This window comes from Pseudomonas sp. Lz4W, from assembly GCF_000346225.2.
Lineage (GTDB): Bacteria > Pseudomonadota > Gammaproteobacteria > Pseudomonadales > Pseudomonadaceae > Aquipseudomonas > Aquipseudomonas paraversuta.
Map to the genome: position 1 here is coordinate 227,915 of NZ_CP017432.1, position 112,203 is coordinate 340,117.

The 112,203-nt window shown below is 60.0% G+C and carries 109 protein-coding genes and 1 riboswitch (2 of these 110 only partly in view); of the genes, 55 read left to right on the forward strand and 54 right to left on the reverse strand.

Annotated elements, in window-relative coordinates; genetic code table 11:
• The 8 genes from B195_RS01080 to B195_RS01115 all read left to right on the forward strand — a co-directional run.
• Nucleotides 1-361: the 3' portion of a peroxiredoxin gene (locus B195_RS01080; protein ID WP_003444594.1), read on the forward strand. 278 nt of this gene lie to the left of the window's left edge; 361 of the gene's 639 nt are visible here — the last part of the coding sequence; its start codon lies off the left edge, out of view; its stop codon occupies nt 359-361.
• A 268-nt stretch (nt 362-629) separates the two neighbouring features.
• Nucleotides 630-1,223, forward strand: a complete 594-nt coding sequence (gene ssuE / locus B195_RS01085) for an NADPH-dependent FMN reductase (RefSeq protein WP_003444592.1) — start codon at nt 630-632, stop codon at nt 1,221-1,223.
• A gap of 204 nt (nt 1,224-1,427) precedes the next feature.
• A complete protein-coding gene (locus tag B195_RS01090; RefSeq protein WP_003444589.1) occupies nt 1,428-2,393 on the forward strand; it encodes a sulfonate ABC transporter substrate-binding protein in 966 nt (321 codons plus the stop codon).
• A gap of 31 nt (nt 2,394-2,424) precedes the next feature.
• The gene (gene ssuD, locus B195_RS01095; protein WP_003444587.1) at nt 2,425-3,573 is read left to right on the forward strand and encodes an FMNH2-dependent alkanesulfonate monooxygenase; all 1,149 of its coding nucleotides are present in this window, start codon (nt 2,425-2,427) and stop codon (nt 3,571-3,573) included.
• A gap of 7 nt (nt 3,574-3,580) precedes the next feature.
• Nucleotides 3,581-4,387: an aliphatic sulfonate ABC transporter permease SsuC gene (ssuC, locus tag B195_RS01100; protein WP_003444585.1), complete on the forward strand. Its 807-nt coding sequence runs from the start codon at nt 3,581-3,583 to the stop codon at nt 4,385-4,387.
• On the forward strand, nt 4,384-5,190 hold the full coding sequence (ssuB, locus tag B195_RS01105) for an aliphatic sulfonates ABC transporter ATP-binding protein (protein WP_003444583.1): 807 nt from the start codon (nt 4,384-4,386) through the stop codon (nt 5,188-5,190). Before ssuC ends, ssuB begins: the two co-directional genes overlap by 4 nt.
• A 35-nt stretch (nt 5,191-5,225) precedes the next feature.
• The gene (locus B195_RS01110; protein WP_003444581.1) at nt 5,226-5,441 is read left to right on the forward strand and encodes a molybdopterin-binding protein; all 216 of its coding nucleotides are present in this window, start codon (nt 5,226-5,228) and stop codon (nt 5,439-5,441) included.
• A gap of 205 nt (nt 5,442-5,646) precedes the next feature.
• Nucleotides 5,647-6,105: a transposase gene (locus tag B195_RS01115; RefSeq protein ID WP_037001674.1), complete on the forward strand. Its 459-nt coding sequence runs from the start codon at nt 5,647-5,649 to the stop codon at nt 6,103-6,105.
• Nucleotides 6,106-6,150: 45 nt separating this feature from the next.
• Here the strand turns inward: B195_RS01115 and B195_RS01120 are convergent, their stop codons facing one another.
• The 7 genes from B195_RS01120 to B195_RS01150 all read right to left on the reverse strand — a co-directional run bounded on the left by B195_RS01120 (nt 6,151) and on the right by B195_RS01150 (nt 13,269).
• Nucleotides 6,151-6,777, reverse strand: a complete 627-nt coding sequence (locus B195_RS01120) for a bifunctional 2-polyprenyl-6-hydroxyphenol methylase/3-demethylubiquinol 3-O-methyltransferase UbiG (protein WP_003444577.1) — start codon at nt 6,775-6,777, stop codon at nt 6,151-6,153.
• 40 nt (nt 6,778-6,817) lie between these two features.
• Complete coding sequence (locus tag B195_RS01125) at nt 6,818-7,462, reverse strand: methionine ABC transporter permease (protein WP_003444575.1); 645 nt, start codon at nt 7,460-7,462, stop codon at nt 6,818-6,820.
• Nucleotides 7,452-8,573, reverse strand: a complete 1,122-nt coding sequence (locus tag B195_RS01130) for a methionine ABC transporter ATP-binding protein (protein WP_003444574.1) — start codon at nt 8,571-8,573, stop codon at nt 7,452-7,454. The genes B195_RS01125 and B195_RS01130 overlap by 11 nt, the downstream gene beginning before the upstream one ends.
• A gap of 2 nt (nt 8,574-8,575) precedes the next feature.
• Nucleotides 8,576-9,373, reverse strand: coding sequence for a MetQ/NlpA family ABC transporter substrate-binding protein (locus B195_RS01135; protein ID WP_003444573.1), 798 nt, complete (start codon nt 9,371-9,373; stop codon nt 8,576-8,578).
• An 82-nt stretch (nt 9,374-9,455) separates the two neighbouring features.
• Nucleotides 9,456-10,817 carry an LLM class flavin-dependent oxidoreductase gene (locus tag B195_RS01140; protein ID WP_003444571.1) on the reverse strand — a complete coding sequence of 454 codons (1,362 nt, stop codon included), beginning with the start codon at nt 10,815-10,817 and terminating at the stop codon, nt 9,456-9,458.
• Nucleotides 10,817-12,013 (reverse strand): SfnB family sulfur acquisition oxidoreductase, encoded by a 1,197-nt coding sequence (locus tag B195_RS01145; RefSeq protein WP_003444569.1) that lies wholly within the window; start codon nt 12,011-12,013, stop codon nt 10,817-10,819. The genes B195_RS01140 and B195_RS01145 overlap by 1 nt, the downstream gene beginning before the upstream one ends.
• Before the next feature lie 14 nt (nt 12,014-12,027).
• Nucleotides 12,028-13,269, reverse strand: a complete 1,242-nt coding sequence (locus tag B195_RS01150) for an SfnB family sulfur acquisition oxidoreductase (RefSeq protein WP_003444567.1) — start codon at nt 13,267-13,269, stop codon at nt 12,028-12,030.
• Nucleotides 13,270-14,238: 969 nt separating this feature from the next.
• On the opposite strand from B195_RS01150, the gene B195_RS01155 reads away from it, so the two are divergent.
• Both B195_RS01155 and B195_RS01160 read left to right on the forward strand, forming a co-directional pair.
• Entirely contained in the window at nt 14,239-15,171 is a 933-nt protein-coding gene (locus tag B195_RS01155; protein WP_003444565.1) for an SdiA-regulated domain-containing protein, read from the forward strand.
• A gap of 92 nt (nt 15,172-15,263) precedes the next feature.
• Nucleotides 15,264-16,163: an SdiA-regulated domain-containing protein gene (locus B195_RS01160; protein ID WP_003444563.1), complete on the forward strand. Its 900-nt coding sequence runs from the start codon at nt 15,264-15,266 to the stop codon at nt 16,161-16,163.
• A 78-nt stretch (nt 16,164-16,241) separates the two neighbouring features.
• On the opposite strand, the gene rpiA is transcribed toward B195_RS01160, so the two are convergent.
• Nucleotides 16,242-16,913, reverse strand: a complete 672-nt coding sequence (gene rpiA, locus B195_RS01165; RefSeq protein WP_003444561.1) for a ribose-5-phosphate isomerase RpiA — start codon at nt 16,911-16,913, stop codon at nt 16,242-16,244.
• A gap of 220 nt (nt 16,914-17,133) precedes the next feature.
• Between rpiA and ilvA the strand changes: the two genes are divergently transcribed.
• Nucleotides 17,134-18,651 (forward strand): threonine ammonia-lyase, biosynthetic, encoded by a 1,518-nt coding sequence (gene ilvA, locus B195_RS01170; protein WP_003444559.1) that lies wholly within the window; start codon nt 17,134-17,136, stop codon nt 18,649-18,651.
• A gap of 37 nt (nt 18,652-18,688) precedes the next feature.
• A complete protein-coding gene (locus B195_RS01175; RefSeq protein ID WP_003444557.1) occupies nt 18,689-19,117 on the forward strand; it encodes a DUF2269 family protein in 429 nt (142 codons plus the stop codon).
• Between the two features lie 61 nt (nt 19,118-19,178).
• Here B195_RS01175 and B195_RS01180 read toward each other — a convergent pair whose 3' ends face one another.
• Nucleotides 19,179-19,835, reverse strand: coding sequence for an HAD family phosphatase (locus B195_RS01180; protein WP_003444554.1), 657 nt, complete (start codon nt 19,833-19,835; stop codon nt 19,179-19,181).
• A gap of 143 nt (nt 19,836-19,978) precedes the next feature.
• Here B195_RS01180 and B195_RS01185 point away from each other — a divergent pair, with 143 nt between their 5' ends.
• Together B195_RS01185 and ptsP are read left to right on the forward strand one after the other, a co-directional pair.
• A complete protein-coding gene (locus B195_RS01185; RefSeq protein ID WP_003444551.1) occupies nt 19,979-20,458 on the forward strand; it encodes an RNA pyrophosphohydrolase in 480 nt (159 codons plus the stop codon).
• A 21-nt stretch (nt 20,459-20,479) separates the two neighbouring features.
• The gene (gene ptsP, locus B195_RS01190; RefSeq protein WP_003444550.1) at nt 20,480-22,759 is read left to right on the forward strand and encodes a phosphoenolpyruvate--protein phosphotransferase; all 2,280 of its coding nucleotides are present in this window, start codon (nt 20,480-20,482) and stop codon (nt 22,757-22,759) included.
• Nucleotides 22,760-22,822: 63 nt separating this feature from the next.
• Here the strand turns inward: ptsP and B195_RS01195 are convergent, their stop codons facing one another.
• Nucleotides 22,823-23,569, reverse strand: a complete 747-nt coding sequence (locus B195_RS01195; protein ID WP_003444548.1) for an NRDE family protein — start codon at nt 23,567-23,569, stop codon at nt 22,823-22,825.
• Nucleotides 23,570-23,736: 167 nt separating this feature from the next.
• On the opposite strand from B195_RS01195, the gene lgt reads away from it, so the two are divergent.
• Nucleotides 23,737-24,540 carry a prolipoprotein diacylglyceryl transferase gene (gene lgt, locus B195_RS01200; protein WP_003444546.1) on the forward strand — a complete coding sequence of 268 codons (804 nt, stop codon included), beginning with the start codon at nt 23,737-23,739 and terminating at the stop codon, nt 24,538-24,540.
• A gap of 53 nt (nt 24,541-24,593) precedes the next feature.
• A complete protein-coding gene (locus B195_RS01205) occupies nt 24,594-25,565 on the forward strand; it encodes a thymidylate synthase (protein ID WP_003444545.1) in 972 nt (323 codons plus the stop codon).
• Nucleotides 25,566-25,677: 112 nt separating this feature from the next.
• Here the strand turns inward: B195_RS01205 and cadR are convergent, their stop codons facing one another.
• Nucleotides 25,678-26,127: a Cd(II)/Pb(II)-responsive transcriptional regulator gene (gene cadR / locus B195_RS01210; protein ID WP_003444544.1), complete on the reverse strand. Its 450-nt coding sequence runs from the start codon at nt 26,125-26,127 to the stop codon at nt 25,678-25,680.
• Between the two features lie 84 nt (nt 26,128-26,211).
• Here cadR and B195_RS01215 point away from each other — a divergent pair, with 84 nt between their 5' ends.
• The 7 genes from B195_RS01215 (at nt 26,212) to B195_RS01245 (ending at nt 35,298) form a co-directional block, all read left to right on the forward strand.
• Complete coding sequence (locus tag B195_RS01215) at nt 26,212-28,500, forward strand: heavy metal translocating P-type ATPase (RefSeq protein ID WP_037001667.1); 2,289 nt, start codon at nt 26,212-26,214, stop codon at nt 28,498-28,500.
• Nucleotides 28,501-28,516: 16 nt separating this feature from the next.
• Nucleotides 28,517-29,380: a LysR family transcriptional regulator gene (locus B195_RS01220; protein WP_003444538.1), complete on the forward strand. Its 864-nt coding sequence runs from the start codon at nt 28,517-28,519 to the stop codon at nt 29,378-29,380.
• A 230-nt stretch (nt 29,381-29,610) separates the two neighbouring features.
• Nucleotides 29,611-30,687, forward strand: a complete 1,077-nt coding sequence (locus tag B195_RS01225; RefSeq protein ID WP_003444536.1) for a putative 2-aminoethylphosphonate ABC transporter ATP-binding protein — start codon at nt 29,611-29,613, stop codon at nt 30,685-30,687.
• Nucleotide 30,688: 1 nt separating this feature from the next.
• A complete protein-coding gene (locus B195_RS01230) occupies nt 30,689-32,413 on the forward strand; it encodes a putative 2-aminoethylphosphonate ABC transporter permease subunit (RefSeq protein ID WP_003444534.1) in 1,725 nt (574 codons plus the stop codon).
• 47 nt (nt 32,414-32,460) lie between these two features.
• The gene (locus tag B195_RS01235; protein ID WP_003444532.1) at nt 32,461-33,483 is read left to right on the forward strand and encodes a putative 2-aminoethylphosphonate ABC transporter substrate-binding protein; all 1,023 of its coding nucleotides are present in this window, start codon (nt 32,461-32,463) and stop codon (nt 33,481-33,483) included.
• 130 nt (nt 33,484-33,613) lie between these two features.
• A complete protein-coding gene (locus B195_RS01240) occupies nt 33,614-34,741 on the forward strand; it encodes a TIGR03364 family FAD-dependent oxidoreductase (protein ID WP_003444531.1) in 1,128 nt (375 codons plus the stop codon).
• Nucleotides 34,741-35,298, forward strand: coding sequence for a phosphonate degradation HD-domain oxygenase (locus tag B195_RS01245; protein WP_003444530.1), 558 nt, complete (start codon nt 34,741-34,743; stop codon nt 35,296-35,298). The genes B195_RS01240 and B195_RS01245 overlap by 1 nt, the downstream gene beginning before the upstream one ends.
• A gap of 145 nt (nt 35,299-35,443) precedes the next feature.
• Here the strand turns inward: B195_RS01245 and B195_RS01250 are convergent, their stop codons facing one another.
• Together B195_RS01250 and B195_RS01255 are read right to left on the reverse strand one after the other, a co-directional pair.
• Nucleotides 35,444-36,808 (reverse strand): GTPase/DUF3482 domain-containing protein, encoded by a 1,365-nt coding sequence (locus B195_RS01250; protein WP_003444529.1) that lies wholly within the window; start codon nt 36,806-36,808, stop codon nt 35,444-35,446.
• The gene (locus B195_RS01255) at nt 36,801-38,180 is read right to left on the reverse strand and encodes a DUF2868 domain-containing protein (protein ID WP_003444528.1); all 1,380 of its coding nucleotides are present in this window, start codon (nt 38,178-38,180) and stop codon (nt 36,801-36,803) included. The genes B195_RS01250 and B195_RS01255 overlap by 8 nt, the downstream gene beginning before the upstream one ends.
• Nucleotides 38,181-38,271: 91 nt before the next feature.
• On the opposite strand from B195_RS01255, the gene B195_RS01260 reads away from it, so the two are divergent.
• Nucleotides 38,272-38,784 carry a dihydrofolate reductase gene (locus tag B195_RS01260; RefSeq protein ID WP_003444527.1) on the forward strand — a complete coding sequence of 171 codons (513 nt, stop codon included), beginning with the start codon at nt 38,272-38,274 and terminating at the stop codon, nt 38,782-38,784.
• Between the two features lie 50 nt (nt 38,785-38,834).
• On the opposite strand, the gene B195_RS01265 is transcribed toward B195_RS01260, so the two are convergent.
• Nucleotides 38,835-40,226 (reverse strand): L-cystine transporter, encoded by a 1,392-nt coding sequence (locus B195_RS01265; RefSeq protein ID WP_003444526.1) that lies wholly within the window; start codon nt 40,224-40,226, stop codon nt 38,835-38,837.
• A gap of 218 nt (nt 40,227-40,444) precedes the next feature.
• Between B195_RS01265 and B195_RS01270 the strand changes: the two genes are divergently transcribed.
• Nucleotides 40,445-41,500: a hypothetical protein gene (locus B195_RS01270; RefSeq protein ID WP_003444524.1), complete on the forward strand. Its 1,056-nt coding sequence runs from the start codon at nt 40,445-40,447 to the stop codon at nt 41,498-41,500.
• An 831-nt stretch (nt 41,501-42,331) separates the two neighbouring features.
• Here B195_RS01270 and ilvD read toward each other — a convergent pair.
• On the reverse strand, nt 42,332-44,179 hold the full coding sequence (gene ilvD / locus B195_RS01275; RefSeq protein WP_004419765.1) for a dihydroxy-acid dehydratase: 1,848 nt from the start codon (nt 44,177-44,179) through the stop codon (nt 42,332-42,334).
• Between the two features lie 317 nt (nt 44,180-44,496).
• Between ilvD and B195_RS01280 the strand changes: the two genes are divergently transcribed.
• A complete protein-coding gene (locus tag B195_RS01280; RefSeq protein ID WP_004419764.1) occupies nt 44,497-46,191 on the forward strand; it encodes a DUF4153 domain-containing protein in 1,695 nt (564 codons plus the stop codon).
• Between the two features lie 147 nt (nt 46,192-46,338).
• Here the strand turns inward: B195_RS01280 and B195_RS01285 are convergent, their stop codons facing one another.
• Nucleotides 46,339-47,535 (reverse strand): class I SAM-dependent rRNA methyltransferase, encoded by a 1,197-nt coding sequence (locus B195_RS01285; RefSeq protein WP_004419762.1) that lies wholly within the window; start codon nt 47,533-47,535, stop codon nt 46,339-46,341.
• A gap of 201 nt (nt 47,536-47,736) precedes the next feature.
• Between B195_RS01285 and B195_RS01290 the strand changes: the two genes are divergently transcribed.
• Nucleotides 47,737-48,549 (forward strand): HDOD domain-containing protein, encoded by an 813-nt coding sequence (locus B195_RS01290; protein WP_177412988.1) that lies wholly within the window; start codon nt 47,737-47,739, stop codon nt 48,547-48,549.
• Between the two features lie 17 nt (nt 48,550-48,566).
• A complete protein-coding gene (mutM, locus tag B195_RS01295; RefSeq protein ID WP_004419758.1) occupies nt 48,567-49,379 on the forward strand; it encodes a bifunctional DNA-formamidopyrimidine glycosylase/DNA-(apurinic or apyrimidinic site) lyase in 813 nt (270 codons plus the stop codon).
• 108 nt (nt 49,380-49,487) lie between these two features.
• On the opposite strand, the gene B195_RS01300 is transcribed toward mutM, so the two are convergent.
• The 5 genes from B195_RS01300 to B195_RS01320 all read right to left on the reverse strand — a co-directional run bounded on the left by B195_RS01300 (nt 49,488) and on the right by B195_RS01320 (nt 54,137).
• Nucleotides 49,488-49,739, reverse strand: a complete 252-nt coding sequence (locus tag B195_RS01300; protein WP_004419756.1) for a YfhL family 4Fe-4S dicluster ferredoxin — start codon at nt 49,737-49,739, stop codon at nt 49,488-49,490.
• 99 nt (nt 49,740-49,838) lie between these two features.
• A complete protein-coding gene (coaD, locus tag B195_RS01305) occupies nt 49,839-50,321 on the reverse strand; it encodes a pantetheine-phosphate adenylyltransferase (protein ID WP_004419754.1) in 483 nt (160 codons plus the stop codon).
• A gap of 115 nt (nt 50,322-50,436) precedes the next feature.
• Nucleotides 50,437-52,032, reverse strand: coding sequence for a GMC family oxidoreductase (locus B195_RS01310; RefSeq protein ID WP_004419752.1), 1,596 nt, complete (start codon nt 52,030-52,032; stop codon nt 50,437-50,439).
• 115 nt (nt 52,033-52,147) lie between these two features.
• Nucleotides 52,148-52,693: a hypothetical protein gene (locus B195_RS01315; RefSeq protein WP_004419751.1), complete on the reverse strand. Its 546-nt coding sequence runs from the start codon at nt 52,691-52,693 to the stop codon at nt 52,148-52,150.
• Nucleotides 52,694-52,706: 13 nt separating this feature from the next.
• Complete coding sequence (locus B195_RS01320; RefSeq protein WP_004419749.1) at nt 52,707-54,137, reverse strand: coniferyl aldehyde dehydrogenase; 1,431 nt, start codon at nt 54,135-54,137, stop codon at nt 52,707-52,709.
• A gap of 166 nt (nt 54,138-54,303) precedes the next feature.
• Here B195_RS01320 and B195_RS01325 point away from each other — a divergent pair, with 166 nt between their 5' ends.
• Together B195_RS01325 and B195_RS01330 are read left to right on the forward strand one after the other, a co-directional pair.
• The gene (locus B195_RS01325) at nt 54,304-54,972 is read left to right on the forward strand and encodes a TetR/AcrR family transcriptional regulator (RefSeq protein ID WP_004419748.1); all 669 of its coding nucleotides are present in this window, start codon (nt 54,304-54,306) and stop codon (nt 54,970-54,972) included.
• A gap of 30 nt (nt 54,973-55,002) precedes the next feature.
• Nucleotides 55,003-55,857 carry a sulfurtransferase gene (locus B195_RS01330; RefSeq protein WP_004419746.1) on the forward strand — a complete coding sequence of 285 codons (855 nt, stop codon included), beginning with the start codon at nt 55,003-55,005 and terminating at the stop codon, nt 55,855-55,857.
• Between the two features lie 45 nt (nt 55,858-55,902).
• Here the strand turns inward: B195_RS01330 and B195_RS01335 are convergent, their stop codons facing one another.
• From B195_RS01335 to B195_RS01355, 5 genes are all read right to left on the reverse strand, one after another.
• On the reverse strand, nt 55,903-56,742 hold the full coding sequence (locus tag B195_RS01335) for an AraC family transcriptional regulator (RefSeq protein ID WP_178105561.1): 840 nt from the start codon (nt 56,740-56,742) through the stop codon (nt 55,903-55,905).
• Nucleotides 56,742-57,731, reverse strand: a complete 990-nt coding sequence (locus B195_RS01340) for a hydrolase (protein ID WP_004419742.1) — start codon at nt 57,729-57,731, stop codon at nt 56,742-56,744. Before B195_RS01340 ends, B195_RS01335 begins: the two co-directional genes overlap by 1 nt.
• A 186-nt stretch (nt 57,732-57,917) precedes the next feature.
• Complete coding sequence (rsmD, locus tag B195_RS01345) at nt 57,918-58,526, reverse strand: 16S rRNA (guanine(966)-N(2))-methyltransferase RsmD (protein WP_004419741.1); 609 nt, start codon at nt 58,524-58,526, stop codon at nt 57,918-57,920.
• Entirely contained in the window at nt 58,526-60,016 is a 1,491-nt protein-coding gene (locus B195_RS01350; RefSeq protein ID WP_004419740.1) for a pitrilysin family protein, read from the reverse strand. The genes rsmD and B195_RS01350 overlap by 1 nt, the downstream gene beginning before the upstream one ends.
• Complete coding sequence (locus B195_RS01355; RefSeq protein ID WP_004419739.1) at nt 60,009-61,364, reverse strand: pitrilysin family protein; 1,356 nt, start codon at nt 61,362-61,364, stop codon at nt 60,009-60,011. The genes B195_RS01350 and B195_RS01355 overlap by 8 nt, the downstream gene beginning before the upstream one ends.
• A 355-nt stretch (nt 61,365-61,719) precedes the next feature.
• Here B195_RS01355 and ftsY point away from each other — a divergent pair, with 355 nt between their 5' ends.
• The 4 genes from ftsY to rpoH all read left to right on the forward strand — a co-directional run bounded on the left by ftsY (nt 61,720) and on the right by rpoH (nt 65,859).
• Nucleotides 61,720-63,204 (forward strand): signal recognition particle-docking protein FtsY, encoded by a 1,485-nt coding sequence (gene ftsY / locus B195_RS01360; RefSeq protein ID WP_004419737.1) that lies wholly within the window; start codon nt 61,720-61,722, stop codon nt 63,202-63,204.
• Nucleotides 63,201-63,872, forward strand: a complete 672-nt coding sequence (ftsE, locus tag B195_RS01365; RefSeq protein ID WP_004419735.1) for a cell division ATP-binding protein FtsE — start codon at nt 63,201-63,203, stop codon at nt 63,870-63,872. Before ftsY ends, ftsE begins: the two co-directional genes overlap by 4 nt.
• On the forward strand, nt 63,869-64,891 hold the full coding sequence (gene ftsX, locus B195_RS01370) for a permease-like cell division protein FtsX (protein WP_004419734.1): 1,023 nt from the start codon (nt 63,869-63,871) through the stop codon (nt 64,889-64,891). The genes ftsE and ftsX overlap by 4 nt, the downstream gene beginning before the upstream one ends.
• 113 nt (nt 64,892-65,004) lie before the next feature.
• On the forward strand, nt 65,005-65,859 hold the full coding sequence (rpoH, locus tag B195_RS01375) for an RNA polymerase sigma factor RpoH (protein ID WP_004419731.1): 855 nt from the start codon (nt 65,005-65,007) through the stop codon (nt 65,857-65,859).
• A gap of 71 nt (nt 65,860-65,930) precedes the next feature.
• On the opposite strand, the gene mtgA is transcribed toward rpoH, so the two are convergent.
• Entirely contained in the window at nt 65,931-66,686 is a 756-nt protein-coding gene (mtgA, locus tag B195_RS01380) for a monofunctional biosynthetic peptidoglycan transglycosylase (RefSeq protein ID WP_004419728.1), read from the reverse strand.
• Nucleotides 66,687-66,730: 44 nt separating this feature from the next.
• Here mtgA and B195_RS01385 point away from each other — a divergent pair, with 44 nt between their 5' ends.
• From B195_RS01385 to trmB, 4 genes are all read left to right on the forward strand, one after another.
• A complete protein-coding gene (locus B195_RS01385; protein WP_004419725.1) occupies nt 66,731-67,102 on the forward strand; it encodes a DUF423 domain-containing protein in 372 nt (123 codons plus the stop codon).
• Nucleotides 67,103-67,182: 80 nt separating this feature from the next.
• Nucleotides 67,183-67,383, forward strand: a complete 201-nt coding sequence (thiS, locus tag B195_RS01390) for a sulfur carrier protein ThiS (RefSeq protein WP_004419723.1) — start codon at nt 67,183-67,185, stop codon at nt 67,381-67,383.
• Nucleotides 67,384-67,434: 51 nt separating this feature from the next.
• A complete protein-coding gene (locus B195_RS01395) occupies nt 67,435-68,229 on the forward strand; it encodes a thiazole synthase (protein ID WP_004419719.1) in 795 nt (264 codons plus the stop codon).
• Between the two features lie 9 nt (nt 68,230-68,238).
• Nucleotides 68,239-68,958: a tRNA (guanosine(46)-N7)-methyltransferase TrmB gene (gene trmB, locus B195_RS01400; protein ID WP_004419716.1), complete on the forward strand. Its 720-nt coding sequence runs from the start codon at nt 68,239-68,241 to the stop codon at nt 68,956-68,958.
• 115 nt (nt 68,959-69,073) lie between these two features.
• Here the strand turns inward: trmB and B195_RS01405 are convergent, their stop codons facing one another.
• The 10 genes from B195_RS01405 to B195_RS01450 form a co-directional block, all read right to left on the reverse strand.
• The gene (locus tag B195_RS01405; RefSeq protein ID WP_004419711.1) at nt 69,074-69,397 is read right to left on the reverse strand and encodes a DUF3392 domain-containing protein; all 324 of its coding nucleotides are present in this window, start codon (nt 69,395-69,397) and stop codon (nt 69,074-69,076) included.
• 9 nt (nt 69,398-69,406) lie between these two features.
• Nucleotides 69,407-70,621 (reverse strand): radical SAM family heme chaperone HemW, encoded by a 1,215-nt coding sequence (gene hemW, locus B195_RS01410; protein WP_004419708.1) that lies wholly within the window; start codon nt 70,619-70,621, stop codon nt 69,407-69,409.
• Complete coding sequence (rdgB, locus tag B195_RS01415; protein ID WP_004419705.1) at nt 70,618-71,214, reverse strand: RdgB/HAM1 family non-canonical purine NTP pyrophosphatase; 597 nt, start codon at nt 71,212-71,214, stop codon at nt 70,618-70,620. The genes hemW and rdgB overlap by 4 nt, the downstream gene beginning before the upstream one ends.
• Nucleotides 71,214-71,633, reverse strand: a complete 420-nt coding sequence (locus B195_RS01420; protein ID WP_010656710.1) for a DUF4426 domain-containing protein — start codon at nt 71,631-71,633, stop codon at nt 71,214-71,216. Before B195_RS01420 ends, rdgB begins: the two co-directional genes overlap by 1 nt.
• 23 nt (nt 71,634-71,656) lie before the next feature.
• Nucleotides 71,657-72,277, reverse strand: a complete 621-nt coding sequence (gene metW, locus B195_RS01425) for a methionine biosynthesis protein MetW (protein WP_004419699.1) — start codon at nt 72,275-72,277, stop codon at nt 71,657-71,659.
• A gap of 7 nt (nt 72,278-72,284) precedes the next feature.
• A complete protein-coding gene (locus tag B195_RS01430; RefSeq protein ID WP_004419696.1) occupies nt 72,285-73,424 on the reverse strand; it encodes a homoserine O-acetyltransferase in 1,140 nt (379 codons plus the stop codon).
• 199 nt (nt 73,425-73,623) lie between these two features.
• Nucleotides 73,624-73,917 carry a DUF167 domain-containing protein gene (locus B195_RS01435; RefSeq protein WP_004419693.1) on the reverse strand — a complete coding sequence of 98 codons (294 nt, stop codon included), beginning with the start codon at nt 73,915-73,917 and terminating at the stop codon, nt 73,624-73,626.
• Nucleotides 73,917-74,504, reverse strand: coding sequence for a YggT family protein (locus B195_RS01440; protein WP_004419690.1), 588 nt, complete (start codon nt 74,502-74,504; stop codon nt 73,917-73,919). The genes B195_RS01435 and B195_RS01440 overlap by 1 nt, the downstream gene beginning before the upstream one ends.
• A 10-nt stretch (nt 74,505-74,514) precedes the next feature.
• Nucleotides 74,515-75,333 carry a pyrroline-5-carboxylate reductase gene (gene proC / locus B195_RS01445; RefSeq protein ID WP_004419687.1) on the reverse strand — a complete coding sequence of 273 codons (819 nt, stop codon included), beginning with the start codon at nt 75,331-75,333 and terminating at the stop codon, nt 74,515-74,517.
• A gap of 33 nt (nt 75,334-75,366) precedes the next feature.
• A complete protein-coding gene (locus B195_RS01450) occupies nt 75,367-76,053 on the reverse strand; it encodes a YggS family pyridoxal phosphate-dependent enzyme (RefSeq protein WP_004419686.1) in 687 nt (228 codons plus the stop codon).
• A gap of 56 nt (nt 76,054-76,109) precedes the next feature.
• Here B195_RS01450 and B195_RS01455 point away from each other — a divergent pair, with 56 nt between their 5' ends.
• Nucleotides 76,110-77,108, forward strand: coding sequence for a type IV pilus twitching motility protein PilT (locus B195_RS01455; protein ID WP_004419683.1), 999 nt, complete (start codon nt 76,110-76,112; stop codon nt 77,106-77,108).
• Between the two features lie 81 nt (nt 77,109-77,189).
• Here B195_RS01455 and B195_RS01460 read toward each other — a convergent pair whose 3' ends face one another.
• A complete protein-coding gene (locus tag B195_RS01460; RefSeq protein ID WP_004419681.1) occupies nt 77,190-77,849 on the reverse strand; it encodes a C40 family peptidase in 660 nt (219 codons plus the stop codon).
• On the opposite strand from B195_RS01460, the gene B195_RS01465 reads away from it, so the two are divergent.
• Nucleotides 77,833-78,105: a hypothetical protein gene (locus tag B195_RS01465; protein ID WP_238143951.1), complete on the forward strand. Its 273-nt coding sequence runs from the start codon at nt 77,833-77,835 to the stop codon at nt 78,103-78,105. The genes B195_RS01460 and B195_RS01465 overlap by 17 nt on opposite strands.
• Entirely contained in the window at nt 78,102-78,518 is a 417-nt protein-coding gene (locus B195_RS01470; protein WP_004419677.1) for a TM2 domain-containing protein, read from the forward strand. Before B195_RS01465 ends, B195_RS01470 begins: the two co-directional genes overlap by 4 nt.
• A gap of 86 nt (nt 78,519-78,604) precedes the next feature.
• On the opposite strand, the gene B195_RS01475 is transcribed toward B195_RS01470, so the two are convergent.
• The 7 genes from B195_RS01475 to gshB all read right to left on the reverse strand — a co-directional run bounded on the left by B195_RS01475 (nt 78,605) and on the right by gshB (nt 84,598).
• Nucleotides 78,605-79,876 (reverse strand): dihydroorotase, encoded by a 1,272-nt coding sequence (locus B195_RS01475; protein WP_004419675.1) that lies wholly within the window; start codon nt 79,874-79,876, stop codon nt 78,605-78,607.
• Nucleotides 79,873-80,877, reverse strand: a complete 1,005-nt coding sequence (locus B195_RS01480) for an aspartate carbamoyltransferase catalytic subunit (RefSeq protein ID WP_004419674.1) — start codon at nt 80,875-80,877, stop codon at nt 79,873-79,875. Before B195_RS01480 ends, B195_RS01475 begins: the two co-directional genes overlap by 4 nt.
• 12 nt (nt 80,878-80,889) lie before the next feature.
• Entirely contained in the window at nt 80,890-81,393 is a 504-nt protein-coding gene (pyrR, locus tag B195_RS01485; protein WP_004419672.1) for a bifunctional pyr operon transcriptional regulator/uracil phosphoribosyltransferase PyrR, read from the reverse strand.
• An 83-nt stretch (nt 81,394-81,476) separates the two neighbouring features.
• The gene (gene ruvX, locus B195_RS01490; protein ID WP_004419670.1) at nt 81,477-81,929 is read right to left on the reverse strand and encodes a Holliday junction resolvase RuvX; all 453 of its coding nucleotides are present in this window, start codon (nt 81,927-81,929) and stop codon (nt 81,477-81,479) included.
• The gene (locus B195_RS01495) at nt 81,929-82,501 is read right to left on the reverse strand and encodes a YqgE/AlgH family protein (protein ID WP_004419669.1); all 573 of its coding nucleotides are present in this window, start codon (nt 82,499-82,501) and stop codon (nt 81,929-81,931) included. Before B195_RS01495 ends, ruvX begins: the two co-directional genes overlap by 1 nt.
• 80 nt (nt 82,502-82,581) lie before the next feature.
• Entirely contained in the window at nt 82,582-83,481 is a 900-nt protein-coding gene (locus B195_RS01500; protein ID WP_004419668.1) for an energy transducer TonB, read from the reverse strand.
• A gap of 145 nt (nt 83,482-83,626) precedes the next feature.
• The gene (gene gshB / locus B195_RS01505; RefSeq protein ID WP_004419666.1) at nt 83,627-84,598 is read right to left on the reverse strand and encodes a glutathione synthase; all 972 of its coding nucleotides are present in this window, start codon (nt 84,596-84,598) and stop codon (nt 83,627-83,629) included.
• A gap of 296 nt (nt 84,599-84,894) precedes the next feature.
• Between gshB and pilG the strand changes: the two genes are divergently transcribed.
• The 7 genes from pilG (at nt 84,895) to B195_RS01540 (ending at nt 95,103) form a co-directional block, all read left to right on the forward strand.
• On the forward strand, nt 84,895-85,302 hold the full coding sequence (gene pilG, locus B195_RS01510) for a twitching motility response regulator PilG (protein WP_004419664.1): 408 nt from the start codon (nt 84,895-84,897) through the stop codon (nt 85,300-85,302).
• A gap of 43 nt (nt 85,303-85,345) precedes the next feature.
• Entirely contained in the window at nt 85,346-85,723 is a 378-nt protein-coding gene (pilH, locus tag B195_RS01515) for a twitching motility response regulator PilH (protein WP_004419663.1), read from the forward strand.
• A gap of 10 nt (nt 85,724-85,733) precedes the next feature.
• Entirely contained in the window at nt 85,734-86,273 is a 540-nt protein-coding gene (locus B195_RS01520) for a chemotaxis protein CheW (protein ID WP_004419661.1), read from the forward strand.
• Nucleotides 86,274-86,326: 53 nt separating this feature from the next.
• Nucleotides 86,327-88,384, forward strand: a complete 2,058-nt coding sequence (locus B195_RS01525) for a methyl-accepting chemotaxis protein (protein ID WP_004419659.1) — start codon at nt 86,327-86,329, stop codon at nt 88,382-88,384.
• The gene (locus B195_RS01530; RefSeq protein WP_004419657.1) at nt 88,384-93,903 is read left to right on the forward strand and encodes an Hpt domain-containing protein; all 5,520 of its coding nucleotides are present in this window, start codon (nt 88,384-88,386) and stop codon (nt 93,901-93,903) included. Before B195_RS01525 ends, B195_RS01530 begins: the two co-directional genes overlap by 1 nt.
• Entirely contained in the window at nt 93,896-94,348 is a 453-nt protein-coding gene (locus B195_RS01535) for a chemotaxis protein CheW (RefSeq protein WP_004419655.1), read from the forward strand. The genes B195_RS01530 and B195_RS01535 overlap by 8 nt, the downstream gene beginning before the upstream one ends.
• A gap of 137 nt (nt 94,349-94,485) precedes the next feature.
• Complete coding sequence (locus B195_RS01540) at nt 94,486-95,103, forward strand: hemolysin III family protein (RefSeq protein WP_004419653.1); 618 nt, start codon at nt 94,486-94,488, stop codon at nt 95,101-95,103.
• Nucleotides 95,104-95,177: 74 nt separating this feature from the next.
• On the opposite strand, the gene B195_RS01545 is transcribed toward B195_RS01540, so the two are convergent.
• Both B195_RS01545 and B195_RS01550 read right to left on the reverse strand, forming a co-directional pair.
• Nucleotides 95,178-96,023 carry a formate/nitrite transporter family protein gene (locus B195_RS01545; protein WP_004419652.1) on the reverse strand — a complete coding sequence of 282 codons (846 nt, stop codon included), beginning with the start codon at nt 96,021-96,023 and terminating at the stop codon, nt 95,178-95,180.
• 157 nt (nt 96,024-96,180) lie between these two features.
• Nucleotides 96,181-96,582, reverse strand: a complete 402-nt coding sequence (locus B195_RS01550) for an acyl-CoA thioesterase (RefSeq protein ID WP_004419651.1) — start codon at nt 96,580-96,582, stop codon at nt 96,181-96,183.
• A gap of 164 nt (nt 96,583-96,746) precedes the next feature.
• A riboswitch (S-adenosyl-L-homocysteine riboswitch) is annotated at nt 96,747-96,853 on the forward strand.
• 22 nt (nt 96,854-96,875) lie between these two features.
• Between B195_RS01550 and ahcY the strand changes: the two genes are divergently transcribed.
• From ahcY to B195_RS01565, 3 genes are all read left to right on the forward strand, one after another.
• The gene (gene ahcY / locus B195_RS01555) at nt 96,876-98,285 is read left to right on the forward strand and encodes an adenosylhomocysteinase (RefSeq protein ID WP_004419650.1); all 1,410 of its coding nucleotides are present in this window, start codon (nt 96,876-96,878) and stop codon (nt 98,283-98,285) included.
• A 192-nt stretch (nt 98,286-98,477) separates the two neighbouring features.
• Nucleotides 98,478-99,323 carry a methylenetetrahydrofolate reductase [NAD(P)H] gene (gene metF / locus B195_RS01560; RefSeq protein ID WP_004419648.1) on the forward strand — a complete coding sequence of 282 codons (846 nt, stop codon included), beginning with the start codon at nt 98,478-98,480 and terminating at the stop codon, nt 99,321-99,323.
• Between the two features lie 320 nt (nt 99,324-99,643).
• On the forward strand, nt 99,644-101,500 hold the full coding sequence (locus tag B195_RS01565) for a DEAD/DEAH box helicase (protein ID WP_004419646.1): 1,857 nt from the start codon (nt 99,644-99,646) through the stop codon (nt 101,498-101,500).
• Between the two features lie 245 nt (nt 101,501-101,745).
• Here the strand turns inward: B195_RS01565 and B195_RS01570 are convergent, their stop codons facing one another.
• Nucleotides 101,746-102,321 (reverse strand): YceI family protein, encoded by a 576-nt coding sequence (locus B195_RS01570; RefSeq protein WP_004419644.1) that lies wholly within the window; start codon nt 102,319-102,321, stop codon nt 101,746-101,748.
• Between the two features lie 32 nt (nt 102,322-102,353).
• Nucleotides 102,354-102,905 (reverse strand): cytochrome b, encoded by a 552-nt coding sequence (locus tag B195_RS01575; protein ID WP_004419642.1) that lies wholly within the window; start codon nt 102,903-102,905, stop codon nt 102,354-102,356.
• A gap of 287 nt (nt 102,906-103,192) precedes the next feature.
• On the opposite strand from B195_RS01575, the gene B195_RS01580 reads away from it, so the two are divergent.
• Nucleotides 103,193-104,599: an adenosylmethionine--8-amino-7-oxononanoate transaminase gene (locus B195_RS01580; protein ID WP_004419640.1), complete on the forward strand. Its 1,407-nt coding sequence runs from the start codon at nt 103,193-103,195 to the stop codon at nt 104,597-104,599.
• Nucleotides 104,600-104,733: 134 nt separating this feature from the next.
• Nucleotides 104,734-105,453: a 16S rRNA (uracil(1498)-N(3))-methyltransferase gene (locus B195_RS01585; RefSeq protein WP_004419638.1), complete on the forward strand. Its 720-nt coding sequence runs from the start codon at nt 104,734-104,736 to the stop codon at nt 105,451-105,453.
• A 47-nt stretch (nt 105,454-105,500) separates the two neighbouring features.
• Here the strand turns inward: B195_RS01585 and B195_RS01590 are convergent, their stop codons facing one another.
• Nucleotides 105,501-106,466, reverse strand: a complete 966-nt coding sequence (locus B195_RS01590; protein ID WP_004419635.1) for a GlxA family transcriptional regulator — start codon at nt 106,464-106,466, stop codon at nt 105,501-105,503.
• Between the two features lie 192 nt (nt 106,467-106,658).
• Here B195_RS01590 and B195_RS01600 point away from each other — a divergent pair, with 192 nt between their 5' ends.
• Nucleotides 106,659-107,300, forward strand: a complete 642-nt coding sequence (locus B195_RS01600) for an HD domain-containing protein (protein ID WP_004419632.1) — start codon at nt 106,659-106,661, stop codon at nt 107,298-107,300.
• Between the two features lie 30 nt (nt 107,301-107,330).
• On the opposite strand, the gene B195_RS01605 is transcribed toward B195_RS01600, so the two are convergent.
• The 3 genes from B195_RS01605 to B195_RS01615 are packed head-to-tail and all read right to left on the reverse strand — an operon-like array spanning nt 107,331 to nt 109,874.
• Nucleotides 107,331-108,233 carry a transporter substrate-binding domain-containing protein gene (locus tag B195_RS01605; RefSeq protein ID WP_004419631.1) on the reverse strand — a complete coding sequence of 301 codons (903 nt, stop codon included), beginning with the start codon at nt 108,231-108,233 and terminating at the stop codon, nt 107,331-107,333.
• Nucleotides 108,234-108,259: 26 nt separating this feature from the next.
• Complete coding sequence (locus B195_RS01610; protein ID WP_004419629.1) at nt 108,260-108,610, reverse strand: RidA family protein; 351 nt, start codon at nt 108,608-108,610, stop codon at nt 108,260-108,262.
• A gap of 31 nt (nt 108,611-108,641) precedes the next feature.
• Entirely contained in the window at nt 108,642-109,874 is a 1,233-nt protein-coding gene (locus tag B195_RS01615) for a D-amino acid dehydrogenase (protein ID WP_004419628.1), read from the reverse strand.
• Between the two features lie 108 nt (nt 109,875-109,982).
• On the opposite strand from B195_RS01615, the gene B195_RS01620 reads away from it, so the two are divergent.
• Entirely contained in the window at nt 109,983-110,900 is a 918-nt protein-coding gene (locus B195_RS01620; protein ID WP_004419625.1) for a LysR family transcriptional regulator, read from the forward strand.
• 214 nt (nt 110,901-111,114) lie between these two features.
• Here B195_RS01620 and B195_RS01625 read toward each other — a convergent pair whose 3' ends face one another.
• On the reverse strand, nt 111,115-112,203 hold the 3' portion of the coding sequence (locus tag B195_RS01625; protein ID WP_004419623.1) for a pyrroloquinoline quinone-dependent dehydrogenase. 903 nt of this gene lie beyond the right edge of the window; only the last 1,089 of its 1,992 coding nucleotides appear in the window; its start codon lies beyond the right edge, outside the window — the gene reads right to left on this strand; it ends in the stop codon at nt 111,115-111,117.

The window sequence follows — 112,203 nt, forward strand, 5'->3', positions numbered from 1 at the left end:
CTTTCCGATCCTGGCCGATGCAGATCGCAAAGTGTCCGATCTCTACGATCTGATTCACCCCAATGCCAGCGATACCCTGACGGTGCGCTCGCTGTTCGTGATTGATCCGAACAAAAAGATTCGCCTGACCATCACCTATCCGGCCAGCACCGGACGCAATTTCAATGAAATTTTGCGCGTGATCGATTCGTTGCAACTGACCGACAACTTCAAAGTTGCCACCCCGGCCAACTGGCAGGACGGCGACGAAGTGGTGATCGTGCCGTCGCTAAAGGATGAAGACGAAATCAAGAAGCGCTTCCCCAAGGGCTACCGCGCCGTGAAGCCCTACCTGCGCCTCACGCCACAGCCAAACAAATAATCCTCTCCTGTAGAAGCCAGCTTGCTCGCGATCTTTTTGATCTGCACGGCTCGCTCCTGCAGAGTTTCCATCTTCAAGTGCAACAGGGTTTGGGGCCGTTTCGACGGCCCTTTTTTTTGCGCTTTGAATCGTCAAATCTCATATTCATTTAAGGAATAAACAAATGAATAAATATGATTTATAGATATATAAATCACCTGTTAAGGTCTTCTCACTCAAGCGAAAACGCTGACAGCGAATTGCACACATTCACTCAAGGAAATGCCCGATGCTGGTCGTGACACTCGGAGGTAGCCCAAGCCAACGATCCCGCTCCGGGGTGCTGCTGGACCGCGCCAAACACTGGCTCAACCAGCAAGGCGTAGAAGTCGTGAGTTACCAGGTACGTGACTTTGCGGCCGAAGACTTGCTCCACGCACGTTTTGACAGTCCGCAAATCATCAATCTGTTGCAACACATTGAAAATGCCGATGGCCTGGTGATTGCGACGCCGGTGTACAAGGCCTCGTTCAGCGGTGCACTGAAAACCATCCTTGATCTGCTGCCTGAGCGCGCCCTGAGCCATAAAGTGGTATTGCCCATCGCTACGGGTGGCAGCATCGCCCACATGCTGGCCGTGGACTACGCCCTCAAGCCGGTGCTCTCTGCGCTCAAGGCTCAGGAAATGCTGCACGGCATTTTTGCCGATGACAGCCAGATTGCTTACGGCGAAGGCGGCGCACAAGCGCAACTGGTGCCGATCCTGGAACAACGCTTGAGCGAGGCTCTGGAGCAGTTTTACAGCGCCCTGGCCCGCCGTCCGAAACCGCTGGACCCGAACATTCTCAACGAGCGCCTGCGCACGGCTCGCTGGAGTATCTGAACCAATCGATGCCACGGCATCTGTGTGGGAGCTGGCTTGTCAGCGATTGAGGCGCCCCGGATTGCCTGAGGCGATGCAGTGATGCCAGCGCCGGCAAGCCAGCTCCCACAGATACAGCCCACAGTTTCAAGCAATTCCGCCTTACCGATCCGCTAACGGCCCGGCAGGTGCAACCCGAATCTCGAACCTTAATAGGAGAGCGCCATGCGCCCTGTCATTTTGCGTCGTGGAGTGGTCGCACTGTTAGCTGCGGCCGTGTCCTTTGGCGTCGTTTTACACGCTCAGGCCGATGCCCTGCGTATCGGTTATCAAAAGTACGGCACCCTGGTGCTGCTCAAGGCCAAGGGCACGCTGGAGAAGCGTCTGGCCGAGCAGGGTGTCGAGGTGCAATGGACTGAATTCCCCGGTGGCCCGCAGTTGCTTGAAGGCCTGAACGTCGGCTCCATCGACTTCGGCGTGACGGGTGAAACCCCGCCGGTGTTCGCCCAGGCCGCCGGTGCCGATCTGCTGTATGTCGCCTACGAGCCGCCCGCTCCGACCAGCGAAGCGATTCTGGTGCCCAAGGATTCGCCGATCAAATCGGTCAAAGACCTCAAAGGCAAAAAGGTCGTGCTCAACAAAGGCTCCAACGTTCACTACCTGTTGGTGCGTGCCCTGGAAGACGCCGGCCTGAAGTACAGCGATATCCAGACCATATTCCTGCCGCCCGCCGATGCCCGTGCTGCGTTTGAGCGGGGCAGTGTCGATGCCTGGGTCATCTGGGACCCGTACCAGGCCGCTGCCGAACAACAGCTGCAGGCACGCACCCTGCGTGATGCCAGCGCGCTTGCCGACAATCATCAGTTCTACCTGGCGACCAAGCCTTACGCCGAACAGCATCCCAAGGTCATCGAGACCCTGATCGAAGAAGTGCGCAATGTCGGTGAGTGGGCCAAAGCCAACCCGGAAGAAGTCACGCAGCAAGTGGCGCCGCTCCTGGGCCTGGCGCTTGATATCACCCGCACGGCGGTCAAGCGCCAGGGCTACGGCGCGCAGTTCTTGACCCCTGAAGTGGTCAACGCCCAGCAAAAAATCGCTGACAGTTTTTACCAGCTCAAGCTGATTCCCAAGCCGCTGGTTGTGAAAGATGTGATCTGGACACCACCGGCCGCTGTGGCCAAAGCCAACTAACGCTTGCCGTACCCATTCAGGAGACAACTCCATGAGCCTCAATATTTTCTGGTTCCTGCCTACCCACGGTGACGGCCATTACCTTGGCACCTCCGAAGGCGCCCGTGCCGTTGATTACGGTTACCTGCAACAAGTGGCACAAGCGGCAGACCGCCTGGGTTTTGGCGGAGTTCTGATCCCTACCGGCCGCTCGTGCGAAGACTCGTGGCTGGTGGCGGCAGCATTGATCCCTGTCACTCAGCGCCTGAAATTTCTGGTGGCGCTGCGTCCGGGTATCGTCTCGCCGACCGTGGCAGCCCGTCAGGCCGCGACCCTGGACCGACTGTCCGGCGGACGCGCGCTGTTCAATCTGGTGACTGGCGGTGACCCGGAAGAACTGGCCGGTGACGGCCTGTTTCTGAGCCACGAAGAGCGCTATCAGGCCTCGGTAGAGTTCACCCGCATCTGGCGCCGCGTGCTTGAAGGCGAAACCGTGGACTACGACGGTCAGCACATCACGGTCAAAGGCGCCAAGTTGCTGTACCCGCCGATCCAGCAACCGCGTCCGCCGCTGTACTTCGGCGGCTCTTCGGAAGCTGCGCAGGATCTGGCCGCAGAGCAGGTTGAAATGGTTCTGACCTGGGGCGAGCCACCGGCTGCGGTCGCCGAAAAAATTGCCCAGGTACGGGCCAAGGCTGCCAAACACGGACGTACCGTACGTTTCGGCATTCGCCTGCACGTCATCGTGCGCGAAACCAACGACGAGGCCTGGAAAGCGGCAGACAAACTTATTTCTCATCTGGATGACGACACTATTGCCCGGGCCCAGGCTTCACTGGCGCGTTTCGATTCCGTCGGCCAGCAGCGCATGGCTGCCCTGCACGGCGGCAGCCGCGACAATCTGGAAGTCAGCCCCAACCTGTGGGCGGGGGTCGGTCTGGTGCGCGGTGGTGCGGGTACGGCTCTGGTGGGTGACGGCCCGACAGTGGCAGCACGGGTCAAGGAATACGCCGATCTGGGCATCGACACCTTTATTTTTTCCGGCTACCCGCATCTGGAAGAGTCGTACCGGGTGGCTGAACTGCTGTTTCCGCACCTCGATATCGAGCGCCCGGAACTGCCGAAAAGTTCGGGATACGTGAGTCCGTTTGGCGAAATGGTGGCCAACGATATTCTTCCTAAAGCTGCTGCGCAGAGTTGAGGCGGCCATGAGCAAGGGCAAGGCTTCAAGCCTCAATAGCATCGGCCACAAACTGGCGCCCTGGGCCTTGCCGGTATTGCTGCTGGCGGTATGGCAGCTGTCGGTATCGGCGGGCTGGTTGTCGACCCGCATTCTGCCTGCCCCTAGCGCCGTATTCGCGGCCGGGGTCGAGTTGGTGCGCAGTGGCGAGATCTGGAAACACCTCGCCATCAGCGGCTGGCGCGCCGGGGTCGGTTTTGTCATCGGTGGCAGCATCGGCCTGGTGCTGGGCTTCATCACCGGCTTGTCGAAATGGGGCGAGCGCCTGCTGGACAGTTCGGTGCAAATGATCCGCAACGTACCGCACCTGGCGCTCATCCCTCTGGTCATCCTGTGGTTCGGGATCGACGAGTCGGCGAAGATTTTCCTGGTGGCGCTGGGGACTTTATTCCCCATCTACCTCAACACCTATCACGGCATCCGCAACGTAGACCCTGCTTTGGTGGAAATGGCGCGCAGTTACGGGCTGTCCGGTTTCAGCCTGTTTCGCCAGGTGATCCTGCCCGGTGCCTTGCCTTCGATCCTGGTGGGGGTGCGTTTTGCCCTGGGCTTTATGTGGTTGACCCTGATCGTGGCCGAAACCATTTCCGCCAGCTCCGGCATTGGCTACCTGGCGATGAACGCCCGGGAGTTTTTGCAAACCGACGTGGTCGTGCTGGCGATTGTTCTGTACGCGGTGCTCGGCAAATTGGCCGATACCGCGGCCCGGGGCCTGGAGCGTGTGTGGTTGCGCTGGCACCCGGCCTATCAAGTGGTTAAAGGCGGTGCAGCATGACGGCTCAACAACCTCCGCGTTTGCGTCAGGGCATTCCGCTGGCCATCAAAGGCCTGCAAAAGTCTTTTGCTGAGCGTCAGGTCCTGCGTGACATCAATCTGCATATTCCTGCCGGTCAATTCGTGGCGATAGTCGGGCGTAGCGGTTGTGGCAAAAGCACCCTGATGCGCCTGCTGGCCGGGCTCGATCAACCGACGGCTGGCCAACTGCTGGCAGGCACGGCAGCACTGGAAGAAGTCCGCGAAGACACGCGGCTGATGTTTCAGGAAGCGCGTTTGCTGCCCTGGAAAAAAGTCATCGACAACGTCGGGCTAGGGCTCAAGGGCGACTGGCGTGCCAAGGCGCTAAAAGCGCTGGAAGAGGTGGGTCTGGCCGAGCGCGCCAATGAATGGCCGGCGGCTTTATCGGGCGGGCAAAAACAGCGTGTGGCCCTGGCTCGTGCGCTGATTCACCAGCCGGGCCTGTTGTTACTGGATGAACCCTTGGGTGCGCTGGATGCCTTGACCCGCATCGAGATGCAGCAACTGATCGAACGCCTGTGGCGCCAGCACGGATTCACCGTATTGCTGGTGACCCACGACGTCAGCGAAGCCGTTGCGATTGCCGATCGGGTCATCCTGATCGAAGACGGCGAAGTGGGGCTGGACCTCACAGTCGAACTGCCGCGCCCCCGGGTGCGCGGATCGCACCGGCTGGCGGCACTGGAAACAGAAGTACTCAACCGGGTACTTGCCTTGCCTGGCTCGCCCCCTGAGCCGGAACCCGTTGCACCGCTGCCTACGCAACTGCGCTGGGCGCAATAACCGCACTTTTCTATCCCAAGACAGGAATCGACACCATGACCATCAAAGCCATCAACGTTCGCAACCAGTTCAAAGGCCATATCAAGGAAATCGTGCTGGGCGACGTGCTTTCGGAAATCGACGTACAAACGGCATCGGGCATCGTTACCTCGGTCATCACCACCCGTTCGGTCAAAGAGCTGGAGCTGGTAGTGGGCAGCGAAGTAATCGCCTTTGTAAAATCCACCGAAGTATCCATCGCCAAGTTGTAAAGCATGAAAGACCGATCCCCGAGCGGTGTAAGCCCCTCGGGGTTTTTTATGCTTTATCTGTAGGAGCGAGCTTGCTCGCGAGCCTTTGAAGCTCGCGAGCAAGCTCGCTCCTACAGACCAGACATATTCAGAACTACCATCGTGTTTCAGAGCTTTGAGCCTCCATTAGTCTTTGTCTTTTGATACTTATTCAGAGGGTAAAGGAATGTCAGGCTCTATCCATGGATGTCCGCTTCGCACAGGCAGAGTCTCTGAGACGGGTCGGATTTATCTGCTCACGGCCGTGGTGAAAGACCGTGAACCGACTTTCAGCAACTTTCATAGCGCTCGACTTTTGATCAATGAACTTCGCAGAACTCAAAGCGAGGGATTGGTTAAATCACTCGCCTGGGTCGTCATGCCCGATCACTTTCATTGGTTGATCGAACTACAAGACGCCAGCCTTGCGACAGTCATGAGACGGACAAAATCGTGCAGTGCTCGAGTGATTAACGCGGCCTGTAAACGCAATAATCATTTTTGGCAAAAGGGCTATCACGACCGGGCGATTCGTTATGACGAAGATCTGGCAAGCGTCGCCCGCTATGTCGTCGCCAACCCCCTGCGGGCAGGTTTGGTGCAGCGCCTGGGCGATTACCCGCACTGGGATGCCATATGGCTCTAACCCCTGTAGGAGCGAGCTTTCCTCGCGAGCTTTCAAGGCGGGGAGTCAGGCTTTACGCCACACACTCACCAGCCACGGCTGCTGGTCGCGGGGCAGGCCGGGGGGGCGGTAGTAGTGTTCCAGTTCGACAAAACCCGCCCCGGTAAGCATCGCCTGCCAGTTTTCCAGGTCGTGGTATGCCCCGTAACGCTGGCCATTCCAGCCTTCTCGATTGTCCCCGCGGGGGTTGGAACTCAGCAGTACGCCGCCAGGCTTCAGGGTGGCGTGCAGCTTGCCCAGTACTTGCGCAAGCTCTTGGGTCGGTACGTGGAACAACGAGGCGTTGGCGAAGATGCCGTCAAAGTGTTCGGCAGGCAGGCCCAGCTTGAGAAAGTCCTGATGCCATACTTCACAGCCACTGTCCTGGCGGGCCATCTGGGTGAAGCGTTCAGTGCCGTCGAGCCCGACCGCTACATGCCCCAGGCGGGTGAAGGTTTGCAGATCGCGCCCCGGGCCGCAGCCAAAATCCAGAAGGGTAAATGGCGCGCTGCCCTGGATATGCCGCAGTAATGCGTCGATGTTCTGGCTCACATCATGGTCGCGAGTCCCTTCGCGAAAGCCTTCGGCACTCTGCTGATAATGCTCCAGCGTGGTGGCGGCAATCTGTTCGAGGGTTTTTGCATCGAGGGTCATGGCAGGCTCGGTCGGCGGCAGTCTGGCCGCCGACTATACCTCAGCGTTTGTTCAGTACGCGGGCCAGGCGATCACCGCCAAGCTGAATCAACGCCACCAGCACCACCAGCAACACAATCACGGTCAGCATGACCTGGGTGTCAAAGCGCTGATAACCGTAGCGGTAGGCAATGTCACCCAGGCCACCGGCCCCTATGGCTCCGGCCATGGCCGATGAGTTGATCATGGTCACCAGGGTGATGGTGAAACCGCCGACAATGCCCGGCAAGGCTTCAGGCAACAGCACGTGCCAAATGATGTGGTGGCGTTTGCAACCCATGGCTTGCGCGGCCTCGATCAGGCCGTGATCCACTTCGCGCAGGCTGACTTCGGCGATCCGTGCGAAGAACGGTGTAGCGGCGATGGTCAGGGGTACGACGGCAGCCCAGACGCCGTAGGTAGTGCCGACAATCAGGCGGGTGAAGGGGATCAGCGCCACCATCAAAATCAGAAAGGGAATGGAACGGAACAGGTTCACGAACGCGCCCAGTGCCTGGTTCAGCCTGGGGGCCTGATAAATACCGCCCTTGCCGCTGGTGACCAGAATCACCGCCAGCGGAATGCCCAGGATTAATGCGATCAGTGACGACACACCGACCATTAAAAAGGTGTCGATCACACCCTGCCATAGACGTTCAAATCCCATAACCCACGACCTCGACCTGTTGTGCCCATTGTCCGGCGCGCTTGCGTAATTCGTCCGCCCCCAGAGAGTTGCTGGTCACGCTGAGCAACAGTTGGCCCAGGGCGTGCCCCTGAATCTGCTCAACCCCGCCATGCAGCAGCCGCACCTGACCGCCCAGGGCGCTGAACAACGCACCCAGGTCCGGTTCCTGCTCCTGGCTGCCGGTAAAACGCAGACGCAGAATCACACTCGAATGTGACGATGCCGGCTGCGCACTGATGCGGTTTTTCAGGGCTTCGGGCAGGTTGTCCTGCAGCGGTGAGAGCAAGGTTTTGCTGACCTCATGCTGCGGGTCGCCGAACACTTGCCACACCGGGCCCTGCTCGACGATCCGGCCTTGTTCCAGTACCACCACGCGGTGACAGATATCGCGAATCACCGCCATCTCGTGGGTGATGAGGATGATGGTCAGGCCCAGGCGCTGATTGATCTCGCGCAGCAGACCGAGAATCGACTGGGTGGTCTCCGGATCAAGGGCCGAGGTGGCTTCGTCACAGAGCAGGATGGCCGGGTCGTGGACCAGCGCGCGGGCAATGCCAACCCGTTGTTTCTGCCCTCCCGACAGTTGCGCCGGGTAGGCCTTGTGCTTGCCTTGCAGGCCCACCAGCTCCAGCAACTCGCGGACTTTCTGTTCCCGCTGCAGTCTGGGTACGCCAGCTACCTTGAGCGGCAGTTCGACGTTCTGCCACACGGTCTTGGCTGACATCAGGTTGAAGTGCTGGAAGATCATGCCGGTTTGTCGGCGCAGCGCCACCAGCCGGTTTTCATCGAAGTCACCGATGTCGATTTGATCGATCAGCACGCGACCGTTGCTGGGTTGTTCCAGGCGATTGATGGTGCGAATCAGCGAGGATTTGCCGGCGCCGCTGCGACCGATAATGCCGAAAATCTCCCCGTGCTGAATCGCCAGGTCGATATCCTTGAGGGCATCCACCGGCCCCTGTTGGCCGTCATAGGTTTTGCCTACACCGATAAAACGCACATGGGCCTGGCTCAGTTCAGGGTGCAGCCGGGTGTGGGTCGCGCTTGGCTGCGGCTGATCGAGCCGCTCGCGAGCAATTGCCACGTTCATGTTCAGTTATCCCAGCCAGGTTGATACAGGGTGCCGTAGGCCTTATCCAGCGAGGCTTTGACCACAGGCGAATGCTGGTAGATATCGACAAATCTGGCCAGTCGCGGGTCGTCCTTGTTCTTGGGCTGGATCACGAATTGAATGACGTATTCCGGGTGGTCGATGCCGTCAAACAACAGCGCCGAGTTGGCATCGAAGTTTTTCGACAGGCGTATGTAGTGCGGGTACCCCTGCACCAGATCGGCATCGTCATAGGCGCGTACCAGCTGTACGGCTTCGACCTGCAGGATCTTGATGTTTTTCGGATTGGCGACGATATCTTCTTCGGTCGCCTTGTAGCCTACGCCGGGCTTGAGGGTGATGAGGCCGGCCTTGGCCAGCAGTTGCAGGCCGCGTCCACTGTTGATCGGGTCATTGGCGATGGCCACCGTAGCGCCCTGGGGAAGTTGGTCCAGGCTTTTGTATTTTTTCGAGTACAGGCCCACGTTGTTGATGATGCCTTTGGCATAGGGCACCAGGTTAAACCCGCCTGCAGCGTTGGCATTTTCCAGGAACGGGATGTGCTGGAAGTAGTTCACGTCGATGTCGCCGCTGTTGAGGCTGACGTTGGGAGCGATCCAGTCGCTGAACTCGATCAGCTCGACATCCAGGCCTTGCTTCCTGGCTTCGTTCACCGTCGTTTCAAGGGCGGGAGCAAAGGCCGCCGTGGTGCCGACCTTGAGCGGGGCGTCGCTGGCGAACACGATGCCGCTGAACAGTCCGAGCGCCAGAACCAGTGGGGTTAAGTGTTTTTTGTGCATGGGGCAAATTCCATTCAAAAATTCAGAATTCAAATCCTCCAGGAGCGAGCATCAGACGGCTCGTGAGCTCGCTCCTGCAGGGTTATTCGGGTTGGCGGTAAGCGGCGCCCGTATGCCGTTCAGGCAAGTGCGCGTCGCCCTCGGTAAAGAGTTTTTGCCGCAGGCTGCCGGTGTCATATGCGGTCTTGTAGGAGCCCCGGCGTTGCAGCTCGGGGACTACCAGATCGATAAAGTCGACATAGCTTTCCGGCGTCACGATGCGGGTCAGGTTGAAGCCGTCCAGACCGGTCTCTTCGATCCACGATTCGAGCTCGTCGGCCACCTGTTGCGGTGAGCCCACCAATGTCATGTAGCGCCCGCCCAGTGCGTGTTGTTCAAGCAGTTTGCGCCGGGTCCAGTCGTTGTTTTGCAGCACTTTGGTAGCGGACTGGATGGCGTTGTTCTTCACGTACTGGATCGGCTCGTCCAGTTCGTAGTCGGCAAAGTCGATGCCTGTGGAGCTGGAAAAATGCGCCACCCCGGCTTCGGCACTGGCATAGCCCAGGTACTCGTCGCGCTTGGCCCGGGCCAGGGCTTCGGTGGGCGCGACTATCACGTTGAGGCCCATAAACAGTTTGATGTCATCCGGGTTGCGTCCTGCCGCCGCGGCGCTGGCGCGAACCTTGTCGACCTGGGTTTTGGTCGCCGCCTTGGTCTGGCCACTGATAAACACGCACTCGGCATGGCGCCCGGCAAACACCAGACCGCGATCCGAACTGCCGGCCTGAAACAGTACCGGCGTGCGCTGGGGTGAGGGTTCGCACAGGTGATAGCCCTCGACCTGGTAGAACTCGCCGGCATGTCTGACCTTGTGCACCTTGTCGGGACGGGCATAGATGCGCTGTGCCGGGTCGTTGACCACGGCGCCGTTTTCCCAGCTGCCTTCCCAGAGTTTGTACAACACCTCCAGGTATTCATCGGCCTGGTCGTAACGCCGGTCATGTTCGACCTGTTCGCTCAGGCCCATGGCTTTGGCCGCGCTGTCCAGATACCCGGTGACGATGTTCCAGCCCACACGGCCGCGGGTCAGATGGTCCAGTGTCGACATGCGACGGGCGAATAAATACGGGGGCTCGTAGGTCAGGTTTGCGGTCAGGCCAAAGCCAAGGTTTCTGGTTACGGCCGCCATGGCCGATACCAGCAGCAGCGGGTCGTTGACCGGCAGCTGGATCGACTCCTTGAGCGGCACATCAACCGACTGTTGATAGACGTCGTAGACGCCGACGATATCGGCGATAAACAGCCCGTCAAACAGCCCGCGCTCCAGCAGCTGCGCCAGCTCAGTCCAGTATTCGAGGGTGTTGAACTGGGTGGAGTTGTCCCGTGGATGCGTCCACAGACCGTGGTTGATGTGGCCAATGCAGTTCATGTTGAAGGCATTGATCAGGATTTTCTTTTTGCTCATCAGATGGTCCCCCGCAATGGCGGGTTCGTATCGTTGAGGTAGTAATTGCCCACCGCGTGATATTTCCAGCGCACCGGATCGTGCAGGGTGTGGACCCGGGCGTTGCGCCAGTGGCGATCGAGCCCGTGTTCGGCGAGGGTGGCCTGGCTGCCCGCCAGTTCAAACAGGGTGCTGCCTGCGGCCAGCGAAATCTCGGTGCTGATGGCGCGCGCTTCTGCCACCGCAATCGAGGCAGCTGCCACGGTGCCGGCATGGGTATTGGCCTGGGCGATATCCAGCAGTTCACCGGCGCGCTCCAGCAAGGCTTCGGCGGCATGCAGACGCACACTCAGGCGGCCAAAGCTTTTCAGGGTGAGCGGGTCTTCGCTGGCGATATCGCTGGTGGCGTCGATCCAGGGCCGGGTCTTGGTGCGCACAAAATGCAGCGCGTCTTCAAAGGCGGCGCGGGCGATGCCGGTGTCGATGGCGGCATGGAGGATTTGCGCCAGCGGGCCAACCGGGGTCGGGCGCTCAAAGGCGCTTTGAAACGGGATCACGTCATCAGCGGCGACGAACACATTGTCGAACAGCACCGAGCCGCTGCCGGTGGTGCGCTGGCCGAAGCCGCTCCAGTCGTCAATCACGGTCAGGCCGTCGCTGTCGCGGGGCACAAACGCCAGGTGCTGTACGCCGTTATCATCCACCACCGAGGTCGGAATACGCTGCGCATACAGGGCGCCGGTGGCGTAAAACTTGCGACCGGTGATGCGGTAGCCGTCTTCGGCCCTGGCCAGGTGGGTGGTACGGTCGTGGGCGGTTTTAGTGCCGATTTCGGCCAGGGCATTACCAAAGCGCTGTCCGGCCAGGACCTCGGCATATAGCCGCGCCTGTTGTGCCGGCGTGCCATTGACCCGCAGTACTTCAAGTGCATAGAAATGGTTTTGCGGAATTTGCCCCAGCGAGGCGTCAGCAGCAGCAATCAATGCCACCACCTGAGCCAGCGTGACATTGGACACGCCGGCGCCACCCCAGGCCTGCGGCACGGTAATGCCCCACAGGCCGGTGTGGGAAAACAGTTCGAGTTCATCAAGCGGCAGGCGTCGATCGCGGTCGCGTACAGCACTTTCGCGTTTGAAATGTGCGGCCAGTTCACGGGCTACGCTCAGGGCCTCGGCATCACTGCGGATGACCGGGACCTGTTTGGATATCAGGGACATGGGTATCTCCGTAGTCAAATCCAGGAATGCCGGGCAGGCAGGGTGCCGTTGAGGCGGTAGGTGCCGATGGCGTGGTATTTCCAGCGGACCGGGTCGTGCAGGGTATGAACCCGTGCGTTGCGCCAGTGTCGGTCGAGGTTGAAACGGGCGAGGGTGGCGCTGCTGCCCGCCAGTTCGAAAAGTTTTTCGCTGGCCAGCAACGACAGCTCGGTGCTCAGCACCTTGGCTTCGGCCACGGCAATCGAGGCCCGGGCGGCGGCCTGCGCGTCAATCGGTGCGGCGCTGACTTCATCCAGTACCCGGCCGGCTTTGCGCAACAAGGCTTCGGCGGCATGCAACTCGATCTTCAATTTGCCAATGTCGGCGATGACATAGGGATCATCGCTGTTGCGCTCGACCCTGGCGTCGATCCACGGCCGGGAACGTTCGCGTACAAAACTGATGGTGTCGGTGATGGCTTCGCGGGCGATGCCCAGATCGATGGCGGCCTGGATCAGTTGCGACACCGAGCCCTGAATGTTCGGCACTTCGCCCAAACGCCAGCTGTCGATGACCAGTTCGTCATCAATGCGCACGCTGTTGAGCAACACGGTACCGCTGGCAGTGGTGCGCTGGCCAAAGCCGGACCAGTCATCGACAACGCGCAGGCCGGGAGTCCCGCGGCGAACAAAGGCCATGACCGGTTTGCCGTCGTCGTTGAGCGCCTTGACTGCAATCCAGTGCGCGAACAGTGCACCGGTGGAGTAAAACTTCTGACCACTGATGACGAAATCATTCTTGTCAGCGGTTATGCGTGCCTTCAAGTCCAGGGTGTTTTTACTGCCGCGTTCAGGCCCCGCATTACCGATGCGCCAGCCCTGCAGCACGCTGCTGAACAGTTGCTCTTTTTGCGATTGACTCGCGGTGCTGGAAATCAGATTGAGAATGCCCACCTGGTTCTGCGGAATCTGCCCCAGCGCCGGGTCGGCGGCCGAAATAATGGCAAACACTTCAGCCAGGGTGACGAAGGAAACCTGTGGCCCGCCGAACTCCCGGGGAATGGAGATACTGCCAAGTCCACTGCGGGTGAACTGCTCAATAAGTGACCAGGGCAATTTGCGTTGCTGATCGCGCCTGGCCGCGTGCTCACGGGCGGCGGCAGCCAGATCGCGTGCGGCTTCAAGGGCTTCGTTGTCGGTGCGCAGGATGTGCGCTGCGAGCAACAAGGGGGCGACATCCAGGTCGCTTTGCAGGTGTGCATTAGCCAGATTCGACATCACTGCTGCTCCTTGGCTGCACGCAATGCCCTGGCGATTTCCACAAGGGTAATTGTGTTACGGACCATACCTACCTCGCATCTCATTGGAGCACCGCTTGAGCGGTGCAGATAAAAGCTGGAAAGTCCGGTGGTCCGGTGCATATACCCTAATTGAGTATAAAAATTAAAAGAACTAACTTTTAGGAATATGGATAGACGATTCGTCCTGGCTGGCTGTTGCGCCAGAGGGGCTGCGGCTTTGCATTACCCGGGGGAGCCCTGCGAGTGCCACCCATGCGCGATATGGATCTGTCCTGTTTGCTGGAACAAGGACCAGTCCGTGAGAGGCTTTTGCCGTATTTGTCCCGTGGTGATTTACAAAATCCGGGGCAGACCAACTCAGCGAACAGAAGCGCCGTTAATACACCTTGGTCAGCTACGTCACCCTCGCCGGCTACACCTCTTCAGTTACCTTCTAGTACCCCTCGCTCCTATTTTTAAGCTCTCGTTCGAGAAAGGACGAGCCGCCCTGGCTTGACTATCAAACCAAGGGGGCTTTGAAGAGAACGTTTACTACATTCAGGTATTCCAGGCGTCGACACCCGATCGCATAACTAACAGAACGACCCATGAACATAGCCGCACTGAAACTTTAAGTGCGGCTTTTTAATCTGTATGTCTATATATGCTGTGATTTTTTTATCTTTGATTCATGTTGCAAACGTATTTGATCAAACCACTCAAACCCTTTCAGGGGACCCACTGAGCACGATCCAGACGCGCTCCTCAGTGGCGCTAGAAAAACCCTTTGCAAGCCGTGGTAGGCCTGCCTCGTAACATTTATTCACAGCCCCCCGATTCCGGTGTGTATTTCGCTGCATTTATCATTTATTTCACAACGCATCTGCATAATAGGTTCGAGCCAGGCAGTGGATTTGCCCGCTTTGTGATATTTAGACGTTGCCAAATTTCCCGGAAGATTATTCAAATGGCTTCAGACCCTCAGCTGACCCCGCCTGCACGCTCTCGCTTCAGCCTGCGCTGGTATTACTGGCTTGTACTGCTTGGCGCCGTGCTCTATGGGGTGGCGGCCATCATGCATTGGGATGACCGGGGGGCGTTGTGGGTGCTGGAGCAATTTGAGAACCCGCAAGAACAGAACGAAAGCGTGTGGTTGCCGGACTACACGGCGGTTATTGATGGCAAGCCGTTACCGGGGATGGAAAAGGATGAAGCGTCGGACCTGGCCTATAACCCGCTGAGCAAAACCCTGTTTTCGGTGATGGGCAAGAACCCGTTTCTGGTGGAGCTGACCCTCGATGGCGATGTCCTGCGCAAAATTCCGCTGGTGGGCTGGAGCAACCCTGAAGGCCTGACGGTGATGGAAAATGGTCTGCTGGCCATTGTCGATGAGCGTGAGCACTTGCTGACCATCGTCAATATCGATGCCAACACCAAAACCCTGAATATCGCCGACTTCCCCAAATACAACCTGGGCCCCTCCAGGAACCAGAACAAAGCCTTCGAGGCCATTGCCTGGGACCCGCGCCGCCAGCAACTGTTGCTGGGCGAAGAGCGCCCGCCGCAGTTGTATGTATGGAAAAGCGACGGCGGCCAGGTCCTCTCTGGAAGCAAGCAGAAGGTGCCTAGCGATGAACTGGATTTGCGCAACCTTTCGGCTTTGAGCATTGATCCGAGAACGGGCCATACCCTGGTGCTTTCGGCGGATTCGCACATGTTGCTGGAGCTCGATGAACTGGGCGAGCAAGTCAGTTTCATGACCTTGCTGCGCGGTTTCAATGGTCTCAAAAACACCATTCCCCGGGCTGAAGGGGTGGCGATCGATGAAAACGGCACCCTGTATATGGTCAGTGAGCCGAATCTGTTTTATCGCTTTGAGAAAACTCCGAAAAAACCTTGAGCCGGTTGCGGCGCAAGACCGGCGGCGTTATTAAGTTTGAGTTCAGCCAGTCGTGGTATTTCACCCGCCTGATTTGTTTAGGGTTCGTCTCAATGCGCCGCTTCAATCGTGCTACCGCTCTTGTGCTGTGCCTGACTCTGCTGGCTGCGGGTTTCGCCGCACAACATTACCGTCTGTTCGAGCACACCTGGTTCAAGGTCAGCCGGCTATGGCAACAGGCCAACCCCGCAGCAATCAATCTGGGCGAGTATCGCGCCGTGCTGCAAGGCCAGGTGATTGAAGGGCTTGAGGACAATGTCTCGGCACTGACCTACGACCCGCTGCGTAAAAGCCTGTTTACCGTGACCAACAAAAAAAGCGAACTGGTGGAGTTGAGCCTGGATGGCCGGATTCTGCGGCGTATTGCCCTGATCGGGTTTGGCGATGCCGAGGCAGTCGAGTTTATTGACGCCAATACCTACGTGATTGCCGACGAACATGAGCAGCGGCTGTTCAAGGTCAAGGTTGATGACAACACTCAGGTACTGGATGCCCGGGAGGCGAAGCAGCTGACGCTGGGGATCCATCAGCGGGGTAACAAGGGATTTGAAGGGTTGGCCTACGACTCGGTCGGCAAGCGTCTGTTTGTGGCCAAGGAGCGGGATCCGATGCTGATTTATGAAGTGCGGGGCTTCCCTCAGGACAATCCCCAAACGCCGTATGCCATCCACGTGGTGAGCAATGCGCGGCGCGATGCCCGGTTATTTGTGCGCGATCTGTCGAGTTTGCAGTTTGACGAGCGCAGCGGGCATTTGCTGGCCTTGTCCGATGAGTCGAGGTTGTTGCTGGAGCTGGATATAGACGGGCGGCCCATCAGCACGCTGTCGCTGAAAAAGGGCCGTCATGGCCTGAAAAAAACAGTGCCACAAGCGGAAGGTGTCGCCATGGACGACGAAGGAGCGTTATACGTGGTGAGTGAGCCAAATCTGTTCTACGTGTTCAAAAAGCCATAAAACATTAAAAACAAACCGTAGGAGCGAGCTCGCGAGCTCTTGATGGCGGTTTGAGAAGCTCGCTCCTATAAGTTGGGGTTAGCGGGTCAGGGTTTTCACGCCTTCGGCGGTACCCAGCAACAGCAGGTCAGCCGGGCGGGCAGCAAACAGGCCGTTGGTCACGACGCCGACGATGGCGTTGATCTGACGCTCCAGCTCTACCGGGTTGGTGATCTGCATGTTGAACACGTCGATGATGATGTTGCCGTTGTCCGTCACCACACCTTCGCGGTAAACCGGGTCGCCGCCCAGCTTGACCAGTTCGCGGGCTACATGGCTGCGGGCCATCGGGATCACTTCAACGGGCAGCGGGAACGCGCCCAGTACCGGGACCAGCTTGCTGCCGTCGGCGATGCAGATAAAGGTCTTGGCCACAGCGGCCACGATCTTCTCGCGGGTCAGGGCTGCGCCGCCGCCTTTGATCAGGTTCAGGTTTTCGTCGCTTTCGTCTGCGCCATCGACATAGAACTCCAGGTCGCTGACGGTGTTCAGTTCGTAAACCGGAATACCGTGGCCCTTGAGGCGGGCGGCAGTGGCTTCGGAACTGGCCACGGCACCGTCGAAGGCACCCTTGTGCAGAGCCAGGGCATCGATAAAGCAGTTGGCCGTGGAGCCGGTACCGACCCCTACAACGCTCTTGTCATCCAGCTTTGGAAGGATGAAGTCGACGGCAGCCTGGGCTACGGCCTGTTTGAGTTGGTCCTGGGTCATGGGGGCTCCGGGCGGGAAGGGGAACAGAAAGGCCGGCATTATAGAGGCAACTAACCGGGGATGTGGACGGCCTGATGTCTGGCGCCATGTTGGTCGCTGGCAAGCCCGCTGCCGCTGGATGGGGGAGCGGGCCAATAAACCTTCCCTTTCGTGTGGTCGGTTGCGCAAACGCTGGGGTAGACTCCTTGGTCCCTGCCAACCCGCCCAGTGAAGCTTTCCGATGCTCGAACAGTACGTTAAGAAAATCCTCACCTCGCGCGTTTATGACGTTGCCGTAGAAACTCCCTTGCAAGCTGCCAACCAGCTCACCGCGCGGCTGGGCAACCATATTTTGCTCAAGCGCGAAGATTTGCAGCCGGTGTACTCGTTCAAGATTCGCGGCGCTTACAACAAGCTCATGCACTTGAGCGACGCCGAGCGCGCCTGTGGTGTAGTCACCGCGTCGGCGGGCAATCATGCACAGGGGCTGGCTCTGGCAGCCAAGGTACTGGGGGTCAAGGCCACCATCGTCATGCCCAAAACCACCCCCGAGATCAAGGTCGAAGGTGTGCGTTCCCGGGGCGGTATCGTGGTGCTGCATGGCGATACTTTCCCTGAAGCCCTGGCCTACTCGCTGCAATTGGTCGAGAAGGAAGGCTACGTCTACGTTCACCCCTACGATGACCCGCATACCATTGCCGGGCAGGGCACCGTGGCGATGGAGATTCTGCGCCAGCACCCGGCACCGCTGGATGCGATCTTCGTGCCGGTGGGCGGCGGCGGGCTGATCGCCGGGATTGCCGCGTATGTGAAATACCTGCGTCCCGAGATCAAGATCATTGGCGTCGAGCCCGATGATTCCAACTGCCTGCAAGCCGCGATGGCGGCCGGCGAGCGCGTGGTGCTGCCTGCGGTCGGGATTTTCGCCGATGGTGTGGCCGTGGCCCAGATTGGCCAGCACACCTTCGATATCTGCAAAGACTACGTCGACGAAGTCATCACCGTCAGCACCGACGAAATCTGTGCGGCAATCAAGGATATTTTCGACGATACCCGCTCGATCACCGAACCTGCCGGCGCCCTGGGTGTGGCAGGGATCAAGAAGTATGTGGAGCAGCGCGGTGTGCGTGGCCAGACCCTGGTTGCCATCGACTCCGGTGCCAATGTTAACTTCGACCGCCTGCGCCATGTGGCCGAGCGAGCCGAGCTGGGTGAGGGCCGCGAAGCCATTATCGCGGTAACCATTCCTGAGGTGCCGGGCAGTTTCAAGGCGTTCTGCCAGGCCGTCGGCAAGCGTCAGATCACCGAATTCAACTATCGCTACCACACCGGCAGCGAGGCGCACATTTTTGTTGGGGTGCAGACCCATCCGGAAAACGACCCCCGCAGCGCACTGCTGGCCAGCCTGACCGAACAGGGCTTCCCGGTGATCGACCTGACCGAGAACGAACTGGCCAAGTTGCACATCCGGCACATGGTTGGCGGGCATGCAGCCAAGGTCAGCGATGAACTGCTGTTCCGTTTCGAGTTTCCGGAGCGCCCGGGCGCGCTGTTCAACTTCCTGCACAAGCTGGGCGGGCGCTGGAACATTTCGATGTTCCATTACCGTAACCACGGGGCGGCCGATGGTCGGGTCATGGCCGGGCTGCAAGTGCCTGCCGATGAGCGTCATCTGGTGCCTGCCGCGCTGGCCGAGATTGGCTACCCATATTGGGATGAGAGCGATAACCCGGCGTATCAGCTGTTTCTTGGCCGATAGCCGCTACGCTGACTGAACGGCTCAAGGGATTAATCAAATGGAAACGTTCACCGCGTTAAAACTGCTGCATGGCGTATCGACACTGCTGCTATTGGTCAGCGCCATTGTGTTGCTGGTGGTGGTGATTCGACGCTGGCGGGCAGGGGATAAAGACCTGTCGGGCGGCATCGTCAGGCGGCCCTGGGCTTTTGTCTGGGCGCTAATGGCCCTGTGCCTGGTGGCGTTGCCGGTGAGCGGCTGGTTTCTGGTGCACATGGCCGGCTGGCCGCTGAGTCAGCTGTGGTTGCTGGCGGGCAGCAGTTTGTACCTGGTGGGCGGCTTGAGCTGGTTGTGGTTGCTGGTACGGCTCAATCGCCTGCGGTTGGGGCGAGTGGCCAGGCATCCTGGATTTACGCTGGGGCTGGCGATTTTTTGTACGATTTGCTTTATCGCCATTGCTGGGCTGATGGGGGCCAAGCCGGTTTGACCCTGTTGCATCTGCAGGAGCGAGCTTGCTCCTGCAGTAGGTTGTGGGGGTGGGGGTCGGATCAGTCGCGCAGCGTCATCACTGGCCAGCCGCGTTTTTCGGCTTCGGCCCGCAGGTTAGGATCAGGATCAACCGCCACCGGGTGGGTCACTTGCTCCAGCAGCGGCAAGTCGTTCATCGAGTCGCTATAGAACCAGCTGTCTTCCAGGCTGTAGCCATTTTCTTCGATCCAGCGGTTCAGGCGTGTCACCTTGCCTTCACGAAAGCACGGCACGTCTGTGCTGCGCCCGGTATAGCGGCCATCGACGATTTCGCACTCGGTGGCAATCAGGTGTTCCACGCCGAGCTTTTGGGCGATCGGTGCCGTTACCACGCGGTTGGTGGCTGTGATAATGACCAGCGTGTCGCCTGCTGCACGGTGTTTTTCCAGCAGGGCTTGTGCCTTGGGCAACATCAACGGCTCGATGCAATCGCGCATGAATTCGCGGTGCCATTGATCCAGTTGAGCCATGTCATGCCGGCCAAAGATTTCCATGCTGAAATTAAGGTAGGCGGCGTTGTCGAGTTTGCCGGCCAGGTAATCCTGATAAAAGGCATCGTTGCGCGCCTTGTAAGCGTCGCCGTCGAGAATGCCCCGCTGGCACAAGTAATCGCCCCAAGCGTGATCGCTGTCACCGCCCAGAAGGGTGTTGTCCAGGTCGAATAAAGCCAGTCGCATTGAAATTACCCGCTGAAGTGTCTGTTAAAAGGCCACAAGAATACGGTCTTTTCATAAGAGTGCACATAAGGCGGGAAGGCGCGTTGCTGCTTTCACAACCTTTGTGGAACAATGCGGTGACATGCGTTTGCGAGGTTGTTGCCGTGATCGACCCCGATGGTTTCCGCCCTAATGTCGGGATTATTCTGACAAATGATGCTGGTCAGGTACTTTGGGCTCGCCGAATCAATCAAGACGCGTGGCAGTTTCCCCAGGGTGGTATCAACCCTGATGAGACGCCGGAAGACGCCTTGTATCGTGAGTTGAACGAAGAAGTTGGCCTTGAGCGCGAAGATGTGGAAATACTCGCCTGCACGCGAGGCTGGTTGCGTTATCGTTTGCCGCAACGTCTGGTCCGTACCCATAGCCAACCGCTGTGTATCGGTCAGAAGCAAAAGTGGTTTTTGCTGCGCCTGGTCTCCAACGAGAAACGGGTGCGGATGGATTTGACCGGTAAACCGGAGTTCGATGGCTGGCGTTGGGTCAGTTATTGGTATCCGTTGGGCCAGGTGGTGACATTCAAGCGCGAGGTTTACCGTCGCGCTCTCAAAGAGCTTGCCCCGCGCCTTTTAACGCGCGCCTGACACGGAGTTCGACCCCGAGCCATGCTCAATACGCTGCGCAAGATCGTCCAGGAAGTTAACTCCGCCAAGGATCTCAAGGCGGCGTTGGGGATTATTGTGCTGCGCGTCAAAGAGGCCATGGGCAGTCAGGTCTGCTCGGTCTATTTGCTCGATCCAGAGACCAATCGTTTTGTCCTGATGGCGACCGAGGGCCTGAACAAGCGCTCGATCGGCAAGGTCAGCATGGCGCCCAACGAAGGCCTGGTGGGTCTGGTGGGCACCCGTGAAGAACCTCTGAACCTCGAAAACGCCGCCGATCACCCTCGTTATCGTTACTTTGCAGAAACCGGTGAAGAGCGGTATGCCTCTTTCCTCGGCGCGCCGATCATCCACCACCGCCGAGTGGTGGGGGTTCTGGTCATCCAGCAAAAAGAACGTCGTCAGTTCGATGAGGGTGAAGAAGCCTTCCTCGTGACCATGAGCGCGCAGCTGGCGGGGGTTATTGCCCATGCCGAAGCCACGGGCTCGATCCGCGGCCTGGGACGTCAGGGCAAGGGCATTCAGGAAGCCAAGTTCGTCGGTGTGCCGGGTTCGCCCGGTGCGGCGGTCGGTACGGCGGTGGTCATGTTGCCCCCGGCCGATCTGGACGTGGTTCCGGACAAGAGCATTACCGATATCCCGGCTGAAATTGCGCTGTTCAAAACCGCCCTCGAAGGTGTGCGCAACGATATGCGCGCGGTGTCGAAAAAACTCGCCACCCAGTTGCGGCCCGAAGAACAGGCGCTGTTCGACGTGTATCTGATGATGCTCGACGATGCGTCGCTGGGCAGCGAAGTCAAAAATGTGATCAAGACCGGCCAGTGGGCTCAGGGCGCGTTGCGCCAGGTGGTGTCTGATCACGTCAACCGTTTCGAATTGATGGACGACGACTACCTGCGCGAGCGGGCGTCGGATGTGCGTGACCTCGGGCGGCGTCTGCTGGCCTATTTGCAACATGACCGCCAGCAAACCATGGTCTACCCCGACCACACCATCCTGGTCAGCGAAGAGCTGACCGCGACCATGCTCGGTGAAGTACCCGAAGGCAAGCTTGCGGGCCTGGTGTCGGTACTGGGTTCGGGCAACTCCCACGTGGCGATTCTGGCCCGGGCCATGGGGATTCCGACGGTAATGGGTCTGGTTGACCTGCCGTACTCCAGGGTCGACGGCATCCAGATGATCGTCGACGGCTACCATGGCGAGGTCTACACCAACCCCAGCGATGTGCTGCGCAAGCAATATGCCGAGGTTGTCGAAGAAGAACGCCAGCTGTCACAAGGCCTGGATGCCTTGCGTGAGCTGCCGTGCATCACACCTGACGGGCATCGCATGCCATTGTGGGTCAACACCGGCCTGCTGGCAGATGTGGCCCGTGCACAGCAGCGTGGCGCCGAAGGCGTAGGTCTGTACCGCACCGAAGTGCCGTTCATGATCAATCAGCGCTTTCCGAGCGAAAAGGAGCAGCTGGCGATTTATCGCGAGCAACTCGCAGCCTTCCATCCGCAACCGGTGACCATGCGCAGCCTGGACATTGGCGGCGACAAGTCACTGTCGTACTTCCCCATCAAAGAAGACAACCCGTTCCTTGGCTGGCGCGGGATCCGCGTCACCCTCGACCACCCCGAAATCTTTCTGGTGCAGGCCCGGGCCATGCTCAAGGCCAGCGAAGGCCTGAACAACCTGCGTATTTTGCTGCCGATGATTTCCGGCACCCACGAACTTGAAGAAGCCCTGCACCTGCTGCACCGTGCCTGGGGTGAAGTGCGCGACGAAGGCACTGATGTACCGATGCCGCCAATCGGGGTAATGATCGAAATTCCGGCAGCGGTGTACCAGACCAAGGAGCTGGCGCGCCAGGTGGACTTCCTGTCGGTGGGCTCCAACGACCTGACCCAATACCTGCTGGCCGTGGACCGTAACAACCCGCGGGTAGCCGATCTGTATGACTACTTGCACCCGGCGGTGCTGCAGGCCCTGCAATCAGTGGTGCGCGATGCACATGCCGAAGGCAAGCCGGTCAGTATTTGCGGTGAGATGGCGGGTGATCCGGCGGCGGCAATCTTGCTGATGGCCATGGGTTTTGACAGTTTGTCGATGAACGCCACCAACTTGCCGAAAGTGAAGTGGATGTTGCGTCAGGTCAGCCTGAGCCGCGCGAAGGAACTGCTGGCCGAAGTGATGACCATCGACAACCCGCAGGTGATTCGCAGCACCGTGCAACTGGCTCTGAAAAACATGGGCCTGACCCGCATGATGAATCCGGCGGCGATCAAGCCGTATTGATCGTCCCTCTGCAGGACTGTAGGCGCGAGCTGTTAAAAGCTCGCTCCTACAGTGGAATCCGAGTCATCCCTGGATTCTTACCTCTCCCAGGCGCCCACCCAACGGGCCAAAGCTGTGTTCAACCATCAGTCTCGAGCCGTCTGCGTTGACAATCAGCGCGGTGCTGGCGCGGGTGCCGTAGCTGGGGCTGGAAATGAATACGCTCGACAGCAAGCTTTCCGTGGCCAGGCCCACACCGGTATCAGGCAAATCACTGAAGGGCGCCGTCTGGCGATCACTGAGCAGTGCGAGCAGGGCCTGGGGTTGAGGGTCATTGAGAACCTCGGCCAGAGCCGCCCTGGCTTTCAGCAACTTGGGCCATGGCGTATCCAGCCCGGCATTCGACAAGCCATATACCCCTGCGTCGAGCAGCTGCGGTGCGACATCCTGGGAGTTGTAGTGCCAGAGCTGATCGGCAGTGCCCAGTAACAGATTGAACCCGGCATATTCCACAGAACGGCGGCCAACATCGGCGAAATACTCGCCAATTGACTGGTTTCCACTCAGAAAGTCAGATACCAGCTCCCCCCGCGAACGCCGTGAAGGCGGCTTGTGCGGCTCACGAATATTGGTCAGCGCCGCAAAGCGCCCGTTGGCGCCAATGCCCAGCCAGGTGCCCCCGGCCTCCAGATCACGGCCGGCATACACTTGAGGCGTATCGACCCACTGCGCCAGGGGCTTTGCCGGGCGTGCATAGAATTCATCACGGTTGGCCGCCACGACCAGAGGCTGGGCGTGGCCGGGGCGCCAAGCGAACACAATCAGACACATGGGCAGTCCTTAATGTTTTTTTAATCACTGTACTTATAGATTGCCTGAGCCTGTCACGCCATTCACTAGAGCCCAAGGCCTCCCTTCCGTTACCATGCCGATCAAATTTGTATGCGGCGCTGTTGTCCTGTGCCGGTTTGAGTTTCCTGATCTAACAAGGAGTCGCAATGCTGCCTTACCCGCAGATTGACCCGGTGGCACTGGCCATTGGTCCGCTGAAAATCCATTGGTACGGCTTGATGTACCTGATCGGCATTGGCGCTGCCTGGCTGATCCTGTCGCGACGTCTCAACCGCTTCGACCCGACCTGGACCAAGGAGAAACTCTCTGATCTGGTGTTCTGGGTGGCCATGGGCGTCATTGTCGGCGGCCGTTTGGGGTACGTGCTGTTCTACGACCTGAGCGCCTACATTGCCAACCCGCTGCTGATTCTGGAGGTCTGGAAAGGCGGCATGGCGTTCCACGGTGGGCTGATCGGCGTGATGCTGGCCGTCTGGTGGTTCGGCAAACGCAACGGCAAGTCGTTTTTCCAGATCATGGACTTCATTGCGCCTGTGGTACCGATTGGCCTGGGCGCAGGACGTATCGGTAACTTCATCAATGCCGAGTTGTGGGGCAAGGCCAGCGATGTGCCGTGGGCAATGATCTTTCCTACCGATCCCCAGCAACTGGCGCGCCATCCGTCGCAGCTTTATCAATTTGCGCTGGAAGGTGTGGCACTGTTCCTGATCCTTTGGCTGTACTCGCGTAAACCACGGCCTACGATGGCAGTTTCCGGGATGTTCGCCCTGTTCTACGGCATCTTCCGCTTTATCGTCGAGTTCGTCCGCGTGCCGGATGCCCAACTGGGCTATCTGGCGTTCGGCTGGGTGACGATGGGGCAAATTCTCTGCATCCCGATGATCCTCGGCGGTCTGCTCCTGATCTGGTGGGCATACCAGCGCGATCCAGCGGCTCTTAAAGCTGCGTAATGAATTCGAATCGCAGGGCGTACAGCGCCCTGCATTCAAACGGTAGGAAAACCATGAAGCAATATCTCGACCTCGTCGCCAACGTCATCAAAAATGGCACCTTGCAAGCCAACCGCACCGGGGTGAAGACCATCAGTCTGCCCGGCGCCATGTTGCGCTATGACCTCAAGGAAGGCTTTCCGGCCATCACCACCCGCCGTATGGCGTTCAAATCCGCGATTGGCGAGATGTGCGGTTTTCTGCGCCCGGTGAACAGTGCTGCAGATTTCCGCGCCCTGGGTTGCAAGGTGTGGGACCAGAATGCCAACGAAAACGCCCAGTGGCTGGCCAACCCGTTCCGTCAGGGTGAAGACGACCTGGGTGAAATCTACGGTGTGCAATGGCGCAAATGGCCGGCATACAAGCAAATCGCCAGCAGCAACCAGGCGGCTATCGAGCTGTGCCTGAGCCAGGGTTACCGGCAGATTGCCGAGGGCGAAGAAGACGGCCAGGCCTACGTGGTGCTGTACAAGGCCATCGATCAGTTGCGCCAGTGTGTCGACACCATCATCAACGACCCGGGCAGCCGGCGAATTCTGTTCCACGGCTGGAACTGCGCCCAGCTCGACGAAATGGCCCTGCCGCCGTGCCATCTGCTGTATCAGTTCCACCCGAATGTCGAGACCAGGGAAATTTCCCTGACGCTCTACATCCGCTCCAATGATCTGGGCCTGGGCACGCCGTTCAACCTGACCGAAGGCGCCGCACTGCTGAGCCTGATCGGTCGCCTGACCGGTTACACGCCACGCTGGTTCACCTACTTCATCGGTGATGCCCACGTGTATGAAAACCACCTGGACATGCTCAACGAACAGCTGACCCGCGAGCCGTTCCCGATGCCCAAACTGGTGATTTCGGACCGTGTACCGGAATTTGCCAAGACCGGCGTGTACCAGCCGGAGTGGTTGGGCCTGATCGAGCCGGGTGACTTCAGCCTCGAAGGCTACCAGCACCATGCGCCCATGACTGCGCCGATGGCGGTGTAAACCCCTGTCTCCTGTAGGAGCGAGCTTGTCTCGCGAACCTTACAAAGCTCGCGATCCTTAAAAGGCTCGCGAGACAAGCTCGCTCCTACAGGTATTGCTGTTATTGCTGTTATCAATGCCCGTGGCTTCTGCCCACATGACTCGGCTCGCCTTCCGGGGCGCTGACTGAGCCGCTCACCTCCAGCTGCTGCAAAATCCCGCAATGTTCGCCGTTCGGCCCTTCACCACAGCGTTGGCGCAGGTCAAAAAGCTGTGTCTGCAAGGCCAGCAAGCTGTCGATCCGGGCCTTGACGTGGTGGATGTGCTCGTCGATCAGCGCATTCACGCTTTCACACTGATCCTGCGGACTGTCCCGCAGGTTCAGCAGGCTGCGAATCTCCTCCAGGGTCATGTCCAGGCTGCGGCAATTACGAATAAACGTCAGTCGCTCTACATGGGCCTGGGTATACAGGCGGTAGTTGCCCTCACTGCGTGCCGGCTCCGGCAGCAGCCCTTCGCGCTCGTAATAACGGATGGTTTCGACCTGACAGTCGGTCAATTTCGCCAGTTCACCAATTTTCATCAGGTTATCTCCGAAAGGGTGCTTGACCCTATAGTGGCTACAGGGTCTTTACTTGGCAACAGGCACCTTTTCGGACGCAACCTGATGAGCGATTCCATTCACACCCACCACAAGCCCCATGCTGATCACGATCACGATCACGATCACGATCACGATCACGATCACGATCACGATCACGGCAAGAAAGATCAACATGCCGGCCATGGGCACGGCTGCTGCACTGCGGCCGAAGCTCCGAGCGTGATCAAGCTCAGCGCTGCCCCTACGGCGGGCGCCCGCTTGAGCAGCTTCCGTATCGAAGCCATGGACTGCCCCACAGAGCAAACCCTGATCCAGAACAAACTGGGCAAGCTGGCGGGTGTGCAGCAACTGGAATTCAACCTGATCAATCGGGTGCTGGGTGTGACCCATGACCTGCCGTCCACCGAGCCGATCATTGCGGCCATCAAGTCCCTGGGCATGCAGGCCGACCCGCTGGAATCGGATACGGATGCCGGCCCCGTCACCCCGCCGGCCAAGAAACACTGGTGGCCGCTGGCCGTGGCCGGTGTAGGCGCACTGGCGGCCGAAGTGCTGCACTTTACCGATGCCGCTCCTGCCTGGGTGATTGCCCTGGTGGCGTTGGTGTCGATCCTCAGCGGCGGCCTGACCACCTACAAGAAGGGCTGGATCGCCCTGAAGAACCTCAACCTGAACATCAACGCGCTGATGAGCATTGCCGTGACCGGCGCGGTGCTGATCGGCCAATGGCCAGAAGCGGCCATGGTGATGTTCCTGTTTACCGTGGCCGAACTGATCGAAGCCAAATCCCTGGACCGGGCGCGCAACGCCATCGGCGGCCTGATGCAAATGGCGCCGGACAAGGCCACCGTGCAACAGGCTGATGGATCGTGGCGGGAACTTGAGGTCAAAGACGTCGAACTGGGCGCTATCGTGCGGGTTCGCCCCGGCGAGCGCATCGGTCTGGACGGTGAAGTGGTTTCGGGCAGTTCGACCATAGATCAGGCGCCGATCACCGGTGAAAGCCTGCCGATCGAGAAGACTGTCGGCGATAAAATTTTTGCCGGCACCATCAACCAGGCCGGCTCGCTGGAATACCGGGTTACTGCTGCGGCCAGCAATTCGACCCTGGCGCGAATCATTCACGCCGTGGAGCAAGCCCAGGGTGCCCGGGCTCCGACCCAGCGCTTTGTCGACAGCTTCGCGAAAATCTACACCCCGGTGGTGTTCATCTTCGCGTTGGCGGTGGCCGTGATTCCACCCCTGTTTATGGGGGGCGTATGGTTTGACTGGATCTATCGCGCCCTGGTGTTGCTGGTGGTGGCGTGCCCTTGTGCACTGGTGATCTCGACTCCCGTGACCATCGTCAGCGGTCTGGCGGCAGCGGCGCGCAAAGGTATTCTGGTCAAGGGCGGGGTGTACCTCGAAAGCGGTCACAAGCTGGATTTCCTGGCACTGGATAAAACCGGCACCATCACCCACGGCAAGCCGGTGCAAACCGATTACCTGCCACTCGACCCGCTGATGACCGAGAGTGCCGTGTTGCTGGCAGCGAGTCTGGCCAGCCGCTCCGATCACCCGGTGTCTCTGGCGGTGGCCAACGCCGCGGTGGATAAAAACCTGGCGCTACGGCCTGTGGATAACTTCACTGCCCTGGCCGGGCGCGGCGTACGCGGTGAAATCGACGGCAAGCTCTACCACCTGGGCAATCATCGTCTGGTTGAAGAGTTGAACCTGTGCTCCCCGGCCCTGGAAGAAAAACTCTTTACCCTGGAAGAGCAGGGTAAAACCGTGATTTTGCTTTGCGACAGTTCAGGTCCGCTGGCGTTGTTCGCCGTGGCCGATACGGTCAAGGAATCCAGCCGCGAAGCGATCCGCGAGTTGCATGAACTGGGGATCAAAACCCTGATGCTGACCGGCGACAACCCGCATACCGCCAGTGCCATTGCGGCCCAGGTGGGTATCGATCAGGCCCGGGGCAACTTGTTGCCCGACGACAAGCTCAAGGCGATTGAGGCGCTGTACGCCCAGGGGCATCACGTGGGCATGGTCGGCGACGGGATTAACGACGCCCCGGCACTGGCCCGTGCCGAAATTGGTTTTGCCATGGCGGCTGCAGGCACCGATACCGCGATAGAAACCGCCGATGTCGCCCTGATGGACGACGATCTACGCAAAATACCGGCATTCATTCGTCTGTCACGTCAGACCTCCAGCATCCTCAAGCAAAACATTGCTCTGGCACTGGTCATCAAAGGGATCTTTCTTGCGGTAACCTTCCTGGGTCTGGCCACCATGTGGATGGCCGTGTTTGCCGACATGGGCGTGAGCCTGTTGGTGGTGTTCAACGGTTTGCGCCTGTTGCGCAAATAGATCATGAGAGGCCGCAGTGCTGAGTGCCGAGCTGAAAGCGTTTTACCGGGTGGCCCAATTGGGCAGCATTACTCAGGCAGCGAAAAAGCTCGGGCTCAGTCAGCCGACCGTGACCACACAGATTCGCCAGCTTGAAAGCCAGTACGCGGTGGAGTTGTTCTACCGCGGCGGGCGGCGCCTGACCCTCAGCGATGACGGCGTGCGTTTGCTGCCGATGGTCAAGGCGCTGATTCAGCAAGAGGGCGATATCGAGTTTTTTCTACGCAACAGTGGTCAGGGCACTGGCACCTTGCGCATCGCGGCCACTGCCCCGTACTACATCCTCGATCTGGTGAAAAACTTTCGCGAGCGACTGCCGCAAATTGCCGTGTCGGTGGACATCGGCAATTCCCAGCAAGTGCTCGAAGCGCTGGACGAGTACCGGGTTGATATCGCCGCTTCGTCGCAACTGGTGGAGGATCCACGGCTGATTCGCCGGACTCTGGGCACCGACCCGCTGGTGCTGGCGGTGCATCGCAATCACCCGCTGGCCAAGTTCGAACACGTGCCGCTCAGCGCGCTGGCCGGGCATTGTCTGCTGATGCGCGAACAGGGTTCGACCACCCGCAAACTCACGGAGCAGCTGCTGGACGGCGCCGGTGTGGGCTTTGGTCCGCTGCTGGAAATCGGCAGTCGGGAGTCGATTCGCGAGGCGGTGTTGCGCAACATCGGGATCAGCATCATTGCCCGTCAGGAAGTGCCCCACGATCCGCAATTGCGGGTGCTGACCCTCGAAGGTGCGCCGCAGATCGCGGAATATCTGTACTGCCTCAAAGAGCGCAAATCGGCGCGGCTGCCGGCAGCCTTTTTGGGCCTGGCGCAGGAAATGGCCCCGGCCTGAGCCCATACAAAAAAAACCGTAGGGGCGAGCTTGCCTCGCGATCGAATCACCTCGTTTTGACTGGTTAACCGAGTTACCTGTATCGCGAGGCAAGCTCGCTCCTGCGGGAATCTGTGGGGCTCTGTATCCAAAATCCACCAATACCCCTATCGGCTGATTTTGCGTTCTTGCCACATTCTGTACGCATTGCGTCTCTAGGATGACCCCCATCTGCTTGATGAGGTGCATCCATGAACAGCTCGAACGCAACCGCTTTTACCCAACCGGGCGTACCGATGAAGGTGCGCAATGTGAGCAAACGCTTTGGCGCTTTCAATGCGCTGGATGATGTGTCGCTGGAGGTCGCCGCTGGCGAACTGGTGTGCCTGCTCGGGCCTTCGGGCTGCGGCAAGACCACCCTGCTGCGCTGCATCGCCGGGCTCGAACGCCAGGACAACGGTGTGCTGTATCTGGGTGATCGCGATGTATCTGACCTCGCACCTCAAGCTCGTGATTACGGGATTCTGTTTCAGTCCTACGCGCTGTTCCCCAACCTGACAGTCGAAGCCAACATCGCCTACGGCCTGGCCGGTAGCAATCGCGACGTGGTGCGCAAGCGGGTGGCAGCCATGCTCGAGCTGGTGGGCCTGACCGGCAGCGAAAAGAAATTCCCCGGCCAGCTCTCCGGCGGCCAGCAGCAGCGGGTAGCCCTGGCCCGAGCCCTGGCGCCGTCACCTTCGCTGTTGTTGCTCGACGAGCCCATGTCGGCCCTCGACGCCCGGGTGCGTGAGCATCTGTGTACCGAACTGCGCCAACTGCAGCGCAGCCTGGGCATTACCACGTTGATGGTGACCCACAACCAGGACGAAGCGATGTTGATGGCCGACCGCATTGCCGTGATGAACAACGGCAAGGTCGAGCAATACGCTACGCCGCAGGAAATCTACGACAGGCCGGCGACGCCCTTTGTGGCCGAGTTCGTCGGGCAAGGCAACTGGTTGCCCTTTGAGCGCAACAGCGCCACCCACGCCCAGGTCGGCGGCATGAACATGCGTCTGGCGGACGACGCCGGGCGTGCTGCATCGGGCCGCCTGTTCTGCCGCCCCGAAACCATCAGCGTGAACCCGCTGCTGCACCAGGAGAACCTGTTCCCGGCGCGGGTGCGCGAGATCACCTTTCTTGGCAATCGCTGCCGCATGAGCTTTGAGCTCAATCATTTGCCAGGCCATGCACTCACTGCCGAAGTCGGCACCCAGGATCTGCCGCGCCTTGGCGCTCCGGACATCTTTGTCGCCCTGCCGCCGAACAGCTTGCAGGTGTTTGCCTGAGATGGCCGCTGAAATGGCCCTGCCAGTGCCCGGCAAAGTGATAGCCAAAACCTCCAGCGCTGAACTCGGCGACAGGATTTTCGTGGTCGGCGGCAAGCTGCTGCTCTTGCTGCTGCTGGGTGTGGCGGTATTGATGCCATTGCTGGCGATCTTCTGGCGCGGCTTCAGCGCCGAGGATGGTCAGGGTGGTGGCTGGGTGGCAGCGCGGGAGCTGGTTACCAGCGATAATTTTCACTGGCTGGTGGGTAATAGCCTCAAGGTATCCCTGAGTGTGGCGGCGATTGTCGTCCCGCTGGCCTACCTCTTTGCCTACGCGCTGCAACGCACCATGATCCCCGGCAAGCGCATCTGGCGCGGTCTTTCGCTGCTGCCGCTGATGGCGCCGTCGATGTTGCCGGGCATTGCCCTGGTGTACCTGTTTGGTAATCAGGGCATGTTGCGCGGGCTGATTTCGGACAATATCTATGGCTTCTGGGGCATCGTGCTGGGCGAGGCGATTTACACCTTCCCCCACGCCCTGATGATTCTGCTGTCCGCGCTGTCCCTGGCTGATGCGCGTTTGTTCGACGCCGCAGCGAGTATGGGGGCGGGGCCCTTCAAAGCCTTTCGCAGCATCACCTGGCCGGGCACCCGCCAGGCGGTGTTCGCCGCCTTCTGTCTGGTGTTCACCCTGACCATCACCGACTTTGGCGTACCGGTGGTGGTGGGGGGCGATTACCAGGTGCTGGCGCTGGAAGCCTACAAGGCTGTGGTCGGACAGCAACAATTCGGCCGCGGTGCCTTGATCGGCATGGTGCTGCTGTTGCCAGCGCTGTTCAGCTTCGCCGTGGATGCCTGGCTGCGCCGTCAGCATGGCGACTCGATGAGCGGTCGGGCCCAGGTCTTCAAGCCGCTGCCCTCGAAAGTCCGCGACCGCTGCTACCTGGCCATTGTGCTGCTGATTTGCGCCACCCTGGTGCTGGTGTTCGGCATGGCGGTGTACTCGTCACTGGTCAAATTCTGGCCGTACAACCTGTCGCTGTCGCTCAATCACTACCAGTTCAACAATACGGCAGGCGGGGGCTGGCTGGCCTACCGCAACAGCGTGACCATGGCGTTATGCGCGGCACTGATCGGTAGCGTGCTGATTTTCACCGGCGCCTACCTGATGGAAAAGAGCAAAGGCCAGAAAGGCCTGAACCTGGCGCTGCGCATGCTCAGTTTCGTACCCATGGCGGTACCGGGGCTGGTCCTGGGTCTGGGCTACGTGTTCTTTTTCAACCTGCCGGGCAATCCGCTGCATGTGCTCTACGGAACCATGACGCTGCTGGTGGTGTGCACCATTGCTCACTATTTGACCACCGCACAAATGACCGCGACCACCGCGCTGCGGCAACTGGACAGTGAGTTTGAAGCGGCCGCGCTGTCACTGAAGGCGCCGCTGTATCGCCACTACTGGCGCGTCACCGTTCCCATCTGTCTGCCCGCGTTGCTCGACATCGTGCGCTACCTGTTCGTCTCGGCCATGACCACGGTGTCGGCGGCGATCTTTCTCTACAGCCCCGACACCATCCTCGCGGCGGTGGCGGTGCTGAACATGGACGACGCCGGCAATGTTGGCGGCGCGGCGGCCATGTCGACCCTGATTCTGTTCACCTCGGCGGGCGTGTCCCTGCTGCTGGCCTGGGCTTCACGCGGCTTGTTACGCCGCTCCCAGGCCTGGCGCCAGGGCGTACCTGCGCAATGATCCGCGCCCATCAAAGCCTGCCCTCTACAACCAAAAGGAACCGCACCATGTTCAAGCCGCTTGCCCTTGCCGCTGCTGTCCTCACTGCTTTTAGCTTCAACGCCTTTGCTGCCAAAACCGAGCTGACCGTGTACACGGCCCTCGAAGCCGAGCAGCTGAAAACCTACAAGCAGGCTTTTGAGAAGGCCAACCCGGACGTTGAGATCAAGTGGGTGCGCGACTCCACCGGCATCATCACCGCCAAGCTGCTGGCGGAAAAAGCCCGCCCGCAAGCCGATGCGGTATGGGGGCTGGCCGCCTCCAGCCTGGCGATACTTGATCAGCAGGGCATGCTGCAAAGCTATGCGCCCCAAGACCTGGCCAAGATCGGCGCCAACTATCGCGATCCAGCCAATCCACCGGCATGGGTGGGGATGGACGTGTGGGCCGCAACCATTTGCTTCAACACCATCGAGGCACAAAAACAGGGTCTGAGCAAACCGGTGAGCTGGCAGGACCTGACCAAACCGGAATACAAGGGCAAGATCGTGATGCCCAACCCGGCGTCCTCGGGCACGGGTTTTCTGGACGTAAGTGCCTGGCTGCAAACCTTCGGCGAGAAACAGGGCTGGCAGTTCATGGATGACCTGCACCAGAACATCGGCCAGTACGTTCACTCCGGCTCCAAGCCATGCAAACTGGCGGCTTCTGGCGAGTTCCCGATCGGTATTTCGTTCGAATACCCGGCGGTGCAACTCAAGCGCCAGGGTGCTCCGCTGGATATCGTGTTGCCCAAGGAAGGCCTGGGCTGGGAAATCGAAGCCACCGCGGTGATCAAGGGCACGCCCCATGAAGAGGCGGCGAAAAAGCTGGCCGACTTCTCTGCCAGCCCGGCAGCGATGGAGCTTTATAAAGAGAACTTCGCCGTACTCGCGCAACCCGGCATCGCCAAGCCGCAGACCGAACTGCCAGCGGACTACGAACAGCGCCTGATCAAGAACGACTTCGCCTGGGCCTCGCAGAATCGTGACAGCATCCTGGCCGAATGGCGCAAGCGCTATGACGGCAAGTCCGAGAAAGTGGCGCAGTAACTTCTCAGCAAATAAAACCCGTAGGAGCGAGCTTGCCTCGCGAGCTTTTAATCGCGGTCATGAAGAAATCGCGAGCAATCGAGCGTCGACCGGCTGCTCCTACAGAAGCCCGCTCCATCAGGACATGCTTATGACTCAAACAATCCTTATCGTCGGCGCCGGTATTCTGGGGCTGTCCCACGCCTATGCGGCGGCCAGGCGCGGGCTCAAGGTTCAGGTCTTCGAGCGCACCAGCACCCCGCTGGGGGCCTCGGTGCGCAATTTCGGCATGGCGCTGGTGACGGGCCAGCCGCCGGGCGTGATGCTGGATCTGGCCCGCGCCAGCCGTGAAATCTGGACCGGCTGGGCGCAGCATGCGGGCTTTGATCTCAAGCAAAACGGTTCGTACCTGTTCGCCCGTACCGAGGCCGAAGAGCATCTTCTGCACACCTTCTGCCAGGGCCGTGGCCCTGAATTCGGCTACCGCGCCGAGCTCCTGCGGGGCGCCGATATGCAGCGCCTCTACGATGGCCAGTTCAGCCATCATCGCGCCGCACTGCACGGGCTGGATGACCTGCAGCTGTACTCACGCGAAGCAATCCCGGCGTTGATCCAGTACCTGCAACGGGAGCTTGGGGTCGAGTTTCACTTCTCGACTCTGGTCCGCGAAGTCGAACCAGGCTTGGTCCATACCACTGCCGGCAGCTTTAAAGGCGCCCAGGTGATTGTGTGTTCGGGGCATGACTACCTGACCCTGCTGGCTGAACCGCTGGCCCGCCTCGAGCCGACGATCTGCCGCCTGCAAATGCTGCGTGTACGACCAAAAATTGATTTGCTGCTGCAACATGCGCTGATGACCGGCCTCAGTTGCGTGCATTACGGCGCCTTTGCCGACTTGCCGGAAGCGGCAGCGGTACAGGCCCAGATCCTGCGCGACAGCCCGCATCTGGACCGGCACGGGATTCATCTGCTGGTCAGCCCGACACCTTACGGCGAATTGATCATCGGTGATTCCCACGATTACGGTGGCGATCCATCACCGTTCAACGGCGAACAGGTGGACAACTGGATGCTGCAACTGTGCGAGCAAACCCTTGGCTGTGAAGTGCAGGTGGTTGAACGCTGGCAGGGGGTCTATGGTGCCCGGGGGGCCAAACCGTTCACCTGGCTGGAGGTAGCCCCCGGCTTGAATGCCGCCCTGATGCAAACCGGAGTGGGCATGAGCGTGGGCCCGGCCATGGCTGAAGGCAATATTGCCCGGCTGCTGGAGGAGGTGTGATGAGCGAGGCGCAGCAAGTGGTGGAAGAGGTGTTTGGCCTGTACCGCCAGTACGGCGCTGATGATTACATTGGCGAGCCGGTGTCGCAGATCGAACACATGTCCCAGGCCGCACAGCTGGCGTTGGCTGAAGGCTGTGACGATGAAGTGGTGCTCGCTGCGTTCTTTCACGATATCGGGCACTTGTGTGGCAAAGATGCGAAGAACATGGGCGGTTATGGGGTGGTCAGTCATGAACGGGTCGGGGCTGATTACTTGCGCCGCGCAGGCTTCAGCGAGCGGATGGCGAAGCTGGTGGAGTACCACGTGCAGGCCAAGCGCTACCTGACCCTGCGTCAACCGGGCTATTACCAGCTGTTGAGTGAAGCCAGCATTCGTACCCTGGGCTACCAGGGCGGGGTGATGAGCGAGTCAGAAGCCGATGCCTTCGAGCAAGACCCGCTGTGCCAGCTCAGCTTGCGGATGCGGGTCTGGGACGAACAGGCCAAGCAGATGCAGGTGCCGGTCATCGACCTGCAAATTCTCAAGGACAAGGCAGTGCGGCTGTTGGCCAGCTGACCTTTTGACCTTTTGACCTTTTGACCTTTTGACCTTTTGCCCATGACCTGTAGGAGCGAGCTTGCCTCGCGAGCTTTTAATCTACGGTCATGAAGAGCTCGCGAGCAATCGAGCGTCGACCGGCTGCTCCTACAGAGGGCAGGGTTCAGATCTGTTGGGCCAGCAGCCCGATCTGCTCCTGGCGCTCGCTCTGGCTCAGTTTCGGGTGCGGGTTGAGCGATGACCACTGCGGGTGCGCACGGGCTTTGTTCAGCTCTTGCGGCAGTTTGCCTTCACGCCAGGTCTTGTCCTGCGGGGTGGCAACCTTGATGCTGTCCACCGCCGCATGCCCACGGGCATTCAATGCATGCAGCAGTTGGCGCTGGCGCAGAGCCAGCAACCGCAGCACGCTGTCGTCCACGGTCAGTTCGCGCTGGCCCTTGAATTTACCCAGCAAGCGGCTGCCATAGCTGCGCGCGGTCTGCAGGGCGCCGCCAGCTATGGCTCCGGCCAGCGCTGCCGCACCCAGCGTCAGGCCGCCGACCATCAAGTCCACTCCCGCCCCGGCTGCAGCGCCGGCGGCAATCCCGCTGCCCACGCGAACCCCCAGTTGCTTGAGCGTTTCGGGGTTGAACAGGTCATCGCCCCAGCGGCCGTCCAGCAACGGCAAATCACTGGCCGCAGCATCGCTGGCGCGAAAGCCGTAGAGTTTGAGCAAGGCTTCAACGCAGCGCTGTTCCCGCTGCCGTATTGCCTGGCGCAGTTCGTTGATGGCCTGTTGCTCGGCGGCTTTCTCGCTGACCACACTGCGTCGACAGGCGGCGCAGTCGATCAGCAATTCGGCAATCAGGCGCAGGGCGCTGTGTTTGCGTGCCTCGCGCTGTGCCTGCTGGTCGGTAATCAGGCGTTGCAAGGCCTCGCGTGAATGTTCCAGCAGCAGCGCCAGGCTTTCGTACAGTCGACGCTCGCCGTCTTCGGGCGGGGCCACGCTGTCAAACCGCACCAGTGCATGCAGACCAAGGCGGGCCAGGGCTTCGCGCCATTCGGGTTCGCGATGCTGGGGGCTGCTGACAAAATTCAGCACCGGCAGCAGCGGCTTGCCGCAACTGGCCAGCACACTGAGTTCGTCGCGGTATTTGGCCAGCACCGGCTCGCGGGCGTCGATCACATACAGACCGGCGTCCGAGGCCAGCAGCTGGCGCAGGACTTTGGCTTCCTGCTCAAAACGCTGGCGCGCCTCGCTGCCTTCCAGAAACCGTGCCACCCGTGCCGGGCCATCGAGGCGTTCGCCGGGACGGTCGAGGCGCTCCAGGTAGTCGAGCAGGGCGATGGCGTCTTCCAGGCCGGGAGTGTCGTACAGCTCCAGCAGCGGTTCGCCGTCCACCGACAGCCGCGCGCCTTCGACATGGCGGGTGGTGCTGGGTCGATGGGACACCTCGCCAAAGCCGACATCCCGGGTCAGGGTGCGCAGCAACGAGGTTTTGCCGACATTGGTATGGCCGACCACGGCCAGGGTCAGTGGCTTAGTCATGGCCTGTCTCCAGCCAGTTCAGGGGGGCGCTGGTGGCGAACGGCAGCTCCAGTTGTTGCAATGCGTTATGCCAGTCGCTCAGGCGGTCAGCGTCCAGCGCCTGGCCGGACGGTGCCTGCAGCAGCCAGATGCGGGTCTGGGCGGCACTGCGTGCCAGTTCGCCAATCAGCGCCAGGCTGCCGCGATCCGGGGACCGGCGCGGGTCGCAGGCAATGGCCAGGCGGGCCGGCGGGAAGCGGGTCATTTGCTCCAGCAGCCTTTGCCGGGATTCGCGGCTGTCGAGGATGCCGGCGTCCTTGACCGTGGCGGGCAATTTGGGCGGCCAGGGGTGTTGATCGTCCAGTTCGATGGCCACAATCAGCGCGCCATCGGTTTGCAAGTCCGTATGCCCGGCCTGCACGTTGTGCAGTTGTTCGGGGGCCAGATCGTTGACGCCGAGGCGTTCGCTGCTGGGCATCAGGCGCTCGCGCAGCTGGTTGTAACCCGGCAGGTTGAGGTCCAGTTGCAGGGCGTTGCGCCCGTGGTTCCAGCGCCACAGGCAGAACGTCGCCAGCAGCAGACGCGGTATTACCCCGTAGAACAGCACGATGCCCACCAGCCAGACCGCCCAGGCCTGACGCAGCAATTCGCTGTTGTAGCGGGTGTCAGTGCTGACGCGGATCATCTCATCCGTCGGTACACCGAACCCCAGCCAGCCCGGCAGTGCGCCGAGGCTGCGGGTCACCGCCACAAACACATCCGGGCTCAGAATGGTGGTCTCCCAGATGAAGCCATACCGGCGGGTGGCCATGAGCAACAGCATCATCAGCAGTGCGCTGAGCATTGCCAGCAGCCACAGGCCATTGACCAGCGAGCCGAGTGCCCAGCGATTGAGCCTGTGGCGTTGCAGCAACAGCAGCAACGCCGGCGCCAGTTGCGCGGCCTTGGCGTCGCGGGCGAATTTTTCGCTCAGCCACAACCAGAGGCGGCCCAGACTGGCGCCGTGTTCACCGGCAAACAGCAGGCCCAGTGCCCAGCTCAGCAGCAGAATCAGATTGAGCCCGAGCAGGCTGCCCAGTGCCCAGAACACATTGACCGGGTTTTGTCCGTCGCCCAGGGCGGCAAAGGCCAGCCCGGCGCCACTGATCACGGCCAGTACGGCCAGCACCAGTAACGCCAGCCGGGCACCTTGCAGCCAATGCTGCATGGCGCTGAGTAAACCATCGCGTTCGGCCAGCCACAGGGCCCGGTTTTGCAGGCGTGTGGATAAATCACCGCCGCCCGTGCGGGCGCGGCGACTGGCTTCAAGATCATCCAGCGGGCCAGCGTGTTCTTCGCGCAGGCGCACGGTTTCGGTCAGCCAGAGGCGGTGCAGGGGGGAAAGTTGAGTCACGCGACATTCCATTCAAGTGAGCCAAGAGCATACCCGCTGTTACGTCGGACCGGGTACTGCTGGCGCGGGCGGCTCTGGTATCCTCGCGCCCATGAAAAAATCACTCCCCCTCAGCCTGATCGCGGCACTTGGTGAAAACCGCGTGATCGGCGTCGACAACAGCATGCCGTGGCATTTGCCGGCGGATTTCAAATATTTCAAGGCCACCACCCTGGGCAAGCCGATCATCATGGGGCGCAAGACCTGGGATTCCCTGGGCCGCCCGTTGCCGGGCCGCTTGAACCTGGTGGTCAGTCGTCAGACCGGTCTGCAGCTCGAAGGTGCCGAAGTTTTTGCATCACTGGAGGCCGCGGTTGAGCGCGCTGAAGAGTGGGCCAAAGAGCAGGGCGTGGGCGAGCTGATGTTGATCGGTGGCGCGCAGCTGTACAGCCAGGGGCTGGCAGATGCCGACCGCTTGTACCTGACGCGGGTGGGGCTGAGCCCGGAAGGCGATGCGTGGTTTCCCGAGTTTGATCAGGCGCAGTGGAAGCTGGTATCGAACGAGCCGCACCCGGCGGTGGATGACAAACCGGCGTTCAGCTTTGAGGTGTGGGAAAAAATCTGAGGGGTTGCACCTGCCCTGCAGGAGCGAGCTCCTGCAGGGCGATGCGGTGTTCAGGCGTGGGCCAGGTCACCGTGATCGTCTTCAGCCAGAATGGCCTTGTCGGTCTGGTGCAGGATCTGGCTGGTCACCGTACCGGCTACCATCGAACCGCTGACGTTGAGTGCCGTACGGCCCATGTCGATCAAGGGTTCGACCGAAATCAGCAACGCCACCAGCGATACCGGCAAGCCCATGGCCGGAAGCACGATCAGGGCGGCGAAGGTAGCACCGCCCCCCACGCCTGCCACGCCGACCGAACTCAAGGTCACAATCGCTACCAGCGACGCGATCCACACCGGGTCCAGCGGGTTGATGCCCACTGTCGGCGCAACCATTACCGCCAGCATGGCCGGGTACAGACCGGCGCAGCCGTTTTGACCGATGGTGGCGCCAAACGAGGCGGCAAAGCTGGCGATCGAGGACGGAATCCCCAGGCGACGGGTTTGTGCTTCGATACTCAGCGGGATGCTGGCCGCGCTCGAACGGCTGGTGAAGGCAAAGGTCAGAACCGGCCATACCTTGCGGAAGAAGCGCAGCGGGTTAACCCCGGATATCGACACGATTACGCCGTGGATGACAAACATCAGCGCCAGGCCGATGTAGGACACCACCACAAAGCTGCCTAGCTTGATGATGTCTTGCAGGTTGGATGTGGCGACCACTTTGGTCATCAGGGCCAGCACACCGTAAGGGGTCAGCTTCATCACCAGGCGCACCAGGCGCATTACCCAGGCTTGCAGGGTGTCGATGGCGCTGAGGATTTTCCCGCCTTTTTCCGGCTCGTCCTTGAACAGTTGCAGCGCTGCAATCCCCAGGAACGCAGCGAAAATCACCACGCTGATGATGGACGTAGGCTTGGCCCGGGCCAGGTCGGCAAACGGGTTCTGCGGGATGAACGACAGCAGCAGTTGCGGCACATTGAGGTCCGAAACCTTGCCCGCATAATCGCTCTGGATCACGTGCAGGCGGCTCATTTCAGCCGCGCCCGCCACCAGGCCGTCGGCCGTCAGGCCGAACAGGTTGGTCAGGCCGATCCCGACCAGGGCTGCGATCATGGTGGTGAACAGCAGAGTGCCAATAGTCAGAAAGCTGATCTTGCCCAGGGAAGAGGCATTATGCAGTCGCGCCACGGCGCTCAGGATCGAAGCGAACACCAGCGGGATCACGATCATTTGCAGCAATTGCACGTAGCCGCTGCCGACCAGATCGAACCAGCCGATGGAGGTCTTCAGGGTCGTGCTGTCGGCACCGTAGACCAGGTGCAGGCCCAGGCCGAACAGCACGCCGATAACCAGCGCCAACAAGACTTTTTTCGCCAGGCTCCACGCGGTATGGCGGGTCAGCGACAAGCCGAACAGCAACGCGAGGAACACCAGCAGATTGAGGATCAGCGGGAAATTCATGAAAGCTCCGAGGGACGACTTGTACCAGTCTTGAGTTGTAGCGATTTCGAACCGGAAATCCTAACAGGTTGATATATCTGCAAATATACCGTTGTGGAATGAGTACCTAGGTTTTGGGAATAAGGCGGTGGCGCTATTAGAACGTCAACGGTCGCGCTCACGTTAAAACTGTCACGCAGGTTTGTTAGCGTCGATGCCTTTAAATAGGAGCATAGCTGATGAACCTGAGTCTAAAGTTGATCGCTGCAACCCTGTGTCTGGGCCTTGCCGGCCAGGCCCTGGCCACTGATTTGAAGCACTGGCCGGCTGATCAGGCCAAACAGCTGGACGCCATGATCGCCGCAAACGCGAACAAGGGTAACTTTGCAGTTTTTGACATGGACAACACCAGCTATCGCAACGATCTGGAAGAAGCGCTGCTGCCCTATATGGAAAACCGCGGCCTGATCACCCGTGACAGCCTTGACCCGTCACTCAAGCTGATCCCTTTCAAAGACACGGCCGAGCACAAGGAGAGCCTGTTCAGCTATTACTACCGATTGTGCGAAGTTGACGACATGGTCTGCTACCCCTGGGTGGCGCAGGTGTTTTCCGGGTTCACCCTGCAGCAACTCAAGGGCTACGTTGACGAGTTGATGGCCTCGGGCAAGCCGGTGCCGGTGACTTACTTCGAAGGTGACGCGCTCAAGACTTCAGAGGTACAGCCGCCCAAGGTGTTTACCGGCCAGGTCGAGCTGTTCAACAAGCTGATGGAGAATGGCATCGAGGTTTACGTGATGACGGCCGCCTCGGAAGAACTGGTGCGCATGGTCGCGGCAGACCCCAAGTACGGGTACAACGTCAAACCGCAGAACGTGATTGGCGTGAGCACCTTGCTCAAAGACCGCAAGACCGGCGAGCTGACCACGGCCCGTAAACAGATCAGCGCGGGTACCTACAACGAAAAGGCCAACCTCGGACTGGAACTCACGCCTTATCTCTGGACCCCGGCTACCTGGATGGCGGGCAAGCAGGCGGCGATCCTGACCTACATCGACCAATGGAAAAAACCGGTGCTGGTGGGCGGCGACACCCCGACCAGTGACGGCTACATGCTGTTCCACGGGGTGGACGTGGCCAAAGGCGGGATTCATCTGTGGATCAACCGCAAGGACAAATACATGACCCAGCTGGAAGGCATGATGGCCCAAAACGCGGCGGCCCAGGCCAGGGAAGGGTTGCCGGTGACTGCGGACAAGAACTGGGTGATCGTCAAACCGGACCAGATCCAGTAACAGGCTTGCACAACCCTTTGGGAGTAGCTGGCTTGAATCGATCCGCATCGCCGGCAAGCCGGCTCCCACAGTGGATTTGTCCTGAATATAAAAGCAGGGACTCTGCCTACCCTTTGGGAGCTGGCTTGCCAGCGATTCAGGCGATCGGGTCGCGGTGCTGCTATCGCCGGCAAGCCGGCTCCCACAGTGGATTTGTCCTGAACATAAAAGCAGGGACTCTGCCTACCCTGTGGGAGCTGGCTTGCCAGCGATTGAGGCGATCGGGTCGCGGTGCTGCTATCTCCGGCAAGCCGGCTCCCACAGTGGATTTATGCTGAACATAAAAGCAGGGACTCTGCCTACCCTGTGGGAGCTGGCTTGCCAGCGATTCGGGCGATCGGGTCGCGGTACTGCTATCGCCGGCAATCCGGCTCCCACAGTGGATTCATGCTGAACATAAAAGCAGGGACTCTGCCCTCCCTGTGGGAGCTGGCTTGCCAGCGATTGAGGCGATCGGGTCGAGGTGCTGCTATCGCCGGCAAGCCGGCTCCCACAGTGGATTTTTGCTGAACATAAAAGCAGGGACTCTGCCCTCCCTGTGGGAGCTGGCTTGCCAGCGATTGAGGCGATCGGGTCGAGGAGCTGCTATCGCCGGCAAGCCGGCTCCCACAGTGGATTCATGCTGAACATAAAAGCAGGGACTCTGCCCTCCCTGTGGGAGCTGGCTTGCCAGCGATTCAGGCGATCGGGTCGCGGTACTGCTATCGCCGGCAAGCCGGCTCCCACAAATGGATTTGTATCGGGCATAAAAAATCCCGGCACATGGCCGGGATTTTTGTTTGACGCGTCGGCTTATGGCACCAGCTTGTCCAGCAGGGCCTTATCACGTACCGCGCCTTTGTCGGCACTGGTGGCCAGCAAGGCGTAGGCCTTGAGGGCGGTGGTGACTTTGCGCGGACGCACTTCCACCGGCTTCCAGCCTTTGTGGTCCTGGGCGACGCGGCGAGCGGCCATTTCTTCGTCGCTGATCAACAGGTTGATCGAGCGGTTCGGAATGTCGATCAGCACTTTGTCGCCGTCCTGTACCAGACCAATCGCGCCACCGGCAGCCGCTTCCGGCGAAGCGTGACCGATGGACAGGCCCGAAGTACCCCCCGAGAAGCGGCCATCGGTGAGCAGGGCGCAGGCTTTGCCCAGGCCTTTGGATTTCAGGTAGGACGTCGGGTAGAGCATCTCTTGCATGCCCGGGCCGCCTTTCGGACCTTCGTAACGAATGATCACGATGTCACCGGCTTTGACTTCGTCAGCCAGGATGCCGCGCACGGCGCTGTCCTGGCTTTCGAAGATTTTGGCGTTGCCTTCGAACACGTGGATCGATTCGTCGACGCCTGCGGTTTTGACTACGCAGCCATCCAGCGCAATGTTGCCGTACAGCACGGCCAGGCCGCCTTCTTGCGAGTAGGCGTGCTCAACACTGCGGATGCAGCCGTTTTCACGGTCGTCATCCAGGGTTTCCCAGCGGGTCGACTGGCTGAACGCGGTTTGCGTCGGGATACCGGCCGGGCCGGCCTTGAAGAAGGTGTGAACAGCTTCATCGTCGGTCTGGGTGATGTCCCATTTGGCGATACCTTCGGCCATGGTCTTGCTGTGCACGGTCGGCAGATCGGTGTGCAGCAGGCCGCCGCGGGCCAGCGAACCGAGAATGGAGAAAATGCCGCCTGCGCGGTGCACGTCTTCCATGTGGTACTTCTGGATGTTCGGTGCCACCTTGCACAGCTGCGGTACGTGGCGCGAAAGACGGTCGATGTCTTTAAGGTCGAAGTCGATTTCGGCCTCTTGGGCTGCTGCCAGCAAGTGCAGGATGGTGTTGGTCGAACCGCCCATGGCGATGTCCAGCGTCATGGCGTTTTCAAATGCCTTGAAGTTGGCAATGTTGCGCGGCAGTACCGCTTCGTCGTTTTCGACGTAGTACTGACGGCACAGGTCGACGATGGTGCGGCCTGCCTGCAGGAACAGTTGCTCGCGATCGCTGTGGGTCGCCAGCGCCGTGCCGTTGCCCGGCAGCGCCAGGCCCAGGGCTTCGGTCAGGCAGTTCATCGAGTTGGCGGTGAACATGCCGGAGCACGAACCGCAGGTAGGGCAGGCGCTGCGCTCGTACTCGGCAACCTTCTCGTCAGAAGCGCTGGAGTCGGCGGCGATGACCATGGCGTCTACCAGGTCGAGACCGTGGCTGGCGAGCTTGGTTTTGCCCGCTTCCATCGGCCCGCCGGAGACGAAAATCACCGGGATGTTGAGGCGCAAAGAAGCCATCAGCATGCCAGGGGTGATTTTGTCGCAGTTGGAAATGCACACGATGGCGTCGGCGCAGTGAGCGTTGACCATGTACTCGACGGAGTCTGCGATGATCTCGCGGCTCGGCAGCGAATACAGCATGCCGTCATGGCCCATGGCGATGCCGTCATCCACGGCAATGGTGTTGAATTCCTTGGCAACGCCGCCGGCGCGCTCGATCTCGCGGGCTACCAGTTGCCCCATGTCCTTGAGGTGGACGTGGCCGGGTACGAACTGGGTAAAGGAGTTGGCAATGGCGATGATCGGCTTCTTGAAGTCGGCATCTTTCATCCCCGTGGCGCGCCACAAAGCGCGGGCACCGGCCATGTTGCGGCCGTGGGTGGAGGTTTTCGAACGATAGTCAGGCATGGAACAACTCCGGGCGGCTAATCAGGTAACAAACAGGGAAGTGAGCTTCTAATGACTGGCGGACTACACAGAAAATGACCACGTGTCAGCAAGCTGCCGTTAACGCTGCGGGATCGCCGCGCGTCAGGGCCTGAGCTCATAAACCCGCCGGGGATGATTGGCGATGAATCCGTCGATTCTACACGGCTGGCGGCGGGAGGGAATGGGGTAGAGGGTTGGCTGCCTGCGTGAGGAGTCATTGCATTTGGCGGGCCGGTAGGCGTTGGCAGTGTTCAGGCTATAGAGTGCAGGCATGATTTTTCGATAAGGACATTCGTATGCTGACCCTCAACCGATCCGTGCGAACCTGCCTGGTCATTGGCCTGGCGCAAGGGCTGCTGCTATGGCTGGCGAGCGCCCTGACCGAGCCGGGGCTCCAGTTTGCCCTGGCCACTGCGGTATTGGTCGGCGGTATCAACCTGGTGCTGCTGGGGCCAGACGTGCGTCAGCGCGGTACGGCCTGGCTGGTGCTTGGGCTGACGCTGGTGATGAGCGCCATCAGCGCCTGGGTGTACTGGGAGGGCGGCGACAGTTTGCGCAGCAGCAGCTGGCTGACCGGCACCTGGGTCTGCTTTGCCGTGGTGATCACTTATATAGTGACGGCTTTCATCCTCAGCTGGCCGAGCCGCGAAGGGCGCTTCCCGCGCTACGAAGACCTGTTCCGCCACGCCTGGGACACGGTGTTTATCGTGTTGCTGGGCTTGCTGTTGAACGGCGTGTTTTGGGCGCTGCTGCTGTTGTGGGGCAGCCTGTTCAAGATGCTCGGGATTGTGGCGCTCAATCAGTTGTTTTCCACCACCGGGTTTATCTGCATCAGTTCGATGATGGTGTTTGCCCTGGGCCTGCAGATGGGCCGCGACAACGATCGTGTCATCGGTCTGTTACGCGGCATTTTGCTGACCTTGTGCCGCTTTCTGCTGCCCCTGAGTTCGCTGATTGCCATTGTCTTCACCCTGGCCCTGCTATTTACCGGGCTGCAGCCCATTTGGGCCACCGGCTATTCGACGCCGATCATGCTGTGTCTGGTGGCGGCCAATCTGTTTCTGCTCAATGGCGTGTTCCAGGTCGGCGAGCAGAGCAGCGGTTATCCGCGATGGCTGTTGCGCATGGTTGACCTGTGCCTGCTGTGCTTGCCGGTACTGGTGCTGCTGGCGGGGTATTCGAGCTGGCTGCGAATCGAACAATATGGCCTGACCCCCAGCCGCATTCTGGCGATGTTGCTGGTGGCGGTGATGCTGGTTCATACCCTTGCCGCGGCCTGGGCGGTGGTGGTGCCTCAGCGTCAGTGGTTGTGGAGCCTGCGCATCAGCAACCCGCTGATTGCGTTGCTCAGCGTGGTACTGCTGTTGGCGATTCATACCCCGTGGTTCAGTCCGTTGCAGATCAGCGCCAGCAATCAGGTAAAGCGCGTGCTGGAGGCTAAAAGTCCGGTAGAGAGCTTTGATGCCGACACTTTGCTCTATCGCTTGGGGCCACCGGGCAAGCAGGCGTTCGAGGCATTGCTGGAGCAAGTCGAGCAGGGCCGGGTGTTGGCAGAACCCGCGCGCGAAGTTCTGTTGAAACGGCTCAAGGATGCCCAGGCCGGTAAAGGTGCGCGGGACTCCGATGGGCGGCTTCTGGAGTGGATCGGGCCTGTCGTGGAAGGCAGCGAGCAGTTCAACGACCCCGGCATTGGCGGGCAGCAGTGCCTGTACCCGGGATGTGCCATGTGGGCGGTCGATCTGGATCAGGACGGGCAGGACGAAGTGCTGCAGTTACCCAAATACAGCTGGTCTGATCCGCTGTACTTCTTCAAGCGTGATGCGCAGGGCAAATGGCAGCGTGCAGGCACCTATACAGGTGTCGAAAACCCGCTGGAGATGATTGAGATGATTCGCCAGGGCAAGGTGAAAGTGGTGAAGCCGCGTTATCAATCGCTGCAGGCCGGGGATGAACAACTGAGCCCGCAACCGGAGATACCGCCGCAGCCTTAACTAGGACACCCCTGTGGGAGCCGGACTTCCGGCGAGGCAGACGACTCAGTTTGCAGGATGTTGAGTCATCGCCGGCAAGCCGGCTCCCACGAGATATGCTCAGGGCATTTCCACTGTGGGAGCTGGCTTGCCAGCGATTCAGGCGTCTTAGCTGTTAGGCAGCAAACGGCAGGTGATGCTCTTGATGTAGCGCGTTTCTGCAATCGCCGGGTGCACCGGGTGATCCGGGCCCTGGCCGCCGCGTTCCAGCAACTGGATGTTGCGGTCCAGGTGGCGGGCGCTGGTCAGCAGGATGTTCTGCAGGTCGTCTTCCGGCAGGTGCATCGAGCACGATGCGCTGACCAGAATCCCGTCCTTGCTGAGCAGGCGCATGGCTTGCTCGTTAAGGCGGCGGTAAGCACCTTCGCCGTTCTTCAGGTCCTTTTTGCGTTTGATGAAGGCCGGAGGATCGGCCACGATTACGTCGAAACGCTCTTCGTTGGCCTTGAGCTCTTTCAGGGCTTCAAATACGTCGCCTTCCATGCAGGTGACTTTCTCGGCAAAACCGTTCAAAGCAGCGTTGCGCTCAACACCGTCCAGGGCGAACGAGGAGGCATCGACACAGGTCACTTCGCTGGCGCCGAAAGCGGCAGCCTGAATACCCCAGCCACCGATGTAGCTGAACAGGTCCAGAACCTTTTTGCCTTTAACGTACGGCGCCAGGCGGGCGCGGTTCATGCGGTGGTCGTAGAACCAGCCGGTTTTCTGGCCGGCCATGACCGGCGCTTCGAACTTCACGCCGTTCTCTTCCAGCGCAACCCATTCCGGCACCAGACCGAAGACGGTTTCGACATAACGCTCAAGGCCTTCAGCGTCACGGGCAGCCGAGTCGTTCTTGAACAGGATGCCGCTTGGCTTGATGACTTGAACCAGTGCCGCGATCACGTCGTCTTTGTGCTGTTCCATGGTGGCCGAGGCCAGCTGAACCACCAGAATGTCGCCGAAACGGTCTACGACCAGGCCCGGCAGCAAGTCGGAATCGCCGAAAACCAGGCGGTAGTAAGGCTTGTCGAACAGGCGCTCGCGCAAGGACAAAGCCATGTTCAGGCGGTGTACCAGCAGCGATTTGTCCAGCGGCAATTTGATGTCGCGCGACAGCAGGCGAGCGCAGATCAGGTTGTTCGGGCTCATGGCAACGATGCCCAGCGGCTTGCCGCCGGCTGTTTCGAGCACGGCCTGGTCGCCGGCCTTGAAGCCGTGCAGCGGGGTGTTGGCTACATCAATTTCGTTGCTGTAGACCCACAAGTGGCCGGCGCGCAGGCGTCGATCGGCATTGGCTTTAAGGCGCAGGCTTGGCAGGGACATGACGTCGCTCCGGGTATTGAAAAGGGCGCGATTATAGCCTTAGACGCACCCTGCAAGCTCAGCTGATTCGCGGTATTGCGTCGGATTACGTGCGCAAATGGCCAGAAATTTCCGCTAGACTCGCCGTCCAATTCAGAGTGCGTCGTTATGCCCCCAGAGCTTTCATCCGAACAGATCAGCCTTGCCCTGCAAGGCATCAGCGTGCCGCCCCAACCGCAAATCATGGTGGATTTGCAGATGGAGCAATACATGCCGGACCCGGATCTGGAAGTGATAGCCGGCCTGATCGCCCAGGACCCGGGGCTGTCCGGGGCACTGCTGAAAATCGTCAACTCGCCGTATTACGGCCTGAGCAACAAGATTGCCTCGATCCGCCGTGCAGTCACGGTGCTCGGCAGCCGGACCGTGATCAACCTGATCAACGCACAGTCGATCAAGGGCGAGATGACAGACGACACCATCGTGACCCTTAACCGGTTTTGGGACACGGCCCAGGACGTGGCAATGACCAGCCTGACCCTGGCCAAGCGCACGGGCACCCAGGCGCTGGATGAAGCCTATGCCCTGGGGCTGTTTCACGATTGTGGCATCCCGTTGATGCTCAAGCGCTTCCCGGATTACATGCGGGTACTGGAACAGGGCTATGCCAATGCCGGGACTGGCAGCCGTGTGGTTGACACTGAAAACCGGCATTTCAATACCAACCATGCGGTGGTCGGCTACTACACGGCAAAATCCTGGCGTCTGCCTGCGCATCTTACAGAGGCGATTGCCAATCACCACAATGCCCTGGCGATTTTCAGCGACGACTCTTCGCGCAACAGCCAGCTTAAAAACCTGCTGGCGATCCTCAAGATGGCCGAACATATCTGTGCCTCGCACACAGTGCTGGGCAACCAGCGTGAAGACCATGAATGGAACAGCATCCGGCACCTGGTGCTGGACTACATTGGTCTGTCCGACTACGACTTTGACAACCTTAAAGAAAGCATTCGCGAATTGGGTGCCCACTAGTCTCGCAGGAGCCTCCCGTGCCTGAATTACCTGAAGTCGAAACCACCCGCCGGGGCATTGCCCCGCACCTTGAAGGTCAGCGGGTCAGCCGGGTGATTGTGCGCGAGCGCCGTTTGCGCTGGCCGATCCCGGAAGACCTGGATGTGCGTCTGTCGGGGCAGAAGATCGTGCTGGTGGAGCGGCGCGCCAAGTATCTGCTGATTAACGCCGAAGTCGGGACGCTGATCAGCCATTTGGGCATGTCGGGCAACCTGCGCCTGGTAGAGGCCGGGCTGCCGGCGGCCAGGCACGAGCATGTGGACATCGAGCTGGAGTCGGGCCTGGCATTGCGCTACACCGACCCGCGACGTTTCGGTGCGATGCTCTGGAGCCTCGACCCGCTGAACCATGAATTGCTGCTGCGCCTTGGGCCGGAGCCACTGACCGATCTGTTTGACGGTGAGCGGCTTTTTCAGCTGTCGCGCAAGCGTTCGATGGCCGTCAAGCCGTTCATCATGGATAACGCAGTGGTGGTGGGCGTGGGCAATATCTACGCGACTGAAGCGCTGTTTGCTGCCGGCATTGATCCGCGTCGCGAAGCCAAAAGCATCTCACGGGCGCGCTATTTGAAGCTGGCGATCGAGATCAAGCGGATTCTGGCCGCGGCGATTGAGCGTGGAGGCACCACCTTGCGCGACTTTATCGGGGGCGACGGACAACCTGGCTACTTCCAGCAAGAGCTGTTTGTTTACGGGCGTGGCTACCAGCCCTGCAAGGTCTGTGGCACCGAGTTGCGCGAGGTCAAGCTGGGCCAGCGCGCCAGCGTGTTCTGCCCGCGCTGCCAGAGCTGACAGGAACACAGCAGGCGCTGGCCGGCTGTCATCGCGGGAGCTGGCTGACCAGAGATTCAGGCACTGTGGCTTTTCAGGTTCGGCGCATTAAAGCAATGGCCGACAAGGTCAGGCCTTGCCGGTGATTGCCTTGTATTTGGCCATCAGCTGTTCTTCGGTTTCCGGGTGGGCTTCATCCAGCGGGATGCAGTCAACCGGGCAGACCTGCTGGCATTGCGGCTCATCGTAGTGGCCCACGCACTGGGTACACAGGTTCGGGTCGATCACATAGATCTCTTCGCCCTGGGAAATGGCAGCGTTCGGACACTCGGGTTCGCAGACGTCGCAGTTAATGCAATCGTCGGTGATGATCAGGGACATGGGTACTCCTGCCGGGGCGCTCGGCCCGGGCAACTGAAATCGAATGCGGCAATTGTGCCGCATTGGCGCCCGCAGTGCACGCGGGCGCCGCTTCAGCGGTCACTTCTTGCGAAAGCGCTCGGTGAGGGCATCGGCCACGGCCGGGTGCACGAATTTGTTGATATCGCCACCTAATGCCGCGATTTCCCGGACCAATGTCGACGAAATGAACGAATAACGCTCTGACGGCGTGAGGAACAGACTTTCGACGTCGGGGGCCAGTTGGCGATTCATGTTCGCCAGCTGGAACTCGTATTCGAAGTCCGACACGGCACGCAGGCCACGCAGAAAGACATTGGCGTTCTGTTCTTTGGCAAAGTGCGCGAGCAGCGTCGAGAAGCCGACTACCTCCACATTGGGCAGGTGTTTGGTGACTTCACGTGCCAGCTCCACACGCTGTTCCAGAGGAAATAGCGGGTTTTTTTTGGTGCTGGCAGCGACAGCAATGATCACGTGATCGAACAGGCGCGAGGCGCGTTCGACCAGATCGCCGTGGCCCTTGGTAATAGGGTCAAATGTACCTGGGTACAACACTCGGTTCATCGCGTCGTCCTGGCGGGAATCCGTTGGGGAGTCGGATGGTATCGCAGCATTCCCGGTCGGCCAAGTCGCCATTCGCAGAAGAAAGCACTATAGACGTGGCCAATTAACTACTTTTTCACGGATTTTTCAGGCGCGCGGCCAGCTCTGTTGCCAGTTTCGCCGTGAGCCCGTACACCGACAATTGCGGGTTGGCCCCAATGCTGGTGGGGAATAAAGAGCCATCGTGGACCGATACATTACCCAATTGATGATGGCGCCCAAGGCTGTCGGTAACCGCCAGTTGCGGGTTTTCGCCCATTGCACAGCCACCCATGACATGGGCACTGGCAAGGCGGGTGCGATACAACTCAAGGCTCAAACTGTCGATTCGGTCACGTGTCTGGCCAAGGCTGGTCATGTATTGCGCATCACTGTGCAGCGGCATGACGGCGCTGGCGCCTGCTGCGAACTGGATTTCGGCCATGCTGTGGAGGGCACGCTTGAGACCGTCCCAGACATAGGGCGTGAGGCTGTAATCGAGTACCGGACTGCCATCAGCACGCAACTCGACACTGCCGCCGGGGCTGTCGGGATGAAAACCGTCGCGCATCAACGCCAGCATCATATGGGTATTGGGCAGTTGCGCCATGTGCCCGGCGCTGGTCTGGCCAAAGCTGGCAAAAATTGTGGCTGCCAGGGCCGGATGCAGCGGCGGCACCTCGAGTTTGTAGCCCATGGGCCCGCTGGTGCCGTCTTTCCACTGAAAATGATCGGAGTAAATCGATTGCGGGGCGCCGTAAAACGGATTGATGGCCGCAGGAAACTGCGCCGCAGAAAAGTTGACCAGGTGCAGAAACGTCCGTTTACCGAGTCGTCCGTGGGGGTCGGGTGCCTCGGAACGCAGCAGCAGGCCGGGGGTGTTGATGCCGCCGCCGGACAGCACATAGTGCCGGGCCTTGACCATGATTGTGCGGCCGGTGGGCGCCACGCAGCGGCTGTCCATGGCCTGGCACTCCAGCCCGGTAACCTGGTCGCCGCTGATCAGCAGCCGCCGGGCGCGGGTCAGATACAGCAATTCGCCGCCCTGTTCGAGGGTGGCGGGGATGGTGGTCACCAGCATCGATTGTTTGGCATTGGTCGGGCAGCCCATGCCGCAGTAGCCCAGGTTCCAGCAGCCGCGCACATTGCGCGGGATCACATGCCAGCTGTAGCCGAGCTTTTCGCAACCGGTGCGGATCACCTCGTTATTGGCGTTGGGCGGGATCAGCCAGGGCGCGACGCCAAGCCGCTGTTCCATCTGCTCGAACCATGGTGCCATCTGCGCCTCACTGTGGCCGGCGACCGCGTGTTCCCGGGCCCAGTGTTCCAGGGTGGGGGCGGGGGTGCGAAAGCTTGAAGTCCAGTTGACCAGGGTCGTACCGCCCACGGCCCGCCCCTGGAGGATGCTGATGGCGCCGTCTTTGCTCATGCGCCCGACGCCTTCCTGATAAAGACTGGAGTAGGCCTCGTCTTCCAGCAGCCTGAAATCACTGCTGGTCCTGAGCGGGCCCTCCTCGATCAGCAAGACCCTGTAACCGGCGGCACTAAGAATCTCGGCCGTGGTGCCGCCGCCTGCACCGCTACCGACAATCACTACATCGGCTTCGAGCGTCAGGTCGCTGTCGAGTTGCGAGCCATCCCGGGTTTTCCAGCCTCGGGCCATGCCTTCGCGGAACGGATCAGGTACGGGCATAAAGGACTTCCATGGTGGCAATGGGGTTTGTAGGAGCGAGCTTGCTCGCGAGCTCTTCGTCGCCGCGTTTAACAGCTCGCGAGCAAGCTCGCTCCTACGGGTTGTACGGGGTCAGTCAGATCTTCGGCGGGCCCGGATACCCGCACCCGGCCCAGGATTCGGGGCGTTCGTACCAGCTCATCATCACCAGTTGCACCAGCGAGCCGTGGCCCATGCGCAGCAGGTTCAGGCTGCTGTTTTGCCAGCGCTGCAAAAAATCCTGAATCTGTTCGGGGCTGGCGCTCTCCCAGCCACTCCAGACCCCGGTCAACGGGCCCCGTGTTACCGGCATGGCCAGTACATCGAACAATTGCCGAGTCAGCTTGAGCAGTTCGGGGGACAAGTGAGCAAGGTTGTGGTCCAGCTGATGCAAGGTGGCATCGGCCGCACCGGGAACAGCCGGGGCGCCCACGCTACCCGCAAGCATCACCGGGATCAGTGCCCGCAAAAAAGTCAGATCACTGCTGCGCAACAAGGCGAAGCCGCTGGCGCTACTGCCGGGCGAGCAGCCACTCAGACTGGCGCCGAGCCCGGCGCAGGTCAAAAATGCACTGGCCCACAGGCCGACTTTCAGTACGCCCCGACGCGATAGCAGAACCTCTTCAACCCTCAATTCAGGCATGGGCCACCTTCGACTAGCGGATAAACAGCTTCTGGATCAGGCGTACCAGTTGGCGGCCATAAGGCGGGTAAATCATCAGCGAGCTGTTGAGGCGCTGTTTAACCAGCACCCCCTTGGCTTTGCTGAAGGTCACAAAGCCTTCATGACCGTGGTAATGGCCCATGCCGGAATGCCCTGCACCGCCAAACGGCAGGTCGTCGATGGCCACATGCAGCAGGGTGTCATTGATGCACACGCCGCCAGAGTGGGTGTGCTGGATGACCCGTTGCTGCTCGGGCTTGTTGTAGCCGAAGTAGTAAAGCGCCAGCGGGCGCGGTCTGGCATTGATGTAATCCAGCGCTTGCTGCAGGTCGCCGTAGGCCACGACGGGCAGCAGTGGGCCGAATATTTCGTCCTGCATCACCTGCATCTCGTCGTTTACACCCAGCAGCAGGGCGTGGGGCATGCGCCGCCCCTGGCCTTGCTCGTACAGCGGTATCAGGCGTGCACCCTTCAGAGTGGCATCGGTTTGCAGGCGATCAAGGCGCGCCAGTTGGCGTTCATTGATGATTGCGGTGTAGTCCGGGTTGTCGATCAGGGTCGGATAAAAACTGTGCACGGCCTGGCGGTAGGCCTCAACAAAGTCATCGACCCGGTCTCGCGGCACCAGCACGTAATCCGGAGCGATGCAGGTCTGCCCAGCGTTGAGGGTTTTGCCCCAGGCGATACGTTGGGCAGCATCCTTGAGCGGTACATCGGCCGATACGATGGCTGGCGACTTGCCGCCCAGCTCCAGGGTTACCGGGGTCAGGTTGTCGGCAGCTGCCCGCATGACCTGCTTGCCTACGTGGGTCGAGCCGGTGAACAGCAAGTGATCAAATGCCAGGCCGGAGAATGCCACCGCCACATCGGCTTCACCCAGTACTACGGCAACCATGTCTTCGGGGAAGATGCGCCCCAGCAAGTCCTTGAGCCAGTGCCCTGTGGCCGGGGTGAACTCGCTGAGTTTGAGCATTACCCGGTTACCCGCCGCCAATGCCCCGATCAAAGGGCCCATGGCCAGGTACAGCGGGTAGTTCCACGGCACGATAATGCCGATTACGCCCAGGGGCTGATACACCACTTTGGCGCTGGCCGGCTGGAACATCACCCCTACGCTGCGGGACGAGGGCTGCATCCAGCGCTTCAAATGCTTAAGGGTGTAATCAATGCTGTGCAGGCTGGGCATCAGCTCGGCAAACAGGGTTTCGTCAGGGCTGCGGTGGCTGAAGTCCTGGCTGATGGCGTCGATCAGCACTTCGCGCTCATCACTCAGTAACTTGCGCAAACTTTTCAACCACTGCTGGCGCTGGGCGAGTGGCGGATAGGGGTGAGCCGCATAAGCCAGACGTTGGGTGTCGAGCAGGGAATGGAGATCGCTCAGCACGGCTGAGGCGTCTTGGCGGGGGGCGCTGTCGACAGACATGGTTTGCTCCGGGCGGAAGGCTTGCGGGTTATTTTTATTTGAGAGCAATCATGCTTTTAGAGCCTATGCTCTAAGCTGTCAATGAGGGGCGCTTATCCGTGAGGTTTAACGATGACGGGTAAGGTCGTAAGATGTCTTTCGTTTTTCATTAAAGCCCAAGAAGCCCATGGCCCCACGAATAAAAACCAGCCAGCGCATCGTCAATAGCAGTCTGGAGCTGTTCAATCAGCTGGGCGAGCGCAGTGTGAGCACCAACCACATTGCCGCGCACATGGAAATTTCACCGGGCAATCTGTATTACCACTTCCCTAACAAGCAGGCGATCATCTCGGTATTGTTCAGCGAGTATGAGGCGTTGGTGTTGAGGTTTCTGCGCCCGCCCGAAGGGCGTATGGCCAGTGTTGAAGACAAGCGTCAGTACTTGCAGCAGTTGCTGGATGCCATGTGGCGCTATCGCTTTTTGTACCGTGATATCGAGCACTTGCTGCACAGCGACACTGAGCTTGCCGCCCGTTACCGGGTCTTTTCCCAGAACTGTCTGCGTCAGGCGCAAGCGATTTACCGCGGTTTTGTCGATGCCGGGCTTATGTGCATGACCCCCCTGCAAATCGAGTCGCTGACCCTTAACGCGTGGATCATTCTCACCTCATGGGTCAGTTTTCTGTGTACTACCCGGGAGAACAACGATCAGCTCAGTGAGCAGGCCATCAAGCGCGGGGTGTATCAACTGCTGGTCCTGGAATCGGGCTTTGTCACCGCTCAGGGCCGGGCAGACTTCGATGAACTGATCAAGGATTACTACGTCCCGCTGGAGCACGCGCTGCACGTTCAATAAATGCATTTCACCCCCTCACAGGAGTTCCCTATGCCCGTCGCGCAACTGATCAGCCCCCAAGCCCTGAGCGAACGCCAGGAACTGCCCGGTCTGGTTATTCTGGATTGCCGTTTCGCCCTTGAAGACCCCGACTATGGTCGTTGCAGCTATGCCGAAGGGCATATAGCCGGTGCGCAATTTGCTGACCTTGAACGTGATTTGAGCGGCCCCGTGATCAAAGGTGTAACGGGCCGTCACCCGTTGCCCGAGCCACAGGTGTTGCTTGAGCGACTGCGCGCATGGGGCATCAATGACGACAGCGATGTGGTGCTGTATGACGACGGTCCGGGGGTCTATGCCGCCCGGGCATGGTGGTTGCTGACCTGGCTGGGCAAGCGCGATGGCGTGTTTATCCTCGATGGCGGCCTCAAGGCCTGGCATGGTGCAGGTTTCCCGCTGAGTCTGGATGCTGTGGTCAAGCCCCGTGGCAACCTGGAAGGCAAGCTCGACAAGCGTTTGCTGGTCGATGCCGAGCACTTGCACAAGCGCCTGGGCGATCCGGACCTGACCTTGATCGACGCCCGTGCCCGACCACGTTTTCGCGGCGAAGTTGAACCTATCGACCCTGTTGCCGGGCATATTCCGGGTGCGCAATGTGCAGCGTTCAGCGAGAACCTCGACAGCAGCGGGCGTTTTTTACCTGCCGATCAACTCAAAAAGCGTTTCGCCGAGCAGCTCGGCGGTCGTTCTGCGCAAGAGCTGGTGGCCTACTGCGGCTCCGGCGTGACGGCGTGCCATAACCTGTTTGCACTGGGGTTGGCCGGTTATCCGCTGGGTAAGCTCTATGCGGGGTCGTGGAGCGAATGGATCAACGATCCTGAGCGGGGCATTGCTACCGGCGATTGATGCTCGCGCTGTAACCTGGTCGCTGCCCAGGCGCGAAGGCTGCGACTACGGGTGTTTATGGGCACTGGCTGCGCGATAGGCGCCGGGGCCCACACCGTAGACTTTCTTGAATTGCCGGCTCAGATGGCTTTGATCGGCAAAACCCAATTGCGTAGCCACTTGCAGCGGCAAACAACCCTTTTTCAGCAAGGCTCTGGCGTGGGCAATACGTTGCTGCATCAGCCAGGTGTGCGGTGGCATGCCCGTCGCGCGTTGAAACACCCGGGCCAAATGGAACGCCGACAGATTGACCGCCGCTGCCAGCTGTTCCAGGGAGGGCGGTTCGGCGAGACGGGCCTGCAGCAGCTCCTTGGCCTGACGTACGGCGCGATGTTCAATGCCCGGCTTGGCCGGCATTGGCAGGCGGGCATGGCGATTGAGCAGCGCCAGCATCATTTGTCGCCAGACCGTTTGTTGATGCAGTGCCGACTCCGGGCCTTCGAGCAATTGGTGCAGCCGGCACAAGCCGCTGAACAGGTCGGGGTCGTGAATCAGGGTGTCATTGAAGGTCGGCAAGTGCATGCCGGGCAAGCCGAGCTCTTCCAGCAGGCCGTGCAGTTGCGCGTTGTCGGGATAGAACGCCCGGTAGCGCCAGCCGGCATCATGGCCTTTGTGCCCGTTGTGCACTTCGTCCGGGTTGATCAGAACCAGGGTGCCGGAGCAGGCCAGATGCTCAGCCCCGCGATAACGATAGCGCTGGGCCCCGTCCATGATCATGCCGATCACAAAACCATCATGCACATGGGGTACGAAGCGGTGTTCGATATAGCGCGCGGTGAGCAACTCGACACCTGTCAGCGGTGGCGTTTGCCAGAACCGGATCGACTCACCCTGCTCGCTGCTCATTACCCGGGCCCGGGCCTGAGGCTCGCCAGCCATTGCGGGATGCGCCGCTCGAGGTAGTAGCCCGGGGTTTTAAGGGAGCCTTCGATAAATCCGACATGGCCCCCCCTGGCATGCAGCTCAAGTGTGGTGCACCCGGACAGTTCGCTGGCCTCGGGGATGCTGTGTTTGAACACGAACGGGTCGTCCACGGCGTGGATAATCAGGGTCGGAGTGTCGATGGCGGCCAAAAAGTATCGGCTGGAGGCGCGACGGTAGTAGTCATCGACATTCAGGTAACCGTTGAGTGGTGCGGTGACCCGGTCATCGAACTCCCAAAAGGTGCGCATTTTGCGCAGCGATTTCAGGGAGCCCAGGTTGTCCAGCGTGGCCAGCGGCTCATGCCGGGCATCGTGGCGAAACTGCCGCTGCTTGTTCGTGACATAGACCAGCATTTCACGCATGAAATGCGCCTGGTAGACCTTGGAGAAACCCTGGCCAATCCGGTCGGCGCACTGGTCGAGGCGAAACGGCACCGACACCGCCACCGCACCCTGCAAGCCACTTTCGTTGCCGCTTTCACCCAGGTATTTGAGCAATACGTTGCCGCCCAGTGAATAGCCGACGGCGAACAGCGGGGCCAGCGGATGGGTGGCGCGCAAGTGTGCCACGGCTGCCGCCAGGTCTTCGCTGGCGCCGGAGTGATAACTGCGCGCCAGCAGATTGGGTTCGCCGGAGCAGCCGCGCCAGTTCAGGGCGACACTGGTCCAGCCTTGCGTGGCGAGGGCCCGTTGCTGGCCGGCGACATAGTGCGACGCCGATGAGCCGGTCAGGCCATGCAATACCAGCACTATGGGTGCATCGGTTGAAGGGGTGCCGTGCCAGTCCAGATCGAGAAAGTCACCATCTGCCAGCCACAGGCGCTCGCGGCGGTGTTCAACCACCGGCCGTTTGCGCCACAGCGGGCCCCACAGGGTTTGTAAATGGGGATTGCGCAGGCCATGGGCCGCCATGAACGATTCAGGAAGTGATACAGGGGCAGCTAAGGATGGCACTGGAATTCTCTTGCGCTAACTGATGCAGTGATTGGCTAGCTTGCCACAACAGCGGCCCGAGACAGTAGTCGTTGACGAAGTAAGAGGCGGTGAACGCGCCTGATGCACCACGGGGTTTGAATAAACCCCGTGGGCATGGCGTTGTTACTCTGCGGCGGCTGTTGGCGCTGCTTCGCGCTCCCACAGGGCGTAATTCACGCCGCCGGCCTTTTGTTCACGGTGCAGGCGCCAGTTGGCAGGCAGGCCCAGCTCCGAAGGACGGCGCTCGCTTTCGGTGTAGATCCAGGCGTTGTCAGCCAGCCAACCGTTCTGTTCCAGCAGGTCGCATGCCGGCTTGAGCAGGTCCAGGTTGAAAGGCGGATCGAGGAACACCACGTCAAACACTTCGGTCGCAGGCGTCGCCAGGTAGTTCAGGGCGTTGGTCTGCTGAACTTCGCCGGTGGTACAGCGCAGGATGCCCATGTTTTCGCGGATGTTGGAAATCGCATCGCGGTTGCTGTCCAGAGCCACGCCTTTGGCTGCGCCGCGTGACAGTGCCTCCAGGAACAGCGCGCCGCTACCGGCGAACACGTCCAGCACCTTGGCGCCGACGATGTCCGGGGTCAGCCAGTTGAACAGGGTTTCACGTACACGGTCAGGCGTCGGGCGCAGACCTTCTACGTGGGGGAAGTCCAGCTTGCGGCTGCGCCATTCCCCGCCAATGATGCGTAATTGACCAGCACCCGAGTGCGATGTGTTTTTAGGCTTTGCCATTAATGCTCCGGAACCCCAAGAGGTTGCTCTGAAGGTTTATCGGTAGGAGGTGGCAGTGGTTTTTGCGGCACAGTTGGTCCGGCGGTCACCACGACCAGTTTGTCGGCGCTCAGGTGCTTGTTCATGGCGTCCTTGACCTGCTCTTTAGTCAGGCTTTGGGACTGCTGCATGAAGGTTTCCAGATAGTCCAGAGGCATATCATAGAAGCCCATTGCGCCCAGTTGGCCGACGATTGCTGCGTTGCTGGCATTTGACAGCGGGAAGCTGCCCGCCAATTCACGCTTGGCATCGTCGAGTTCTTTTTGCGTCGGACCGTTTTTCAGGTAGTCAGCCAGAATGTCTTGCACCAGTTTGAGCGTACCTTCGCTCAATTCGGCACGGGTCTGCAGGTTGATCATGAACGGCCCGCGTGCCTGCATCGGGCTGAAGCCGGAATACACGCCGTAGGTCAGGCCGCGTTTCTCGCGTACTTCAGTCATCAGGCGCGTACCGAAGCCACCGCCACCGAGAATGCTGTTACCCAGGGCCAGTGCGGCATAGTCCGGATCGTCGCGGTCAATTCCCAGCTGGGACAGCAGCAGGTGGGTCTGCTTGGACGGAAATTCGATGTGGGTCTGGCCGGCCTTGGGTTCGCCGGGCTCTACGGTTTTGGCGACTGCAGGGCCTTTGGGCAGCGCGGCGGATACTTGAGCGGCCATGGCTTCGGCTTCTGCGCGAGACAGATCGCCAACAATCGCGATCACCGCGTTGCCGGCGGTGTAAGCCTTGTTGTGGAACGCCTTGAGCTGATCGATGGTGACCGCAGCGATGCTTTGAGCGTTGCCATCGCTGGCGTGGGCATAAGGGTGATTACCGTACAGACGCTTGAACAGTTCATCGCTGGCCAGCTTGCCCGGGTCCTGCTTCTGGTATTCAAAGCTGGCGAGCAACTGGTTTTTGATCCGCGCCAGGGAGTCGGCCGGAAAGGTTGGCTGGCCAACCACTTCGGCAAACAGGTTGAGCGCCGGTGTGCGCTTGGCCGGGTCACTCAAGCTGCGCAATGACACTACAGCCATGTCGCGATAGGCACCGTTGCCGAAATCCGCACCCAGGCTTTCAAAGCCCTGGGCGATGGCCCCGACGTCCTTGCCTGCCACGCCCTCATTGAGCATGGCGTTGGTCAGCAGTGCCAGGCCCGGGGTGTTTTCGTCCTGGCTGCTGCCGGCGGCGAAGGTCAGGCGCAGGTCGAACATCGGCAGCTCGCGGGCTTCAACGAACAGAACTTTGGAGCCTTCGGCGGTTTTCCAGGTTTGTACATTCAATGCGCGATGGCTGGGGGCCTTGCCGTCGAGTTCGGCCAGAGACTCGAGCTTGTGCTCGGCCTTGGCCTGATCCAGTGCCTGGCTGGCCACGGAGACCGAGGGGCTGACGAAATAGTAGCCGAGTACGCCGGCCAGTATTGCAGCGCTCAGGCCGAGCAGGGCGTAGCGGGAACCTTTACGCTCACTCATGGGTTTTCTCCTCGGGCAGTACATGCGCAACGCTGAGGCGGTCGCGAGTGAAATAAGTGCGGGCGGCTTGCTGGATATCGGCCGGGGTGACCTTTTGCAGGTCTTGCAGCTCGGTATCCATCAGCTTCCACGACAGGCCCACGGTCTCCAGCTGGCCAATCGAGGTGGCCTGGCTGGTGATCGAGTCGCGCTCATAAACCAGGCCTGCGATCACCTGGGCGCGCACTCGCTCCAGTTCCTGTGGCGATGGCGGGGTTTTTTTCAGGTCATCGAGCATGCGCCACAAGCCGGCTTCGGCCTGGGCCAGAGTGACTTTTTTCTGGCTGTTGGGCATTGCCGAAAGCATGAACAGGCTGTCGCCACGGGTGAAGGCGTTGTAATTGGACGAAGCGCCGGACACCAGCTCTTCGCCGCGCTCCAGCTGGGTTGGCATACGTGCACTGTAGCCACCGTCCAGCAGTGCCGAAATGAGGCGCAGGGCGTTGGCAGTAACCGGGTCTTTGGCGGTGGCAATGCTTGGCACGTTGAAGCCCAGAATCAGGCTTGGCAGTTGGGTCTGCACGTGGATCTTGAGCAGGCGCTCACCGGGGGTCGGCAGTTCCAGCGGGACTTTGGCGACAGGCACTTCGCGTTTGGCCACCTGGCCGAAATAGCGCTGGGCCAAGGCTTTGACTTCATCTGGTGTTACGTCTCCCACCACCACCAGGGTGGCGTTGTTCGGTGCGTACCACTCCTCATACCAGGCGCGCAGTTCGCCAACGCTCATGCGCTCCAGGTCTACCATCCAGCCGATGGTCGGCGTGTGATAACCACTGGACGGGTAGGCCATGGCGCTGAACAGTTCGAAGGCCTTGCTCATCGGCTGATCGTCGGTACGCAGGCGGCGTTCTTCTTTAATGACCTCGATCTCGCGCTTGAACTCTTCAGGCGGCAAGCGAAGGCTGGCCATGCGGTCGGCTTCGAGCTCGAAGGCAACCGCCAGGCGGTCGCGGGCCAATACCTGGTAATAGGCGGTGTAGTCATCGCTGGTGAAAGCGTTTTCCTGGGCGCCGAGGTCGCGCAGGATCAACGAGGCTTCGCCGGGGCCGACCTTGTTACTGCCTTTGAACATCATGTGCTCAAGAGCATGGGACAGGCCGGTCTTGCCCGGGGTCTCGTAACTGGAACCCACTTTGTACCAGACCTGGGACACCACCACTGGCGCGCGATGGTCTTCGCGCACGATGACCTTCAGGCCATTGTCCAGGCGAAACTCGTGGGTGGGTTGCTGGTCGGCCGCCAGGGCCGAAAGCGGGAGCAAAACTGTGCTGAGCAACAGGCCAGCAGCGCGGCGGGCTAGAGCATTCATTCGTTTTTAAACCTGTTGGGCTGCCCGCTTGGCCTTAGCGTCAGCGGGTGAGGAGGTGCTAGGATACTGATCCGTTTTACTGGCGGCCACGCCTATCAGGCCTTTGACGATCAGACGACGATTGATCGGGCAGTATAGGAGCCAGCCTGGAAGTGTGAATGTATCCCGGTAAATTTAGCTTTTTTGCCGATTTTCCCGTTCCAGTTCCGAGTTAAGACGAAGTTTCAGGGGTGTGCTTTACCCTCTGATCAAGGTGCGTGCGAACGAGCTGACAAAAAAACAGTCTGTTTCACACCGAATATTATTTGCCGGGGCGCCACAGTGGCGCTTCGCTACGATGAGATAGCCGTCCTCCATGTTTGGTTCCAACGACGACAAGAAGAACCCAGCTGCGGCTGGCGAGAAAAAAGGCCTGTTCGGATGGCTGCGCAGAAAGCCGCAGGAAACCGTCGTTGAGCAGCCTGCACCCGAAATCACCCCTGAGCCGTTGATTGAGGCCACTGCGGTGGTTGTCGAGCCAACGCCTGAAGTGGTTGTGGTTGCACAGGCGCCTGCTGTTGAATCGCCAGCCGCTGCCGAGCCATGGCCGCCGCTGCCAGTGCCCGAGGAACCCGTTGCGCTGGTCAAGGACCTGCAGGCGCCGTATATCGTGCCTTCCATTCCGGAACCGGAGATCGAGGTCGCGGTCAGCGCCCCGGTCATCGCGCCGGAGCCTGTGGTCGAAGTGCTTGAAGTGCTTGAAACCTTCGTCGAGCCTGTTGCACCAGAGCCAGAGCCAGAGCCAGAGCCAGAGCCAGAGCCAGAGCCGGTCGTAGTTGTCGAGCCGCAAGCTGTTGCTGCGCCTGTGGCCCCTGCGCCAGCAGTTGCGGCTCCGGTGGTGGTAGCTGAAGCTCCAGCTGCGCAAGCCAAGGTCGGCTTCTTTGCCCGCCTCAAGCAGGGGCTGTCGAAAACCAGCGCCAGCATCGGCGAAGGCATGGCCAGCCTGTTCCTGGGCAAAAAAATCATCGATGACGATCTGCTCGACGAGATTGAAACCCGCCTGCTCACCGCAGACGTTGGTGTTGAAGCCACCTCGGTGATTATCAAAAACCTGACTCAAAAGGTTGCGCGCAAGCAGCTGACCGACGCCGATGCACTGTACAAGTCGTTGCAGGCCGAGCTGGCTGCCATGCTCAAACCGGTAGAGCAGCTGCTGAAAATCGAAGCGAAAAACAAGCCATTCGTCATTCTGGTGGTCGGCGTCAATGGCGCGGGCAAGACCACCACCATCGGCAAGCTGGCGAAAAAGCTCCAGCTTGAAGGCAAAAAAGTCATGCTCGCCGCCGGCGATACGTTCCGTGCCGCCGCGGTCGAGCAGTTGCAGGTGTGGGGGGAGCGCAACAATATCCCGGTGATCGCCCAGCACACTGGCGCCGACTCGGCTTCGGTGATTTTTGACGCCGTGCAAGCCGCCAAGGCGCGGGGCATCGACGTGTTGATCGCCGATACTGCCGGACGCCTGCACACCAAAGACAACCTGATGGAAGAACTGAAAAAAGTTCGCCGGGTGATCGGCAAGCTCGACGAAGACGCCCCGCACGAAGTGCTGCTGGTACTGGATGCCGGCACCGGGCAGAACGCGATCAGCCAGACCAAGCAGTTCAATCAGACCGTGGCCCTTACCGGCCTGGCGCTGACCAAGCTGGATGGCACGGCCAAGGGCGGGGTGATCTTCGCCCTGGCCAAGCAGTTCAATATTCCTATTCGTTTTATCGGTGTCGGCGAAGGCATCGATGATCTACGGGACTTTGAGTCCGAACCCTTTGTCCAGGCTCTGTTTGCGGAGCGGGAGCGTCCATGATTCGTTTCGAGCAGGTCGGTAAGCGCTATCCAAATGGACACGTGGGCCTGCACGAGCTGAGCTTTCGGGTCCGTCGCGGCGAGTTCCTTTTTGTAACCGGTCATTCCGGCGCAGGTAAAAGCACCCTGCTCCGGCTGTTACTGGCTATGGAGCGCCCGACCACCGGCAAACTGCTGCTGGCGGGGCAGGATCTGGGGCAGATAAGCAACGCGCAAATTCCTTTCCTGCGCCGTCAGATCGGTGTGGTGTTCCAGAACCACCAACTGCTGTTTGATCGCACGGTGTTCAATAACGTGGCCTTGCCGCTGCAGATTCTCGGGCTGTCCAAGCCTGAAATCGCCAAGCGTGTCGACTCGGCACTTGAGCGTGTGGCGCTGTCGGACAAAACCGATCTGTATCCCGGTGACTTGTCCACGGGCCAGCAACAACGCGTCGGTATTGCCCGGGCCATCGTCCATCGTCCAGCCTTGCTGCTGGCCGACGAACCCACCGGCAACCTCGACCCGCGTCTGGCGGCGGAAATCATGGGCGTATTTGAAGACATCAACCGTTTGGGCACCAGCGTACTGATCGCCAGCCATGACCTGGCGCTGATTGCACGCATGCGCCACCGCATGCTCACCCTGCAGCGCGGGCGATTGATTGGCGACGGGGAGGCCGCGCAATGAGTGCGACACGCGGCTCCAAGGTTTCCGAACGTGTAGCACCCAAGGCCGCAGATCCGCAGCCGGCCAGGAAAAAGCATGACGATGACGATGGCCCCGGTTTCTCGATGTTGTTCCGGGCCTGGGTTGAGGCCCATCGCGCCAGTTTGCTCGACAGCCTGAAGCGTCTTGGCAAGCAGCCGATTGGCAGCTTCTTCACCTGCCTGGTGATGGCAGTCGCGCTGAGCTTGCCAATGGGGCTCTCGCTTTTGCTTAACAACGTCGAGCGTCTGGGCGGTTCGTGGCAGCGTGCGGCGCAGATTTCGCTGTACCTGCAACTGGATGCCGACAGCTCGCAAGGCGAGCAATTGAGTAATCAGATAAAAGGTATGGCTGGCGTGGCTGACGCTGAATTCATCAGCCGCGAAAAGGCCCTTGAAGAGTTCCAGCAGCAATCCGGCTTGGGGGAAGCGCTCAAAGAGCTTCCGGATAATCCGTTGCCGGGCGTGGTGCTGGTGACCCCCAATGAGGTCGATAAAGCCACCCTCGAGGCTCTGCGCGAGCGTCTTTCGGAGTTGCCGAAAGTGCAACAGGCGCAACTTGATCTAGTCTGGGTCGAGCGTCTGGCGGCCATTCTGAAATTGGGTGACCGCTTTGTGTTTGGCTTGACGGTCTTGCTGGTATCGGCTTTGCTGCTGGTTATTGGTAATACGATTCGTTTGCATATCGAGAATCGTCGTATCGAAATCGAAGTCATCAAGCTGGTCGGCGGCACTGACAGTTATGTGCGCAGGCCTTTTCTTTATATGGGTGCGCTTTATGGTTTTGGCGCCGGGGTGCTTTCCTGGGGCGTATTGGCATTCGGCTTGAACTGGCTCAACGACGCGGTAGTCGGGTTGGCCGGGTTGTATGGCAGCAGTTTTGCCCTGGCCGGTGTGCCAGTAGCCGATGGTCTGTCTCTCTTGCTTGGCGCGGTGCTGTTAGGGTATATCGGTGCATGGATTGCAGTAGCGCGTCACTTACGTGAGCTTTCGCCTAAGTAGTTTCTTTTTGCCTGTTGACCTTTTCAGCTTTTTTTGGGAACTTTTTCCTGAGTTTCCGGTCAACTTTCGCAGTGCTGAACTGCACGAGTTATGTGAGACGGAGGTTTATTCGTATGACCACTTCTTTGCAACCTGCGTATGCGTTGGTCCCTGGTGCGAACCTTGAGGCCTATGTAAACACGGTGAACAGCATTCCACTGCTGACACCGGAGCAGGAGCGTGAACTGGCCGAGAGTCTCTACTATGAGCAGGATCTTGGGGCGGCTCGGCAGATGGTGCTCGCCCACCTGCGTTTTGTTGTACACATTGCCCGTAGCTATTCGGGCTATGGCCTGGCTCAGGCTGACCTGATCCAGGAAGGCAATGTCGGCCTGATGAAGGCGGTCAAACGCTTTAACCCTGAAATGGGCGTGCGTCTGGTGTCGTTCGCCGTGCACTGGATCAAGGCAGAGATCCACGAGTTTATTCTGCGTAACTGGCGGATCGTGAAAGTTGCGACCACCAAGGCTCAGCGCAAACTGTTCTTCAACCTGCGCAGCCAGAAAAAACGTCTGGCCTGGCTGAACAATGATGAAGTTCATCGTGTGGCTGAAAGCCTCGGTGTAGAGCCTCGCGAAGTTCGCGAGATGGAAAGCCGTCTGACTGGCCATGATATGGCGTTCGACCCGGCAGCCGAAGCTGACGACGACAGTGCATTCCAGTCGCCAGCCAACTACCTGGAAGACCACCGGTACGATCCGGCACGTCAACTGGAGGATGCTGACTGGACTGATAACTCCACCAGCAACCTGCATGAAGCGCTGGAAGTGCTTGATGATCGCAGCCGCGACATTCTGTATCAGCGCTGGCTGGCTGAAGAGAAAGCTACGCTGCATGACCTGGCACAGAAGTACAACGTGTCTGCCGAGCGGATTCGTCAGCTGGAAAAAAGCGCGATGAACAAGCTCAAACTGTCGATCGCCGCCTAAACGGGCTCGACAAAAAAACGCCCCGGCTCTAACGAGTCGGGGCGTTTTTGTTTGTCCCTGCGGGAGCCGGCTTACTCGGCCCAGGGCGCCTTGCGCGAAGTGTTCAGGGTATCGAGGTAGCTGTCGCCGCCCAGCTGGCGCATTTGTCGCTGTATCCAGCTGGCGCGGCGGCTGACGTACGGGCTAGGTCGACCGGCACTCCAGTTGCGCGGATTGGGCAGTACGGCGGCCAGGTAGCTGGCTTGCTGACGGCTCAATCTGGCGGCACTCACGCCAAAGTGATGCTGGGCCGCGGCCTCTGCACCAAATACTCCCTCATCCCACTCTGCGCTGTTGAGGTACACCTCGAGAATCCGCTGCTTGGGCCAGAGTACCTCGATCAATCCGGTGAACCAGGCCTCCAGCCCTTTGCGCAGCCAGCTTCGACCCGACCATAGAAACAGGTTTTTCGAGACTTGCTGGCTCAGCGTGCTGGCGCCGCGTAACGTCCCGCCCCGTTCGTTATGAGCGAAAGCGGCGCGGATGGCGCTGAAGTCAAAGCCCCAGTGCTCGGCGAATTTCTGATCCTCGCCAGCAATGACCGCGACTTTAAGTTCGTCGCTGATTTCATCCCACGGTCGCCAGCTGCGTTGCAGGTCAATGGGCTCGCCGTCGAACCATGAATCGACCTTGCGCTCGACCATCAGCGCAGTGCCGGGCGGCGGGACCCAGCGAAAGATCAGCACCAGCAATGCGCTGCCCGCTGCGAACCAGAGCAGGGCTTTGAGAAAGCGATGAACAAGAATACGCAGCATAGATGGCTTGGCCGAACCCGTTGAGCGGGCCATTATACAGACCCTGCGCCATTCCATAGTCCTGACGGGAGTTATCCATGTTGCGCGTGTTTCTGATGCTGGCCGCCTTTTTCGGCTTCACCGGTGTGGCCCTTGGCGCATTCGCGGCCCATGGCCTGAAAAGCCGCCTGAGCGAGCAATACCTGGCCATTTTTCATACAGGGGTTACCTACCAGCTGGTGCATACCCTGGCCCTGCTCGGTGTAGCCCTGCTCGCCACTCAGCTGCCGGGTCGCCTGGTGACGTGGTCCGGTGTCTGTTTCGCTCTGGGCATCGTACTGTTTTCCGGCAGTTTGTATCTGCTGACCCTGACGGGTATCAGCAAACTGGGGATCATTACGCCCATCGGTGGTCTGGCTTTTCTGGCCGGATGGTTATGCCTGGGCATTGCCGCCTGGCGCTTGAGCTAAGTCCGCAAGATGAATGGCTTGGGTCGACCTGACTGATCGGGATAGAATGCTGGCCCCTTAAAATGAAGGCAGCGTCGCGCATGCGCATTCAGTTGAACGGTGAACCTTTTGAACTGCCGGACGGCGAGACCGTCGCCAGCCTGTTGGCGCGCCAGGAACTGACCGGGCGTCGAGTGGCTGTCGAGCTTAACCTGGACATCGTCCCGCGCAGTCAGCACGCCGGGACGGTGCTCAAAGAAGGTGACCAGGTCGAAGTGGTGCATGCCATCGGTGGTGGCTAGTCCCCCCGCTTGACCCATTCCCGCGGTGCACACAATTACAGAGGATTCCCGATGAGCAATGTTCGCAGCGACAAGCCTTTTATCCTGGCTGGCCGTACTTATCAGTCGCGCCTGTTGGTGGGTACTGGCAAGTACCGCGACATGGAAGAAACCCGCCTTGCCATCGAGGCATCGGGTGCTGAAATCGTCACCGTCGCCGTGCGTCGTACCAACATCGGGCAAAACCCTGGCGAGCCGAACCTGCTCGATATCCTGCCACCGGATCGCTATACCATCCTGCCGAACACGGCCGGTTGCTATGACGCGGTAGAAGCCGTACGCACCTGCCGCCTGGCCCGTGAGCTGCTCGACGGCCACAATCTGGTCAAGCTGGAAGTACTGGCGGATCAGAAAACCCTGTTCCCCAATGTGATCGAAACCCTCAAGGCCGCAGAGATCCTGGTCAAGGAAGGTTTCGACGTGATGGTGTACACCAGCGATGACCCGATCATCGCCCGCGAGCTCGAGGCCATGGGCTGCATCGCCGTGATGCCGCTGGCCGGGCTGATTGGCACCGGTTTGGGGATCTGTAATCCCTACAACCTGCGGATCATCCTTGAAGAAGCAAAAATTCCGGTGTTGGTGGATGCGGGCGTGGGTACTGCCTCCGACGCCACCATTGCCATGGAAATGGGCTGCGAGGCGGTGCTGATGAACTCGGCCATCGCCAATGCCCAGCACCCGATCATCATGGCCGAAGCCATGAAACACGCCATTGTGGCGGGCCGTCTGGCGTATCTGGCCGGACGCATGCCGAAAAAACTCTATGCCAGCGCCTCTTCGCCGCTGGATGGTCTGATCAAGTAAGAGCCACTGATGACTGAATCACTCGACACCCCAACCCCGGAAGAAGGCGAAGATCGCCAGCACCGTCGCATCAAGAGTTTTGTGATGCGCGCCGGGCGTATGACCGAAGGCCAGCAACGTGGCCTTGACCAGGGCACGCCGCTGTACGTGCTGCCGCTGGCTGATGCGCCGGTCGATTTCGACCAGGTATTCGGCCGCTCGGCGCCGCGGACCCTCGAAATCGGTTTCGGCATGGGCCACTCCTTGCTGGAAATGGCGGCTGCTTCGCCTGAGCAGGACTTTATCGGGGTTGAGGTTCACCGTCCGGGTGTCGGCGCGCTGCTCAATGGCGTACTGACCCAAGGGCTGACCAACCTGCGGGTTTACGATTGCGATGCGATCGAAGTACTGACCCGTTGCGTGGCCGACAACAGCCTGGATCGCCTGCTGCTGTTCTTCCCGGACCCGTGGCACAAGAGCCGTCACCACAAGCGCCGTATCGTGCAGGCGTCCTTTGCTGAGCTGGTGCGTTCCAAGCTCAAGGTCGGCGGTGTGCTGCACATGGCCACCGACTGGGAACCCTATGCCGAATACATGCTGGAAGTGATGAACGTCGCGCCGGGCTATCGCAATCTGGCCGAAGATGGCCGTTGTGTACCGCGTCCGACCGAGCGTCCGGTGACCAAGTTCGAACGCCGCGGCGAACGTCTTGGGCATGGCGTGTGGGATCTGAAGTTCGAAAAACTGTAAGCGCCAACCTTTGTGGGAGCTGGCTTGCCAGCGATGGCATCAACGCGGTCTGACTGTAAACCGCGTCGTCTGCATCGCTGCCAAGCCAGCTCCCACAATGTTTTCAGTCTTCGCATCAGCGCCGGTCAGCCACAACCCCGATCAACACCAGCACCACCAACAACACCGGCGCCAGGCTGTAGTTGTTGAACTGGCCGAGGCCGCGTTCGACCCAGGGCGTGGCGTAAATCAGAGCCGCACCGCTGCCCACCAGGCACAACAAGGCCATCAGGGGCACACGCAAGGCCCCGGCAACACTTCCCAGACGTTGTTCGACCCAACCTTTGAAGTCGGCACCGAACAGCACCAGCAAGCAGCCGATCAGGGCCAGCGAGATCTCCGAGAGGTGGCTGCGGCTCCAGCGCGATACGGTAGCAAGCAGGTCTAGTACCAAGTCCATTCGAGTTCCTTAGATCAGAAAGTGCTGCAGCAAGTCGTTGAGAAACAGCTGGCCCCGGGCAGTTGCTGCCAGGCGTGACGGTTCGACCTGCAATAGGCCGCTTTGTTCGGCAGCATCGCGTCCGCTTTTCAAGCTTTCGAGTGCCAGCCCGGTACGCTCGGGGTAGAGCGCAGCATCGACGCCATCGGTCAGGCGCAAGGCGTTCATCAGAAACTCAAACGGTAGCTCTTCGGCAGTCAGAACTTTCTCGCCCGCCTGGAAGTTTTTGCCCGGGTTCAGGTAATCCTTCGGCAGGCGGGTTTTCCAGGTGCGGATTATGCGGCCATCGGGATGGCTCAATTTGCCGTGGGCGCCAGCACCGATACCGATAAAGTCGCCAAAGCTCCAGTAGTTCAGATTATGCCGCGCCGGGCGACCCGGCTGGGCGTAAGCCGAAACTTCGTACTGGGCATAGCCGTGTTCGGCCAGCAGTGCCTGACCGGCTTCCTGAATGTCCCACAGAGTGTCGTCCTCAGGCAGGACCGGCGGCTGGTTCCAGAACACCGTGTTGGGTTCCAGCGTCAGTTGATACCAGGACAGGTGTGTCGGCTGCAGGGCGATAGCCTGGCGCAAGTCGCTCAGAGCGTCGTCCAGCGACTGATCGGGCAAACCGTGCATCAAGTCCAGGTTGAAGTTATCAAAGCCGGCCAGGCGCGCCATACCGGCCGCACGTACGGCCTCGTCACCGTTGTGGATGCGGCCCAGTGCTTCGAGCTTCTCTTGCTGGAAGCTCTGGATACCTATCGACAGTCGGTTGATCCCCAGCTTGCGGTAAGCCACGAACTTTTCCTGCTCGAAAGTACCGGGGTTGGCTTCCAGGGTGATTTCGATATCGCTGGCGAACGCAATTCGCGCTTCGACACCCTTGAGCAGGCGCCCCAGGGACCGGGCGCTGAACAGGCTTGGTGTGCCGCCGCCGAAGAAGATCGAACTCAGCTCGCGGCCATACACCGCGTGCAGGTCCTGATCGAGGTCGGCCAGCAGTGCGTCGACGTACTCGTCTTCAGGCAGCACCGGGCTGGCGGTGTGGGAGTTGAAGTCGCAATACGGGCATTTGCGCACGCACCACGGAATATGGATGTACAGCGACAGGGGCGGCAATTGCGTCAACGGCGCGCGTGGCGCCTGCTGAGTAAAGCCAGCCGCACCCAGATAGAGCGGCTGTGGAGGAGTGTCGTGGGTCATTTCAGGCCCAGACGCTGACGCAGCAAGACCATGGCACGGGCCCGATGGCTCAGCTGGTTTTTTTCGCCCGGGCTGAGGTCGGCACTGGAGCAATTGCGCTCCGGAACCCAGAACAACGGATCGTAACCGAAACCGTGCGCACCGCTGGCGGCAGGCAGGATGCGCCCGTGCCACAAGCCTTCGCAGATAATCGGCAACGGATCTTCGGCGTGCCGGACCAACGCCAGCACGCAGACAAATTGCGCGCCGCGTTCGGCTTCGGGTACGTCCTTGAGGGCCTCGAGCAGCTTGGCGTTGTTGGCCGCATCACCCTTGCCGTCGGCGTAGCGGGCCGAGTAAATACCCGGCGCGCCACCGAGAAAATCCACCGCCAGCCCGGAGTCGTCGGCCAGTGCCGGCAAACCCGAGATACGCGCGGCATTGCGCGCTTTAAGAATCGCGTTTTCAACGAACGACAAGCCGGTTTCTTCCGGTTCAACGCTGCTGAATTCTCCAATCGAGCGCAACTGCACCGACTCGCCGAGCATGGCCTGAAGTTCTTTGAGTTTGCCGGCGTTGTGGCTGGCCAGTACCAGTTGCGTGAAGTTGATCATTAGAGCGGAGCGACCTCTTGGGAGTAATCGATGGATTTGGTTTCGCCGTTGACCTTGAGCTCGATATCGAAAATGAAGGTGGCAGGCTGATTGACCGGGAATTGAGCGAAGTAGTCGATCGCACCCTTGTCATCAATCACTTGCTTGAAGGTCAGGGGCCGGGCCTTTTTCTCGCCTTCGACGCGCACGGTACCCTTGACGGTGGTGGCGACTTTTTTACCGGCGGTGTCCAGATTGATATTCAGGCCACCCAGTTGCTTGCTGCGTTCCAGTTTGTATTTGGCTGCAATTTCAGGCGACAGGAAGTCCGACATATAGGCGTTGTAATACACCTTGGTGCCGCCGACCGTGGCCTGGCCAGCCGCCATGGCCTGCATGGCGAAGCACATTGAAAGCATTAGTAATCCAATACGACCCATCGTCTTTCTCCTTGAGCGCTGATTTAAACCGCGACCTGATGATCCTGAAGGCCGGGGCTGCTGACACGATAAATGCCAATCTCGCCCAACAGGTTAGGCCATAACTTGCTGGCCCACCCGTGGCGGTGCTGCTGATCGACAGCAAGGCGGTTGATCACCCGGGCTTCGCGACCACGGCACAGCTCTTCAAAGTCTTCGAAGGTGCAGAAGTGGATGTTCGGCGTGTTGTACCAGGTGTAGGGCAGAAACTCGGATACCGGCATCCGGCCCTTGCTGGCCAGGTACCAGCGGCAGCGCCAGTGGCCGAAGTTCGGAAAGGTAATGATGCACTGGCGTCCGACGCGCAGCATTTCGTCGAGAATCCGGTCGGGGTAGTGCACGGCCTGCAGCGCCTGGGTCATGACCACGATATCGAAACTGTTGCTGGCGAAGTTGCCCAGCCCCTTGTCCAGATCCTGCTCGATGACGTTGATGCCCTTGGCGACGCACTCGGCGATATTGTCCGGGTCGTTTTCCAGGCCATAGCCGGTGACTTGCTTGTTGTCGCGCAGCCAGCTCAGCAGTTCGCCATCACCACAACCGAGGTCGAGCACGCGGCTGCCGGCGGGGATCCAGTCTTGGATGATTTCCAGGTCGGCTCTCATGGCGTTCTCACAGTTCTATGCGGTTCATGTAATTACTGAAGGCTTGCAGGTAACGCGGGATCGGGATCAGGAAGGCGTCATGGCCTTGCGGCGCATCGATCTCCAGATAGCACACGTCTTTCTTCGCCGCCATCAGGGCATCCACCAGTTCCCGTGAGCGCGCGGGCGAGAAACGCCAGTCGGTGGTGAATGACATCACGCAAAAGCGCGCCTTGGCTGAGGCGAAGGTTTTGGCCAGGTCGTCATCGAAGTTGGCCGCCGGGTCGAAGTAGTCCAGCGCCTTGGTCATCAGCAAATAAGTGTTGGCGTCAAAGCGCCCGGAGAACTCTTCACCCTGATAACGCAGGTAGCTTTCAACCTGGAACTCCACGCTGTGGAAGTCGTAGTTGAGGTTTTCGTTCTTCAGGCCACGGCCAAATTTCTCGCCCATCGAGTCATCGGACAGGTAGGTGATGTGCCCGACCATGCGCGCCAGCATCAGGCCGCGCTTGGGAATTACGCCCTTTTCCTGGAACGAACCACCGTGGAACTCGGGGTCGGTGAGGATGGCCTGGCGAGCGACTTCGTTGAACGCGATGTTTTGCGCCGACAGTTTTGGCGCCGAAGCGATGGCCAGGCAATGACGCAGCCGGTCCGGGTAGCTGATGCTCCACTGCAGCGCCTGCATGCCGCCCAGGCTGCCACCGATGATGGCGGCCCACTGGTCGATGCCCAGCCGGTCAGCCAGGCGTGCCTGGCTGTGGACCCAGTCTTCAACGGTCAGTACCGGGAAATCTGCACCAAACGGGCGACCGGTTTCTGGATTGATACTGCTGGGGCCGGTAGAGCCATTGCAGCCGCCGAGGTTGTTCAGGCTGACGACGAAGAACTTGTTGGTATCTATAGGCTTGCCGGGCCCGATGCAACTGTCCCACCAGCCGGGCTTGCGCTCATCGATGCTGTGGTAGCCGGCAGCGTGATGGTGCCCGGAGAGGGCGTGACAGATCAGCACGGCATTGCTGGCCGTGGCATTGAGCTGGCCGTAGGTTTCGTAAATCAGGTCATAGGCAGGCAATGAACGGCCGCAGGCTAAAGCCAGGGGTTCGCTGAAGTGCGCCATTTGTGGCACAACCAGACCAACGGAATCGGGGGGAAAGGCGGCTGGCATCGACCCTGCTCTCTTTAAATGAGGCGTAAGTCTAATGAGCGGGGGAGTGGGCGGCAAGCAATGCTCCGGGCTGATTTCGGAGGCGCTCGAAGACTGCCTTTGCGGGAGCTGGCTTGCCAGCGATGCAGCCGACAACTTCGGCCTGGAAACCGCAATGATGCAATCGCGGGCAAGCCGGCTCCCACAGAAGAAACAGTATTCAGGCTGGCTTTGTCAGCCCCGGCAAATCCGGCAGTTTTTTCGGCGCGTGCAAGCGCACGCGTTTCTGCCGGTTGAGTTCACCGCTGATCAGGCTGACCTGACTTTTGGCTATACCGAACGCCTTGGCCAGAAAGGCCAGCAGATGGGCGTTGGCCTTGCCTTCTACCGGTGGGGCGGTGAGGCGGATCTTCAGACGTTCACCGTGCAGGCCGGCGAACTCATCGCTGCTGGCCTTGGGTTGCAGGTGGCAGTCGAGAATCAGGTCCTCGCCGTCCCAACGGAAGTAGCTCATCAGATCAGGCCGAACAACACGACCGGCATGCCGACATACATGGCCAAAGGCGGGATCACGTAGCTCTGGATCAGCTGAATTACCATGAACGCCAGGATCGGCGAGATATCCAGCCCGCCCATGCTTGGCAGCATGCGGCGGAACGGCGCCAGGGCCGGCTCGGTGATCTGGTTCACCAGTTCGGCGCCCGGGCTGGTGCTACCAGGAGCAACCCAGGACAGGATCACGCTGATGATCAGGGCAAAGAAGAACACCTTCAAGAACAGCGCGGTCACGCCAATGATGGCCCAGGCCAGCAGCCCCAGAATGTTGAACGACATGTAGCTCAGGGTCAGCACTATGGCGAAGATCACCATTTGCACCAGAATCGCCAGCACCAGCGATGACATGTCTAGGCCAAACAGGCTCGGGATCACACGGCGCAGAGGCTTGAGCAGCGGCTGCGTGGCTTTGACCGTGAACTGGCACAGCGGGTTGTAGAAGTTGGCCCGTACCAGCTGCAGGATGAATCGCAGCAGGACGATCAGCAGGTAGAGGCTACCCAGGGTTTGAATTACGAAAATGGCAGCGCCATTAAGTCCAGACATCATGTGCTCCTTATTGACCCAGTTGTTCGGCCATTTCGGCCGAGCGGTGCGCGGCGGCACTCAATGCTTTTTCGACCGAGGCTGCAAAACCGTCGGCCTGGAATGATTTGATCGCAGCTTCGGTGGTACCGGCGGGCGAGGTTACGCGGCGGCGCAGCTCGGCGGCATCGACATCACTGGCCACGGCCATGTGCGCCGCCCCCAGCGCTGTCTGCTCGGCCAGTTGCTTGGCCACTTCGCGTGGCAGGCCGAGTTTGACCCCGGCGTCGGCCATGGCTTCGATCAGCAGGAAGAAATACGCCGGACCGCTGCCGGACACAGCCGTGACGGCATCGATCTGGGCTTCGGTATCGACCCAGACCGCGATCCCGACGGCTGACAGCAAATCTTCAGCCTGCTGGCGCTGTTCGGCGGTAACGGCGGCAGTCGCGAACAGGCCGCTTACACCTTTACCGAGCAATGCCGGAGTATTGGGCATGCAGCGTACCAGCGGCTGGTTGCCCAGCCAGTTCTGCAGGCTGGTGCAGGTGATGCCTGCGGCAATCGAAATAAGCAACTGATGCGGTTCGAGATGCGCGCGCAGGTCCTGGCATACGGCTTTCATGACTTGCGGCTTGACCGCAATGACAATCACGTCAGCGTCCTGAACCGCCTGCGCGTTGTCGGCAAACAGTTCTATACCGTGCTCGGCCGAGACCCTGGCCCGGGTTTCGGCGCCCGGATCGCTGGCGCGGATCTGTGCGGCATCCAGACCTTTGGCCAGCAGGCCGCCGATCAGACTGGAAGCCATATTCCCGGCCCCGATAAAGGCAATACGCATGTTGCTCATAACAGATCCTTATAAAAATTGAGGTCGGTCTTATCAGGCCTGGCCGTAGTCGCGGGCACCAAACAGCGCGGTACCGATGCGTACCCAGGTGGCGCCTTGGGCAATGGCCGACTCCAGGTCGTGGCTCATGCCCATGGAAAGTGTATCGAGCCCCAGGTTCAGGCTTTGTTGCAGATCACGCACTGTTGCAAAGGCCGCGTCCTGCTCGGCCCGGTCCTCAGTGGGCTCCGGTATCGCCATCAAGCCGCGCAACTTCAGGCGCGGTAAGCCGTTGATGGCGGCTGCCAGTGCAGGCAAATCCTGCGGGGTACAGCCGGACTTGCTGGCTTCTCCACTGACGTTGACCTGGATGCAGATATTCAGTGGTTCCAGGTCTGCCGGGCGCTGTTCAGACAAGCGCTGGGCAATTTTCAGGCGGTCCACTGAGTGCACCCACGAAAAATGCTCGGCGATATCGCGGGTCTTGTTCGATTGAATGGGGCCGATGAAGTGCCAACTCAAGGGCAGGTCGGCTAATTCGACCTGTTTGGCACGGGCTTCTTGCAGGTAGTTTTCGCCAAAATCGCGAACCCCGGCGGCATAGGCTTCGCGCAGCGCTGCAGCGGGTTTGGTCTTGCTGACCGCGAGTAAGTGAATGCTCGTCACATCACGTTGCACAGCCAGTGCCGCGGCACGGATGCGTGCCTCAACTTCAGCGATGTTGTCAGCTATCGTGGACATTCGTTAAGCCCGCCGTTGTGAAAGTCTGCGGCATTCTACTGGAATTGGGAGGGGGGATGGATATCGCCGACCTGTTGGCATTGAGTGTCAGTAGTGGCGCTTCGGACTTGCACCTGTCAGCAGGTGTCGCACCCATGCTGCGGGTCGATGGTGAGATGCAGCAGTGCGGGCTGCCGGTGTTCGGGCCAGATCAGGTGCGGGGGCTTATCCACAGCCTGATGACAGACGCGCAGCGCAGCGCTTTCGAAACCGGGCATGAAGCCGATTTCTCTTGTGCACTTGCCGGGCTGGGCCGGTTCCGGGTCAACGCTTTCGAGCAGCAGCGTGGCGCGGGGGCGGTGTTGCGCAGCATTGCCCAGCGGGTACCGAGCCTTGAGTCACTGGGGCCGGGCGAGGTGTTTCGTCAGCTTTGTCGCCTGCCCCACGGCCTGATATTGGTCACTGGTGCCACCGGCTCCGGTAAATCCACGACCCTGGCCGCGATGATCGACCACCTAAACCGTAGTCGTCAGCAGCACATACTCACCATTGAAGACCCGATTGAATTCATCCATCAGCCGGCCCGGTGCCTGATCAACCAGCGCGAAGTGCATCGTGACACCCACAGTTTTTCGGCAGCGTTGCGCTCGGCGCTGCGCGAAGATCCGGATGTGATCATGCTGGGCGAAATGCGCGACCTCGAGACCATCCGGCTGGCCCTGACGGCAGCTGAAACCGGACACCTGGTACTGGCCACGCTGCATACGTCTTCGGCGGCCAGAACCATCGACCGGATGGTGGATGTGTTCCCGGCAGAAGAAAAGGCCATGGTGCGCTCCATGCTGTCCGAGTCACTGCAGGCGGTAATTTCCCAAACGCTGGTCAAGAAGGTTGGCGGGGGCAGGGTAGCGGCTCACGAAATCATGCTGGCGACACCGGCAATCAGGAACCTGATACGGGAAAACAAGGTTGCGCAGATGGTCTCGGCGATCCAGACCGGTGGGGCGGTCGGCATGCAGACGCTGGAGATGAGCCTTGGCAGGCTTAGTGAGGCGAGGGTGATCGAAACGTTGTAGGGGCTGTGGATGAAAAAAGGCTGCGATCTTCAAGATCGCAGCCTTCGTGCCTCGACAGCTACAGCGAGCAGGTTGGCGCTCTTAGCGCTGAACAACCTGCAGACTGGCTTTCTCTTTCGGCAGTACGCGCTTGGCGACTACGTAATGGCTCTGCCAGTAAGGCTTTTTCAGGGTGTCGATGGTGACCGACTTGCCGCGACGTGGCGCGTGGATGAACCGGTCGTTGCCCAGGTAGATGGCAACGTGGTTGACCTTGCGGCTCTTGATGTTGAAGAACAGCAGGTCGCCGGGTTTCAGATCCTTGCGTTCGACCTTTTGCCCGTGGCCGCTGGCCATTTCGCTGGAGGTACGTGGCAAATCAACCGCTGCAACGTCATTAAAGGCGTATTTCACCAGCCCGCTGCAATCAAACCCTTTACTTGGGCTGCTGCCGCCCCAACGATAAGGGGTGCCCAGCACGTTGACGGCGCGGCTCAATACCGTGCTGCTCTGCATGTTGGCGGCGGTCAGCGAAGCATTGGCGATTTTGCCAGGCGCTTTGCGATGAGCCTTGCTGGACGCAGGACGTGCTACGGTTTTGTTGCTGGTCTTGCTGTTAGAGGCGACATAAGCAGCACCCGCAGATGATTTTGCGGTGTAGCCGGTGAAGCCCGAAGGAAGATGTTGCTCACGATTGGTGGCGTGGGCGGCCAGTGGCATTAACAGGCAAATGGTTAGCCATGTCTTGAATAAAGGACGCATTCGGCAGGGCTCTATGGTGGTAAGCGCGAAACTTTATAACAGCTTTTTTGTCCTTTCTCAGGCCGTTTGTCGATTGGCCCTGGGGGTGAAAAAGCGCAAAAGTACTGGCAAATTGTCCCATGGCAGCAGCGCAGGTCAGGTGGTACAAGGCTTTGCGCCATTTTTTGTAAGACACTTTTACCTGTTGCGTGACAGTAAAAAAGTCACAAAAAAATCCACAATATTTTTCTATCAGCACCAAAGAGGGCATTTATGAGCGGCTATCGAGACGATGTACAACGCGATACCCACAGCAAGGTGCTGGGTTATTTGCTGTGGATTTTCGGATTTCTGGGGGCGCATCGCTTCTATTACGGCAAGCCAGTGACCGGGACGATCTGGTTTTTCACCCTGGGCTTGTTGGGAATTGGCTGGCTGATCGACCTGTTCCTGATTCCGAGCATGGATCGCGAAGCCGATCTGCGTTTCACCTCGGGTGAAACCGACTACAGCGTGGCCTGGATTCTGCTGACCTTCCTGGGTGTGCTCGGTGTGCACCGCATGTACATGGGCAAATGGATCACCGGGATCATCTACCTGTTTACCGGCGGGTTCTTTCTGATCGGTATCCTTTACGACTTCTGGACCCTGAACGAACAGATTTCGATCAAGAACGCCGAACGCCGTTAAGGCACAGCGCAAAACATGCAGAAGCAATCTTGCTCGCGATCTTTTATGTGTTCAAAAGATCGCGAGCAGCCCGCTTCTGCAGATGCTTAGCCTTCGTAGCTGATCCGGCCATCCACCAGCGTGTAACGCACGGCACTTGGCAGGCAATGGCCAAGGAACGGGCAGTTGTCGCCTTTGGAAAGCCATTTCTCACCGGCCACGGTGGAAGCTGCCGGGTCGAACAGCACCAGATCCGCCGCGCAACCCACCGCCAGGCGTCCGGCCGGCAGGCGCAAGGCATCGGCCGGGCCAGCGCCCAGGCGAGCCAGCAAGGTCGGCAAGTCCAGCAAACCGTCTTCTACCAGGGTCATTGCCAGCGGCAATAACAGTTCAACGCTGCTCATGCCCGGCTCGGTGGCACCGAAGGGTGCAAGCTTGGCATCGCGTTCGTGGGGCTGGTGATGGCTGGAGATGGCTTGCACCACGCCCGACTTCACGGCTTCGCGCAGACCGTCACGGTCGGCCCGGGTCCGCAGCGGCGGTTGCACGTGGTACAGGCTGGAGAAGTCCACCAGCGCCTCATCGGTCAAAATAAGCTGATACAGCGCCACATCGGCCGTCACCCGCAAACCGCGAGCCTGGGCCTGGGCAATCAGGGCCACGCCCCGGGCGCTGGTCAACTGGCTGAAGTGGGCGCGCACGCCACTTTGCTCAACCAGCAACAGATCACGGGCCAGCGCTACGGTTTCGGCGGTTTCAGGGATGCCCGGCAAACCGCGGAAGGCGGCCATCGGACCGTCGTGGGCGATGCCGCCTTCAGCCAGATCGCGATCCTGGGAGTGAAAAATCACCGTCAGGTCGAATGTTGCCGCATATTCCAGCGCCCGGCACAGGGTGCGGGTGTTGGTGAAACTGCTGAGACCGTTGCCGAAGGCGACGCATCCGGCGTCACGCAGAGCGATCAATTCGGCCAGCTGCTCGCCTTCCAGGCCTTTGCTCAGGGCGCCAATCGGGAACACCTTGCAGTTTCCGGCTTCACGGGCGCGGTCGAGGATCAGCTCGGTGACGGCCGAGGTGTCCAGCACCGGTTTGGTCTGAGGCGGACAGCACAGGCTGGTCACGCCACCGGCAGCGGCAGCGCGGGTTTCGCTGGCGATGGTGCCTTTGCGGCTGTAGCCCGGCTCGCGCAGGGCAACGTTCAGGTCAACCAGCCCGGGAGCGGCCACCAGGCCTTTGGCTTCGATGGTTTGAGTCGGGGTAAAACCTGCCGGGGCAGCGCCAATGGCAATAATTTTGCCGGCTTCCAGATGCAGGTCGGTCACTTGATCCAGCTTGCTGCACGGATCAATCACGCGGGCGCCGAGAATGCTGAGCTTCACTGGGCGTTCTCCTGTTCGAATTGGCGCTGGGCCGTTTGCCCGCTCATGGTCATGGACAACACCGCCATGCGCACGGCGATGCCATAGGTTACCTGGTTGAGAATCACCGAATGCGGGCCGTCGGCCACTGCCGACTCAATCTCCACGCCACGGTTGATCGGGCCCGGGTGCATGACGATGCAATCGGGCTTGGCCCCCGCCAGGCGGGCCGTAGTCAGGCCGAACAGGCGGTAGAACTCGCCTTCGCTCGGCAGCAGGCCGCCGGACATGCGCTCGCGCTGCAGGCGCAGCATGATCACCACGTCGACGTCTTTCAGGCCTTCGGTCATGTCGGTGTAGACCTTGACCCCGTATTGCTCGATGCCGATCGGCAACAGGGTTTTCGGTGCAATCACGCGGATATCCGGGCAGCCCAGGGTTTTCAGGGCAATCATGTTCGAACGCGCGACCCGCGAGTGCAGGATGTCGCCGACTATGGCTACCGACAGGTTTTCGAAGCCGCCCTTGTGGCGACGGATCGTCAGCATGTCGAGCATGCCCTGGGTCGGGTGCGCGTGCCGGCCGTCGCCGCCGTTGATGATCGCCACCTGCGGGCACACATGCTCGGCAATGAAGTGCGCGGCCCCGGAGTCGCCGTGGCGTACCACGAACATGTCGGCGGCCATGGCTTCAAGGTTGCGCAGGGTGTCGAGCAGGGTTTCGCCCTTGCTCGCGGACGAAGTCGACACATTGAGTGTGATCACGTCGGCGGACAGGCGCTGTGCGGCCATCTCAAAGGTGGTGCGGGTGCGGGTGGAGTTTTCGAAGAACACATTGCACACGGTTTTGCCGCGCAGCAACGGGACCTTCTTCACCGCCCGGGCGCCGACTTCGAGGAACGAGTCGGCGGTATCGAGTATTTCAGTCAGCAGCTCGCGGCGCAGTCCGTCGAGGGACAGAAAGTGGCGCAGCTGGCCCTGATCATTGAGCTGTAGCGGGCGCTTGGCGTCTATGGGCGTCATCGCAAAGGTCTCTTAGGCAAGGTCTTGAAGTTCGAGGGTCAATGGCGCCGGGCCGGACAGTTTTACCCGCTCGGTCGGTTTCAGGGGCAGGGTCGCACCCACCACGTCGGGCCTGATCGGCAGTTCGGCCGCGTCCAGATCCAGCAGGCTGACCAGTGTCACGCTGGCTGGACGACCATAGTCGAACAGTTCGTTAAGCGCGGCGCGAATGGTACGACCGCTCATCAGCACGTCATCGATCAGGACCAGATGCTGGCCTTCAATTTCGAATGGCAGCTCGGAAGGGCGAACCTGTGGGTGCAGCCCGTTCTGGCTGAAATCGTCGCGGTAGAAAGACACATCCAGCGTGCCCAGTGGCGAGTCGCTGTCCAGCGCGCGCAGCAGTGCCTGGGCAACCCAGATACCGCCAGTACGAATGCCAATGAAGCGCGGCTCGGTGATGCCGCGCCGGGCGAGATGGGCCTTGAGGTCGAGGGCCATCTGGGAGATCAGTTCAGCGGGAACAGGCAGGATCATGGTGGCTCCTTAAAAGGCCCGCGAGGCGAAGCCTGCAGCGGCGGGCGCAAACAATGGGGCGCGTCAGTGATACAAACGCAGGGTCAGGCTTTGGATTGAGACTTGGCCAGGAACTCGTCGATCCAGCTTTGCAGCACCAGCCTGGCGGCAATGGCATCCACAGGATTGTCACGAAAACTGCCGCGCTGGCCGCCCTGGGCCATACGCTCGCCCTTGGCCTCAAAAGTGGTCAGGCGTTCATCGTGCTCATAAGCGGGCAAATTGAAACGGCCATTGAGCCGATTGGCAAATTTTTTGGTCCGTGCGCACAGCGGGCTTTCGCTGCCATCCATGTTCAGGGGCTTGCCGACAATCAGCACGTCGGGTTTCCACTCTTTAATGAGCTTTTCGATCTCTTCCCACTTCGGAATGCCGTTCTCGGCTTTCAGGTTGCACAGTTCACGGGCCTGGCCGGTGATCATCTGGCCAACGGCGACCCCGATGGAGCGGGTGCCGAAGTCGAAACCGAGCACAAGACGAATGTCGTGCCCGGCCATCAGGAATGGCCTGCTTGGGTGCTTAACAAATTGAGGTTCACTCCGAGGTGTTTGGCGGCGGCGTCGAGGCGCAACTCGCTAGAGGTGTCAAACAGGACGTGGGCTGAGTAGGGGCAGGTCAGCCAGGCATTGTCGGCCAGTTCGGCCTCCAGCTGGCCGGCGTCCCACCCGGCATAGCCCAGGCAAATCAGGCTGCGTCGCGGCCCGTGCCCGTCAGCAATACTGAACAGAACGTCGGCAGAGGTGCTCAGGGCCAGTCCGTCCTCCAGCTCGACGGTGGCGTCAAAGCTCATGCCGACCGGGTGCAGGACAAAACCGCGATCAACCATCACCGGTCCGCCGCCGTAGATCGGCACATGCTGGCACAAGGGTGCGCAGGCCGTATCAGGGCGCAGTTGCTCAAGAATGTCCGCCAGACTCAGATCCATTGGCCGGTTGATCACCAGGCCCATGGCACCATTGGCCGTGTGCTCGACGATGTAGGTCAAGGTGTGTGCAAAGTTCGGGTCAGCCATGTGGGGCATGGCGATCAGGAATTGATGCTTGAGGTAGGTCGGTGCGTGCTTTTTCATGAGCCTTAGTGTGGCGCTGGCAAGGTGAACTGACAAGTTTGGCGGATGAAGATTGCTGACTCTGCAGGAGCGAGCCTGGCTCAATTGCTCGACAACCTGTCGCCCTGGGCAAACTTCCAGGTGCGGATGATCTCCAGCCGGTCGATGTCTGCCAGATCGCCAGTGAATGGCGCAAAAGGCGCCGCCAGCCTTACGATTCGTTGCGCCGCCTGATCCAGCAGCGGTTGCCCGGAGGACTCAAGTACCAGCACTTCGTGCAGTGAGCCGTCGCGATTGATCGACACCAGCAGCCGCAGCTTGCCGTAGATCTTTTCGCGACGGGCCTGTTCGGGGTAGTTGAGGTTGCCGACGCGTTCGATTTTTTTGCGCCAGTCCTCTTTATACCAGGCACCCTTGTCGCGCATGGTCGAAGCGGCACTCATGCGGTAGATCTTCGGGCGCTTGGCGTACAGCTGCTGCTCGTTGGCCAGTTCGGCTTCGAGGCTGGAAATCTCGCTGGACAGCTGCGAGCTGTCGAACGTGGGAACGCTGGCCTTGGGCGCCGCTTCGGTTTTGACCTTTTGCGGTTCGCGCGGGGCCTTGTTCGGTTTCGGGGCGACGGTGGTGACTGCCGCCTTGGGCGCTGCCTTTGGCTGTTCGGGTCTGGCAGCGGGAGGCGGGGTGACCTTTTTGACCGTATTGTCCTGGAATGGAGCGACTTCTGTGGTCTTGGGCACGGCTTTCTTGTCCAGCGTACCGCTGCCTTGCTGGTTGTCCTGTGCCAGGAAGTCCGCCTTGTCCGGAGCTTTCTCGCTTTTGAACGTCGAGAGGGTGATTTCCAGGGTTTTACTGATTTTCCTGGGCTCGCTCATGCTGAAACCCACACCCAGAATCACTGCGATATGAATCAGCGCCGCGACCATCAGGGTAAAACCCAGGCGATCGGCCGCTCTCACGCCTTTATGGCTGAGTTCGGGGGGCAGGTCGCTGGGGAGTGTCATGACAGAAAGACCAACATTGCGCGTTACACAGGTCGCGCATGATAGCGCAATGTTGGTTTTTAGCTGCAAGGAGGGAAGGGGCAAGCCTCAAGCGGCAAGCTAAAAGCGATACGCCCCAAACTTGCCGCTTCGCTACATTGCGCCTTTAAACTTTCGGCTTGGCGCTTGAAGCTTGCAGCTTCGATGCAATCGCATCCATCAACAGGGCGCCGATATTGGTGCCGAAAGCATTGTCGATCTCGCGGATGCAGGTCGGGCTGGTGACGTTGATTTCGGTCAGGTGTTCACCGATCACATCCAGACCGACGAACAACAGGCCTTTCTCCCGCAGGGTCGGGCCGACCTGGGCTGCGATCCAGCGGTCCTTGTCACTCAGTGGCCGTGCTTCACCACGGCCGCCTGCGGCCAGGTTGCCACGGGTTTCGCCTGCGGCCGGAATGCGCGCCAGACAATAGGGTACGGGCTCGCCGTCGATCATCAGGATGCGCTTGTCGCCGTCCTTGATCGCCGGCAGGTAGCCTTGGGCCATGATTTGCTGAGTGCCGTTGGCGGTCAGGGTTTCGAGAATCACCGACAGGTTTGGATCACCCACCCGATGGCGGAAAATCGAAGTGCCGCCCATGCCGTCGAGCGGCTTGAGGATCACGTCACCGTGGGTGGCGGCGAATTCTCGCAGGACATCGGCGCGGCGGCTGACTACGGTCGGCGGCGTGCACTGGGTGAATTGGGTGGCGAACAGCTTTTCGTTGCAGTCACGCAGGCTCTGCGGCTTGTTGACGATCAATACGCCGTCGCGCTCGGCTTGTTCCAGCAAGTAGGTGGAGTACACGAACTCCATGTCGAAGGGCGGGTCCTTGCGCATCAGGATCACGTCCAGATCGCTCAGGGCGGTATCGGCTTCGGCGTCCAGCTCAAACCATTTTTGCGGATCGGCGAAGACCTTGAGCGGCTTCATCCGCGCCCGGGCCTTGCCTTCGCTCAGGTAGAGGTCTTGCTGCTCCATGTAGAACAGGGTCCAGCCGCGATCCTGTGCGGCCAGCAACATGGCCAGCGAGCTGTCCTTCTTGTAGGAAATGCCCGCAATGGGGTCCATGACAATCCCGACTCGAACGCTCATGGCGAATTCCTCATATAAAATTGGCGAAGATCTCACCCGTAGAAAAGTTCGCGAGCAAGCTCGCTTCTGCGGGTTAGTAAAAGGCTTTTAAAAGTGGCGCCAGAGTGGCGCTGAGCGGGGGCCCGGTCAAGGAAAAACCACCTGCCCCGCGTCACGCCGGGTCGCCCGATAGATTGCAGGTCGTGACTGTGCTAAAAAGGCTCGCACAGTACTTTCAGCCCTTGTCCATCAAGGAGTTGGGTTTTCAAGCCGCACATTTGTAACAAAACGGGTCGCCACGCGACGGTAGAGCACATATGGAAAAGCAGTCCAGCGCCTTGAAGGTGATGGTGATTGACGATTCAAAAACCATTCGCCGTACCGCCGAAACGCTGCTCAAAAACGTAGGGTGCGAGGTCATCACGGCCATCGACGGTTTTGATGCCCTGGCCAAGATTGTCGATCACCATCCGCATATCATCTTTGTCGATATCATGATGCCGCGCCTGGATGGTTATCAGACTTGCGCACTGATCAAGAACAACCGGGCGTTCAAGTCGACGCCGGTAATTATGTTGTCATCCAAGGACGGGCTGTTCGACAAGGCCAAGGGGCGGATAGTGGGTTCTGATCAATTTTTGACCAAGCCCTTCAGCAGGGACGAACTGTTGAGTGCGATCAAGGCTCATGTGCCCGGTTTCAATATTGTCCCGAACGCTCAATGATGCCCGGCCAGCTGGCCGCTTACCTTTTTTAATGGGGAACACCATGGCTCGCATTCTGATCGTCGATGACTCGCCGACTGAAATGTACAAATTGACCGGCATGCTGGAAAAGCACGGTTACGTCGTGCTCAGGGCTGAAAACGGCGCGGACGGCGTCGCCCTGGCGCGTCTGGAAAAACCCGATGCGGTCTTGATGGATATCGTGATGCCGGGCCTCAACGGGTTTCAGGCGACCCGACAGCTGACCAAAGACTCCGAAACCAGCCATATCCCGGTGATTGTCGTCACCACCAAAGACCAGGAAACCGACATGGTCTGGGCTACCCGCCAGGGTGCCAAGGACTATCTGACCAAGCCGATCGAAGAAGAAAAGCTGATTTTGACGCTCAAACAAGTACTCAAAGATAACCCTCCAAAATGACGGAGGCCCTGTGCCGGACTCTCTGACCGCCTTCGAGTTGCTGCTGGAGATAGATCAGCGCTGTCGCTCGCTGGCGGCGGGTCTGGCACCTGCACAAGTCCAGGCCGACAACTGGAGCGGTATCGGTTTCCGGATCGGCGAGCATTGTTTCGTGGCGCCGATGGGGGAAATCGCCGAAATCCTCCATGAACCGCGTTTTACCTTGCTGCCGGGAGTAAAACCCTGGGTCAAGGGCGTGGCCAATTTGCGCGGGCAGCTGCTGCCCATCCTCGATCTGTGCGGTTTCTTCGGCGTGGAACTGTCACCTTTGCGCAAGCAGCGCCGGGTGCTGGTGCTGGAATACCAGGAGATATTTGTCGGACTGCAGGTAGATGAGGTGCTGGGCATGCAGCACTTCGCCCAGGCCGACCTCGATACCGACGTGCAGGCATTGCCCCACCCCATGTTTGCGCCCTACGTGCAGGGGCATTTTGCCGGCAGCCCGGTATGGTGGGTCTTCAGCCCCTTTGCCCTGGCCCAGGCACCGCAGTTCTGGGCGGTGGCGGTGTGAGCCGCCGCCACTTTGTACCTTCAGCAATGACACGGGACCCCGGGACCTGATCGATGACCACAGCCAATACCGCTAAACCAATGGAAGGGTCGCGCAGTCGCTCCCAGATCATCGTGCTTTTTATCGCCCTGATCGTGTTCATCATGCTGTTGTTCGCCAACTTTGCTTACCTCAATACCCAGTCCAACTACGACAAGCAGTACATCAGCCATGCGGGTGAGTTGCGGGTGCTTTCGCAGCGTATCGCCAAGAACGCCACTGAAGCGGCTGCCGGCAAGGCGGCGGCGTTCCGCTTGCTCAGCGATGCGCGCAATGATTTCAGCCAGCGCTGGGGCTTCCTGAAAAAAGGCGACCCGGCCACTGGCCTGCCCCCGGCGCCCCATGCCGTGCACAAGGAAATGCAGGCGGTGCAGCGCGACTGGGAGCAATTGCTGGATAACACCAACGCCATTCTGGCAAGTGAGCAAACCGTCCTGTCGCTGCATCAGGTCGCCGCCACCCTGGCGGAAACCGTGCCGCAGTTGCAGGTCGAGTACGAAAAGGTTGTGGAAATCCTCTTGCAGCGGGGTGCTCCTGCCAGCCAGGTGGTGCTGGCCCAGCGTCAATCCTTGTTGGCCGAGCGCATTTTGGGCGCGGTCAACACCGTGCTGGCCGGTGATGAGAATGCCGCGCAGGCCGCAGGTGCCTTTGGCCGCGATGCCAACCGTTTCGGGCAAGTGCTCAACGGCATGCTGGAAGGGAGTGAGGGGCTGAGAATTACTCAGGTCGAAGACAAGGACGCACGTACCCGCTTGCTGGAAATCTCGGAGCTGTTCCAGTTTGTATCCGGTTCGGTGGACGAGATTCTCGAAACCTCCCCCCAGCTGTTCCACGTGCGCGAAGCGGCGAACAATATCTTCAGCTTGTCGCAGACCTTGCTCGACGAGGCGTCGAACCTGGCCAACGGCTTTGAAAACCTGGCCAGCGGACGCTCGCTGGACATCATCGGCGGCTATGTATTGGGCCTGCTGGCGCTGGCGTCGATCATCCTGATCGGGATGGTGATGGTGCGCGAAACCAATCGCCAGCTGCGGGAAACCGCTGAAAAGAACGAGCGCAATCAAAACGCGATCATGCGCCTGCTTGATGAAATCGAAGACCTGGCCGACGGCGACCTGACCGTGACGGCCTCGGTCACGGAAGACTTTACGGGCGCCATTGCCGACTCCATCAACTATTCCATCGACCAATTGCGCGGACTGGTGGCGACCATCAACCTGACTGCGGGTCAGGTGGCGGCGGCGGTGCAGGAAACCCAGGCTACGGCCATGCAACTGGCAGAAGCCTCGGAACATCAGGCGCAGCAGATTGCAGAGGCATCGGGGGCGATCCAGCAAATGGCCCACTCCATCGATCAGGTTTCGGCCAACGCCTCAGAGTCCTCGGCGGTGGCGGAGCGCTCTGTCGCCATTGCCAACAAAGGCAATGAAGTGGTGCACAACACCATTCACGGCATGGACAACATTCGTGAGCAAATTCAGGACACCGCCAAGCGGATTAAACGCTTGGGCGAGTCTTCCCAGGAGATCGGCGACATTGTCAGTCTGATTGATGACATTGCCGATCAGACCAATATCCTGGCCCTGAACGCGGCCATCCAGGCTTCGATGGCCGGTGATGCCGGACGCGGGTTTGCCGTGGTGGCTGACGAAGTCCAGCGCCTGGCAGAGCGCTCTTCGGCGGCCACGCGGCAAATCGAAACCCTGGTCCGGGCCATTCAGGCCGACACCAATGAAGCGGTTATTTCCATGGAGCAGACCACCACCGAAGTGGTGCGCGGTGCTCGCCTGGCACACGATGCCGGTGTGGCCCTGGAAGAAATCGAAGGTGTATCGCAAAACCTTGCCGATCTGATTCAAAGCATTTCCAACGCCGCGCAACAGCAGACCACCTCGGCGGCGCAGATTTCCCTGACGATGAACGTGATTCAGCAAATCACCAACCAGACCTCATCCGGTTCCACTGCCACCGCCGACAGCATCGGCAACCTGGCCAAAATGGCCAGCCAGTTGCGGCGTTCAGTGTCCGGGTTCACCTTGCCCGCCACGCAAAAACCACGTGAGCCACAGTAATGGTTGACCGGCACGACTACGTAGCCCTCGAATGGGTCAAAGGCGATATTGCCGACACCTTGAAACAGGCACGCGTGGCGCTGGGTGAGGACGGGCAGCCGCCCACTGCCCAGATGCTGGAACAGTGCCTGGACTGTATTCATCAGGTGCATGGCAGCCTGTTGATGGTGGAGTTCTACGGCGCCGCCTTGCTGGCCGAAGAGATGGAGAAACTGGTGATTGCCCTGCAGCAGGGCCGTGTCAGCCAGCTCGACGAAGCCTTGCGCCTGTTGCAGCAAGCGTTCAGGCAGTTGCCCTTGTATCTGGACCGTGTGCACAGTGCCCGGCGTGACTGGCCGCTGGTGGTGCTGCCGCTGCTCAATGATTTGCGCACCGCCCGAGGTGAAGCACTGCTCTCGGAAACCAGCCTGTTCAGCCCGCCCTTGCAGCACTTGCCCGAGCTGGACCAGGCCGCATTGGCCCGCTTGCTGCCGCCACAATGGCCGCATCAACTGCGGGCCCTGCGCCACACCTTGCAATCCGCGCTGCAGGGTTTGCAGCGTGAAGAAGAGGTGCAGGCCAGTCTGGAGCTGATGGCGGGGGTGTTCGCCCGCCTCGAAAGCATGTGCCACGGCGCGCCGCTCAATGCACTGTGGAAAATCTCCGCGGCGCTGGTGGATGGCATGCTCCGCGGGCGGGTGGCCAACAGCCCGGCGTTGCGCAGCCTGTTCAGTGAATCGGACAAAGAACTCAAGCGCCTGCTGGAACAAGGCATAGACGGCATCAACCAGCCTGCGCCCGAAGAACTGCTGACCAGTTTGCTGTTTTACATCGCCAAAGCCGAACAGCCGACCACCAAAATGCTCGCGCTGAAAACCCGCTATGAGCTGGACGAAGCCATGCCCGACGCGGCCATGGTGGATGAAGAGCGTGCGCGGCTGGCAGGGCCCGATCGCGATGCCATGCGCTCAGTGGTGGCGGCATTGTGCGAAGAGCTGGTGCGGGTCAAGGAGCGTCTGGACCTGTTTGTGCGCAGCGACCGCTCCCACGTGTCGGAGCTGAGCAGCCTGATGGCGCCTTTGCGGCAGATCGCCGATACCCTGGCCGTGCTGGGTTTTGGTCAGCCGCGTAAAGTCATCATCGACCAGTTGGCCGTGGTCCAGAGCCTGGCCCAGGGGCAGCGTGAGCCCACCGATGCGGTGTTAATGGATGTCGCTGCGGCCTTGCTCTATGTCGAGGCCACGTTGGCCGGCATGGTCGGCAATGCTGAACCGTCGCAGCGCGAAGAGAGCCGTCTGCCCACCACCGATCTGATGCAGATCCATCAACTGGTGATCAAAGAGGCGCGCATCGGCCTCGAAGAAGTCAAAGACCTGATCAGCGACTACCTGGCGGCAGATTTTGATCGCCAGCATCTGCAACCACTGCCCGAACTGCTGACGCAAATCCGTGGCGCCCTGGCGATGATCCCGCTGACCCGTGCCGCCAGCCTGCTCGAGGCCTGCAACCAATACTTGGGCGAACAGCTACTGCTGCCAGCCAGACCGCCGTCTGCGCAGCAGCTTGAACAACTGGCGAATGTGCTGATCAGCATCGAATATTACCTGGAGCGCCTCTCCCAGGACCCCGGGGCCAGCGGCGAACAGGTGCTGGATCGGGCCGAGCACAGCCTCAATGAACTGGGCTATGCCCCGGCAGAGCGCCAGGTGCCAGTGCTCAATGACCGCCTCAGCCCGGCCGAAGTGCTGGCCATGCAGATCTCTCAGACCCTGGAAGGGCCCCTGGTGGCGCAGAGCCTGGCCGATGTTCTGGCCAGCCCGGTGTCAGCGCTCAACCCGCCGGCACAACATATTCCCGGCAGCTTGCTACCGCCCCCGGTAGACGAGGCAGCAGTCGATGAAGAACTGCTGGAAGTCTTTCTTGAAGAGACCGACGAGGTTCTGGTCGCCCTGCATGACTATTTGCCCCAGTGGATAGCCAATCCGGCCGACAGTGCTGCACTGGCCGAATTGCGGCGGGCCTTTCACACGCTTAAAGGCAGCGGGCGCATGGTCCGGGCGCTGGTGCTGGGTGAGCTGGCCTGGGCTGTCGAGAATCTACTCAACCGGGTGATTGAGCGCAGCGTGGCGCCAGGGCCGCAGATCTATCAGTTGCTGGAAGAGGTACTGGTGATTATCCCGGAGCTGGTGCAGGAGTTTGCCGAGCTTAGCCAGCGTCAGCGCGAAGATGTCGACCGATTGGCCGCACGGGCCCACAGCCTGTCAAAAAGTAAGCCGTTGCCGTTGCTGATCGAGCAGGACAGCAGCGGTACTGATCCGCAACTGCTGGATATCTTCCGACAGGAAGCACAAACCCACCTCGGCAGCCTTGACCATTTTCTCGATCAGGCCAGCCAGCAATTACCGTTGCCTGCCAGCGACGACCTGCAACGCGCCATGCATACCCTCAAGGGCAGCGCCCACATGGCCGGTATGTTGCCGATGGCGGAGCTGGCCACGGCCCTGGATCATCTGGTTCGCGAGTACAAGGGGCACCAAATCAGCCTGGACCGGGATGAAATCGAACTGCTGCTGGAGGCTGACAGCTTGCTGCATCGCGGCCTCAAGCAACTGGATGTCGACCCGCAGGCTGAAATCCATGGTGCCCGGCCCCTGATCAAGCGTATCGAGCAATTGATCGCCAGTCGTGTGGATGAATTGATCAATGCTCCCGGGGGCGGTCTGGAGCCCAAGCGCGATCCTCAGCGCATCGCCGAGTTTCTGGCCGAAAGCATGGACAACCTGTTTGACGCCGAAGACCTGCTATTGCACTGGCGCGAGAACCCGCACGAGCGTCAGGGGCTGGATGGGTTGCTCGAGCATCTGACCGGCCTGGCCGAGTCCGCGCATCTGCTGGACTTGCAGCCTTTCGACGCGCTGTGCGAAGCCTTGCTTGATCTGTATGGCGCCGTTGAAGAAAGCAGTCTGGCGGTCAGTGAGCGTTTTTTCACCGAGGCCAATAACGCCCATGAAGCACTGATCAACATGCTCGACCAGCTGGCGGCGGGGCAAGAAATCACCCCGCAGCCGGTGCTGATCCAGACCCTGCACGACCTGTTGCATGAAGGTCTGGCACCTGAAGCCACGGGCCTGATCCGTCGGGAGGGCACCAAAACCCTGGAGATTACCGAGTTGGGCGCCGCCACGGCGCAGCTGGGTGCCAGCCAGGGGCCGGCGAACAGCATTCAGTCCGACGCGGCCCAAGGCAATGGCGACCCTGAGTTGCAGGACATCTTTCTGGATGAGGCTTTCGACATTCTCGAAAGCTCGGGTGCGGCCTTGGTGCGTTGGCAAGCCGACCCCCAGAACCATCTGGAAGTCGAAAACCTGCTGCGGGACTTGCACACCCTTAAAGGGGGCGCGCGCATGGTTGAAGTTGCGGCCATCGGCGACTTTGCCCACGAGCTGGAAACCCTGTTCGAAGATATTTCCGTGGGTTTTCTGGCGCCCGGTGCGGACCTGTTCACGTTATTGCAGCGCTGTCATGACCAGCTGGCGCAAATGCTTGATGCCTTGCGCAGTGGTCAGCCGTTGCCCTCGCCACAGGTGCTGATCGAGCGCATCCGGCAGATCGAGCGCAGCACCCGGCAACCTGGCCCGAGTGCTGTGCCGAGCAAACCGGAGCCGGCTGGCGCGGTGGTGCCGGAGGGCGAGCGTACCGGGCTGGACACGGTCAAGGTGCCGGCCGAACTGCTGGAGGACTTGCTCAACCTGGCGGGGGAAAGTTCGATCATCCGCGGGCGTGTGGAGCAGCAAGTCAACGATGCCCAGGTCGCCCTCAACGAAATGCAGACCACCCTGGAGCGGATGCACGATCAGTTGCGCCGGCTCGACAGCGAAACCCAGGGGCGCCAGCATAATCGTCAGCACACCGAGGGTGACGGGGTGGCCTACGATGAGTTTGATCCGCTGGAAATGGATCGCCATTCGCTGCTGCAGCAATTGTCCCGGGCACTGTTCGAGTCGGCATCTGACTTGCTCGACCTCAAGGCCACCCTGGCCGCGCGCAATCGGGATGCCCAGGGCCTGCTGCAAAAGCAGGCGCGGGTGAACACTCAGTTGCAGGAAGGTCTGATGGGCACGCGCATGGTGCCATTCGAGCGGGTGTTGCCGCGCCTTAAACGGATTGTCCGGCAAGTGGCCAGCGAGCTGGGCAAGCAGGTGGACTTCAGTGTCATCAATGGCGAAGCCGAGATCGACCGCAATGTGCTGGAGCGGATGGTGGCCCCCCTCGAACACATGCTGCGCAATGCCGTCGACCACGGCCTGGAGCCGGCGCACGTGCGCCGGGCCAGCGGTAAACCCGAGCAGGGGCTGATTACCCTTGAGCTGTCCCATGAAGGCGGCGATGTGGTGTTCGACATGCATGATGATGGCGCCGGAGTGCCCCTTGAAGCGGTGCGGCGCAAGGCCATCCTGCGCGGGCTGCTCGACCCGGCTTCCAGCATCTCGGACCGCGACGTGTTGCAGTTCATCATGCAGCCGGGCTTTTCCACGGCGGAAAAAATCACCCAGATTTCCGGGCGTGGCGTGGGCATGGACGTGGTGCACGAAGAAGTGCGCCAGCTGGGCGGTAGCATGACCATCGACTCGGTGGCCGGCCAGGGCGTGCACTTTCAAATCCGCCTGCCGTTCAGTGTCTCGCTCAATCGGGCGCTGATGGTGCAGTGCGCCGACGAGCAGTACGCCATCGCCCTCAATACTGTCGAGGGCATTGTGCGGGTCATGCCCAATGAGCTGGAGGGCTACTACCAGCTCAACCCGCCGCTGTATCACTACGGCGGCCAAACCTACGAATTGCGTTATCTGGGTGAACTGCTGCAAACCGTGGGCAAGCCCAGGCTGGCGGGCGAAAACCATTCGGTACCGGTGTTGCTGGTGCATTGCCAGGACCAGCGGGTGGCGCTGCAAGTCGATGCGCTGGCAGGGTCGCGGGAAATCGTGGTCAAAAGTCTGGGGCCGCAATTCACCGGGGTTCAGGGCTTGTCCGGTGCCACCATTCTGGGTGACGGGCGAGTGGTATTGATCCTTGATCTGCTGGCCTACATTCGCGCCCACCAGGCGCGCCTGCCTTTGTTGCAGGCGCAACAGCGGGCGGTCGGTGCCCTGGAGTTCTCCCCGGCGTTGCGCCCGGCGCTGGTGCTGGTGGTCGATGATTCGGTCACCGTGCGTAAAGTCACCAGCCGTCTGCTGGAGCGCAACGGCATGAACGTGATCACCGCCAAGGACGGGGTTGATGCCATGAGCGTGCTCGAAGAACACACCCCGGACCTGATGCTGCTGGACATTGAAATGCCGCGCATGGATGGCTTTGAAGTCGCCACCCGCGTGCGCAACAACCCTCGTCTTAAAGACCTGCCGATCATCATGATCACCTCGCGTACCGGGCAAAAGCACCAGAACCGGGCCATGGCCATCGGCGTCAACGACTACCTGGGCAAACCGTATCAAGAGTCGGTGTTGCTGGAGCGCATCGCCTACTGGAGCAAGTTCAATGCTTGATCACCGTGTGGGCAGCCTGACCGGGCTGCTGCTGCCGCTGGCGGACCGTTACCTGCTATTGCCCAACGTTGCCATAGCGGAGCTGATCGACTGGCAGCGCGGCGAACCCAGCAGCGACTCGCCGCCCTGGCATCTGCGGCAGATCACCTGGCGCGACCGTGAATTGCCGCTGATCAGTTTCGAAGCCGCGTGCGGCAGCCCGCTGGTGATTGGCGAGCGGGCACGCATCGTCATTCTCAATACGTTGGGGGGCAATCCGCAGCTCAAGTTCATCGCCATGGTGGTGCAGGGCATCCCCCGCTCATACAAGGTCGATAGCCAATTGAGCTTTGTCGACGTGCCGCTGTGCCCGCTGGAGCGTGCGGCGGTGCAAGTGGGAGATCACGTGGCCAGGATTCCGGATCTGCTGGCGCTGGAGAGATTGGTGATGGGGGAAGAGGTCTAACTGCGCCAGCAAAGTTTCAGCAGGAGCAGCCTTGCACTTCTCGACGATCGCCGCATTGCCCTTTAAGGTCGCAGCCTTGACCCTTATCTCGTAACAAGGTGACACGGTCGCACTATCGGATCTTGAGGGAGTTGCACATGTATCACGGTGAAAAACTCAACGCCTGGACTCATCTGGTGGGGGCGTTGCTGGCGACGGCAGGCAGTATCTGGTTGCTGGTGATGGCATCTCTGGACGGCAGCCCGCAAAAGATTGTCAGTGTGGCGATCTATGGCGTGACGCTGGTGTTGTTGTACAGCGTTTCGACTGTTTACCACAGCGTGCGCGGGCGCTCGAAAGTGATCATGCAGAAGTTCGATCACCTGTCGATTTACCTGTTGATCGCCGGCAGTTACACCCCGTTCTGTCTGGTCACGCTACATGGGCCGTGGGGCTGGTCGCTGTTCGGCATAGTCTGGGGCATGGCGGTGATCGGCATGCTGCAAGAGATCAAGCCGCGCTCCGAGGCGCGCATTCTGTCCATCGTGATTTACGCGGTAATGGGCTGGATTGTGCTGGTGGCGGTCAAACCATTGCTGGCGGCGCTGGGTACCGCCGGCTTTGTCTGGCTGGCCACGGGTGGGGTGATGTACACCGTGGGCATCATATTTTTTGCCCTCGATCACCGCCTGCGCCATGCCCACGGCATTTGGCATCTGTTTGTGATTGCCGGCAGCGTGCTGCACTTTGTGGCGATCGCGCACTACGTGATCTAGCCCTGATATCTGTAGGAGCGAGCTTTGCTGCTTTGAAAAAGCTCGCGAGCAAGCTCGCTCCTACAGGATTTGGCTCAGGTTTTTTGCGGTTTTTTGGTGTCGCTGCGGATTTGGGCGTGGCTGATCAGGGCGAAAATAAAACTTCCGCCGATGATGTTGCCGGCCAGGGTCGGGCCGGCAAAGATCAGCCAGAAATCTTTCCACGGCAACTCGCCGGCAAACACCAGGTATGAGACCTCGGCCGTACCGACCACGATGTGGGTGAAGTCACCCAGGGCCATCAGATAGGTGATGAGGATGATGATCCACATCTTGGCGCTCTCCATCGACGGGATCATCCACACCATGGTGGCAATCATCCAGCCCGAGATAATGCCTTTGGCGAACATCTGGCTGGAGTCGTTTTCCATGACCTTGCGCCCGATTTCGAGAAAGGCCTTGTCGGTCTGGCTGTCGAAAATCGGCAAGTGCAGCATCGTGTAGGCAACCAGCAGCGTGCCCAGCAGGTTACCCACCAGCACCACCGCCCACAGCCGGAACAGGCGTGCGAAATTATTGAGCGTGGGTTTGCTCATGATCGGCAATACGGCGGTCAGGGTGTTTTCGGTGAAGAGTTGCTGGCGGGAAAGGATGACGGCCAGAAAACCTGCGCAGTAACCGAAGCTGGCAATGACCTTGAACGCTTCGCCGTCCGGCAGGCGCGAGTTGAGCAAGCCCATGGCCATCAGCGACAGGCCCATGGTCAGTCCAGCAGCCAGTGCCGACCAGAACAGGGCGGCAATGCTGCGCTCCAGTTCCATGTCGCCCTGCAGGCGAATGATTTCATGCAGCACGGCTGCCCGTGGCGGCTGGTTTTTGGTGACGTCGTGCTCTTCTTCAGCCGACAGGTTGGGGGTTTTACCGCTTTTTTGAGTGTCCATCGGGCTCGTCACCGTAAGCGTGTGTAAAGCTACGACACGCTGGATTGCAAGCTGTTCACTCAGGGTGCTGCATGGCAGGTGGGAGCTGGCTTGCCAGCGATGCGGTCTTGATCATGCATTCGCCGGCAAGCCGGCTCCCACAAGGCCCGATGTCCGGTCAGGCCTGATCGTCATCCTGGAACTGGTCTTTGACGTATTTGATCTCGGTGCGCCCGTGGGGAGCCGGCAAGCCGTCCTCACCCAGGTTGACGAAGACCATCTTGTCGACCGTCAGGATGCTTTTACGGGTGATCTTGTTGCGCACTTCACAGGTCAGGGTGATCGAGGTACGGCCGAACTCTGTGGCGGTGATGCCCAGCTCGATGATGTCGCCCTGGCGCGAAGCGCTGACAAAGTTGATTTCGGAGATGTATTTGGTCACCACGCGCTGGTTGCCCAGTTGCACGATGGCGTAAATGGCGGCTTCTTCGTCGATCCAGCGCAGCAGGCTGCCACCGAACAGGGTGCCGTTGGGGTTGAGGTCTTCGGGTTTAACCCACTTGCGGGTGTGGAAGTTCATGGCGGCTCCAGGTTTGAGTGTGGCCCCCAGCTTCAAGTTTTAAGCGACAAGCTGCAAGTAGAAGCCGATTCGCTCTTGCTTGCAGCTTGCCACTACCCGGATAAAGACAGCTATAATCCCCCCGCTTCAAAACGGTCATATTTACCCAGTACCGTTCCCGCCACCTGTCCGAGGGGCGCTGCAGCAGGTTCAACCTGTCAGGCTCGGATGGGGCGTTGTTTGTTCAGGGCTCCCTGTTCAGGCACTAAACGCACAACGGCGCCCATTCGCGATTAAACGAATGGAGGCTCTTGATGAGCGCTGTAAACACGCCTGCAGGTTTTACTGACTATAAAGTCGCTGATATGTCCCTGGCCCAATGGGGCCGCCGCGAAACCTTCATCGCCGAGTCCGAAATGCCGGCTTTGATGGGGCTGCGTCGCCGCTATGCAGCAGAACAACCGCTCAAGGGCGCGAAGATTCTGGGCTGCATCCACATGACCATCCAGACTGCCGTGCTGATCGAAACCCTGGTTGCCCTGGGTGCCGAAGTGCGCTGGTCGTCGTGCAACATCTTCTCGACTCAGGATCAGGCTGCTGCCGCTATCGCTGCTGCCGGTATCCCGGTATTTGCCTGGAAAGGCGAGACCGAAGAAGAGTACGAGTGGTGCCTTGAGCAAACCATCCTCAAAGATGGCGCGCCTTGGGATGCCAACATGATCCTCGACGACGGCGGCGACCTGACCGAGCTGTTGCACAAGAAATACCCGGACATGCTGAAAAAGATCCACGGCGTGACGGAAGAAACCACCACCGGCGTACACCGTCTGCTGGACATGCTGGCCAAAGGCGAGCTGATGATCCCTGCGATCAACGTCAACGACTCGGTGACCAAAAGCAAAAACGACAACAAGTACGGCTGCCGTCACAGCCTGAACGATGCCATCAAGCGCGGTACTGACCACTTGCTGTCCGGCAAGCAGGCGCTGGTGATCGGCTACGGCGACGTGGGCAAGGGTTCGGCTCAGTCCCTGCGTCAGGAAGGCATGATCGTCAAGGTTTCGGAAGTTGACCCGATCTGCGCCATGCAAGCCTGCATGGACGGTTTCGAAGTGGTTTCGCCGTTCATCAATGGCCAGAACGACGGCACTGCCGCCAGCATCGACGCTGCGCTGCTGGGCAAGATCGACCTGATCGTGACCACCACCGGTAACGTCAACGTGTGCGACAAGAACATGCTGGCTGCGCTGAAAAAACGCGCTGTAGTGTGCAACATCGGCCACTTCGACAATGAAATCGACACCGCTTTCATGCGCAAGAACTGGGCATGGGAAGAAGTGAAGCCACAGGTTCACAAGGTTCACCGTACTGGCCTGGGCGAATTCGACCCGCAGAACGACGACTACCTGATCCTGCTGGCCGAAGGTCGTCTGGTGAACCTGGGCAACGCCACCGGTCACCCGAGCCGCATCATGGACGGTTCGTTCGCCAACCAGGTTCTGGCCCAGATCTTCCTGTTCGCCCAGAAATACGCAGACCTGCCAGCCGAGCTGCAAGCCGAGCGTCTGACTGTAGAAGTGCTGCCGAAGAAACTTGACGAAGAAGTGGCCCTGGAAATGGTTCGCGGCTTTGGCGGCGTAGTTACCCAGCTGACCAAGCAACAGGCTGACTACATCGGCGTTACCGTCGAAGGCCCGTTCAAGCCGGACGCTTACCGCTACTAATAGCAGCTGCAAGCTTCAAGCCTCGAGTTGCCAGCAAAGCAGATTGCTTTGGCTTGTAGCTTGAGGCTTGGGGCCAGCTATTGAGTGTAAACAATAATAAGCAGTTGCAAATTGTAAGCCTGCAGCACAAGAGCCTGGCGCATCGCCCTCTTGGCGCTTGAAGCTTGTAGCTTGCCGCTGGAGGTTGCCTCCATGTCTCAAGACCGTCGTTACAGCTTCGAGTTCTTCCCGACCAAGACCGATGCTGGACATGAAAAACTGATGAACACGGCTCGCCAGCTGGCGACCTATAACCCGGATTTTTTCTCCTGCACCTATGGTGCCGGTGGCTCCACCCGTGACCGCACGATCAATACCGTGCTGCAACTGGAGAGCGAAGTAAAAGTACCTGCCGCCCCGCATTTGTCATGTGTGGGTGACAGCAAGGCTGACTTGCGCGGCCTGCTGACCCAGTACAAAGCTGCGGGTATCAAGCGCATTGTTGCGCTGCGTGGCGACCTGCCTTCGGGTATGGGCATGGCCAGTGGCGAGCTGCGCCATGCCAATGACCTGGTGAGCTTCATTCGTGAAGAGACCGCTGATCACTTCCATATCGAAGTGGCTGCCTATCCGGAAATGCACCCGCAAGCGCGCAACTTCGAAGACGATATCAACAACTTCGTGCGCAAGGCCCATGCCGGCGCCGATAGCGCAATTACCCAGTACTTCTTCAACGCAGACAGCTACTTCCGTTTTGTCGAGCGTGTGCGGGCGGCTGGCGTCACGATTCCAATCGTGCCGGGCATCATGCCGATCACCAACTACAGCAAGCTGGCGCGCTTCTCGGACGCCTGTGGCGCTGAAATTCCGCGCTGGATTCGCAAACAGCTGGAAGCCTACGGCGACGACATCCAGAGCATTCAGGCATTTGGCGAACAGGTCATCAGCGAAATGTGCGAACGCCTGCTCGACGGCGGCGCCCCGGGCTTGCACTTCTACACCCTGAACCAGGCCGAGCCCAGCCTGGCGATCTGGAACAACCTCAAGCTGCCTCGCTGACACACCCCCCTGCGGGAGCGAGTGTGCTCGCTCCCGCAGGGAATGTGCCGTACAGCTCTGCAAAGCCGTTCAGCAGCATGAAATCGGCGCGCCGTGATTGCTCTGTTATACTCCGGGCTTTCCGCCAGGCTTACGCCCGGCCGCTCGTCCTTGTACAAGGCATTCAACCCGGCTACAGCGCAGCTTTCAGCCAGCGCGAGCAGTTTGAATGAGCCTTCAGGACTGGAGCAGGACCGGACGGGATTGCGTCACCTTAAACGCCATTCACGCCAGGCAAGACTATCCCTTTGGGCCAAGCCCTAACTAGAACAGGATTACTCATGTCCTTTGCTTCCCTCGGTCTCTCCGAGGCTTTAGTCCGCGCCATTGAAGCTGCGGGCTATACCGAGCCTACTCCGGTGCAACAGCGGGCCATTCCCGCCGTGTTGCAAGGTCGCGACCTGATGGTTGCGGCTCAGACAGGTACTGGCAAAACCGGCGGCTTCGCTCTTCCGATTCTGGAAAAGCTGTTTCCCAATGGCCACCCGGACAAATCCCAGCGCCACGGCCCACGCCAACCACGCGTGCTGGTCCTGACCCCTACTCGCGAACTCGCCGCCCAGGTGCATGAGAGCTTCAAGCTCTATGCCCGCGACTTGAAGTTCGTCAGTGCCTGCGTCTTTGGCGGTGTCGGTACGAACCCTCAGGTACAAGCACTGGCCCGCGGTGTCGACGTACTGGTTGCCTGCCCGGGCCGTTTGCTCGACCTGGCCGGCCAAGGCAGCGTTGACCTGTCCCACGTTGAAATTCTGGTGCTCGACGAAGCTGACCGGATGCTCGACATGGGCTTCGTCCATGACGTGAAAAAAGTCCTCGCCCGTCTGCCGTCCAAGCGTCAGAACCTGCTGTTCTCGGCGACGTTCTCCAAGGACATCACCGATCTGGCCGGCAAGCTGCTGCGCAACCCGGAACGCATTGAAGTTACGCCGCCGAACACCACGGTCGAGCGTATCGAACAGCGCGTTTTCCGTCTGCCGGCTACCCACAAGCGTGCCTTGCTGGCGCACTTGATTACCGCAGGCGCCTGGGAACAGGTTCTGGTCTTCACCCGTACCAAGCACGGTGCCAACCGTCTGGCTGAATACCTGGACAAACACGGCCTCAGCGCTGTGGCCATCCACGGTAACAAGAGCCAGAACGCACGGACCAAAGCCCTGGCCGATTTCAAGGCCGGTGCCGTACGCATTCTGGTAGCCACCGATATCGCCGCTCGCGGTCTGGATATCGATCAGCTGCCACACGTGGTCAACTTCGAGCTGCCAAATGTCGATGAAGATTACGTTCACCGTATCGGCCGTACTGGCCGTGCCGGTCGTTCGGGCGAAGCGATCTCGCTGGTCGCTCCGGACGAAGAAAAACTGCTGAAAAGCATTGAGCGCATGACCAAGCAGAAAATCGCCGATGGCGACCTGATGGGTTTTGACTCCAGCACAGTAGAAGCCGAAAAGCCTGAAGTACGTGAGCGTCCGGATGTGCGTAACCCGCGCAACCCGCCTCGCGGTCCACGTGGCGACGGTCCGGGTAACCCGGGCGGTGGCGGTGGTCGTAAAGACAAGGGCAAGGAAAAGAGCAAGGAAAAACCGGCAGCTGCTCGCGGCGAACGTCCTGCCCGTGAGCAAAAGCCACGGGAAGCGCAACCTGCCCGTGAACAGCGTCAGCCTGCTCCGCGTTCGGACGCCAACCGCGCGCCGGACGAGTTCCGTGATGACGACGTAGACAACTTTGGTAACCGCGCTGATTACGTCAGCCCGTACCAGAACAAGAACAACCAGAGCCGTGGTCGCCGTCCGGGCGCACCTGCTGCTGGCACCGGTGCTGCACCTGCCCGTACCGGTGGTGCTTCTCAGGGTCGCCAGAACGGCCCGCGTACCGGCAGCGGCGCCAGCACTGGCACTCCGCCAGCCAAGCGCAGCGGCCCACGCAGTGGTGCTCCGCGTGACGGTCAGGCCCGTCGCGAAAACCGTCCGGCCCGTGACGATGCCCGTCAAGAGCCAGCGGTTAAAGGCCCGCGCGAGAACCAGCCGAAGATCATGCACAAGGAGTCGAAAAGCGATCGCTTCCCGACACCTGAGCAGCTGGATCAATTGCCGAACCGCCCTCGTGGCGAGAAGCCAGCGCTGTTGACTCGCAACCGCTGAGTTAACACCGCCTGAAAAAATGCCCCCGATCGAGAGATCAGGGGCATTTTTTTATGCGCGTCTGGCGAGGGTTCTGCAGGAGCAAGCGCCTTTATTCTCCCCGCCATTGTGGGAGCCGTCTTTCCGGCGAGTGCGTCAACAGGGTTTAACCTGCAGACCGAATGGGTACAGGTTTATTCCGTACACAAAAAAACGCCCCGGCTCTTGCGAGTCGGGGCGTTTTTTTTAGCCGTATGAAAGCGCGATTACTTGGCTTTCACGCCTTCCAGCGAGATGTCCAGGCTCAGAGTCTGGTCCTTGCTTGGGGATTTGATACCGAAGTCCTGCAGGTTGATGGTGGTGGTCGCGTTGAAGCCAGCGCGCTCACCGCCCCATGGATCCTTGCCTTCACCGTTGAACGTGGCCTTGAACGTTACCGGCTTGGTCACGCCGTGCAGGGTCAGGTCGCCGGTCACGTCAGCAGTCGTGTCGCCGGTTGGCACCACTTTGGTCGACTTGAAGGTCGCTTCCGGGTACTTGCTCACGTCCAGGAAATCTTTGCTGGCGATGTGCTTGTCGCGTTCGGCGTGGTTGGAGAACAGGCTTGCGGTTTTCAGGGTAACGTCAATTTTGCTGTCTGCAGGCTTGGCTGCGTCCCACGAAAAGGTGCCGCTCCAGTCCTTGAAAGTACCGTGAATGAAGCTGAAGCCCAGGTGGCTGATTTTCCAGTCGATGAAGGCGTGCTGGCCTTCCTTGTCGATGGTGTAGTCAGCAGCCATGGCCTGGCCGGCAGTCAGCAGGGCAGTACCGAGAGCCAGTGCAGCGAGGGTCTTTTTCAACATGCGTTCTATTCCTTTTGAGTTGAGGTTGAGCATCAGGCTTTGCGTCCCAGCATACGAGTCAGGGTCGCATCACGATCGATAAAGTGGTGTTTCAAGGCGACCAGGCCATGCAAACCGGCAAAAATCACCACGGCCCACGCCAGCCACAGATGCACGACACCGGCCACATCGGCCTGATCGGGCAAGTTGGAAATCAGAGCGGGTACTTCAAACAGGCCGAAAAACGGAATACCGACGCCTTCGGCAGTGGAAATAAGGTAGCCGGCAAACATCACGGCGAACAACCCCAGATACAACAAGCCATGGCCGAGTTTGGCACCAATGCGCGTTGCCCGGCTGTAGCTTTCAAGTGCCGGCGGAGCGGGGCTGATCCAGCGCCATAGCACCCGTAGCAACATCACGGCGAATAGCGTCAGGCCAATGCTTTTATGCAGGTCCGGTGCTTCCTTGCGCCATGGGCTGTAGTAGTCGAGGCCGACCATCCACAACCCCAAGGCAAACAATCCGAACACCGCCAGCGCAACGGACCAATGCATGAAAATACTGACCGCACCATAGCGAGAAGACGAGTTACGTAACTGCATTACCGACATCCTGTGGGAACTTGCGCCTAAGACTAATGATTTACCTATCGAATGAAAGCGCATTTATTTGCTGTAAGGCATCGATAAATGCGATCAGTAGCCTGAGAGTGGAAAGTTAAGCAAACGTTAACGATGTTTTATGTCGCTCTTGTATGCCCGTGAGCGTCTCAAAGTTCAACACCCCGGGCTTTGGTGAATAGTAATGGGTTGTTACACGCACGCGCATTGCATAGGCTTGCGCGATTGTTTGCCCGCACACGCCGGGAGCCAGCGCCAGGAGAGTGGATATGGGCCTGAATAATCAGTGGATGCAGCGTGACCTTGCCGTGTTATGGCACCCCTGCACCCAAATGAAAGATCACGAGCAGCTGCCGCTGATTCCGATCAAGCGCGGCGAAGGCGTATGGCTGGAAGACTTCGAAGGCAAGCGCTACCTGGACGCGGTGAGTTCGTGGTGGGTCAACGTGTTTGGCCATTGCAACCCACGTATCAACCAGCGCATCAAGGATCAGGTCGACCAGCTTGAGCATGTGATTCTTGCCGGCTTCAGCCATCAGCCGGTGATTGAGCTGTCCGAGCGCCTGGTCAAGATGACACCTGAGGGCCTGACCCGCTGCTTCTACGCGGACAACGGATCGTCCTGTATCGAAGTCTCGCTGAAGATGAGCTTTCACTACTGGCTGAACCGTGGCCAGCCGGAAAAAAAGCGTTTCGTGACCCTGACCAACAGCTACCACGGTGAAACCATGGCGGCGATGTCGGTGGGTGACGTGCCGCTGTTCACTGAAACCTACAAAGCGCTGTTGCTCGACACCATTAAAGTGCCGAGCCCCGATTGCTACCTGCGCCCCGAGGGCGTGAGCTGGGAGCAACACTCGCGAACGATGTTTCTGGCCATGGAGCAGACACTCGCCGAGAACCACGACACTGTGGCTGCGGTGATTGTCGAGCCGCTGATTCAGGGCGCGGGCGGCATGCGCATGTACCATCCGGTATACCTGACGCTGCTGCGTGAAGCCTGCGACCGTTATGGCGTACACCTGATCCTCGATGAAATTGCAGTGGGTTTTGGCCGTACCGGCACCATGTTCGCCTGCGAGCAGGCCGGCATCACGCCGGACTTCCTGTGCCTGTCCAAGGCCCTTACCGGCGGCTACTTGCCGCTGGCCGTTTGCGTGACCACCGACGAGGTCTACAGCGCGTTCTACGATGACTATCCGACTCTGCGCGCCTTCCTGCATTCCCACAGTTATACGGGCAACCCGCTGGCTTGCGCGGCCGCTCTGGCGACGCTGGATATCTTCGAGCAGGACAATGTGATCGAGAACAACAAGGCCCTGGCCCAGCGCATGGCCAGTGCGACGGCGCATCTGGTTGACCATCCCCATGTCTCGGAAGTGCGTCAGACGGGTATGGTGCTGGCCATTGAAATGGTCCAGGACAAAGCCAGCAAAACCGCTTACCCATGGCAGGAGCGGCGCGGTTTGAAAGTCTTCCAGCACGCACTGGAGCGCGGCGCCTTGTTGCGCCCATTGGGCAGCGTGGTGTATTTCTTGCCCCCTTACGTGATTACTCCGGAGCAGATCGACTTTCTGGCCGAAGTGGCCAGTGAAGGGATCGACATTGCGACCCGCAGTGATATCAGCGTGGCCGTGCCGTCGAACTTCCATCCCGACTTCCGTGACCCCGGCTAAGCCCTGTTTTGTAGCCGCTGGCGCAGACGGCGACAAGGGCCGAAGGACCTTCGTTTTTAAAACGGGGTCGCTGCGCAACCCATCGCAGCCTGCGGCAGCGGCGACATAAGTCATTTAATTTTCAGAGAACCTACATGAGATTGTCCCGCTTTTTTATCGATGCACCTTTGAGCCTCGGTGAACACGAATTGCCTGAAGCCCAGGCGCATTACATTGGCCGCGTGCTGCGCATGGCCGAGGGCGATGCCCTGCAGGTGTTCGATGGCTCGGGACATGAGTTCACCGGGCGCCTGCTGGAAGTCGGGAAAAAACGGGTGCGGGTGTTGCTCGACGAAAGCTTTGCCGGGCAAATTGAATCGCCACTGGCCATTCATCTCGGCCAGGGTTTGTCCCGTGGCGAGCGCATGGACTGGGCCATTCAGAAGGCCACCGAGCTGGGGGTCAACGAAATTACCCCGATCATGAGCGAGCGCTGTGAAGTGCGGCTCAAGGACGAGCGCGCCGAGAAGCGCCTGTCGCACTGGCGCCAGGTGGCAATCAGCGCGTGCGAGCAATGCGGTCGTTCGCGGGTGCCGGTCATTCACCCGCCGGTGTTGCTCAGTGAGTGGATCAAAACCACCGAGGCTGATCTCAAGCTGGTGCTGCACCCGGTGTCCGAGCCGTTGGCCAGCCACGCCAAACCCGGGCGTCTGGCGTTTCTGATCGGGCCCGAAGGCGGGCTGACCGACAACGAAATCGATCAGGCCCAGGCCTCGGGTTTCCAGCCTGCGCGCCTTGGTCCTCGGGTACTGCGTACCGAAACGGCACCGGTTGTGGCCCTGGCCGTGGCCCAACAGTTGTGGGGCGATTTCTGATTGCGCGCTGATCCCGGTTTTGGCGCGGACAAGCCTGCGCCTGTGGCTTAAACCATCGGTGCAAAATTCATCCGGAACTGCTGGGGCGATACCCCCAGCCGGCGCATAAATACGCTTCGCATATGGTGGGCATCGCGAAAGCCGCATTCGTATGCCACCGTCTTGAGCGCCAGGGTGGCGTTTTCGAGCAGGGCCCGGGCAGCGTCCACCCGGGCTCCTTCCACGAACTGCGCGGGTGTGGTCCCTGTTTCCCGGGCAAATATCCGAGAGAAATTACGTGGGCTCATGGCGGCAGCCTGTGCCAGCTCGGCGATGCTCAGGTCGGTGCGCAGATTCTGCAGCACCAGGCCTTGTACTGCCGCGACCGCTGAAGCGGTATGGGGGGTTGCGGTCAGAAACGGGCTGAACTGCGACTGCCCGCCTGAGCGCTGGGTAAAGACCACCAAGCGTCTGGCCACATTCAGCGCCACCTGCGGGCCGTGATCCTGAGTCAGTACATATAACGACAGATCAATCCCCGCCGTGACCCCGGCCGAGGTGTACAAATTGTCGTCCTGCACATACAGGCGATCCACCTCCAGCACGGCGTCGGGGCACAGACGGGCGAGGGCCGCGACATCACTCCAGTGCGTGGTGACACGGCGCCCGTCCAGCAACCCGGTACGGGCGAGCATCAATGCGCCATTGCAGATCGAGCCATAGCGTCGCGACCGCCGGCATATACCGCGCAGCCAGGTGTAAAACTCCGCGCCGAAATCCTGCCCGGGCAAGGCCGGGCCTCCTGCACATAACACCAGGTCATAGCTGTCTGGTGCTGCAGAAAAATGCCGGTGGGCCTGAATCGACAGCCCGTTCGAGCACCTCAGCAGCCCTGACTCCAGCCCCAGTACGTCAAGCCGGTATTGCTTGTCGGGGGCCAGAAAGGCATTGGCTTCGGCAAACACATCCATGGGACCGGTCACGTCCAGTGCCTGTACGCCAGGAAACACGATCAATGCTACGGTCAGGGTCATCAGAGTCGGCCGTCAGGTGGGTAAGAGATGAAATACCGTAGTCCGCTGATGTGGACAAGCGCCTGCAGGACGATGGCCGGCATTGCAACCTGATTGGCACGAATCGTCACTGTCCGCTGATTGTTGCCATTGGGGTATGCGCCCACACTAAACATCACGGCGCCAACCCGGCGCTCGCTCGAGGAGTTCGCCATGAGTCAGACCATCGCAGGCATCGTCATCCCGGACAGCGCCCTGGCCAAAGCTACCACCGAATACATCCGCGACGTCGAGTCCGATTTGCTCTACAACCACTCGCGCCGGGTATTTTTGTTTGGCGCCCTGAGCGGGCAGCGCCAGCAACTGGCCTATGACCCGGAACTGCTTTATGTGGGGGCGATGTTTCACGACCTGGGGCTGGTCGAAGGCCACCGTACTGAAGACGAGCGCTTTGAAGTGGACAGTGCCAACAATGCCAAAGCCTTTATGAAACCGTTCGGCCTGAGCGATGACGATGTGGAGCAGGTGTGGTTATCCATCGCGTTGCACACCACGCCGGGGGTCACGCAGCACCTGCGCCCGACTGTGGCGCTGGTGACGGCGGGGGTTGAAATGGATGTGCTGGGCATCGACTACGCGGCGTTCCCTGCCGCGCAGCGTGAAGCCGTAGTCCATGCTCACCCGCGGGGCGAAGGTTTCAAAGAGTGCATTCTCTGCGCCTTCGCCAACGGTTTTAAGCATCGTCCGCAAACCACCTTTGGCACGGTTAACGCCGACGTACTGGTGGACTGCGACCCAGGCTTCAAACCGCTGAACTTCGTCGAAATCATCCGTAAATCGCCCTGGGCTTCTTGATCGGGCACAAGATGGAGTGGGGGCCGGCTTCTACTCAACCGGGTCACTCACCGGCGTAGCGATGATCTGTTTCAACTCGGCGGTCATCGGGAATTCGAGATTCAGGCCGTTGGGCGGGATTGGCTGTTCAAACCAGCGCTGGTAGATGCCGGTAATTTCCCCGGACTGGTATAAATCGGCCAGGGTTTTGTTCACCACTGCCAGCAACTGGGGGTCGTCCTTGCGCACCATGCAGCTGTAGATTTCCCGCGATTGCTCGTCGCCCACCACGACCCAGTTGTGCGGGTCGCGGGCTTTGGCGCGTTCGCCGTAAAGCAGCGCGTCGTCCATATAGAACGCCGCAGCCCGGCCGGTCTCCAGCATCTTGAATGCTTCGCCGTGGTCCTTGGCGCTGATCACGTTCATGTTCATCTTGTGGTCAGCGTTATAGCTTTTGATGAAACGTTCGTTGGTGGTGCCGGCGGTGGTCACCACGTTTTTGTCGCGCAAGTCATCAAAGCCTTTGATGCCACTGTCCTTGGCGGTCAGCAGCTGGCCTTTGACGTAAATGAAGCCGTATGAAAACGCCACCTGCTTTTGCCGCTCGGCAGTCACCCCCGTAGACCCGCACTCCAGGTCGACGGTGCCGTTTTGTACCAGCGGGATACGGGTTTGCGAGGTCACCAGGTTGTATTTGACCTTGAGCGGCTGGTCGCCCAACTGCTGCTGAATGCGCTGGACGATCTTGTTCGCCAGCTCCACCGAATAGCCCATGGGCTTGCCGCTGTTGTCGCCCACATACGAAAACGGCACTGAGGCGTCGCGATAACCCAGGGTAATGCTTCCCGAGTCGGCAATTTTCTTCAGCGTGCCCTGTAATGGCGCTTCGCTGGCGTGCAGTGAGTGGCTGAGCAACAGACCCAGCGTACAACTGATCAAAGTGAGTTTTTTCATCTTCTTGTTCTCCGGTTGCAAACAGGTCAGTGACGAACGGCAATCACGCTGATTTCTACCAGCACCTGAGGCCGCGCCAGTTCGGCTTGCAGCGTGGTGCGTGTCGGCGCCTTGCCCGCCGAGAGCCAGGCTGACCACACGGCATTCATGGCCGCAAAGTCGCGCTCGATGTTTTGCAGGTAAATCGTGGCGTTGAGGATGTGGTCTTTGTCACTGCCGGTCTCGGCCAGCAATGCGTCGATCTTGGCGAGAACTTCCTGAGTCTGCGCAGAAATATCTGTGCTTTGGGTGGGAACCTGTCCCGACAAAAATACCAGCGCCTCGAAGGTCGCAGCGGCGCTTAAACGGTCATTGCTGTTGAGGCGGTGAATCGTCATCGGGGATTTCCTTGTACGTTGAGTTAGATATTCAGGCGCAGAGACCCTGCATGTCGATGGCGGGTTTACGTTGTCCGATCAGGTCGCTTAACAGGCGCGCGCTGCCGCAGGCCAGGGTGAAGCCCAGGGCTCCGTGGCCGAGGTTGAGCCACAGGTTGCGATATCCGCTGGCACCGAGGACAGGCACGCCTCCAGGTGTTGCAGGACGCATGCCGGCCCATTCGATGGCGTCGTGATAGTTGCCGGCATCCGGGAAGGTGCTGGCGGCCAGTTGGCGCATTTGTGTCAGACGCTTGGGGTCCAGGGAAGTATCGAAACCGACGATGTCGACCATGGCCGCAATTCTCAACTGCTCGCCAATGCGGGCGTAGACGATTTTACGGTCGTAATCGGTGATGCTCACATTCGGCGCTTTTTGCGGGTCGCTCAGGGGCAGGGTCAGGCTGTAGCCCTTGAGCGGGTAAAGCGGCAAATTCAACCCCGGCAATCTCAGGGCCGGACTGGTGTGTCCTGCTGAGAGCACCAGTTGATCCACTGGCAAATGCTCATCGCCCATTTGCACGGCACTGACTGCGCCGTTGGCGTGATGGATACGGGTGACGGTTTTACCCAGCAAAAAGGTGCAACGGCCGCTGGCTTGCAAACGGGCGACCAGTTGCTGGCAGAAAGCATGGCAATCACCCACTTCCTCGTCGGGGGTATAGATGCCGCCGATAAACGCCGAGTCCTTCAGGCCTGGTTCAAGGGTTGCGCATTCGCTGGCAGACAGTGCTTGTTGAAATGGGCTGTGGGCAACTCTGGCCCGCGCCTTGTCGAAGCTTTCCGGGTTGCGGAAGGTCACCAGCTTGCCGTTGCGCCGCCACTCAAAACCGCTCAATTGATCTTCTTCACGCCACTGCTGCAAGGTGGCCTGACTCAGGAGCGCCAAGCGCAGCAAGTGCGCTGCATTGCGCTGATTCACCGAGCCCCGGCAGGCGGCGATAAATGACGCCATCCAGCGCCATTGGGCCGGGTCCATGCGGGGCCGCAACTTGAGTGGCGAGTCGCCGCGCAACATCCAGCCCATCGCTTGCCAGGGCACCCCGGCATCGGCCAGCGGTGCCACATAGCGATAGGAAAGCTGGCCGCCATTGGCGAAGCTGGTCTGGCTGGCGAGCGTGGGCCGGGCTTCGATCAGGCTCACTGAAAATCCGTCGCGCACCAGCGCATACGCGGTTGCCAGCCCGATAACGCCACCACCGATGATGCAAACCCGCTGTCCCATGTCAGTCCTTAGCCCAATGTTGTTCGGGCTCAGATTAGGGGTAGGTGACAGAGGCTGAACAATGAATAAAGATGCCTTACCCATAAACAAAGGTTATGGACTACCGCCATGCGTTTGCGACATATCGAAATCTTTCAGGCCATCCGTCAAACCGGCTCAGTGAGTGCTGCCGCGCAACTGCTGCATGTCTCGCAACCGGCGGTGAGCAAGGTGCTGCAGCACGCAGAGCTGCAACTGGGGTTCCCGCTGTTTTTGCGGGTACGCGGCAAACTGCAGCCCACCCCTGAAGCCCTGCTGCTGGAACGCGAAGTCGAGAAGGTCAGCGAGAGCCTGCAAGGGGTACAGCGACTGGCCGAAAGCCTGCGCCGTGCCCCCGGGCACCGCTTGCGCATCGGCAGTACGCCGGCATTGGCGCTGTCGCTATTGCCGCCGGTGATCAGCGAGTGGACCCGGCGCTACCCGGATATCAGTTGCGAACTGGCCAGTGCCCATAGCCGGGAGCTGGTGCAGAACCTGTTGATGCGCGAGCTGGACGTGGCCCTGACATTCAAGCTGCCTGACCATCCAGGGCTCAAGGCCCAGGCATTGGCCCACGGCGTATTGGTGGCGTTGGCGCCGCGGGGTTACTGGCCGGATGAGAGTGAGGGAGAACCGCTGGCGCTGCATGAACTGGCAGATGCGCCGTTGATCGGCCTGAGCAATGCCGACCCGTTATTCGCGCGTCTGGACAGTTATCTGAAAACCATTGAGCCGCCGCCGCGTATCAGCATTGCGGTGCAAACCTATTCTCTGGCGCGGGCGATGGTGGAGTCGGGAGCGGGGCTGGCGGTGATTGACCCGTTCACGGCGCTGGGTGCTTCGCGGGCGAGCACCCTGATTCGTCCGCTGAGTCCAGCATTGCCGATTACCCTGTATGCACTGACCCGTGCCGATGAAGCACCGGCGCATACGCTGGAGGGGTTGCTGGAACTGTTCGCCGGACGGGCCGGCGAACAGTTGCAGCGGTTGATGGGAGGAAACACATAACCTGTGGGATCCAGCTCCCACAGGGCCCGATCAGAGCCTGTGGTAGCCCGGTGTTGACCAGTACTTTTGGTGGTGTTGGCGCTGCGGGGCCGGGGAACGGTTGCAGCGGTTGATGGAGGGAAACACATAACCTGTGGGAGCCGGCTTGCCGGCGATAGCATCGCTGGCAAGCCAGCTCCCAAAGGGCTCGGTCAGAGCGTGTGGGAGCCCGGCATCATTTCGGCAGTGCGTAGACCACCACTTGATCGCCCACCTGATCTTTCATGATGGAGTTGCCGCCCGCGACAAACGCCACATATTGCCGGCCCTTGTACTCATACACCGCGGGGTTGGCGACAGCAGGTGCCATGACGTTATCCGACCACAGTTCCTTGCCGTCATCCAGGGAGTAGGCGCGCACCTTGGCATCCATCGAGGCACCAATGAACACCACGCCACCGGCCGTGATTGCCGGCCCGCCGATGGTAGGTGAGCCCATGCTTTCAGGCATGTACCAGCCATATTGCTGCACCGCGCCCATCGGACGACGCCATTTCACGTCACCGGTGTGCATGTCGATGGCGACGATTTCACCGAAAGGCGGCGCCCAGCACGGCATGCCGGCCCAGTTCTGCGCATTGAGCAAGGACATGCCATAGGGTGCGCCGATCTGCGGATAGAAGCCGTTTTCGTTGCCTGCTTCCTTGGGTTGTTTGTCATAGGAGGCGCGATCCCACAGCTTGATCATCTGCACGATGTGCGAGGTGTTAACCACTGCCACCTGGCTGACCGGATCGAAGGCTACGCCACCCCATTGCACGCCACCGGCGCTGTCCGGGTAGGCCAGTACGCCGTTACCTTTGGTGGAAGGTGGCGAGTACATGCCGTTGTATTCCAGGCCGTCCCACATTTTCGAACACTGGCCAAAGCCGACAATATCGGCGATTTTCCAGATTGCGGGCTTCTTGGACTGGTCCAGCAACGGAGCAGGTTTGGTCGGGAAGGGCTGCGTGGGTGAGTAGACTTCGCCATCGGCATCGCCTTTTGGCACCGGCCGCTCTTCAATCGGCCACACGTCTTCACCGGTACGACGGTCAACGGTGAACAGAAAGCCCATTTTGGTAGCTTGAACCAGCGCGGCTACAGGTTTGCCATCGACGGTGATGTCCATCAGGGTCGGGGCCGAGTTGATATCGTAGTCCCACAAATCGTGGTGAACCCACTGACGGGACCATACGACCTTGCCCGTATTGATATCCAGCGCGGTTGTTGAGGTACCCAAAGGAATCGCTTTTGGCCGGTTGCCGCCCCAGTAGTTGGGTGA

Excerpts from the sequence above, each read along its gene's own strand:
- B195_RS01500 (WP_004419668.1), bottom strand. The coding sequence starts at position 83,481 with ATGACACTCCCCAGCGACCTGCCCCCCGAACTCAGCCATAAAGGCGTG.
- ssuC (WP_003444585.1), top strand. The coding sequence starts at position 3,581 with ATGAGCAAGGGCAAGGCTTCAAGCCTCAATAGCATCGGCCACAAACTG.
- B195_RS01315 (WP_004419751.1), bottom strand. The coding sequence starts at position 52,693 with ATGCCTGAATTGAGGGTTGAAGAGGTTCTGCTATCGCGTCGGGGCGTA.
- trmB (WP_004419716.1), top strand. The coding sequence starts at position 68,239 with ATGACTGAATCACTCGACACCCCAACCCCGGAAGAAGGCGAAGATCGC.
- ilvA (WP_003444559.1), top strand. The coding sequence starts at position 17,134 with ATGCTCGAACAGTACGTTAAGAAAATCCTCACCTCGCGCGTTTATGAC.
- B195_RS01525 (WP_004419659.1), top strand. The coding sequence starts at position 86,327 with ATGACCACAGCCAATACCGCTAAACCAATGGAAGGGTCGCGCAGTCGC.
- ahcY (WP_004419650.1), top strand. The coding sequence starts at position 96,876 with ATGAGCGCTGTAAACACGCCTGCAGGTTTTACTGACTATAAAGTCGCT.
- B195_RS01180 (WP_003444554.1), bottom strand. The coding sequence starts at position 19,835 with ATGCGACTGGCTTTATTCGACCTGGACAACACCCTTCTGGGCGGTGAC.
- B195_RS01155 (WP_003444565.1), top strand. The coding sequence starts at position 14,239 with ATGGCTTCAGACCCTCAGCTGACCCCGCCTGCACGCTCTCGCTTCAGC.
- B195_RS01395 (WP_004419719.1), top strand. The coding sequence starts at position 67,435 with ATGAGCAATGTTCGCAGCGACAAGCCTTTTATCCTGGCTGGCCGTACT.
- B195_RS01125 (WP_003444575.1), bottom strand. The coding sequence starts at position 7,462 with ATGGGATTTGAACGTCTATGGCAGGGTGTGATCGACACCTTTTTAATG.
- B195_RS01570 (WP_004419644.1), bottom strand. The coding sequence starts at position 102,321 with ATGTTGAAAAAGACCCTCGCTGCACTGGCTCTCGGTACTGCCCTGCTG.
- B195_RS01110 (WP_003444581.1), top strand. The coding sequence starts at position 5,226 with ATGACCATCAAAGCCATCAACGTTCGCAACCAGTTCAAAGGCCATATC.
- rpoH (WP_004419731.1), top strand. The coding sequence starts at position 65,005 with ATGACCACTTCTTTGCAACCTGCGTATGCGTTGGTCCCTGGTGCGAAC.
- rsmD (WP_004419741.1), bottom strand. The coding sequence starts at position 58,526 with ATGGCAAAGCCTAAAAACACATCGCACTCGGGTGCTGGTCAATTACGC.
- B195_RS01470 (WP_004419677.1), top strand. The coding sequence starts at position 78,102 with ATGAGCGGCTATCGAGACGATGTACAACGCGATACCCACAGCAAGGTG.
- B195_RS01235 (WP_003444532.1), top strand. The coding sequence starts at position 32,461 with ATGTTCAAGCCGCTTGCCCTTGCCGCTGCTGTCCTCACTGCTTTTAGC.
- B195_RS01615 (WP_004419628.1), bottom strand. The coding sequence starts at position 109,874 with ATGGGACAGCGGGTTTGCATCATCGGTGGTGGCGTTATCGGGCTGGCA.
- B195_RS01340 (WP_004419742.1), bottom strand. The coding sequence starts at position 57,731 with ATGGCGGCCCATGGCCTGCGCAATCCCCATTTACAAACCCTGTGGGGC.
- B195_RS01495 (WP_004419669.1), bottom strand. The coding sequence starts at position 82,501 with ATGAAAAAGCACGCACCGACCTACCTCAAGCATCAATTCCTGATCGCC.
- B195_RS01545 (WP_004419652.1), bottom strand. The coding sequence starts at position 96,023 with ATGGACACTCAAAAAAGCGGTAAAACCCCCAACCTGTCGGCTGAAGAA.
- rdgB (WP_004419705.1), bottom strand. The coding sequence starts at position 71,214 with ATGATCAACTTCACGCAACTGGTACTGGCCAGCCACAACGCCGGCAAA.
- B195_RS01320 (WP_004419749.1), bottom strand. The coding sequence starts at position 54,137 with ATGTCTGTCGACAGCGCCCCCCGCCAAGACGCCTCAGCCGTGCTGAGC.
- B195_RS01575 (WP_004419642.1), bottom strand. The coding sequence starts at position 102,905 with ATGCAGTTACGTAACTCGTCTTCTCGCTATGGTGCGGTCAGTATTTTC.
- mtgA (WP_004419728.1), bottom strand. The coding sequence starts at position 66,686 with ATGGCCCGCTCAACGGGTTCGGCCAAGCCATCTATGCTGCGTATTCTT.
- B195_RS01285 (WP_004419762.1), bottom strand. The coding sequence starts at position 47,535 with ATGTCCCTGCCAAGCCTGCGCCTTAAAGCCAATGCCGATCGACGCCTG.
- ftsX (WP_004419734.1), top strand. The coding sequence starts at position 63,869 with ATGAGTGCGACACGCGGCTCCAAGGTTTCCGAACGTGTAGCACCCAAG.
- B195_RS01420 (WP_010656710.1), bottom strand. The coding sequence starts at position 71,633 with ATGGGTCGTATTGGATTACTAATGCTTTCAATGTGCTTCGCCATGCAG.
- pilH (WP_004419663.1), top strand. The coding sequence starts at position 85,346 with ATGGCTCGCATTCTGATCGTCGATGACTCGCCGACTGAAATGTACAAA.
- B195_RS01130 (WP_003444574.1), bottom strand. The coding sequence starts at position 8,573 with ATGAACGTGGCAATTGCTCGCGAGCGGCTCGATCAGCCGCAGCCAAGC.
- metW (WP_004419699.1), bottom strand. The coding sequence starts at position 72,277 with ATGAGAGCCGACCTGGAAATCATCCAAGACTGGATCCCCGCCGGCAGC.
- B195_RS01325 (WP_004419748.1), top strand. The coding sequence starts at position 54,304 with ATGGCCCCACGAATAAAAACCAGCCAGCGCATCGTCAATAGCAGTCTG.
- B195_RS01135 (WP_003444573.1), bottom strand. The coding sequence starts at position 9,373 with ATGCACAAAAAACACTTAACCCCACTGGTTCTGGCGCTCGGACTGTTC.
- ftsE (WP_004419735.1), top strand. The coding sequence starts at position 63,201 with ATGATTCGTTTCGAGCAGGTCGGTAAGCGCTATCCAAATGGACACGTG.
- B195_RS01480 (WP_004419674.1), bottom strand. The coding sequence starts at position 80,877 with ATGACGCCCATAGACGCCAAGCGCCCGCTACAGCTCAATGATCAGGGC.
- B195_RS01330 (WP_004419746.1), top strand. The coding sequence starts at position 55,003 with ATGCCCGTCGCGCAACTGATCAGCCCCCAAGCCCTGAGCGAACGCCAG.
- B195_RS01530 (WP_004419657.1), top strand. The coding sequence starts at position 88,384 with ATGGTTGACCGGCACGACTACGTAGCCCTCGAATGGGTCAAAGGCGAT.
- B195_RS01160 (WP_003444563.1), top strand. The coding sequence starts at position 15,264 with ATGCGCCGCTTCAATCGTGCTACCGCTCTTGTGCTGTGCCTGACTCTG.
- B195_RS01270 (WP_003444524.1), top strand. The coding sequence starts at position 40,445 with ATGAACCTGAGTCTAAAGTTGATCGCTGCAACCCTGTGTCTGGGCCTT.
- B195_RS01090 (WP_003444589.1), top strand. The coding sequence starts at position 1,428 with ATGCGCCCTGTCATTTTGCGTCGTGGAGTGGTCGCACTGTTAGCTGCG.
- B195_RS01175 (WP_003444557.1), top strand. The coding sequence starts at position 18,689 with ATGGAAACGTTCACCGCGTTAAAACTGCTGCATGGCGTATCGACACTG.
- B195_RS01115 (WP_037001674.1), top strand. The coding sequence starts at position 5,647 with ATGTCAGGCTCTATCCATGGATGTCCGCTTCGCACAGGCAGAGTCTCT.
- B195_RS01435 (WP_004419693.1), bottom strand. The coding sequence starts at position 73,917 with ATGAGCTACTTCCGTTGGGACGGCGAGGACCTGATTCTCGACTGCCAC.
- ssuE (WP_003444592.1), top strand. The coding sequence starts at position 630 with ATGCTGGTCGTGACACTCGGAGGTAGCCCAAGCCAACGATCCCGCTCC.
- B195_RS01405 (WP_004419711.1), bottom strand. The coding sequence starts at position 69,397 with ATGGACTTGGTACTAGACCTGCTTGCTACCGTATCGCGCTGGAGCCGC.
- B195_RS01610 (WP_004419629.1), bottom strand. The coding sequence starts at position 108,610 with ATGACGATTCACCGCCTCAACAGCAATGACCGTTTAAGCGCCGCTGCG.
- B195_RS01240 (WP_003444531.1), top strand. The coding sequence starts at position 33,614 with ATGACTCAAACAATCCTTATCGTCGGCGCCGGTATTCTGGGGCTGTCC.
- B195_RS01145 (WP_003444569.1), bottom strand. The coding sequence starts at position 12,013 with ATGTCCCTGATATCCAAACAGGTCCCGGTCATCCGCAGTGATGCCGAG.
- B195_RS01300 (WP_004419756.1), bottom strand. The coding sequence starts at position 49,739 with ATGTCCCTGATCATCACCGACGATTGCATTAACTGCGACGTCTGCGAA.
- pyrR (WP_004419672.1), bottom strand. The coding sequence starts at position 81,393 with ATGATCCTGCCTGTTCCCGCTGAACTGATCTCCCAGATGGCCCTCGAC.
- B195_RS01120 (WP_003444577.1), bottom strand. The coding sequence starts at position 6,777 with ATGACCCTCGATGCAAAAACCCTCGAACAGATTGCCGCCACCACGCTG.
- B195_RS01280 (WP_004419764.1), top strand. The coding sequence starts at position 44,497 with ATGCTGACCCTCAACCGATCCGTGCGAACCTGCCTGGTCATTGGCCTG.
- coaD (WP_004419754.1), bottom strand. The coding sequence starts at position 50,321 with ATGAACCGAGTGTTGTACCCAGGTACATTTGACCCTATTACCAAGGGC.
- B195_RS01250 (WP_003444529.1), bottom strand. The coding sequence starts at position 36,808 with ATGACTAAGCCACTGACCCTGGCCGTGGTCGGCCATACCAATGTCGGC.
- B195_RS01150 (WP_003444567.1), bottom strand. The coding sequence starts at position 13,269 with ATGTCGAATCTGGCTAATGCACACCTGCAAAGCGACCTGGATGTCGCC.
- B195_RS01440 (WP_004419690.1), bottom strand. The coding sequence starts at position 74,504 with ATGTCTGGACTTAATGGCGCTGCCATTTTCGTAATTCAAACCCTGGGT.
- B195_RS01590 (WP_004419635.1), bottom strand. The coding sequence starts at position 106,466 with ATGACCCTGACCGTAGCATTGATCGTGTTTCCTGGCGTACAGGCACTG.
- B195_RS01265 (WP_003444526.1), bottom strand. The coding sequence starts at position 40,226 with ATGAATTTCCCGCTGATCCTCAATCTGCTGGTGTTCCTCGCGTTGCTG.
- B195_RS01565 (WP_004419646.1), top strand. The coding sequence starts at position 99,644 with ATGTCCTTTGCTTCCCTCGGTCTCTCCGAGGCTTTAGTCCGCGCCATT.
- ilvD (WP_004419765.1), bottom strand. The coding sequence starts at position 44,179 with ATGCCTGACTATCGTTCGAAAACCTCCACCCACGGCCGCAACATGGCC.
- metF (WP_004419648.1), top strand. The coding sequence starts at position 98,478 with ATGTCTCAAGACCGTCGTTACAGCTTCGAGTTCTTCCCGACCAAGACC.
- B195_RS01605 (WP_004419631.1), bottom strand. The coding sequence starts at position 108,233 with ATGAAAAAACTCACTTTGATCAGTTGTACGCTGGGTCTGTTGCTCAGC.
- B195_RS01215 (WP_037001667.1), top strand. The coding sequence starts at position 26,212 with ATGAGCGATTCCATTCACACCCACCACAAGCCCCATGCTGATCACGAT.
- B195_RS01580 (WP_004419640.1), top strand. The coding sequence starts at position 103,193 with ATGGGCCTGAATAATCAGTGGATGCAGCGTGACCTTGCCGTGTTATGG.
- B195_RS01230 (WP_003444534.1), top strand. The coding sequence starts at position 30,689 with ATGGCCGCTGAAATGGCCCTGCCAGTGCCCGGCAAAGTGATAGCCAAA.
- B195_RS01195 (WP_003444548.1), bottom strand. The coding sequence starts at position 23,569 with ATGTGTCTGATTGTGTTCGCTTGGCGCCCCGGCCACGCCCAGCCTCTG.
- lgt (WP_003444546.1), top strand. The coding sequence starts at position 23,737 with ATGCTGCCTTACCCGCAGATTGACCCGGTGGCACTGGCCATTGGTCCG.
- proC (WP_004419687.1), bottom strand. The coding sequence starts at position 75,333 with ATGAGCAACATGCGTATTGCCTTTATCGGGGCCGGGAATATGGCTTCC.
- ruvX (WP_004419670.1), bottom strand. The coding sequence starts at position 81,929 with ATGGCCGGGCACGACATTCGTCTTGTGCTCGGTTTCGACTTCGGCACC.
- cadR (WP_003444544.1), bottom strand. The coding sequence starts at position 26,127 with ATGAAAATTGGTGAACTGGCGAAATTGACCGACTGTCAGGTCGAAACC.
- B195_RS01355 (WP_004419739.1), bottom strand. The coding sequence starts at position 61,364 with ATGAATGCTCTAGCCCGCCGCGCTGCTGGCCTGTTGCTCAGCACAGTT.
- B195_RS01540 (WP_004419653.1), top strand. The coding sequence starts at position 94,486 with ATGTATCACGGTGAAAAACTCAACGCCTGGACTCATCTGGTGGGGGCG.
- B195_RS01310 (WP_004419752.1), bottom strand. The coding sequence starts at position 52,032 with ATGCCCGTACCTGATCCGTTCCGCGAAGGCATGGCCCGAGGCTGGAAA.
- B195_RS01600 (WP_004419632.1), top strand. The coding sequence starts at position 106,659 with ATGAGTCAGACCATCGCAGGCATCGTCATCCCGGACAGCGCCCTGGCC.
- B195_RS01620 (WP_004419625.1), top strand. The coding sequence starts at position 109,983 with ATGCGTTTGCGACATATCGAAATCTTTCAGGCCATCCGTCAAACCGGC.
- ssuB (WP_003444583.1), top strand. The coding sequence starts at position 4,384 with ATGACGGCTCAACAACCTCCGCGTTTGCGTCAGGGCATTCCGCTGGCC.
- thiS (WP_004419723.1), top strand. The coding sequence starts at position 67,183 with ATGCGCATTCAGTTGAACGGTGAACCTTTTGAACTGCCGGACGGCGAG.
- gshB (WP_004419666.1), bottom strand. The coding sequence starts at position 84,598 with ATGAGCGTTCGAGTCGGGATTGTCATGGACCCCATTGCGGGCATTTCC.
- pilG (WP_004419664.1), top strand. The coding sequence starts at position 84,895 with ATGGAAAAGCAGTCCAGCGCCTTGAAGGTGATGGTGATTGACGATTCA.
- ptsP (WP_003444550.1), top strand. The coding sequence starts at position 20,480 with ATGCTCAATACGCTGCGCAAGATCGTCCAGGAAGTTAACTCCGCCAAG.
- ftsY (WP_004419737.1), top strand. The coding sequence starts at position 61,720 with ATGTTTGGTTCCAACGACGACAAGAAGAACCCAGCTGCGGCTGGCGAG.
- B195_RS01245 (WP_003444530.1), top strand. The coding sequence starts at position 34,741 with ATGAGCGAGGCGCAGCAAGTGGTGGAAGAGGTGTTTGGCCTGTACCGC.
- ssuD (WP_003444587.1), top strand. The coding sequence starts at position 2,425 with ATGAGCCTCAATATTTTCTGGTTCCTGCCTACCCACGGTGACGGCCAT.
- B195_RS01385 (WP_004419725.1), top strand. The coding sequence starts at position 66,731 with ATGTTGCGCGTGTTTCTGATGCTGGCCGCCTTTTTCGGCTTCACCGGT.
- B195_RS01225 (WP_003444536.1), top strand. The coding sequence starts at position 29,611 with ATGAACAGCTCGAACGCAACCGCTTTTACCCAACCGGGCGTACCGATG.
- B195_RS01550 (WP_004419651.1), bottom strand. The coding sequence starts at position 96,582 with ATGAACTTCCACACCCGCAAGTGGGTTAAACCCGAAGACCTCAACCCC.
- B195_RS01430 (WP_004419696.1), bottom strand. The coding sequence starts at position 73,424 with ATGCCAGCCGCCTTTCCCCCCGATTCCGTTGGTCTGGTTGTGCCACAA.
- hemW (WP_004419708.1), bottom strand. The coding sequence starts at position 70,621 with ATGACCCACGACACTCCTCCACAGCCGCTCTATCTGGGTGCGGCTGGC.
- B195_RS01535 (WP_004419655.1), top strand. The coding sequence starts at position 93,896 with ATGCTTGATCACCGTGTGGGCAGCCTGACCGGGCTGCTGCTGCCGCTG.
- B195_RS01450 (WP_004419686.1), bottom strand. The coding sequence starts at position 76,053 with ATGTCCACGATAGCTGACAACATCGCTGAAGTTGAGGCACGCATCCGT.
- B195_RS01260 (WP_003444527.1), top strand. The coding sequence starts at position 38,272 with ATGAAAAAATCACTCCCCCTCAGCCTGATCGCGGCACTTGGTGAAAAC.
- rpiA (WP_003444561.1), bottom strand. The coding sequence starts at position 16,913 with ATGACCCAGGACCAACTCAAACAGGCCGTAGCCCAGGCTGCCGTCGAC.
- B195_RS01205 (WP_003444545.1), top strand. The coding sequence starts at position 24,594 with ATGAAGCAATATCTCGACCTCGTCGCCAACGTCATCAAAAATGGCACC.
- B195_RS01140 (WP_003444571.1), bottom strand. The coding sequence starts at position 10,817 with ATGAGCAAAAAGAAAATCCTGATCAATGCCTTCAACATGAACTGCATT.
- B195_RS01455 (WP_004419683.1), top strand. The coding sequence starts at position 76,110 with ATGGATATCGCCGACCTGTTGGCATTGAGTGTCAGTAGTGGCGCTTCG.
- B195_RS01350 (WP_004419740.1), bottom strand. The coding sequence starts at position 60,016 with ATGAGTGAGCGTAAAGGTTCCCGCTACGCCCTGCTCGGCCTGAGCGCT.
- B195_RS01460 (WP_004419681.1), bottom strand. The coding sequence starts at position 77,849 with ATGCGTCCTTTATTCAAGACATGGCTAACCATTTGCCTGTTAATGCCA.
- B195_RS01585 (WP_004419638.1), top strand. The coding sequence starts at position 104,734 with ATGAGATTGTCCCGCTTTTTTATCGATGCACCTTTGAGCCTCGGTGAA.
- B195_RS01335 (WP_178105561.1), bottom strand. The coding sequence starts at position 56,742 with ATGAGCAGCGAGCAGGGTGAGTCGATCCGGTTCTGGCAAACGCCACCG.